The organism is Rhodococcus sp. NPDC055112, assembly GCF_053607505.1.
In genome coordinates, this window is sequence record NZ_JBSGTR010000006.1 from 1 (window position 1) to 113,855 (window position 113,855).

The 113,855-nt window shown below is 68.8% G+C and carries 106 protein-coding genes, 3 tRNA genes and 3 pseudogenes (1 of these 112 running past the window's edge); 50 read left to right on the top strand and 62 right to left on the bottom strand.

The annotated features are described in order from the left end of the window. The 4 genes and pseudogenes from ACWFRB_RS04760 to ACWFRB_RS04775 all read left to right on the top strand — a co-directional run. Nucleotides 1-96, top strand: a pseudogene (locus tag ACWFRB_RS04760) (superoxide dismutase); the annotation flags it as partial. 131 nt (nt 97-227) lie between these two features. Next, a complete protein-coding gene (locus ACWFRB_RS04765) occupies nt 228-1,070 on the top strand; it encodes an SMP-30/gluconolactonase/LRE family protein (protein WP_452639215.1) in 843 nt (280 codons plus the stop codon). Nucleotides 1,071-1,187: 117 nt separating this feature from the next. Continuing rightward, on the top strand, nt 1,188-1,715 hold the full coding sequence (locus ACWFRB_RS04770; protein ID WP_452639216.1) for a peptidase: 528 nt from the start codon (nt 1,188-1,190) through the stop codon (nt 1,713-1,715). Between the two features lie 285 nt (nt 1,716-2,000). Then, complete coding sequence (locus ACWFRB_RS04775; RefSeq protein WP_452639218.1) at nt 2,001-2,717, top strand: TMEM165/GDT1 family protein; 717 nt, start codon at nt 2,001-2,003, stop codon at nt 2,715-2,717. A 66-nt stretch (nt 2,718-2,783) separates the two neighbouring features. Here ACWFRB_RS04775 and ACWFRB_RS04780 read toward each other — a convergent pair whose 3' ends face one another. The 4 genes from ACWFRB_RS04780 to ACWFRB_RS04795 all read right to left on the bottom strand — a co-directional run bounded on the left by ACWFRB_RS04780 (nt 2,784) and on the right by ACWFRB_RS04795 (nt 6,034). Next, on the bottom strand, nt 2,784-3,506 hold the full coding sequence (locus ACWFRB_RS04780) for a hypothetical protein (protein ID WP_452639220.1): 723 nt from the start codon (nt 3,504-3,506) through the stop codon (nt 2,784-2,786). A gap of 161 nt (nt 3,507-3,667) precedes the next feature. Next, nucleotides 3,668-4,363, bottom strand: coding sequence for a hypothetical protein (locus tag ACWFRB_RS04785; RefSeq protein ID WP_452639222.1), 696 nt, complete (start codon nt 4,361-4,363; stop codon nt 3,668-3,670). A 159-nt stretch (nt 4,364-4,522) separates the two neighbouring features. After that, complete coding sequence (locus tag ACWFRB_RS04790) at nt 4,523-5,191, bottom strand: hypothetical protein (RefSeq protein ID WP_452639223.1); 669 nt, start codon at nt 5,189-5,191, stop codon at nt 4,523-4,525. Between the two features lie 192 nt (nt 5,192-5,383). Further along, a complete protein-coding gene (locus ACWFRB_RS04795) occupies nt 5,384-6,034 on the bottom strand; it encodes a hypothetical protein (RefSeq protein WP_452639225.1) in 651 nt (216 codons plus the stop codon). A 236-nt stretch (nt 6,035-6,270) separates the two neighbouring features. Between ACWFRB_RS04795 and ACWFRB_RS04800 the strand changes: the two genes are divergently transcribed. Beyond that, nucleotides 6,271-6,663, top strand: a complete 393-nt coding sequence (locus ACWFRB_RS04800) for a PPOX class F420-dependent oxidoreductase (RefSeq protein ID WP_452639227.1) — start codon at nt 6,271-6,273, stop codon at nt 6,661-6,663. A gap of 58 nt (nt 6,664-6,721) precedes the next feature. Then, nucleotides 6,722-7,069, top strand: coding sequence for a TraR/DksA family transcriptional regulator (locus ACWFRB_RS04805; protein ID WP_452639229.1), 348 nt, complete (start codon nt 6,722-6,724; stop codon nt 7,067-7,069). A gap of 60 nt (nt 7,070-7,129) precedes the next feature. Here the strand turns inward: ACWFRB_RS04805 and ACWFRB_RS04810 are convergent, their stop codons facing one another. The 6 genes from ACWFRB_RS04810 to ACWFRB_RS04835 all read right to left on the bottom strand — a co-directional run bounded on the left by ACWFRB_RS04810 (nt 7,130) and on the right by ACWFRB_RS04835 (nt 11,118). Next, nucleotides 7,130-7,792 (bottom strand): hypothetical protein, encoded by a 663-nt coding sequence (locus ACWFRB_RS04810; RefSeq protein ID WP_452639231.1) that lies wholly within the window; start codon nt 7,790-7,792, stop codon nt 7,130-7,132. 74 nt (nt 7,793-7,866) lie between these two features. Further along, nucleotides 7,867-8,565, bottom strand: a complete 699-nt coding sequence (locus ACWFRB_RS04815; RefSeq protein ID WP_452639233.1) for a hypothetical protein — start codon at nt 8,563-8,565, stop codon at nt 7,867-7,869. A 318-nt stretch (nt 8,566-8,883) separates the two neighbouring features. Further along, nucleotides 8,884-9,060 (bottom strand): hypothetical protein, encoded by a 177-nt coding sequence (locus tag ACWFRB_RS04820; RefSeq protein WP_452639234.1) that lies wholly within the window; start codon nt 9,058-9,060, stop codon nt 8,884-8,886. 244 nt (nt 9,061-9,304) lie between these two features. Next, nucleotides 9,305-9,700, bottom strand: coding sequence for a hypothetical protein (locus ACWFRB_RS04825; protein ID WP_452639235.1), 396 nt, complete (start codon nt 9,698-9,700; stop codon nt 9,305-9,307). A gap of 327 nt (nt 9,701-10,027) precedes the next feature. Next, on the bottom strand, nt 10,028-10,279 hold the full coding sequence (locus ACWFRB_RS04830; protein WP_452639237.1) for a hypothetical protein: 252 nt from the start codon (nt 10,277-10,279) through the stop codon (nt 10,028-10,030). 197 nt (nt 10,280-10,476) lie between these two features. Further along, the gene (locus ACWFRB_RS04835; RefSeq protein WP_452639238.1) at nt 10,477-11,118 is read right to left on the bottom strand and encodes a hypothetical protein; all 642 of its coding nucleotides are present in this window, start codon (nt 11,116-11,118) and stop codon (nt 10,477-10,479) included. Between the two features lie 316 nt (nt 11,119-11,434). Here ACWFRB_RS04835 and ACWFRB_RS04840 point away from each other — a divergent pair, with 316 nt between their 5' ends. Then, complete coding sequence (locus ACWFRB_RS04840; RefSeq protein WP_027502723.1) at nt 11,435-12,202, top strand: SDR family NAD(P)-dependent oxidoreductase; 768 nt, start codon at nt 11,435-11,437, stop codon at nt 12,200-12,202. Nucleotides 12,203-12,758: 556 nt separating this feature from the next. On the opposite strand, the gene ACWFRB_RS04845 is transcribed toward ACWFRB_RS04840, so the two are convergent. Then, nucleotides 12,759-14,294 (bottom strand): TM0106 family RecB-like putative nuclease, encoded by a 1,536-nt coding sequence (locus tag ACWFRB_RS04845; protein WP_452639410.1) that lies wholly within the window; start codon nt 14,292-14,294, stop codon nt 12,759-12,761. Nucleotides 14,295-14,646: 352 nt separating this feature from the next. On the opposite strand from ACWFRB_RS04845, the gene ACWFRB_RS04850 reads away from it, so the two are divergent. The 6 genes from ACWFRB_RS04850 to ACWFRB_RS04875 all read left to right on the top strand — a co-directional run bounded on the left by ACWFRB_RS04850 (nt 14,647) and on the right by ACWFRB_RS04875 (nt 18,424). Beyond that, nucleotides 14,647-15,264, top strand: coding sequence for a DUF6474 family protein (locus ACWFRB_RS04850; protein WP_452639240.1), 618 nt, complete (start codon nt 14,647-14,649; stop codon nt 15,262-15,264). A gap of 24 nt (nt 15,265-15,288) precedes the next feature. Then, nucleotides 15,289-15,822, top strand: a complete 534-nt coding sequence (locus tag ACWFRB_RS04855) for a hypothetical protein (RefSeq protein WP_452639241.1) — start codon at nt 15,289-15,291, stop codon at nt 15,820-15,822. Between the two features lie 49 nt (nt 15,823-15,871). Beyond that, nucleotides 15,872-16,534, top strand: coding sequence for a YcnI family copper-binding membrane protein (locus ACWFRB_RS04860; protein WP_452639242.1), 663 nt, complete (start codon nt 15,872-15,874; stop codon nt 16,532-16,534). Continuing rightward, on the top strand, nt 16,531-17,061 hold the full coding sequence (locus ACWFRB_RS04865; RefSeq protein ID WP_452639244.1) for a copper resistance CopC family protein: 531 nt from the start codon (nt 16,531-16,533) through the stop codon (nt 17,059-17,061). Before ACWFRB_RS04860 ends, ACWFRB_RS04865 begins: the two co-directional genes overlap by 4 nt. A 92-nt stretch (nt 17,062-17,153) precedes the next feature. Beyond that, a complete protein-coding gene (locus tag ACWFRB_RS04870) occupies nt 17,154-18,029 on the top strand; it encodes a CopD family protein (RefSeq protein ID WP_452639411.1) in 876 nt (291 codons plus the stop codon). Between the two features lie 38 nt (nt 18,030-18,067). Beyond that, nucleotides 18,068-18,424, top strand: coding sequence for an MmcQ/YjbR family DNA-binding protein (locus ACWFRB_RS04875; RefSeq protein ID WP_452639246.1), 357 nt, complete (start codon nt 18,068-18,070; stop codon nt 18,422-18,424). Here the strand turns inward: ACWFRB_RS04875 and ACWFRB_RS04880 are convergent. The 4 genes from ACWFRB_RS04880 to ACWFRB_RS04895 all read right to left on the bottom strand — a co-directional run bounded on the left by ACWFRB_RS04880 (nt 18,421) and on the right by ACWFRB_RS04895 (nt 23,159). Beyond that, on the bottom strand, nt 18,421-20,058 hold the full coding sequence (locus ACWFRB_RS04880; protein WP_452639247.1) for a DHA2 family efflux MFS transporter permease subunit: 1,638 nt from the start codon (nt 20,056-20,058) through the stop codon (nt 18,421-18,423). The two genes, ACWFRB_RS04875 and ACWFRB_RS04880, sit on opposite strands and share 4 nt — an antisense overlap. A 156-nt stretch (nt 20,059-20,214) precedes the next feature. Continuing rightward, nucleotides 20,215-20,658 carry an SRPBCC family protein gene (locus ACWFRB_RS04885; RefSeq protein WP_452639248.1) on the bottom strand — a complete coding sequence of 148 codons (444 nt, stop codon included), beginning with the start codon at nt 20,656-20,658 and terminating at the stop codon, nt 20,215-20,217. Nucleotides 20,659-20,662: 4 nt separating this feature from the next. Then, the gene (locus tag ACWFRB_RS04890; protein ID WP_452639249.1) at nt 20,663-22,216 is read right to left on the bottom strand and encodes a succinic semialdehyde dehydrogenase; all 1,554 of its coding nucleotides are present in this window, start codon (nt 22,214-22,216) and stop codon (nt 20,663-20,665) included. Between the two features lie 88 nt (nt 22,217-22,304). Continuing rightward, nucleotides 22,305-23,159 (bottom strand): class I SAM-dependent methyltransferase, encoded by an 855-nt coding sequence (locus tag ACWFRB_RS04895; RefSeq protein ID WP_452639251.1) that lies wholly within the window; start codon nt 23,157-23,159, stop codon nt 22,305-22,307. 47 nt (nt 23,160-23,206) lie between these two features. On the opposite strand from ACWFRB_RS04895, the gene ACWFRB_RS04900 reads away from it, so the two are divergent. The 3 genes from ACWFRB_RS04900 to ACWFRB_RS04910 all read left to right on the top strand — a co-directional run bounded on the left by ACWFRB_RS04900 (nt 23,207) and on the right by ACWFRB_RS04910 (nt 26,902). Continuing rightward, entirely contained in the window at nt 23,207-23,803 is a 597-nt protein-coding gene (locus ACWFRB_RS04900) for a helix-turn-helix domain-containing protein (protein ID WP_452639253.1), read from the top strand. Between the two features lie 69 nt (nt 23,804-23,872). Further along, on the top strand, nt 23,873-25,381 hold the full coding sequence (locus tag ACWFRB_RS04905) for an adenylate/guanylate cyclase domain-containing protein (protein WP_452639255.1): 1,509 nt from the start codon (nt 23,873-23,875) through the stop codon (nt 25,379-25,381). Between the two features lie 18 nt (nt 25,382-25,399). Beyond that, the gene (locus tag ACWFRB_RS04910) at nt 25,400-26,902 is read left to right on the top strand and encodes an adenylate/guanylate cyclase domain-containing protein (RefSeq protein WP_452639256.1); all 1,503 of its coding nucleotides are present in this window, start codon (nt 25,400-25,402) and stop codon (nt 26,900-26,902) included. Between the two features lie 11 nt (nt 26,903-26,913). Here ACWFRB_RS04910 and ACWFRB_RS04915 read toward each other — a convergent pair whose 3' ends face one another. From ACWFRB_RS04915 to ACWFRB_RS04925, 3 genes are read right to left on the bottom strand one after another with little or no spacing between them, the layout of a single operon-like run. Then, nucleotides 26,914-27,195 carry a transposase gene (locus ACWFRB_RS04915; protein WP_452639258.1) on the bottom strand — a complete coding sequence of 94 codons (282 nt, stop codon included), beginning with the start codon at nt 27,193-27,195 and terminating at the stop codon, nt 26,914-26,916. A gap of 6 nt (nt 27,196-27,201) precedes the next feature. Continuing rightward, the gene (locus ACWFRB_RS04920; RefSeq protein WP_452639260.1) at nt 27,202-27,948 is read right to left on the bottom strand and encodes a hypothetical protein; all 747 of its coding nucleotides are present in this window, start codon (nt 27,946-27,948) and stop codon (nt 27,202-27,204) included. A 36-nt stretch (nt 27,949-27,984) separates the two neighbouring features. After that, on the bottom strand, nt 27,985-29,157 hold the full coding sequence (locus ACWFRB_RS04925; RefSeq protein WP_452639261.1) for an insoluble domain protein: 1,173 nt from the start codon (nt 29,155-29,157) through the stop codon (nt 27,985-27,987). Between the two features lie 510 nt (nt 29,158-29,667). On the opposite strand from ACWFRB_RS04925, the gene ACWFRB_RS04930 reads away from it, so the two are divergent. Further along, nucleotides 29,668-30,066 carry a DUF5313 family protein gene (locus tag ACWFRB_RS04930; RefSeq protein WP_452639263.1) on the top strand — a complete coding sequence of 133 codons (399 nt, stop codon included), beginning with the start codon at nt 29,668-29,670 and terminating at the stop codon, nt 30,064-30,066. 35 nt (nt 30,067-30,101) lie between these two features. Continuing rightward, the gene (rraA, locus tag ACWFRB_RS04935) at nt 30,102-30,581 is read left to right on the top strand and encodes a ribonuclease E activity regulator RraA (RefSeq protein ID WP_452639264.1); all 480 of its coding nucleotides are present in this window, start codon (nt 30,102-30,104) and stop codon (nt 30,579-30,581) included. 63 nt (nt 30,582-30,644) lie between these two features. On the opposite strand, the pseudogene ACWFRB_RS04940 reads toward rraA, so the two are convergent. The 3 genes and pseudogenes from ACWFRB_RS04940 to ACWFRB_RS04950 form a co-directional block, all read right to left on the bottom strand. Further along, a pseudogene (locus ACWFRB_RS04940) lies at nt 30,645-31,037 on the bottom strand (L,D-transpeptidase); the annotation flags it as partial. A gap of 290 nt (nt 31,038-31,327) precedes the next feature. Further along, a complete protein-coding gene (locus ACWFRB_RS04945) occupies nt 31,328-32,758 on the bottom strand; it encodes an alkaline phosphatase PhoX (RefSeq protein WP_452639266.1) in 1,431 nt (476 codons plus the stop codon). Between the two features lie 199 nt (nt 32,759-32,957). Beyond that, complete coding sequence (locus tag ACWFRB_RS04950) at nt 32,958-33,548, bottom strand: TetR/AcrR family transcriptional regulator (RefSeq protein ID WP_452639267.1); 591 nt, start codon at nt 33,546-33,548, stop codon at nt 32,958-32,960. 95 nt (nt 33,549-33,643) lie between these two features. Between ACWFRB_RS04950 and ACWFRB_RS04955 the strand changes: the two genes are divergently transcribed. Both ACWFRB_RS04955 and ACWFRB_RS04960 read left to right on the top strand, forming a co-directional pair. Further along, a complete protein-coding gene (locus tag ACWFRB_RS04955; protein ID WP_452639268.1) occupies nt 33,644-34,051 on the top strand; it encodes a VOC family protein in 408 nt (135 codons plus the stop codon). Between the two features lie 244 nt (nt 34,052-34,295). Then, nucleotides 34,296-35,087 carry a 3-oxo-5-alpha-steroid 4-dehydrogenase gene (locus tag ACWFRB_RS04960; protein ID WP_452639269.1) on the top strand — a complete coding sequence of 264 codons (792 nt, stop codon included), beginning with the start codon at nt 34,296-34,298 and terminating at the stop codon, nt 35,085-35,087. Nucleotides 35,088-35,170: 83 nt separating this feature from the next. Here ACWFRB_RS04960 and ACWFRB_RS04965 read toward each other — a convergent pair whose 3' ends face one another. After that, nucleotides 35,171-35,389, bottom strand: a complete 219-nt coding sequence (locus ACWFRB_RS04965) for an RNA-binding S4 domain-containing protein (protein ID WP_452639271.1) — start codon at nt 35,387-35,389, stop codon at nt 35,171-35,173. A gap of 47 nt (nt 35,390-35,436) precedes the next feature. On the opposite strand from ACWFRB_RS04965, the gene lysX reads away from it, so the two are divergent. Genes lysX through ACWFRB_RS04985 form a run of 4 tightly spaced genes read left to right on the top strand, consistent with a single transcriptional unit; the run spans nt 35,437 to nt 40,931 of the window. After that, entirely contained in the window at nt 35,437-38,793 is a 3,357-nt protein-coding gene (lysX, locus tag ACWFRB_RS04970) for a bifunctional lysylphosphatidylglycerol synthetase/lysine--tRNA ligase LysX (protein WP_452639272.1), read from the top strand. Next, nucleotides 38,790-39,497 (top strand): DUF998 domain-containing protein, encoded by a 708-nt coding sequence (locus tag ACWFRB_RS04975; protein WP_452639274.1) that lies wholly within the window; start codon nt 38,790-38,792, stop codon nt 39,495-39,497. The genes lysX and ACWFRB_RS04975 overlap by 4 nt, the downstream gene beginning before the upstream one ends. Next, complete coding sequence (locus ACWFRB_RS04980; protein ID WP_452639276.1) at nt 39,494-40,312, top strand: alpha/beta fold hydrolase; 819 nt, start codon at nt 39,494-39,496, stop codon at nt 40,310-40,312. Before ACWFRB_RS04975 ends, ACWFRB_RS04980 begins: the two co-directional genes overlap by 4 nt. Nucleotides 40,313-40,316: 4 nt before the next feature. Continuing rightward, complete coding sequence (locus ACWFRB_RS04985; RefSeq protein ID WP_452639277.1) at nt 40,317-40,931, top strand: histidine phosphatase family protein; 615 nt, start codon at nt 40,317-40,319, stop codon at nt 40,929-40,931. Nucleotides 40,932-40,953: 22 nt separating this feature from the next. On the opposite strand, the gene ACWFRB_RS04990 is transcribed toward ACWFRB_RS04985, so the two are convergent. Next, a complete protein-coding gene (locus tag ACWFRB_RS04990) occupies nt 40,954-41,250 on the bottom strand; it encodes a putative quinol monooxygenase (protein WP_452639278.1) in 297 nt (98 codons plus the stop codon). Between the two features lie 294 nt (nt 41,251-41,544). On the opposite strand from ACWFRB_RS04990, the gene ACWFRB_RS04995 reads away from it, so the two are divergent. Beyond that, nucleotides 41,545-42,630, top strand: a complete 1,086-nt coding sequence (locus tag ACWFRB_RS04995) for an alpha/beta hydrolase (RefSeq protein WP_452639279.1) — start codon at nt 41,545-41,547, stop codon at nt 42,628-42,630. Here ACWFRB_RS04995 and ACWFRB_RS05000 read toward each other — a convergent pair. Then, a complete protein-coding gene (locus ACWFRB_RS05000; protein ID WP_452639281.1) occupies nt 42,627-43,916 on the bottom strand; it encodes a PucR family transcriptional regulator in 1,290 nt (429 codons plus the stop codon). The two genes, ACWFRB_RS04995 and ACWFRB_RS05000, sit on opposite strands and share 4 nt — an antisense overlap. A gap of 185 nt (nt 43,917-44,101) precedes the next feature. Further along, nucleotides 44,102-45,022, bottom strand: coding sequence for a cutinase family protein (locus ACWFRB_RS05005; RefSeq protein ID WP_452639283.1), 921 nt, complete (start codon nt 45,020-45,022; stop codon nt 44,102-44,104). A 195-nt stretch (nt 45,023-45,217) separates the two neighbouring features. On the opposite strand from ACWFRB_RS05005, the gene ACWFRB_RS05010 reads away from it, so the two are divergent. Continuing rightward, a complete protein-coding gene (locus ACWFRB_RS05010; RefSeq protein WP_097210717.1) occupies nt 45,218-45,400 on the top strand; it encodes a hypothetical protein in 183 nt (60 codons plus the stop codon). A 76-nt stretch (nt 45,401-45,476) separates the two neighbouring features. On the opposite strand, the gene ACWFRB_RS05015 is transcribed toward ACWFRB_RS05010, so the two are convergent. The 5 genes from ACWFRB_RS05015 to ACWFRB_RS05035 form a co-directional block, all read right to left on the bottom strand. Next, nucleotides 45,477-47,189, bottom strand: a complete 1,713-nt coding sequence (locus tag ACWFRB_RS05015; protein WP_452639285.1) for an Ig-like domain-containing protein — start codon at nt 47,187-47,189, stop codon at nt 45,477-45,479. A gap of 88 nt (nt 47,190-47,277) precedes the next feature. After that, nucleotides 47,278-49,062, bottom strand: coding sequence for an Ig-like domain-containing protein (locus tag ACWFRB_RS05020; RefSeq protein WP_452639287.1), 1,785 nt, complete (start codon nt 49,060-49,062; stop codon nt 47,278-47,280). Between the two features lie 223 nt (nt 49,063-49,285). Next, a complete protein-coding gene (locus ACWFRB_RS05025; RefSeq protein WP_452639288.1) occupies nt 49,286-50,737 on the bottom strand; it encodes a glutamate synthase subunit beta in 1,452 nt (483 codons plus the stop codon). Then, on the bottom strand, nt 50,730-55,331 hold the full coding sequence (gltB, locus tag ACWFRB_RS05030) for a glutamate synthase large subunit (protein WP_452639290.1): 4,602 nt from the start codon (nt 55,329-55,331) through the stop codon (nt 50,730-50,732). The genes ACWFRB_RS05025 and gltB overlap by 8 nt, the downstream gene beginning before the upstream one ends. A 286-nt stretch (nt 55,332-55,617) precedes the next feature. Beyond that, on the bottom strand, nt 55,618-56,190 hold the full coding sequence (locus ACWFRB_RS05035) for a TetR/AcrR family transcriptional regulator (RefSeq protein WP_452639291.1): 573 nt from the start codon (nt 56,188-56,190) through the stop codon (nt 55,618-55,620). 54 nt (nt 56,191-56,244) lie between these two features. Between ACWFRB_RS05035 and ACWFRB_RS05040 the strand changes: the two genes are divergently transcribed. Beyond that, a complete protein-coding gene (locus ACWFRB_RS05040; RefSeq protein ID WP_452639292.1) occupies nt 56,245-57,297 on the top strand; it encodes an FAD-dependent monooxygenase in 1,053 nt (350 codons plus the stop codon). A 257-nt stretch (nt 57,298-57,554) separates the two neighbouring features. Then, the gene (locus tag ACWFRB_RS05045; RefSeq protein WP_452639294.1) at nt 57,555-58,541 is read left to right on the top strand and encodes a cytochrome c oxidase assembly protein; all 987 of its coding nucleotides are present in this window, start codon (nt 57,555-57,557) and stop codon (nt 58,539-58,541) included. A gap of 127 nt (nt 58,542-58,668) precedes the next feature. On the opposite strand, the gene ACWFRB_RS05050 is transcribed toward ACWFRB_RS05045, so the two are convergent. Then, nucleotides 58,669-58,754, bottom strand: a tRNA-Leu gene (locus tag ACWFRB_RS05050). A 162-nt stretch (nt 58,755-58,916) separates the two neighbouring features. Between ACWFRB_RS05050 and ACWFRB_RS05055 the strand changes: the two genes are divergently transcribed. The 7 genes from ACWFRB_RS05055 to pknB all read left to right on the top strand — a co-directional run bounded on the left by ACWFRB_RS05055 (nt 58,917) and on the right by pknB (nt 68,525). Beyond that, complete coding sequence (locus tag ACWFRB_RS05055; RefSeq protein WP_452639295.1) at nt 58,917-60,212, top strand: FhaA domain-containing protein; 1,296 nt, start codon at nt 58,917-58,919, stop codon at nt 60,210-60,212. Nucleotides 60,213-60,378: 166 nt separating this feature from the next. Then, nucleotides 60,379-60,843, top strand: a complete 465-nt coding sequence (locus tag ACWFRB_RS05060; RefSeq protein ID WP_452639296.1) for an FHA domain-containing protein FhaB/FipA — start codon at nt 60,379-60,381, stop codon at nt 60,841-60,843. Further along, nucleotides 60,840-62,297 carry a protein phosphatase 2C domain-containing protein gene (locus ACWFRB_RS05065; RefSeq protein ID WP_452639298.1) on the top strand — a complete coding sequence of 486 codons (1,458 nt, stop codon included), beginning with the start codon at nt 60,840-60,842 and terminating at the stop codon, nt 62,295-62,297. Before ACWFRB_RS05060 ends, ACWFRB_RS05065 begins: the two co-directional genes overlap by 4 nt. After that, nucleotides 62,297-63,751, top strand: coding sequence for an FtsW/RodA/SpoVE family cell cycle protein (locus ACWFRB_RS05070; RefSeq protein ID WP_452639300.1), 1,455 nt, complete (start codon nt 62,297-62,299; stop codon nt 63,749-63,751). The genes ACWFRB_RS05065 and ACWFRB_RS05070 overlap by 1 nt, the downstream gene beginning before the upstream one ends. After that, nucleotides 63,748-65,238, top strand: a complete 1,491-nt coding sequence (locus ACWFRB_RS05075) for a peptidoglycan D,D-transpeptidase FtsI family protein (protein WP_452639301.1) — start codon at nt 63,748-63,750, stop codon at nt 65,236-65,238. The genes ACWFRB_RS05070 and ACWFRB_RS05075 overlap by 4 nt, the downstream gene beginning before the upstream one ends. A gap of 3 nt (nt 65,239-65,241) precedes the next feature. Then, nucleotides 65,242-66,603: a serine/threonine-protein kinase gene (locus ACWFRB_RS05080; protein WP_452639303.1), complete on the top strand. Its 1,362-nt coding sequence runs from the start codon at nt 65,242-65,244 to the stop codon at nt 66,601-66,603. Further along, nucleotides 66,600-68,525 (top strand): Stk1 family PASTA domain-containing Ser/Thr kinase, encoded by a 1,926-nt coding sequence (gene pknB / locus ACWFRB_RS05085; RefSeq protein WP_452639305.1) that lies wholly within the window; start codon nt 66,600-66,602, stop codon nt 68,523-68,525. The genes ACWFRB_RS05080 and pknB overlap by 4 nt, the downstream gene beginning before the upstream one ends. Nucleotides 68,526-68,536: 11 nt before the next feature. Here pknB and ACWFRB_RS05090 read toward each other — a convergent pair whose 3' ends face one another. Both ACWFRB_RS05090 and ACWFRB_RS05095 read right to left on the bottom strand, forming a co-directional pair. Further along, nucleotides 68,537-69,430 carry a cupin domain-containing protein gene (locus ACWFRB_RS05090; RefSeq protein WP_452639306.1) on the bottom strand — a complete coding sequence of 298 codons (894 nt, stop codon included), beginning with the start codon at nt 69,428-69,430 and terminating at the stop codon, nt 68,537-68,539. Between the two features lie 112 nt (nt 69,431-69,542). Further along, complete coding sequence (locus tag ACWFRB_RS05095) at nt 69,543-70,100, bottom strand: helix-turn-helix domain-containing protein (protein WP_452639307.1); 558 nt, start codon at nt 70,098-70,100, stop codon at nt 69,543-69,545. 248 nt (nt 70,101-70,348) lie between these two features. Here ACWFRB_RS05095 and ACWFRB_RS05100 point away from each other — a divergent pair, with 248 nt between their 5' ends. Then, nucleotides 70,349-71,563: a cytochrome P450 gene (locus ACWFRB_RS05100; RefSeq protein ID WP_452639309.1), complete on the top strand. Its 1,215-nt coding sequence runs from the start codon at nt 70,349-70,351 to the stop codon at nt 71,561-71,563. A gap of 37 nt (nt 71,564-71,600) precedes the next feature. Continuing rightward, nucleotides 71,601-72,020 (top strand): limonene-1,2-epoxide hydrolase family protein, encoded by a 420-nt coding sequence (locus ACWFRB_RS05105; protein ID WP_452639310.1) that lies wholly within the window; start codon nt 71,601-71,603, stop codon nt 72,018-72,020. 27 nt (nt 72,021-72,047) lie between these two features. Here the strand turns inward: ACWFRB_RS05105 and ACWFRB_RS05110 are convergent. Next, a pseudogene (locus tag ACWFRB_RS05110) lies at nt 72,048-72,134 on the bottom strand (muconolactone Delta-isomerase family protein); the annotation flags it as partial. A gap of 304 nt (nt 72,135-72,438) precedes the next feature. Between ACWFRB_RS05110 and qcrB the strand changes: the two are divergent. Then, the gene (gene qcrB / locus ACWFRB_RS05115) at nt 72,439-74,118 is read left to right on the top strand and encodes a cytochrome bc1 complex cytochrome b subunit (protein WP_452639312.1); all 1,680 of its coding nucleotides are present in this window, start codon (nt 72,439-72,441) and stop codon (nt 74,116-74,118) included. Nucleotides 74,119-74,256: 138 nt separating this feature from the next. On the opposite strand, the gene ACWFRB_RS05120 is transcribed toward qcrB, so the two are convergent. The 3 genes from ACWFRB_RS05120 to ACWFRB_RS05130 form a co-directional block, all read right to left on the bottom strand. Next, the gene (locus ACWFRB_RS05120; protein WP_452639313.1) at nt 74,257-74,949 is read right to left on the bottom strand and encodes an alpha/beta hydrolase; all 693 of its coding nucleotides are present in this window, start codon (nt 74,947-74,949) and stop codon (nt 74,257-74,259) included. A gap of 218 nt (nt 74,950-75,167) precedes the next feature. Then, nucleotides 75,168-75,827, bottom strand: a complete 660-nt coding sequence (locus ACWFRB_RS05125; protein WP_452639314.1) for an aminodeoxychorismate/anthranilate synthase component II — start codon at nt 75,825-75,827, stop codon at nt 75,168-75,170. A gap of 84 nt (nt 75,828-75,911) precedes the next feature. Beyond that, on the bottom strand, nt 75,912-76,658 hold the full coding sequence (locus tag ACWFRB_RS05130) for a DUF881 domain-containing protein (protein ID WP_452639413.1): 747 nt from the start codon (nt 76,656-76,658) through the stop codon (nt 75,912-75,914). 210 nt (nt 76,659-76,868) lie between these two features. On the opposite strand from ACWFRB_RS05130, the gene crgA reads away from it, so the two are divergent. Together crgA and ACWFRB_RS05140 are read left to right on the top strand one after the other, a co-directional pair. Further along, nucleotides 76,869-77,132 (top strand): cell division protein CrgA, encoded by a 264-nt coding sequence (crgA, locus tag ACWFRB_RS05135; protein WP_378502449.1) that lies wholly within the window; start codon nt 76,869-76,871, stop codon nt 77,130-77,132. Between the two features lie 91 nt (nt 77,133-77,223). After that, nucleotides 77,224-77,703, top strand: coding sequence for a PH domain-containing protein (locus ACWFRB_RS05140; RefSeq protein ID WP_452639316.1), 480 nt, complete (start codon nt 77,224-77,226; stop codon nt 77,701-77,703). Nucleotides 77,704-77,715: 12 nt separating this feature from the next. Here the strand turns inward: ACWFRB_RS05140 and ACWFRB_RS05145 are convergent, their stop codons facing one another. Both ACWFRB_RS05145 and ACWFRB_RS05150 read right to left on the bottom strand, forming a co-directional pair. Further along, complete coding sequence (locus ACWFRB_RS05145) at nt 77,716-78,636, bottom strand: rhomboid family intramembrane serine protease (RefSeq protein ID WP_452639317.1); 921 nt, start codon at nt 78,634-78,636, stop codon at nt 77,716-77,718. A 13-nt stretch (nt 78,637-78,649) separates the two neighbouring features. Then, nucleotides 78,650-79,210 (bottom strand): peptidylprolyl isomerase, encoded by a 561-nt coding sequence (locus tag ACWFRB_RS05150; RefSeq protein WP_189636554.1) that lies wholly within the window; start codon nt 79,208-79,210, stop codon nt 78,650-78,652. A 16-nt stretch (nt 79,211-79,226) separates the two neighbouring features. Between ACWFRB_RS05150 and ACWFRB_RS05155 the strand changes: the two genes are divergently transcribed. Continuing rightward, the gene (locus tag ACWFRB_RS05155; protein WP_452639319.1) at nt 79,227-79,715 is read left to right on the top strand and encodes a hypothetical protein; all 489 of its coding nucleotides are present in this window, start codon (nt 79,227-79,229) and stop codon (nt 79,713-79,715) included. Here ACWFRB_RS05155 and ACWFRB_RS05160 read toward each other — a convergent pair. The 21 genes from ACWFRB_RS05160 to dnaA all read right to left on the bottom strand — a co-directional run bounded on the left by ACWFRB_RS05160 (nt 79,642) and on the right by dnaA (nt 103,745). After that, nucleotides 79,642-80,451, bottom strand: a complete 810-nt coding sequence (locus ACWFRB_RS05160; RefSeq protein ID WP_452639321.1) for a CPBP family intramembrane glutamic endopeptidase — start codon at nt 80,449-80,451, stop codon at nt 79,642-79,644. The genes ACWFRB_RS05155 and ACWFRB_RS05160 overlap by 74 nt on opposite strands. Before the next feature lie 81 nt (nt 80,452-80,532). After that, on the bottom strand, nt 80,533-81,834 hold the full coding sequence (locus ACWFRB_RS05165) for a lipase family protein (RefSeq protein WP_452639322.1): 1,302 nt from the start codon (nt 81,832-81,834) through the stop codon (nt 80,533-80,535). Between the two features lie 338 nt (nt 81,835-82,172). Then, nucleotides 82,173-82,829 carry a hypothetical protein gene (locus ACWFRB_RS05170; protein ID WP_452639324.1) on the bottom strand — a complete coding sequence of 219 codons (657 nt, stop codon included), beginning with the start codon at nt 82,827-82,829 and terminating at the stop codon, nt 82,173-82,175. Between the two features lie 192 nt (nt 82,830-83,021). Further along, nucleotides 83,022-83,094, bottom strand: a tRNA-Ala gene (locus ACWFRB_RS05175). A gap of 7 nt (nt 83,095-83,101) precedes the next feature. Then, complete coding sequence (locus ACWFRB_RS05180; protein ID WP_209927981.1) at nt 83,102-83,212, bottom strand: DLW-39 family protein; 111 nt, start codon at nt 83,210-83,212, stop codon at nt 83,102-83,104. 27 nt (nt 83,213-83,239) lie between these two features. After that, nucleotides 83,240-83,313: transfer RNA gene (locus ACWFRB_RS05185), tRNA-Ile, on the bottom strand. 112 nt (nt 83,314-83,425) lie between these two features. Continuing rightward, nucleotides 83,426-84,793: a DUF3566 domain-containing protein gene (locus ACWFRB_RS05190; RefSeq protein WP_452639326.1), complete on the bottom strand. Its 1,368-nt coding sequence runs from the start codon at nt 84,791-84,793 to the stop codon at nt 83,426-83,428. Further along, entirely contained in the window at nt 84,793-87,306 is a 2,514-nt protein-coding gene (gyrA, locus tag ACWFRB_RS05195) for a DNA gyrase subunit A (protein ID WP_452639328.1), read from the bottom strand. The genes ACWFRB_RS05190 and gyrA overlap by 1 nt, the downstream gene beginning before the upstream one ends. A 272-nt stretch (nt 87,307-87,578) precedes the next feature. Continuing rightward, on the bottom strand, nt 87,579-88,130 hold the full coding sequence (locus ACWFRB_RS05200) for a GTP-binding protein (protein ID WP_452639329.1): 552 nt from the start codon (nt 88,128-88,130) through the stop codon (nt 87,579-87,581). A 16-nt stretch (nt 88,131-88,146) separates the two neighbouring features. Further along, entirely contained in the window at nt 88,147-88,521 is a 375-nt protein-coding gene (locus tag ACWFRB_RS05205) for a DUF742 domain-containing protein (protein ID WP_077044017.1), read from the bottom strand. Between the two features lie 13 nt (nt 88,522-88,534). Continuing rightward, nucleotides 88,535-88,945, bottom strand: a complete 411-nt coding sequence (locus ACWFRB_RS05210; protein ID WP_077044018.1) for a roadblock/LC7 domain-containing protein — start codon at nt 88,943-88,945, stop codon at nt 88,535-88,537. 38 nt (nt 88,946-88,983) lie between these two features. Next, complete coding sequence (locus tag ACWFRB_RS05215) at nt 88,984-91,881, bottom strand: ATP-binding protein (protein WP_452639331.1); 2,898 nt, start codon at nt 91,879-91,881, stop codon at nt 88,984-88,986. A gap of 312 nt (nt 91,882-92,193) precedes the next feature. Continuing rightward, the gene (gene gyrB / locus ACWFRB_RS05220; RefSeq protein ID WP_452639333.1) at nt 92,194-94,203 is read right to left on the bottom strand and encodes a DNA topoisomerase (ATP-hydrolyzing) subunit B; all 2,010 of its coding nucleotides are present in this window, start codon (nt 94,201-94,203) and stop codon (nt 92,194-92,196) included. A 174-nt stretch (nt 94,204-94,377) separates the two neighbouring features. Then, nucleotides 94,378-95,331, bottom strand: coding sequence for an alpha/beta fold hydrolase (locus ACWFRB_RS05225; RefSeq protein ID WP_452639334.1), 954 nt, complete (start codon nt 95,329-95,331; stop codon nt 94,378-94,380). Nucleotides 95,332-95,347: 16 nt separating this feature from the next. Beyond that, a complete protein-coding gene (locus tag ACWFRB_RS05230) occupies nt 95,348-96,454 on the bottom strand; it encodes a PDR/VanB family oxidoreductase (protein ID WP_452639336.1) in 1,107 nt (368 codons plus the stop codon). Between the two features lie 7 nt (nt 96,455-96,461). Continuing rightward, nucleotides 96,462-97,370, bottom strand: coding sequence for a metal-dependent hydrolase (locus ACWFRB_RS05235; protein WP_452639338.1), 909 nt, complete (start codon nt 97,368-97,370; stop codon nt 96,462-96,464). A gap of 104 nt (nt 97,371-97,474) precedes the next feature. Next, on the bottom strand, nt 97,475-98,056 hold the full coding sequence (locus ACWFRB_RS05240) for a DUF721 family protein (RefSeq protein ID WP_452639340.1): 582 nt from the start codon (nt 98,054-98,056) through the stop codon (nt 97,475-97,477). A 41-nt stretch (nt 98,057-98,097) separates the two neighbouring features. Next, nucleotides 98,098-99,288: a DNA replication/repair protein RecF gene (gene recF, locus ACWFRB_RS05245; protein WP_452639342.1), complete on the bottom strand. Its 1,191-nt coding sequence runs from the start codon at nt 99,286-99,288 to the stop codon at nt 98,098-98,100. After that, complete coding sequence (gene gnd / locus ACWFRB_RS05250; protein WP_452639343.1) at nt 99,289-100,182, bottom strand: phosphogluconate dehydrogenase (NAD(+)-dependent, decarboxylating); 894 nt, start codon at nt 100,180-100,182, stop codon at nt 99,289-99,291. It lies immediately after the preceding gene. A 53-nt stretch (nt 100,183-100,235) separates the two neighbouring features. Further along, a complete protein-coding gene (gene dnaN / locus ACWFRB_RS05255; protein ID WP_077043344.1) occupies nt 100,236-101,420 on the bottom strand; it encodes a DNA polymerase III subunit beta in 1,185 nt (394 codons plus the stop codon). A 744-nt stretch (nt 101,421-102,164) separates the two neighbouring features. Then, nucleotides 102,165-103,745 (bottom strand): chromosomal replication initiator protein DnaA, encoded by a 1,581-nt coding sequence (gene dnaA / locus ACWFRB_RS05260; protein WP_452639344.1) that lies wholly within the window; start codon nt 103,743-103,745, stop codon nt 102,165-102,167. A gap of 592 nt (nt 103,746-104,337) precedes the next feature. Between dnaA and rpmH the strand changes: the two genes are divergently transcribed. Genes rpmH through ACWFRB_RS05285 form a run of 5 tightly spaced genes read left to right on the top strand, consistent with a single transcriptional unit; the run spans nt 104,338 to nt 106,928 of the window. Then, nucleotides 104,338-104,481, top strand: a complete 144-nt coding sequence (gene rpmH, locus ACWFRB_RS05265; RefSeq protein WP_072754329.1) for a 50S ribosomal protein L34 — start codon at nt 104,338-104,340, stop codon at nt 104,479-104,481. Between the two features lie 21 nt (nt 104,482-104,502). Next, nucleotides 104,503-104,880 (top strand): ribonuclease P protein component, encoded by a 378-nt coding sequence (gene rnpA / locus ACWFRB_RS05270; RefSeq protein ID WP_077039933.1) that lies wholly within the window; start codon nt 104,503-104,505, stop codon nt 104,878-104,880. Beyond that, nucleotides 104,877-105,254, top strand: coding sequence for a membrane protein insertion efficiency factor YidD (gene yidD, locus ACWFRB_RS05275; RefSeq protein ID WP_452639345.1), 378 nt, complete (start codon nt 104,877-104,879; stop codon nt 105,252-105,254). The genes rnpA and yidD overlap by 4 nt, the downstream gene beginning before the upstream one ends. Nucleotides 105,255-105,258: 4 nt before the next feature. Next, the gene (yidC, locus tag ACWFRB_RS05280; RefSeq protein ID WP_452639346.1) at nt 105,259-106,341 is read left to right on the top strand and encodes a membrane protein insertase YidC; all 1,083 of its coding nucleotides are present in this window, start codon (nt 105,259-105,261) and stop codon (nt 106,339-106,341) included. A gap of 20 nt (nt 106,342-106,361) precedes the next feature. After that, nucleotides 106,362-106,928: a Jag family protein gene (locus ACWFRB_RS05285; RefSeq protein WP_452639348.1), complete on the top strand. Its 567-nt coding sequence runs from the start codon at nt 106,362-106,364 to the stop codon at nt 106,926-106,928. Between the two features lie 106 nt (nt 106,929-107,034). Here the strand turns inward: ACWFRB_RS05285 and ACWFRB_RS05290 are convergent, their stop codons facing one another. Continuing rightward, nucleotides 107,035-107,448, bottom strand: a complete 414-nt coding sequence (locus ACWFRB_RS05290) for a hypothetical protein (RefSeq protein WP_452639349.1) — start codon at nt 107,446-107,448, stop codon at nt 107,035-107,037. Between the two features lie 2,348 nt (nt 107,449-109,796). Next, complete coding sequence (locus ACWFRB_RS05295; protein ID WP_452639351.1) at nt 109,797-109,934, bottom strand: hypothetical protein; 138 nt, start codon at nt 109,932-109,934, stop codon at nt 109,797-109,799. A 364-nt stretch (nt 109,935-110,298) separates the two neighbouring features. Between ACWFRB_RS05295 and rsmG the strand changes: the two genes are divergently transcribed. From rsmG to ACWFRB_RS05315, 4 genes are all read left to right on the top strand, one after another. Beyond that, the gene (rsmG, locus tag ACWFRB_RS05300; RefSeq protein ID WP_452639352.1) at nt 110,299-110,970 is read left to right on the top strand and encodes a 16S rRNA (guanine(527)-N(7))-methyltransferase RsmG; all 672 of its coding nucleotides are present in this window, start codon (nt 110,299-110,301) and stop codon (nt 110,968-110,970) included. Between the two features lie 67 nt (nt 110,971-111,037). After that, complete coding sequence (locus ACWFRB_RS05305) at nt 111,038-112,042, top strand: ParA family protein (protein WP_452639354.1); 1,005 nt, start codon at nt 111,038-111,040, stop codon at nt 112,040-112,042. Beyond that, the gene (locus ACWFRB_RS05310; protein ID WP_452639356.1) at nt 112,039-113,169 is read left to right on the top strand and encodes a ParB/RepB/Spo0J family partition protein; all 1,131 of its coding nucleotides are present in this window, start codon (nt 112,039-112,041) and stop codon (nt 113,167-113,169) included. The genes ACWFRB_RS05305 and ACWFRB_RS05310 overlap by 4 nt, the downstream gene beginning before the upstream one ends. Before the next feature lie 234 nt (nt 113,170-113,403). After that, nucleotides 113,404-113,855 carry the 5' portion of a GNAT family N-acetyltransferase gene (locus ACWFRB_RS05315; protein WP_452639357.1) on the top strand. 226 nt of this gene lie beyond the right edge of the window, so the window shows 452 of its 678 coding nt (coding positions 1-452); it begins with the start codon at nt 113,404-113,406; its stop codon lies beyond the right edge, outside the window.

A 113,855-nucleotide genomic window follows, 5' to 3' on the forward strand; every position in this document is an offset into this window, starting at 1 on the left:
GACTACGTCAACGCCTTCTGGAACATCGTCAACTGGAACGACGTCGCAGCCCGCTTCGACCGCGCCCGCACCCAGACCGCAGGCCTCATCGTCTAAGCAGCTCCGCCGCCCGCGCGCGAGTCGTACCCCGACCGGGGTGTGAATCACGCGCAGTTCGACCCACTCCGCCGCGCCCGATCTCCGGGCGCGGCGGAGTCGTTTCCGGCAAACGGTCGTATCGTTGAGGGATGGACACCCTCGTCGAGGGGCTGACCTTTCCCGATGGGGCACGCTGGCACGACCGGCACCTGTGGTTCTCGGACACGCATGCCGGTGAGGTGTTGGCGTACGACCCGCTGACGGGCGCGCTCAACACCGTGGCCGAGGTCCCCGGCCGACCCGCGGGCCTGGGCTTTCTCCCCGACGGCCGACTCCTCATCGCCTCCACCCGCGACCTGCTCGTGCTGCGCCGGGAAGCGGACGGCACCCTGGCCGTGCACGCCGACCTCTCCGGCATCGCCACCTGGTACCTGAACGAGATGTGCGTCGACCGGTTCGGGCGCGCCTACGTCGGCAACGTCGGCGACGGCAGCGATCCCCCGCGGCCGCCTCGGCCCGCCGACCTGGCGATGATCGAACCCGACGGCACCGTCCACGACGTCGCGACCGCGATGGTGCTGGCCGGCGGCATGGTCGTGACCTCCGACGGCAGCACCCTCATCGTCGCAGAGAGCCGATCCACCCCCGGCCGGCTGACCGGCTTCACCATCGAACCCGACGGCGGCCTCGAACAGCGGCGGGTGATCGCCGAGTTCGACACCACGGTGCACCCCGACGGCCTCGCGATCGACGCCGAGGACGGTGTCTGGGTCGCCTCCCCGTTCGGGGACGAGATCTTCCGCGTCGACGCCGACGGCGCCATCACGGACCGCCTGTCCGCGCCTCACCCGTACTCGCTCGCGCTGGGCGGGCCCGACGGTCGCGACCTGTTCGTGTGCACCGCCGAAACGTGGGTTCCGGAGGAAGCGGAACGAGAACGCGCCGGTGCCGTGCGGCGGGTCCGGGTGCGGGTTCCCGCCGCGCAGGAATAGCGCGCTCCGCCGTCCGGCTGGCACTCCATCCCGCTTGTCTGCCAGCCGAGTTCGGCGCATCCTGGAGGTGTCCCGGGGCGCGCTCCCGGGGCGCCGTCGCGCGGAAGGGGGACGGACGTGAACCAGCACGGACATATCGGCGTCTCGCCCTTCCATGCCGCCGGGGCGCTGCGCGGGTTCATCATCTCCGGCCGGTGGCCCGACACCACCAAGGAGTGGGCCCAGCTGCTGGTGTTCGCCGTCCGGGTCGCATGCGTCCCCGGATTACTGCCCACCTCAACGGTTTTCGGCGCCCACGAGGACCTTCCCGAGGACCCGGAACCCGGCACCGTCGGGCTCGTGGTCGCCGAGGGCCCAGTACTCGGCGAATCTGCCGTCACACCAGGATGTTTCGCGGAGCATCAGCCGCCGGCCCTCCTGGTGCTGCACCCGCCGTCGGAGACCATGCCGTCGTTGCCGGAGTGTGTGGGCGCGGCCTCGGGCTGTCTGTTGCTGCCGGGCGTGCCGCACCTCGGGCTGGACCACCGGGCGACCTGGGTGGAGGCGGACGCCGACGGTACCGTCACGTCCCTGGTCAGCCGGATGAGCCTCGATCCCAACACCGACCCCGACACCGCCGTTTTGGCCATGCTGCTGGCCTCCTGACGCAGACCGGAAGAACAAAGTTCGGTCTCCCAAACTTGTTGTGCGCTTTGCGATCTCGTTGGCCTGGGGTAGTCTTACGCCTAGCGAAGGGGAGTAGCCCCCAATCGAGCAGTCGACATACTGGTCAGCATCGCGAAATCCGATGCGCCCGGCTGCCCGAACCGGCGCCGTCGTTTCACACGACAGGCACGGTGGGCGAGACCTTCGGCTGTCGGCGTCCACACGTCGGCGGCCGGAGGAACAGTTCCCAACATCCTCCGAAACCAGATAACGGAGGAGGTTCGCATGCTTGCCGCGCTGCTGCTCAGCTTCGGCGTCATCTTCGTCGCCGAACTCGGCGACAAATCCCAGCTCATGGCGATGACGTTCGCGCTGCGTTACAAGTGGTGGGTCGTGATCGGCGGCATCACCGTCGCCACCACCGTCGTGCACCTGGTCTCCGTCGGTGTCGGCCACTACCTCGGCGTGGCCATCCCCACGAACCTGATCAGCACCCTCGGCGGCATCGCCTTCGTGATCTTCGCCCTGTGGACCCTGCGCGGCGACAGCCTCAGCGACGACGAGCAGAACAAGGCCTCCCGGGTCGGCGCCTCGGCGTTCCTCGCGGTCGCCTCGGCCTTCTTCCTGGCCGAGCTCGGCGACAAGACCATGCTCGCCACCATCACCCTGGCCGCGGACAACGACTGGGTCGGCGTGTGGATCGGTTCGACGGTCGGCATGGTCGCGGCCGACGCCCTCGCGATCGTGGTCGGCGCCGTGCTCGGCAAGCACCTGCCCGAGCGGTTCATCAAGCTCGCCGCCGCGACCCTGTTCTTCGTCTTCGGCGTGATGCTGCTGCTCCAGGGCCTGTTCCCGGGCAGCGCGGCCGGCCCGATCGCCGGCGGCGCGATCCTGGCGGTCGCGATCACCGCGGGTGTCGTGCACTACGCGCGGTCGCGGCGGACCGCCGCCCTACCCGCCGAGGAGACTGACGTAACCCCTCGACAGGTAGGCGCGGACTAGGGCCTGCTAAACCGGCCCCGCTTCTTCCGGCGGTGCGCGATCTGGTTCAGCAACACGCCCTAGCGGTCAGGAACCCGAGCTCCCGATACCACCGCTCACCGGTACGACTCGGGTGTTCCCCGTCGCTACCCAGCCGTTCGACGCCGGAACCCCAGTGCCGGTGAAGGTGAACCCGTTGTCGCCGTCGACATCCTGGTCGGGCGCCTTGTAGTGGAACACGAGACTGACAGCGCCCCCTGCGAACTGCTCACCGTTCCTTCCCGGCTGCAGCGCCCAGCCCCCGGCCGGCGCCGAGACGGTGACATCCCCGGTGACGGGATCCACCACCACGGTCGAGGCCAGGTCCACGCCGGGTCCAGGAAGAATGGGTACCGGTGTATGGCCGGTCACCTTCACCCCGACGAACTCGAACCCTTTCGGAGGATGGTGGGTGACGCTCGCGACGTCAACATTCACCTCCGGTGCCGGAACGTCGAATGCGGCTTCCTGGGCTACGACGACCGCATCGAATGACACGTCGACACCGGGCTCCACCGTCTTCACACCGAAGTACGCGCCCTTGTAGTTGCCGAGCATCCCCGAATCCGAGAAGGTGTTGCGGTAGCAAGGTCCCCGATCGGGAAAGAAGGCGTCGCCGGTCGGGTAGCAGGGACGCACGAGGTTCCGCCAAATCTCGTCCGCAGACCCCGTCTGCCCGACGGCGGTCCCCATCCCCACCACCGCGCCACCCGCGACGACGGTCAGCACCGCAAGCACCGCCCCGCCCTTACGTACCAGATGTCCCACCATTGAACAGTTACCTTTCGGGTTGCATCGACCGACGGGCGTCCTCCATCCACCGCTGTGACGCAGCATCAATGCGGATGGCGAAGAATGACCGCCGGGAAATCTTCGCGGCAACCCTGCTGGGCCACCGGTTCAACGATTGTTCGAAAGCGGAGCGCGTGCGGTCAGCTTCCCGAGCTGCCGAACCCTCCGGCCTGCGGTGCCTCGGCGACCTGGATAGTTCCCTTCGCCACCCAGCCCTCCGACGCCGGGACGCCGGTGCCGGTGAACGTGAGTCCGCTGGCAGCGTCGCGAACCGACTGGGTCGCGGTGTAACGCAGTTTGACCGTCACAATGCCCGACGCGTAATAGGTCTTGTCGGGACCGGACTGGTTCGCGACCACCGGGATGGCCCAACCCCCAGCGGGCGCGGCTACCGTGACATCTCCTGTAGCTGGATCGACGACAACAGCCGAGTCCAGAACCGTGATCGGATACCGGCCAGGAGTCCAGTCGTAGGAGGTGACCTCGGCCCCCGTGAATGTGAAGCCTTCAGGTGCGTGGTGCTTGACGGTGGCGAGGTCCACGTCGGGGAGTCCCTGCCAGCCATCACCCAAGGCCGTGAACTCTGCCTTGAACGTGACCTCCCGCCCCACGACGGCCTCTACCGGACCCTCGTAATACACCCCGATGTCACCACGCGCCTTGTCGTCGTGGAAGGCGTCATCGCACTGGCGGCCGCATGGGGCCGCGGGACCTTCGGGCCCGGCACTACCCGTCGACGCTGCCGCCGCGCCTCCCGCACCGAGCATCGCACCACCCACGACGAGGGTCAGTGCTGCGAGCACCGACCCGCCCTTCTGCACCAGGCGTCGAGCCATTGGACTGTTTCCCTTCGGTTTGCAGAGCCTGACGCCACCGATCAGTCCACCGCTGTGCGCGGTAGAGCTCGAGGCACAAGGGCTCTGAGTCGGAGATGCTTCGCGACGACCCGGTCAGGCCGCCGATCGGATGAACTTTCGGAAGAGGAACGCGCGCAATCAGTTTCCCGAGCTGCCGAACCAACCGATGCCCGGCGTGACTCGGGTGGCCCCCGTCGCCAACCATCCCTCCGACGCCGGGACGTCGGTGCCGGTGAACGTGATCCCGCTGGTGCCGTCGAGATACGACTTGATCACCTTGTAGCGCAGTTCGACGATTACGTACCCGGAGACGGTATCGGTTGCCCTCGTCGGGATGACCCACCCTCCCGCGGGCGCCGTGACCGTCCCATTCCCCGTGGCGGGATCGACGACCACGGTCGAGTCCAGTTCCGTGGTCAAGTCCGGCTCCGTGGGCGGCCACACGCCCTGATGGCGGGAGGACACCTCGGCCCCCACGAATTCGAAACCTCGCGGAGCGTGGTGCGTGACGCTTGTTACGGCCTTGCCGGGCATGGCATCCCGGGCCGTAAAAACCGATTTGAACGTGACCTCGCTGTCCACTTCGGCAGTCGCGGGACCCTTGTAGCCCAGAGAGATGTCGCCGGCAGTCGCGGATTCCGTGAAGAACCCGTCGCAGAGCGCTTCTGTGAGCCCGGCGCACCCTCCAGTGCTTCCGAACCATGCCGCCGCCAGGCTCCCGGAGAACCCTTCATCTGGCGCAGCGCCCCCCGCAACGCCCGCACTCATCGTCGCGCCACTCACGACGACGGCCAGCGCCGCGAGCACCGACCCGCCCCTCTGCACTAGGCGTCGAGCCATTGAACGGTTTCCCTTCGGTTTGCAGAGCCTGACGCCGCCGATCAGTCCACCGCGCTGCGCGGTAGGAGTTCGAGAACAATGCTCTGAGACGGAATTGCTTAGCGGCGACCTGGTCAGGACGCCGGTCGGGGCGAACTTGCGGAAGAGGAACGCGCGCACTCAGTTTCCTGAGCTGCCGAACCCGCCGATACCCGGCGAGACTCGGGTCGCCCCCGTGACCACCCATCCAGCCGACGCCGGGACGTCGGTGCCGGTGAACGTGGCCCCGCTGGCGCCAGCGAGATACGACTCGACCACCTTGTAGCGCAACCCGACGAACAGGGACCCGGTGAGGGAGCCGGCATCGGTTGCCGACGTCGGGATGGCCCAGCCGCCCGCGGGCGCCGTGACCGTCACATCCCCCGTGACCGGATCCACCACCGCGGTCGAGTCCAGCTCCACGTCCGCCGCGAATCGCGGGCGGGAAGTCACCACGGCCCCGACGAACTCAAAGCCTCGCGGAGCATGGTGCGTGACGGTCGTTACCGCCAGGCCGGGTATGCCGTCCCGGGCCGAGAAGCTCGGGTAGTACGTGACCTCACTACCCACTTCGGCCTTGGCTGGGCCCTGATATCCCACCAGGATGTTGCCCCTTGCGCCGTGATCCAAGAATGCCTCGCCGCACAGCTGCTCGTAGAGCCCGGAGCATGAACTTCCGAACCCTCCGCCAGGCGCGCCCGCCGCGGCGCCCGCACCCATCGTCGCCCCACCTACGACAACGGCAAGCGCCGCGAGCACCGACCCACCCCTACGCACCAGCTGTCCAACCATCGAGAATGTCTCCTTCAGTGTTGGGAGAACCGGCCCACCGCCCGCCCTCAAGAACTCGCCAAGAGTAAGGGGCGAAACGGCGCACCGCGGCGGAATCGCACACTCGCTTTTACCCAGGTCAAAGCGTTAAACACTGTCTCGAACGTTCCCGTCGACGCAGCAACGCACCCCGAAGCCGAAAGAAGGAGATTCGACGGATACTGGAAGGGTCTCGCAGGCACCCACAGGAGGGTGACATGACCGAACAGATTCCCCCGAAACCGATCGCGGCCGCCAAGGTGGTGTTGCTGCAGACCCGCAAACGGGACGGCAGCTGGGTCGACACCCCCGTCAACATCGCGATCGACGGGACCCACGCGTATTTCCGAACACCCGGCAGGGCCTCGAAGAACAAGCGGCTGCGGAACTTCCCCGAGGTCCGGATGTGGCCCTGCACCTGGTCGGGCAAGCCGACCGGCGAGGAGGCGGATGCGACCGCGCGACTGCTCACCGGTGCCGATGCCGACGCCGCCGCCCGGGCCATCGACCACCGCTTCCCCATCCTGCAGCGCGTCATGGTGCGGGCCGCACACAAGGTCATGCGCACCCCCACCCTCCACTACGAGCTGACGAGCTTCCACGCGCCATGAGAAAGCCCGGGTCGGCGCCCGACGGAAGCATCGGCTGCGCTGCGGCGTTGTACGGGACATGACCGAGTCCGCTGCCGCCACCGCCCGCGACCGGATCGCGGCGGAGCACGCTGCGACCGTGCATCGGATCGAGTCGCTGACCGCGCGGCTGGCCGACATCCTGGACGGGTCGGAACTCACCACCAACGACGACGAGCACGACCCCGAGGGCTCCACGATCGCGTTCGAACGCGCCCAGGTCGCCTCGCTGCTCGACGACGCTCGGCAGGAACTGGAGGATCTCGACGCCGCCCGGCGCCGGGTCGAGGACGGCAGCTACGGGGTGTGCGTGAAGTGCGGGCGACCGATCGGCGTCGAGCGGCTCGACGTGCTGCCCGCGGTGTTGCGCTGCATCGACTGCTCCTGACCCGGCGAGAAGATCGAGGTCGTGGTCGCGACCGGTCCGGCCACGACCACCACCGGTCGGTCAGGAGCCGGTGCTACCGCTGGCACTGCCGAAGGGGTCTTGAATCGGCGTGACCGTCGTCGTCCCCGTTGCCAGCCAGTCCCGCGTTTCCGGGACGCCTGTTGCCTCGAACGTGATGCCGCTGGTGCCGATGGCGAGAACGCCCTGGACCTCGTAGGTGAGGTTCACATAGAGCTGGTCCGCAACATTCAGCGGCTGCCCGGACGAAGGCTTGAGGGTGACGGCCCCGGTGACCGGATCTACCTCGGAGGTGAACTCCACCGGGACAATTTCATTGCGATTTTCGGCCGGTATTTTCCTGAACGTATTGCCGGTCACGCTCTTCAACACGAAGCCCGCGGGTGGATGATGGACGAACTTCGTCATACCCCGGTTCGGGTCACCCGAGTTCTTGATGGTGGTGAAGAAGCGCGCATCCTCGCCGGTGGCAACCGTCTTCGGGCCACCCTGTGTGACGGTGAAGCCCGCAGTCGTTGCATCCACCCACCAATGAGTGACGTTTAGGCAGCCTGGGTAGGGGTTCGCAATCGACTCGACCCGTGTCAGGGGTGCACTCATCTGGCAGACCGCGCTCGCGGTGCCCGCACTGACCGTGAGCCCGCCGGCGACAACGGCCGCGGCGGCAAGGATCGATGCGCCGCGGCGCATCATGTTGTTGGACAAAGTGTTTCTCCATCTCGATGTGAGTGAGTCGGCGGCTGCCGCCGGACATCCGGCAGCGACCACCGCGAGGTTCATCAGGAGCCGGAACTGCCGAAGCCATCCGTGGGCTGGTTGTAGACCTCGGTCGACGCCCCGTCCATCGGCGACCATCCCTGAGTGCCGGTCAGCCCGGTCGCCTCGAACGTGATGCCGGAGGGAAGGAACTCACCGTCCTTGACGTTCAAGGGAACTCGGTAGAGAACTCTCACCTCGATCTTCGGGTTCGTGGTGCCGTTCATGTGAGGGATCGGCCACCCCTCGCCCGAAGGGGTGATCGTGACGGCGCCGGTGACTGAATCCTGACCAACCTGGCCCACCTCCAACGGTGTCCTCTGGTTCACACGGTCGACCCACTCGTCCAGAACGACTTCCACGCGCGTCATCACGAAACCGGGCGGCGCATGATCGACGACTTTCGTCAGATTCCTGTCCGGATCTCCACTCAGGACAAAGTTGCTGGTATAGGGCACCACCTGTCCCGGCGATACCTCCATTTTGACCACCCGCGTCACGCCAACATTTTCGACGGATCCATGCAGGTAATTGACGGCCCACGAGCAGTACCGGCCAATCGACTCGACACCCAGCGGTTCCGTGATCGACTGGAGTCGCTCCAGGCCTCCGCGTGCGATGCAGGATGCACTCGCGGTGCCCGCACCGATCGTGAGCCCGCCGGCGGCAACGGCCGCGGCGGCAAGGATCGATGCGCTGCGGCGCATCATGTTGTTGGACAAGGTGTTTCTCCATTTCGACATGCGATGACCGGGCGCCACAGCCATCGAACGCCCCCCGACCGCGCCAGCATAGGGCGGATCAGCGGGGCCGGCAGCAGTATTGGACCTCAAGTTTCGTCAGGTGAAAGCGTTAAACGAGTTCTGTCGGATTCGAATCCGCCCGGCGAACCGTCGTCAGTTTGGCCGGGATTTCAGAGGCGGTCATTCACCTCGCCACCGGCGGTAATCGCACAGGTACTGCCACGACCACCACCGGTAGGTCAGGAGCCGGAGCTACCCAACCCGGGAAGTTCCCGGCGCCATCCATCCTTCTCAGTCTCAGCTGAGTGGGCCTCGTAGGTCGCCGCCTGTCACCGTGCCCACAGGAGGCGAAACAACCGGAGTGAAGCCGGGCTCCTCGAGGGTGAAGCTGCTGACGCCGGCGCCCTCTTCCAACCGCGGCGAGTAGGCCGCCAGGTAGGTGAGATCGAACTGGATTCCGTCGCCGACAGACACCCGTTCGAAGTGTGATGACCGGGGCGAGCACCCCACGGAACGCCCCCGACCGAGCCGGACTAGGGCGAATCAACCAGGTCGGTAACCGAATTGAGCCTCGATCTTCGTTCGATCAAAGCGTTGAACACGACCGGGCGACAGCTCACCAACAATGAGGCACACGACTGCGAAGACTCGAACGACCAACACATGACACCGCCCGCCCAGGAACCTGAGCGGGCGGCAGCACGTCGAGTGGTTACGGCTACAGCGTGTGGGGATCGCGACCCTGCAACAGGGCGAGCAAGATCTCGGACGGGGTGGGGAAGTCGCAGTCCGCACCCTGTTTGGGGTTACACCCAAAGGTGAGGTCGCCGATCGAACCACCCGCCTGCCCCACGGCGAGCACTCCCACCGCCGCCCAATCGAGGGGGCCGCCAAACGTCTCAACGGAGCCGCTCGTGCTGCCGGAACCGAACGGGAGTGGGAAGTCGCAGTCCGCACCCTGTTTGGGGTTACACCCAGTCGTTTCAACGGAGCCGTTCATGTTGCCGGAGGCTTCCTCGGCCGATGCAGCGCCCGTGCCGAGGGCCAGACCGCCGCCGAGCAGGGCCGCGACGGCAAGGACGGACGCGGCGCGGCGCGCCAGATTTCGAGACATACAAGATTCCTTCGTTCGAAGTGTGATGACCGGGGCGGCCACACCCAACGGAACGCCCCCCCCCGACCGAGCCAGACTAGGGCGAATCAACCAGGCCGGTAACCCAATTGAGCCTCAACATTCCACAGGTCAAAGCGTTAAACACGACCCGGCGACCACTCGCCGTCCAACACGACGAGCATGACGGCGAAGGCGTGACACTCAGCACCCGACACCGCCCGCCCGGGAACCCTGGGCAGGCGGCTTCGCCGTCGATTGTGTGCTGCTACGGACCCGTGGGGATCTCATGCGGATCGCGTGCTGCAACAAACGCGGGAAGCTCCTCGCCTAAATCGGGCAATCATAGGTATGGGCGGTGCACGTGATCTTCTGGCTGCCGGTGTCTATCAAGCCGTTGTCGATCCAGGCGTCTATTAGATCTACACCGCTGATCAGCCCGGAGCCGGTCGCCGTGTTCAGGTCGCGCAACAGTGGGACATCCTCGGCCGACGCCGTGCCCCCGCCGAGTGCCAGAGCGCCGCCGAGCAGAGCAGCAGCGACAACGACGGACGCGGCGCGGCGCGCCAGATTTCGAGACATGCAGATTCCTTCGTTCGAAGTGTGATGACCGGGCGACCACATCCAACGGAACGCCCCCCGACCGAGCCAGAATAGGGCGAATCGAGAAGGCCGCTAACCGAATTGAGCCTCGCCTTCCACAAGTCAAGGCGTTGAACACGATGGGATCGAAACCGGACCCCGGGTGGCCGGCCGACTGGACTCAGGTGGCGGACCGACTACTGGTTTCCAGTGTATGGCCGGCATATGGCGGGCCCCTCGACGATTTCGAAAGCGGCCCCATCCATCGCCGGCCAGTCCTGTGGTACGAGACCGGCGGCGGTGAAGCCGACGCCGCTTTCCTGGACCGATCCGATCTTTGCCGTCAACGGAACGTCGTACTGGAAGTCGAAATACGTGTTGCCCGGACGAGATGCGTCCCCCCTGACTGCCCAGTTCCCCGTGATCGTCACCGCTCCGGTCTGCTTGTCGATGGACGTCGGGGGCTCGGTCTCCGTCGTGAGTTCATCTGTCTCCAGATCCCGCCACTGGATCCGGATAGACCTGAGCTTGTACGCGGCCGAGGGCGGGTAGTCGGTGAGACGCTGAACATACTTGGTTTCATTGCCCGCGACCTCAAACCAGTCATGGCTCCTGAACCAGGATCCGGGAACTGCCGGGGTGGTTACGGTCCTCCGCGCCGTGACATCCCCCGCCTGCTTCGGCACGGCGTACCTGTTGAATGCGCCCGGACAAACGGGTAGATCAACCGAGCCGGACACGAGCGGCAGGAAATACCCGAGGTCGGCGGACCCGGACGCCGTTGCCGTCCCGACGCCCGCCGTCAGCCCGCCGGCAACAACCGCGATCGCGGCGAGCATTGATGCACCCCGGTGGACAGGACTGTTCGACCGCATCGAGCCTTTTCGCACAGGAGAACTCCATTCGACAAACGATGGGCAGACGTTCGACCGCCCCGACCGAGCCAGACTAGGGCCGCCCGCCCGACGCGGCGGCCAAATCCGAGAATCGGCATCTTCGCAGGTCAACCGTTATACGCAACGACTACCGCCGGCCGGAGCGGCACAGCTGGCACACTGTTCGGTGAACCGTCGTTAACCAGACTCACGACCGGGCGCTATCGTTCAGGTCACTACCGGTCGGCCAACGGTGGCCGCCAGAAAAGAGGATCGAACAGTGGAACTCCAGGGAACCGCGGCACTGGTCACCGGTGCGGCCTCCGGTCTCGGCGCCGCCACCGCCAAGCGCTTCGCCGACGCAGGCGCCACCGTCTTCGGGCTGGATCTGGCCCAGTCCATCGAGCGCGCGGGCGACAGCGTCCCGGCCGGCGTCACCCTCATCCCCACCGACGTCACCAGCGGTGACGAGGTCCAGGCCGCGGTCGACCAGATCGTCGCCTCCGGCGTGCCGCTGCGCACCGTCGTCAACTGCGCGGGCGTCGGCTGGGCCGGTCGCATCCTGTCCAAGAACGGCCCGCACGATCTGGAGCTGTTCCGCACGGTCATCACCGTCAACCTGCTCGGCACGTTCAACGTGATGCGCCTGGCCGCCGACGCGATCGCCAAGACGGACACCGTGGACGAGTCCGGTCAGCGCGGCGTCGTCATCAACACCGCCTCGGTCGCCGCGTTCGAGGGCCAGATCGGCCAGATCGCCTACTCCGCATCCAAGGGTGGCGTGCACGGCATGACCGTGCCTGCCGCTCGTGACCTGGCGCAGTTCGGCATCCGCGTCAACACCATCGCCCCCGGCATCATCGACACCCCGATGCTCGCGGGCGTCACCGACGAGTACCGCAAGGGCCTCGAGGCCGGCGTGCCGTTCCCGTCCCGCCTGGGCAACCCGTCCGAGTACGCGCAGCTCGCGCAGATGATCGTCGAGCACGACTACCTCAACGGCGAGACGATTCGCATGGACGGCGCGCTGCGGATGGCGCCGCGCTAGAAAGGCGCTTCGCGCGGTGGCGCGCTCGCGGAGTTCCCGGACTCCACAAGCGCACCACTGCCGCCTCTTTGGCGGACTGTCTCGGATCGACTAGGAACCGAACAGGGACGACATCCATTCGGTAAACGTCGTTGGACCGTTGCAAACGGGGGGCAACGAAGCCGAACATCCAGTAGTCATGTCAAGCGAGCCAGTCAGTGGCGATGAGCCGATCCCGCCGCCCGGGAGTTCCTCGGCCGACGCTGCGCCCCCGCCAACGGCCAAACCACCGCCGCACAGCGCCGCGGCAATGAGGACGGACGCGCCGCGACGCGCCATGGTTCGAAACATGCAGACTCCCTCGTTCAAGGTGTGATGGCGGGCGCTCACGTTCATCGAGCACCCCAGACCGCGCCAGACTAATTGAAAGCCACCCCCCGTCTGCCGAATCTGAAGTCGATATATCCGCAGGTCAACCGTAATACGCTACCCAAATGTCGACCGGACCGACGAGGTCATGTCCGGGATCCGGCAACAGTCTGATCACCGTCGCGCGTTCGGCGGGAACAGGTCGCGCCTACAGTTCCGAGGCCAGCGGGGTCTCCGCCGCCGCGCGGTCGGTCATCCACTCCCGTAGCACCCGCGTCGCCTGCACGTCGTCCTCGTTGTAGACGAACAACCGCTCCCGCTGGTCGAGATCCGGCTCGTGGTCGTAGCCGACAGCATCCCGGTACCAGCTCATCGACGCCTCGCCGCCTGCGTCCGCGTCCCGCCAGTTGAACCCGGCGACGGGCGCAATCTTCTTGAGCCCCTTGCCGTTCGGGCAGACGAACTGATCGCTCACCGCCTGGTAGACGTCCACCCAGTCCGGGCTGTCGATGAAGGAACGGATCTGCGCGACCGTCGGGATGCCCGGCATCCCGGCGAACCGAGTGGCCGAGTCGAGCAGCCATTTGTCCTCCGCCGCACGGGAATAGCAGTAGGCCGCGAAGGTCTTGCCCGCCGCGACTGTCTCTTCCCTGACCCCCATCAGCCAGCCCCAGAACTCCGCGAAGGACCTGCCCTCGTCCCGGGTCGGCAACGGGTCCCAGGTGACGAACGGCCGGTACGGCTGGGTGACGCCGTCCGCGGTCAGCAGCGTGCCCCACAGGTAGGCGCCGTGCTCCTGGTAGCTCTCCATGTCCACGTCGACCTCGACGTCGGCCCGGCGCACGGTGACCTCGGACTGCCGCCGCACCAGCGGGATCCCGCCCAGCCAGGCCTTCGCGATCACCACCGCATCCTCGAACCCGTTGCCCTGCCACTCCTCCGGCGCCGGTCCGTCCCAGGCCGCCAGGTCGTCGATGGTGTAGACCCCGGCCGCGCGGAGCGCCTCGGCCCGCGAGCCCGTCGCCACCAGGCTGACGTCTCGCGCGGCCGTCAGGTTCTCCTTGCATCGCGACCACCACGGGCAGGACCGGCACTCGCCGATCTGCGACGGGGAGGTGAAGCGCTCGCCGCGCGCGACGGCCAGCCGGTCGGCGAACCGCTCGTCGTACACGTCCATCACCGCGGCGAGGTCGTGCACCAGGAAGCGCTCGCCGCCGTACCCGATGACGCCGCCGAGCATCGACGGGCTCGCCACGCCCTGCGCCTGGAGCATTCGCTGCAGGTGCGCGAGGCGGAGCTGATCGCGGAGCTGGGCGCGCACCTTCCGGTCCGGGTCCACGCTCGGGGCCCAGTCGTCGAGCCCGGAGGTGATCGCGCCGCTGCCCGGGTCGGTGACCTTGTGGTTGACCACGATGGCCGGGATGTATCCCCCGCGGTCGGCGTCCCGGATCAACAGCTCCGCCCGCCCGCGCCTGCCGGTGTCGAACTCGAGCGGCAACACCGCGCCCCAGATCCGGTCCGCGCCCTCGGCGCAGGCCCGCAGGGTCGCCGCCGCCCGCTCTCGCGTCGGGACGGACTGATCGATCAGCACCCAGGTGTGAGCACCGGGCGCCATCAAGCGCCGGAGCATGTCCTCCCGGTGTGCCTGGGCCGATTCCCGGCGCTGCTGGACGCCGATGTCCTCCGGTGCCGAGGCGATCAGCTCGGGATAGGCCGAGTCGAGGTGGACCCGGTGCCGGCACATGGTCAGCGTCCTGGGATCGATGAGCACCGACCGAGTGCCGTTGCGGCCCGGCTCGGCGTCCTGGTGCGGATCCCGGAGGTCCTGCGAAGAGTTCACGATGACGAGATTATGGTCCGTCGCACCGACAACCCGCACCGCGCCTGCCGGGAGCGGAGCCTGCGGAGCGACCAGACCGCGCCTGAGCGGAGCCTGCGGAGCGACCAGACCGCGCCTGAGCGGAGCCTGCGGAGCGACCAGACCGCGCCGGAGCGGGCCCTGCCGGACTCGCCGCCGTCGCCCGGGGCGGTCGCGGATAGGCTGTCGGGGACGAGGTGTGCCGAAGCTCGAGCGCCAAGAATGAGGGGCCTTACGCATGGGTTTGTTCAGGAAACGTAAGACACGCGCGACCCGGCGTGCCGAGGCGAAGGCCCTCAAGCACAAGGCGAAGGTCGAGGCGAAGCTCGGCGCCCGCAACGACCGCAAGAAGATGCGCACCGAGGCCAAGTCCGCGAAGAAGGTCGAGAAGGCTCAGCTCGCGACGCTGAAGGCGCAGGAGAAGGCCGCCACCCGCGGCAAGCTCAGCGTCGGCCAGATCCGTAAGTACCTCGGCATCGCCCGGCTGCTGACGCCGGTGCTCGCCCCCCTCGTCTACCGCGGCGCCACCATGCTGCGCGCACAGCTCGACCAGCAGCGCGCCAACAAGATGGGTATCGCCGCCGAGGAGCTGGGTACCTACACCGGCCACGGCGCTCACCTCAGCGCCCGGATCGCAGGCGCCGAGCGGTCCGCGAACGCCATCGCCGCCCAGTACCCCGACGTCGAGACCGCCCGGTTCACCGGCGCCGTTCTCGGTCGTCTGGCCGAGCTCAGCACGGCCGTCCGGGCCTCCGAGCAGATGCCGGCCGCGCGCCGCAAGGCCGCCCACCACGCGATCTCGGCCGAACTCGACGGCGTCGAGGCCGATCTGCTCGCCCGCCTCGGCGTTCGCTGACCCAGGCGCGACGCTCCGACGAAGATGCCGACCCCCCGCCCCGACCACACCGCCCGCATGCGCGGCGCGGCGGTCGGGGCGCTCACCGCGGCGCTCTCCGTGGCCGGCCACGGGGTCGCGGGCGGCGGCTACCCGGACTCCTCGGCCCTGACGCTGCTGGTGCTGTGCTGCGCCGCCGTCGGCGCGCTCGCCGGCGGCCTGCGCGGCGGCCGCGGCGCGCTGCTCGGGGCGCTGGCCGCCGGGCAGCTCGTCGGACACCTCGCGCTGTCGACCGCCCTCACCGCGCACCAGTTCCACGGCCCTGAGCTCTCCCCCCGCGGGCTGACGATGCTCGCCGCCCACGCCGTCGCGACGGCGCTGTGTGCCGCGCTGATCCTGGCCGCGGAGGCCGTGTACGGCCCGATCACCCGGGTGCTGAGGTCCGTCCTGCGTCGGTGGAATCCGCTGCCGCGCATGGACTTCTCGCTCCACACCGCGTCGACTGACGCGATCGCGAAGGTGACGCTGCTGCACTTCTGCATCTCGAGACGGGGACCGCCCGCGGCGGTGCCCGCATAGCGGACTCGGCGATCCGAGCCCGCCCTCCCCTCTCGAGAGAAAGAACCCCATGACCACCCTCCTTTCCCGCGCCCTCCTCACGGTCGGCGCCACCGGCGGCGTCCTGCTGCTCGGCACCGGCCTTGCCTCCGCTCACGTCTCGGTCAGCGCCCCCGGCGCCGAGCAGGGCGGCTACACCGTCCTGACCTTCAAGGTGCCCACCGAGTCGGAGACCGCGGGCACCACCAAGCTGACGGTGGCACTGCCCAACCTGGCGTCCGCGCGCACCGAGCCGATGCCGGGCTGGACGTCGCAGGTCACCAAGGACGCCGCGTCCGGCGAGGCGACCTCGGTCACCTGGACCGCCGATCCCGGCGTCAGCGTCGGACCCGGCCAGTTCCAGCAGTTCCTGCTGTCCACGGGGCCGCTGCCGGAGCAGGACGAGGTGTCCTTCGCCGCCACGCAGACCTACAGCGACGGCCAGGTCGTGAACTGGGATCAGCAGCCCGGCCCCGACGGCAGCGAGCCCGACAAGCCGGCGCCGGCCCTCTCGCTGGCCCCCGCCTCGGAGTCCGAGGACGGCCACCACGGCGCCTCGACCGCATCGTCCGCGACCACCGACGACGACGGCGTGGACACCACGGCCCGTTGGCTCGGCGGCATCGGCCTGGTGCTCGGCGCACTCGGCGCCGCGCTCGGCGTCGGCGCGACCGTCCGCGGACGGCGCTCATGAGCACCCGGGTCCGCGTCCTGGCCGTGACCATGTTCGCGGCGGTGGCCGCGATGCTCGGCGCGGGCGTCGCCGGGGCCCACGCGGTGGTGACCGCTTCCACCCCCGCCGACGGCTCGTCCGTCGCGGTGGGCCCGGAGCAGGCCGTCGTCACGTTCAACGAACCGATGCAGCCCAGCTTCGCCACCCTCACCGTGGTCGGCCCGGACGGCAACCTGTGGTCGAAGGGCGAGCCCACCGTGCAGGGACCCTCGGTCAGCGTGCCGGTCGGCGAGCTCGGGCCCACCGGGGACTACACGATCGCCTACCGGGTGACCTCCGCCGACGGCCACCCCGTCAGCGGGACCCGCACCTTCACCCTCACCGAGCAGGGCTCGGGCACACCCGGCCCGAAGCCGGGCGGCGACAAGGCCGGCGCCGAGGGCGGCGACTCGGACGGGCTGCCGATGTGGCCGTTCATCGTCGCGGGTGTCCTGGTGTTCGGCGGCGGCCTGGCGTTCGCCCTGCGCCGGCCCAGCGACAAGGGCTGACCTCGGTGGCCTCGGCGGGCGCGCGGCGGCAGTGGCACATCTCGCCACGATGGCTGCTGTTCGCCGCGCCCGCCGGCCTGGCCGGGGTCGGGATGGCCTGGCTGCTGGCCCACCCGGCAGGCCCCGACCCGTCGAGCCTGATCCGGGTGCTCGCCATCCTCCTGGGGTCGACGGTGCTCGGCCTGACGACGCTGGAGTGGCTGCAGCGGTCCGAGCCGCGGCCGGTGATCGCGCGCGGCGCGCTGTGGCGGCCGATCGCGGCGCTGGCCGGGGCCTGGACCCTGGCCGAGGTCGCCCTCGTGGTCGCCGCGGCGGCGGAGACGACCGAGACGGGGGCAGGCGCTCTCTCCTCCAGCACGTTCGGCCGGTTTCTCGGTGACGTCAACGCGGGCCAGATCGGCGGCGCCACCGTGGTCTGCACCGCCGCGATCGCGGTGATCGCGGCGCTGGCATTCCGGCGGGGCGCCGACTGGCCGATCACCTCCGTCGCGGTGCTCGCCGCGGTCGCGCTCACGGCCCGTCCCGTCACGGGGCACATGTCGGCGCAGACCCTCGGTTCGCTGCTGGGTGCCGCGCACGCGCTCGCCGCCGCGCTGTGGCTGGGACCGCTGGTCGCGATGGCGCTGCTGCTGCGGGCCAGGGGCGCGTGGGCCACCCTGCTGCCCAGGTACTCGGAGCTGGCCTGGCGGTGCGTCGCGGCGCTGACGGTGACCGGGTTGATCGACGCGGCGGTCAAGCTCGGCGGCGTCGGCGCGCTGGTCGACACCGGCTACGGGCGGATCGTGCTTGCCAAGTCCGCGGCGCTGCTCGCGCTCGGTGCGCTCGGCTGGTGGTGGCGCCGGACCTGGGTGCCTGCGGCTGGTGCGCACCGGATGCAGGCGGAGGACTCGCTGCGACGCGCGCTGCTGGAGGTGCTGACGATGGCCGTCGCCTTCGGCCTGGCCGCCGCGCTCGCCACCACCGCCTGAACTGTGCGGGTGTCGGCGGGCGAGGTTATAACTGCGTCATGCCCTCCGAGCAGGATGTACGCGCACTGATGCTGGCCCTCCCCGAGGCGGAGGAGATCGTGGTCGACAACTGGGGCAACCAGCCGACGTTCCGGGTGCGCAAGAAGATGTTCACAATGGTCGGATACGGCGCGCCGACCGCGTGCCTCAAGGCCACCCGCGACGATCAGGCCGCGCTGCTCGCGCAGGACCCCGAGACCTTCCTGGTAGCCCCGTTCTTCGGGCGCTGGGGCTGGATCGACGTCGTCCTCGACCGCGTCGATCCGCAGGAGCTGGCCGAGCTCGTCGAGGAGGCGTGGCGGCTGACCGCCCCGAAGCGGGTGGTCGCCGCCTTCGACCGCGACCGGGCGGACTAGGTCTCCTTGCGGGACCGCGCGTTCAGCGCGGTCGCGCTGACCAGGCCGAGCGCCAGGAACCCGGACGCCACGAACAGCGCGGTGCGGGTCGCGTCGCCGAAGCCCTCCGACAGCGCCGTGGTCACCTCGGGTCCGGACGGGCCGAGCTTGCCCTCCTCGCCCTGCTCGCGGATCCCGGAGATGGTGCCGCCCGCGGAGTCCCTGGTCGCGGTGACCAGCTGTTCCTGCACCGGCGGCGGCACCGCCGTGACCGGCTCGAGACTGTCGGAGAGGTTCTGCGCCAACGAGATCGAGAGCACCGCGCCAAGCACCGCGGAGCCGAGCGCGGCGCCGAGCTGGCGCACGGTGCTCTGCGTCGCCGAGCCCTGGCCCGACTTCTCCGCCGGGATGTCGGCGAGCACCGTCCCGGTCAGCTGCGCCGACGCGAGACCCAGGCCTGCGCCGTACACCGCCAGCAGCACGGCGAGCAGCCACGGGGACACCGTGGAGGACAGCGCGAAGGCCACCACCGCCACGCCGACGGCCTCGAGCGCCAGTCCCAGGATCACGGTCTTCGGCGCACCGAACCGGGCGGCGACGTGCCGGGCCGCGGCGCCGGAGGCGAAGGCGCCCAGCGCCATCGCGGCCAGCACCAGGCCCGCGCCCATCGTGGTCAGGCCGAGCGCGTTCACGAGGAACAGCGGCATCACCAGCAGCAGGCCGAACTCGCCGATCGCCACGGTCAGCGCGGTCAGGTTGCCCCAGCTGAACGTCGGGACCGAGAACAGGCTCAGATCGAGGATCGCGGAGCGGTGGCTGCCGCGGGCCCGGTGTCGCTCCCAGACCACGAACAGCACGAGGCTGGCCAGGCCGATCGCGCCGACGACCGGGACCACCGACACCGGCGCGTCCGCGGGCCATTCGAGGCCGAACACGCTGAACGGGGCGATCGGCTTCCACCAGCCGAGGCTCTGCCCCTCGATCAGGGCGAAGATGACGCCGCCGAAACCGATCGCGCTGAGCAGCAACCCGTCCACGTCGAGGCCGGGCTCGGTGATGGTGGCCTTGGTCTCCCGCACCGCGTACAGCGCGCCGATGATCACCGCGATGCCGATCGGGACGTTCACGATGAAGATCCACGGCCAGGTGAAGTAGGTGGTGAGCCAGCCGCCGAGCAGCGGGCCGACCGCCGCCATGCCCGAGATCACCGCTCCCCACACGGCGAACGCGACGATCCTGTCCTTGCCGCGGAAGGTCGCGTTCACGCTCGAGAGGGTCGTCGGGAGCACGAAGGCTCCACCGACGCCCTGGATGACGCGGGCGATGATGAGCGAGGTCGCGCTGGTGGCGAGCGCGGCGAACACGCTGCCCAACAGGAACACCAGCACGCCGAGGATGAACATGCGGCGGCGGCCGAGCCGGTCGCCGAGCCGCCCTGCGGTGAGCAGCAGCGCGGCGAACACCACCGAGTAGACGCTGTTGACCCACTGCGCGTCGGTCAGGTCGAGATCGAGGTCGGTGATGATCACCGGCAGCGCGACGCCGACGATGGTGCCGTCCACCACGATCATGGACAGTCCCGCGGCGAGCACCCCGAGCCCGATCCAGGCGCGCCGGTCGGCTCTCGGCTCCAAGTCGGTCGACTCGGTGGTCATGGGGGTGCCCCTTCCACGTGAAAAGCGGACACCGAACGGCGCCACCACGATTCCATCATCGTCGCCACCCCCCGTCGCCGCGAAATGCCGGGGGCGCGCCGAGTTTCATACTTTCGATGGATTCGCCGCGGCGCCGAGCGGGATCCGGGCACCGCCCTAGACCTCCAGGTGCGCCTTCATCCGCTCCAGCGTGGTCTGCATGCCTGCCCGCATCAACGTGTCCCGGTCCCGACCGAGCACCTTCGAGCGCTGCACGATCCGCACCCACAGCGCGGGCGTCCCGTAGATTTCCCTGGTCTCGGTGAGCCGGGTCCCCGCGCCGGACGGCTCGAGCAGGTAGCTCCAGCGCGCCTTCGGCTCGTCCGCCTCGAACGAGAACCGTTCGCCCGGAACCACATCGACCACCGTGCAGTGCGTGGTCCACCGCACCGGTCCGTGCCGGTTGCTGCCGGTGAAGGTCGCACCTGCGGTCCCCGGCTCGCCGCCGGTCCACCGCCCGCCGGTGTTCTCCGGGCTGAACCGACCCATGCCGGCGATGTCGGTGACCACATCCCACACCGCCGACGGCGCGGCCTCGATCAGGACGCTCGCGTGATCCATCCGGTCAGCGCCCGGGGACGTACTGCAGCATCTTGATGAACGGCGCCAGCACCTTTGCCCACACCTTCGGCGGAAGTCCGCGGGGCCCACCGAGATTCAGCACGCGCGTGGTCGCGATGGTCTGCGACTCGGTGTACTTGAGCAGACCCTCGGGACCGTGCCTGCGGCCGACGCCGGACACACCCATGCCGCCCATCGGAGCCGCGGTGCTGCCCCAGGCCGGTGCGTACCCCTCGTCGACGTTGACGGTGCCCGCACGCACCCGGGCCGCGATGGCCTCACCCTCGGCCTTGCTGCCCGCCCAGACGCTGGCGTTGAGGCCGTACTCGGTGTCATTGGCCAGCCGGACCGCCTCGTTCACGTCGGCGACCGGGTAGATCGACACCAGCGGGCCGAAGGTCTCGTTGCGGGCGCACTCCATCTCGTCGGTGACGCCGGTGAGCACCGTCGGCTCGTAGAACAGCGGGCCGAGGTCGGGGCGCGCCTTGCCGCCCGCGACCACGGTGGCGCCCTTGACCACGGCGTCGTCGACGTGCCCGGAGACGGTCTTGACCTGCGCCTCGGAGACGAGGCTGCCCATCTCGATGCCGAACTCGTAGCCGGGGGCCAGGGTCATGTTCCTGACCCTCTCACCGAAGAGCCTGGTGAACTCGTCGGCGACCGGCTGCTCGACGTAGATCCGCTCGATGGAGATGCACAGCTGACCGGAGTTCGAGTAGCAGGCGCGGACCGCCGCATCGGCGACCTCGCGCAGGTTGGCGCCCTTGGTGACGATCATCGGGTTCTTGCCGCCGAGCTCGGCGGAGAAGCCGATCAGCCGTCGGCCTGCCTGCTCGGCGAGCAGCTGGCCGGTGGCGGTGGAGCCCGTGAACATCAGGTACTCGGTGTTCTCGACGATCGCGGTGCCCACCACGGATCCGGGCCCGGGGACCACCGCGAACACCTCGCGCGGCAGTCCGGCCTGGTACATCAGGTCGACGCAGGCGAGCGCGCAGTACGGGGTCTGGCTGTCCGGCTTGATGACCACCGCGTTGCCCGCCATCAGGGCGGCGATGGCGTCGGACACCGCGAGGGTCATCGGGTAGTTCCACGGCGAGATGACGCCGACGACGCCCTTCGGGTGGTGGTGCACCACGGTCTTGGTGAGGCCCGGCAGCATGCCCTGGACCCGCTTCGGCTTGAGCGCCTTCGGCGCGAGCCGGGCGTAGTACCGGGCGGTCATGGCGATGTCGAGGACCTCTTCCAGGGCGGCGGCCCTGGACTTACCGGTCTCCGCCTGCGCCATGTCCATCAGCGCGTCGCGGTTCTCCAGCACCAGCTCGCGGTAGCGGTGGAAGACGCGGGCGCGGTCGGCGGCGGGACGCTTGGCCCACTCCCGCTGGGCCACCCGGGCGCGCTCGATCGCGGCGACCGCGTCCTCCGCGGTGCCGACCGGGACGGTCGTCAGTTCGCGGCCGGTGAAGGCCTCGACGACGGGGCGGGTCGGGCGGCTCGCCGCGTCCGGGATGGCGATGAGGTCGGCGAGCCGCGCGAAGGTCGCGGCGGACGGAGCAGGCATTTCATACCCCTACTGGTGAGTAGTTCTTGCGGTTACACACAACCTACCTGGTCCGTGGCCGGCGTCACAGAGGAGTGCGCCCCAGCCGTCAGGGGCGACGCGCCGCCCATCCGGTCCGGCTGCCCCGAAGCCTCAGGTCGCTGCGCCGCTGGAGCGAGCCGGGGTGGTCACCCGCCAGGAGCTGGTCCAGTGCGCCGAGGTCGTCGGCGGCCAGACTGTCGCCGAGGGAAGCTCGGACCCGAGTCAGGAACGTGTGCGCGTACCGCGCCATGCTCGCCTGCGCGGGACTGACGTCGAAGGCGAAGGTGCGCTGCTCGACGATGTCGAACCCGGCCGCCTCCAGGTGCGGCCGCCAGTCCGGGTGCGCATTCCAGTTCGCCCGGGCGATGGCCTCGTGGCATCGCGATTCCAGTCCGGGTCGGCCGAAACCCACGTCGTCGGGCAGGAAGCGCGGCAACGCGTCCATCTCGACGACCGCCAGCAGGCCGCCCGGGTTCAGTGCGTCGTGGATGTCGCGGAGCACCCGGTCCGGGTCGGCGACGTGATGCAGCGACAACGCGGCCCAGGCGACGTCGATTGTGCCGACAGCCGGCCACCCTGCGTCGAGATCGGCCTGCACGACACGTAGCCGGTCGACCAGACCGCCCTCGCGTGCCGACGCCAGGAGACGCTCGAGCATCACCTCCGACGCGTCGATCGCGATCACCTCGGCCCCGGGGAACCTGCGGGCGAGCGCCAGGGTGCCGGTGCCCGTCCCGGCACCGACGTCGGCCACCGCACGCGGGGCGTCTGGGGCGAGCCGCCCCACCCAGTCCGTCACCTCGTCCAGGCAAGCGCCGTGCACCTCCGCGTCCAAGTCCAGCATGTCCGCCAGGCCCTCCTCGTCGTGGTGTCCGTGGTGCTGGCCGTGCGCGTGTCCGTGCTGGTGGGAGTGCTGCGTCATGACTCCACCCTAGATGCGTCATGCTCGATAGGCATACCATCTTGCCTATGACGCAAGAAGTCACCATGGACGCCATGATCCGGCAGCGCATCCGCGGCCTCCGGCTGGCCAAGGGCTGGTCGCTGGACGCCCTCGCGGCGCGCTGCTTCCTCAGCCCCTCCACCCTGAGCCGCATCGAGACCGGGCACCGCAGGATCGCCCTCGATCAGCTGGTCCCCATCGCCCGGGCCCTCGGCACCACCCTCGACCAGCTGGTCGAATCGGCCGACGACGAGGACGTGGTGATCCGTCCGCAGCCCGAACACACGCCGGGGGTGACGACTTGGCTCCTCTCCCGCGACCGGGCCCTGCCGGGTGTGACGGTGGCGAAGATGCGCATCACCCCGGAACGCCCGACCACGACCGAGCAGCTGGGGGTGCACCCCGGACGCGACTGGTTCACCGTGCTGTCCGGCACCGCCCGACTACACCTGGGCGAACGGACACTGCTGGTCCAGGCCGGTGAGGCGGCCGAGTTCTCGACCATGGTCCCGCACGCCATCGGGGCACACGAGGGCCCCGTGGAGATCCTCACCATCTTCGACCGCGACGGGGAGCGGGCCCACCTGCACGGCCCGGACGGCGGTCCGCACCCGCACCCGTAACGGACCACACGCCCCGGAACCGTCACGCTGGCCTCCCGAAGGGGCCGGTCCGGCGACTAGCCTGGACTCATGGACCCGCCGGGTACCAGGTACGTCCAGCGTGACGGACACGCGCTGGCATACCAGGTCTTGGGCGACGGCGGCGTCGACGTGCTCCTGTTCCTCGAGATCAGCCTGCACCCCGATCTCATGTGGACCGATCCGCACATCCACTATGTCTTCGAGCGCGCCGCGACCTTCTGTCGGATGGCGTACTTCCAGCGCCGCGGCTTCGGACTGTCCGACCCCGTCGACCGGGTGCCCACCCTCGAACAGCAGGCCGACGACGTGCTCGCGGTGATGGACGAGGTCGGGATGCGCCGCGCCACCTTGGTCGGCAGCGCCAGCATCTGCGCCGCCCTCGCGCTGGTGGCCGCCCGCGCGCCCGAGCGGGTGACCGGCCTGGTGCTGCAACAACCGTTCATCGAGGGCGTGCTCCGCGACGGCCCGGATCTTCCCCACGGCTGGGACCGCTCGTCCCGAGATCGCTTCGTCGAGGGCTGGCGGGCCGTCTACGACAACTGGGGTTCCGGCCAGATCATGTCGATGTGGGACCCCACCGAGGACTCGCCCTTCAATCGCAGGCTGCTGGCACTGCTCGAGCGCTGCTCGGCCACCCCCACCACTGCCCGCGCGCACCTCGAGTGGCTGTTCCGGATCGACTGCACCGACGCGCTCCCGTCCATCCAGTGCGAGACGCGCGTACTCCACTCCGCGCGGAGCCCGGTCCCGTTGGCGGCCTCGCGGCACATCGCCGCGGCGATTCCGCACGGCACGCTGCACGTGCTGCCCCCACTTGCCCCCGGCACCTCGATGGGTGAGGCCTGGATACCGGTCCTCGATCACATCGAGGAGGTCGCGACCGGGCTCCATCGACCGGTCGACGCCGAGCGCTATCTCGCCTCGGTCCTGTTCACCGACATCGCCGGGTCCACCGAGACGCTGGCCCGGATCGGCGACGCCCCCTACCGCGACCTCCGCGCCACCCACGAACGGCAGGTCCGCAACGAGGTCGAAGTGGCGGGCGGCCGGCTGGTCAACGTCGCGGGCGACGGCACCCTCAGCGTGTTCGACGGCCCGGCCGCCGCGGTCCGATGTGCGCGAACCGTGTGCAGGCAGGCCACGGAGCTGGGAATCGGCGTCCGAGCCGGTGTGCACACCGGCGAGGTCGAGGGCATCGGGACCGAGCTGACCGGCATCACCGTGCACATCGGAGCCAGGATCGGAGCCGCGGCCGGGCCGGGCGAGGTGCTGGTCTCGCGTGCGGTGCGGGACCAGATGGTCGGCTCCGGTCTCACCTTCGTCGACCACGGAACACACGAACTCAAGGGCGTCCCCGGCCGATGGCGGCTGTACGCGCTCGCCGCCACCGACACCGCAGCCGAGAGCGACCCCTCGACCACGTCGCGAAAGGCCCTGAGTCTCACCATGCTCGATCGGGCGGTGCTCCGAATGGCCCGCCGCGCCCCGAAAGTCCTGCGGGCCGCGACCGGGATGGCCAACGCACGGCAGCGCCGACTCTCCCGTCGACCCGACTGACGCGACTACCCTGGATTCATGGACCCACCGGGTACCAGGTACGTCGAGCGCGACGGTCACGCGCTGGCCTATCAGGTCGTGGGTGAGCGCGGCGCCGACGTGGTCCTGTTCCTCGAGATCGGCCTGCACCCGGACCTGATGTGGACCGATCCGCACATCCACTACCTCTTCGAGCGGACCGCGACCTTCTCGCGCACCGTCTACTTCCAGCGCAACGGCCTCGGCCTGTCCGACCCGGTCGACCACGTCCCCGCCCTCGAACAGCAGGCCGACGACGTGCTCGCGGTGATGGACGCGGTCGGCATGGAACGCGCCACCATGGTCGGCATCGGCAGCACCTGCGGGCCCCTCGTACTGGTGGCCGCCCGCGCGCCGGAGCGGGTGACCGGCCTGGTGCTGCAGCAACCGTTCATCGAGGGCATGCTCCGCGACGGTCCTGACATCCCACACGGCTGGGACCCCGACACCCTGGCCCGCTACGTGGAGGGCTGGCGGGCCGTCTACGACGACTGGGGCTCCGGACGAATCATGTCGATGTGGGACCCCAGCCAGGACTCGCCGTTCAATCGCAGGCTGCTGGCGCTGCTCGAACGCTGCTCCGCGCCGCCCGCGACCGCCCGCGCGCACCTCGAGTGGCTGCTGCGGATCGACTGCTCCGACGCCCTCCCCTCTGTCCAGTGCACCACGCGGGTGCTCCATCCTGCTGCGAGTTCGATGCCCGAGGCGGTCTCCCGCTACGTCACCGACTCGATCCCCCACGCCACGCTGCACACACTGGCGGCCGCGGCACCCGGTTCGTCACTCGGCGAGGCCTGGATACCGATCATCGACCACATCGAGGAGGTCGCGACCGGGGTCCATCGGCCGGTCGACGCCGACCGCCACCTCGCCTCCGTCCTGTTCACGGACATCGCCGGGTCCACCGAGATGCTGGCCAGGATCGGCGACGGCCCCTACCGCGACCTGCGGGCCACCCACGAGCGGCAGATCCGCAACGAGGTGGAGCTGGCGGGCGGCCGGCTCGTGAACGTCGCGGGCGACGGCACCCTCAGCGTGTTCGACGGCCCGGCGGCGGCGGTCCGATGTGCGCGGATCGTGTGTCGCCAGGCCGAGGCGCTTGGGCTGGCGGTGCGCGCGGGCGTGCACACCGGAGAGGTGGAGGGGATCGGGGCGGAGGTGACCGGGATGACCGTGCACATCGGAGCCCGGATCGGGGCCGCCGCGGGGCCGGGCGAGGTGCTGGTCTCGCGGACCGTCCGGGACCTGGTGGTCGGGTCCGGGCTCTCGTTCGTGGACCGTGGCGAACAGGAGCTCAAGGGTGTCCCCGGCCGATGGCGGCTGTATGCGCTCTCCGCCCGGGACATCGCCACGGACGAAGAACCCTGCCCCGGCACGCGAAAACACCTGGACCTCAACATGATCGATCGAGCGGTGCTGCAGACTGCTCGCCGTGCCCCGCACGTCCTGCGCGCCGCGGTCGGCATGGCCAACGCGCGACAGCGGCGCCGCTCCCGGCAGTGAGCGGACGCGGATCAGATACCGAGCGAGATACGCTCGCTCAGTTCCCGATTCGCCTGCCTGAGCCTGCGGACCTCACTCTCGAGGTCCCGGACCCGCTGCGGGAGGTCCTCCTCCGACACGACCCGCGGGCGACCCAGCTCGTCGTTGACCCAGCGCACCACGGTGTTGGTGTGCGCGCCGACGTCCGCGGCGATGGCGGCGCAGCATTCCAACCGCGACCGGTACTGGTCGCGGGTCTGCTTGTAGGTGTGGATCGCCCAGGTGCGAGTCGAATCCGTGTAGCCGCGGCTCATGCCGGGTCACTTCCCCTCTCGAAGCGTGATGGAGGTGATGGCGACCCCGGTCGGCGACACCGGGTCCGTCGCGGTGGTGAAGGTGTGGCGGTAATGATTCGCGCTGTTGTCGGGACGCCGGTCGAACACGTCGACCGCGTACCGGCCCTCGCCGATCCGCTTCACGAGCAGGCAATGCGTTGTGCCGACAGGGATCTGGGATATTCCCTGCCCGATCTGCTCCGCGGAGGCGACGAGCGCGTTGGGTGCGACGTAGCTGCGGGCCCTGACCCCGTCGCGGGCCACGTAGTAGGCGTCCTCGAACCCGGCGATCGCCACGGCGCCGCGGTCCGACGAGTCGGGCGAGACCACTTCGCCGTCGGCGAATCCGGCACACCACGTCGCCACGTCGGGTTCGTCGGACTCGGCCGCGGCCGGAGAGGTGGCAGGCGAGACCGTGACGTCCGACGACCCCCGGTCGGCCAGCAGCAGTGCGGTCGCCGCACCGCCTGCGACGACCACCGCGACGGCGGCACCGAGCGCCACGTCGACCCGGTGCCGCCGCAGCCACCCCGGCGGGGACTGCGGCGGCACCCATCCGGTGTCGATGACCGGCGGCGCACCGTCCTGCGGTTTGTCGAACCAGGCACCGGGTGCGGCCGGCTCGGATGTGCCCGGGTTCGGGCCTGCAATCGGGACCCACGGGGGCGGGCGACGCTGATCTGACGACGATTCGCCGAATCTGCCGCCTGGCGGCGGTTGTCGTGTGCCCACGATGTCGGACCTCCTGTTGCCGGTGCGGTGGCGACCCTAGACGGCCAGGCCGTCCCGGCCCGCGGCCAACGCCTCGCCGACCATGCCCGCGACAGGACCGAACGCGTGATTCAGCTCCACCGCTGCGGCGTCGAGTCCGGCGATGACCTGCTCGCCACCCGGCTGGGCGAGGGTGGCCTCGCGGGCCGCGACCGCCTGGGCGGTGACCTGGTCCGCGAGCTGCGGGGCCGCAACGACCGCATCGACGACGGCGGTGGCCACGGCGGGCTGCTCCATGGCGAGCCGGGCGTACTCCTCGCCTGCCTGCAGCTTCAGCGCCGCGGCGTCGGGCTCTGTGACGTTCGGCAGGACGAACTCGGTGGGGGTGCCGAGGCTGTCGCCTGCGCCGAACGCAGCACCGGCGAGGCCACCGGCCACGCCACCGGCGACCGCACCCGCCGCTGCCGCGGGGATACCGACGACTGCTGCGCCGATTCCGGCTCCAGCGGCGGTGCCGACGATGCCCGTCGTCACGCCGATGGGGAGGGCGTAGGCCCAGGAGCCCGGAACCACGTTCGCACCGGCGATTCCGCCGATGGTGCCGCCGATCAGGCCGCCCGCGGTCGCCACCGGGACACCCGCGGCGAGGGCACCCGCGACCGCGCCGGAAGCGGCGCCACCGACGGTGGCCGCGGCGATCCGGTCACTGCGCTCGGCGTCCACACCGATCGACTTCCAGAAGGTGTTGACCTGGGCCTCGATCACCGCGGAGGTGTTGTTCGTCCGGTCCAGGTACTCGTCGGAGAGCCAGTTCGGCTGATCGGAGACGAAGTCACCGATCCGCAGTCGCTCCTTCGGCGCCTCGATGGGTGCCACCACCTCGACCGCGACGGGCAGGTGCAGTTCCTGGATCTGAACCGGTGCGACGGGCTCGGAGTACTCGGTGTAGTCGTAGGTGGGCACCGGCCGGGTCGGCACCTCGGCGTACTCGACCGGAGGGGCGATCCAGTAGGTCTTCGGCTCCGATGCGGCGGGTTCGACCTCGGGCGCCTGCGCGGGCTCGGGGGCGAATTCCGCCACCACGCCGGGCTGCTCGGCCTCCGGCACCATCACGCCGGGCTGGGCGAAAGCCGGTCCCGCACAGGTGATCGCGATCGCCAGCGGGATCACACCGACCACCGTCGCGCGCTCGGTGCGCGCGCGATGACGGGCGCCTCTGTGGTGGTTCATGGGTTCTCCTTCGATGTTTCGTGGTGGTGGCACCACCACGTGAGGTCGCGATGGTGCCGACGCGATCCGAGGCCGCCGTGGGCCGCGCGGCGCCGCTGATCGGCTGGGCCGCGGATGGATGACGTGGTTGCTGGGTCAGCGAAGTGGAGAAGAACCGTGTCCGCCGAGAGCACGACGGGTCCGCGCCGCACGGCGCGGGACGCGATGGATGACCTGGTCCGGCGCAAAGCGCGGGACGATTCCCCCGAAATACATATTCCCCCCGGAATACATTGCCTGCCCCGAGTCGGAGCCGGTCTCGCTGCGGTGTTGCCTCCGGGCCGCAACGACAAGGCACCGGAACTCCCGGACGGGAGCAAACCAGAAATTTAGGACACGTACCGGTCGGTCTGCAAATTGGGGTTTCCCGCGGCCTCGCCCCGGGCAGGAGGTTTCGGTGCGGGCGCCGCCGGTCGGTTCGCCACCCGTCGGGGGGTTCGGTCCCGGCCAGGGGTGCCCTACCCTATGACCATGCCCGACCAGCGCAAACCCTCCTTCACGCAGTACCTCGGCTACCTGTTCGGCCGCACCCTGCCCGACTCCATGCAGGAGTGGGTACGCAACGACCTGGTGGGCCCCGGCGCCTCGGTGCGCTATGTGCTGCGGTTCACACTGCCCCTGATCCCGCTGTTCCTGGCGTTCTACCTGCTCATCCCCGGCGAGCGGTGGATCCCGCTGGCGATGATGGCGCTGCTGCTGTTCCCGGTGCTGTACTTCGCGATCGCGCTGATGAACATCTACCGGAGGCATCGACTGCTCGCCCACGGCCTCGACCCGGAACTGCTCAACGAGAAGGCGCAGCGCCGGGCGGACAGCACCCGCGACGACTATGAGCAGCGCCACGGTCGCGGCGGGCCCGCGGCGAACTAGGGTGGATGCGTTCAACAGACGAAGGGAAGAAACAGATGACTGAGCAGGTAGCGACCGCAGATCTGGCCGACGAGATCGGCCCCGACATCCGCAGCTGTGACACTCAGTTCATCCAGTTCGGTAGCCGCGCAGTCTTTTCCGGCCGCATCACCACCATCAAGTGCTTCCAGGACAACCTGCTGGTGAAGCAGACCCTCGGCGAGCCGGGCAACGGTGGCGTGCTCGTCGTCGACGGGGACGCGAGCGTGCACACCGCGCTGGTCGGCGACATCATCGGCGGCAAGGGCGTCGCCAACGGCTGGGCGGGCGTGATCGTCAACGGCGCGGTCCGTGACTCGGCGATCCTGCGCACCCTCGAGATCGGCATCAAGGCCCTCGGCACCAACCCGCGCAAGAGCACCCAGACCGGCTCCGGCGAGAAGAACGTGCCGGTCACCTTCGGTGGCGTCACCTTCAACCCCGGCGAGATGGTCTACAGCGACGACGACGGCGTCGTCGTCCGCGCGGAGGACTGACCACCCCACAGACCCAGCATGTTCGGCCCTGGCGCGACGAAGGTCCGCCGGGGCCGTTCGCGTTCAGCCGACGATGACGACTGTGTCCCCGACCTGCACGTTCTCGTAGAACCACTGCGCGTTCTCGGGGCTGAGGTTGATGCAGCCGTGGCTGACGTTCTCGTAGCCCTGAGAATCGACCGACCAGGGCGCGGAATGCACGAAGATCCCGCCCCAGGTGAGCCGGACCGCGTACTCGGTGTCGATCCGGTATCCCTCCGGGGAATCGACAGGGACCCCGTACGTCGACGAGTCCATCACCAGGTACCGGTCCTTCTCGAGCACGTCGAAGGTGCCCAGCGGGGTCTCGTGCCCCGGCTTGCCCATCGACGCCGGCATCGTTCGCACCACCTGATCCCCGATGCTGACCGTGAACTGGTGGGTGGAGACGTTCGCGACCGCGGACACCGCGCCGCCCTGCGTCCGCACAATCTGGACGGCCGATGCGGTCACTCCGCCGAATCCCATGTGCAGCACCATCATCACGATCGCCGCGACGATGACCCCAACCGGGTATCGGGACCCTTTGCGCTGTGGTGTTGTCCTCATCGCCGCGCCGCCCTTCGAGAAGACGTGACCGACCCATCCAGTGTGGCACTGCGAGACGCCATAGAACAGTGCCCGGCAGCTGACGCCCTCACCGCAGCCGAGTGTGCACCTGACGACGCGACCACCCGCGATATCCGCCGACAGGTGCACACTCGCCGTTACGAGCCGAAGACCGAACCCCCCGCCGCGCGCCGCCACGGCCCGGTGATCGCAAGGACAAGTCCGGGTGTCTGAATGTTCGCGTACAGGGTCTTCCCGTCGGCGCTGAACGCCGGACCGCAGAACTCGCTGTCGTTCAGCTCGTTACGGGCGATCAGGAACGGCTGCCCCTCCTCCGTCACGCCGATCAGGTGACTGATGCCCTCGCCGTCCTCGGCGAGGATCATGCCGCCGTGCGGGGAAACGGTGATGTTGTCGGGTCCGTCGTAGTTGCCGGTGTCGGCGGACGGGTCCGGATTCACGCCGAAAAGGGTCTTGAGCTCGACCGTCTCGGTGGCGGGGTCGTAGAACCAGACCTGGCCATCGTGTTCGGCGACGCTGCCGTCGCTGGTGCGGGCGAAGCTGGCGACGAAGTAGACACCGCCGTCGCCCCACCACTGGCCCTCGAGCTTGCGACTGCGGGTGACCTGGTCGTTCGTGAACTGCTTGCGCACCGAGGTGGATTTCGCGTCCCGGTCGGGGACGTCGACCCACTGCACGCTGTAGCGGACGCCCGGCACGGTGGCCTGCGACAGGTCCGGCACGTGGGCGCCGCCGGACAGGCACTTCATCGCCTGCAGGCTGCCTGCGGTGTCCCCGCCGGGCGACTGGGCGAGGGCGTGGAGCGCTCCAGGGCCGCCGACGAAGCCCCGCGGCGGCGTCCACCGGTAGTACAGGCCGTTGGGGCTGGATGCGTCCTCGGTGAGGTAGATGGCACTCGTCGCCGGGTCGACGGCGACCGCCTCGTGCGCGTACCGGCCGAGGAACTTCAGCGGAATCGGGCTCTTGCCGACGTTCGCGGCCTGGCCGGCCGGGTCGACCTCGAAGACGTAGCCGTGGGCGAGGGTGAAGCCGTTCGATCCGGCGCGGGCCTCGGTTTCCTCGCAGGTGAGCCAGGTGCCCCACGGGGTGATGCCACCCGCACAGTTGTTCACGGTTCCCGCGACGCTGACGTACTGGCCCTGGCGCGCCCCGTTGGGGCCGACCGTGGCGGTGGTGGTGCCGCCGCGTGCACCAGGGTCGTAGGTGAGGCCGGCGACCACCGGGACACCGAAGGGCTCGTTGCTGCCGACCTCGTGATTGGTCACGATGGTGGCACCGTGACCGTTCGCGAACACGCCGTTCGCGTCGGGGTCGCTCGGGACCGGCGAACCGTCGTCGAGCAGGGTCTCACCCGAGCGCGAGACGACCGTGTAGGAGAAGCCCGCGGGCAGCGACAGGATCTTGGCCGGGTCGGGAACGAGCGGACCGTACCCGGGCACCTTCCCCGGCACCGCGGCCGCGACCTGGGGCCGGAACAGGGTGTCGACGCTTCCCGCGAGTGCGACTCCGAGCCCGGTGAGCGCGGTGCGTTCGAGGAACGCCCTGCGGTTGAGTGGTGAGGTGGTCACTTCCCATCCCTTCATCGATGAACAACGATGACCGGACGCTATTCAGCGCACTGACGTACTTCGTGCATGCTTCGTGTCCTCCCCGTGAACCGGGAGGGAATTGCTGACGCCGCGGGTTCACGTCCACGTCACGCGACGCGAAAATCCAAGGATTCGTGGACAATTCGGACACACCTGCGCGGAACCACCGCCCGCGAGTTCAGCCCTGACGCAGGGACGCCAGCAGACGATCGAGCGTCGCCAGCGCCGAGTCCCGATCCCGGCCGGGGGCCTCCGACTGTGCCACCCAGAGCACCGCCTCGTTCATCGCACCGGACAGCAGGTGTGCGGCCGGTTCGGCGAGTCCGGGAGCGATCGTGCCCTCCGCCTGCAACTCGTCGAGCACCTCCTGCAGCAGGCGACCCGAGTTGGCCGCGTCGAGTTCCCGCCAGCGCTGCCATCCGAGCACCGCAGGCGCGTCGATCAACATGATCCGATGGACCCTGCGGTCCGACCCGGCGCGGACGAACTCGTGGCAGCCCTCGACGAGGGCGTCCCACAGATTCCCAGCCCCGGCCGCGGCGTGACTCACCCGCTCGGCGACCTCTTGCTGCACCTGGTCCACGACGGCATCGAACAGCCCGGCCTTGCTGCCGAAGTGGTGGTAGACCGCACCCCGAGTGAGACCGGATTGCCCTGCGACGTCGTCGAGTCCGACCGCGCCGAACCCACGGTCGGCGAACATCTCGACGGCCACCGCGAGCAGGGCTCGCGTTGTCGTCGCGGTCTGTTCCTTCTTCGACGGACTCAAGCCCACCCCTTCGACGACCCATTGATACGTACGCAGTGTATGCGTATGTTCAGACACATACATTGTGTACGTATCTATCTTGAACGGAGAACTTCATGGCAAAGACGAGCTTCTATCCGGTGATCTGCACCGACACCGTCGCCGAGTCGGCGGACTACTTCCGCCACTGGTTCGACTTCGAGACGACATTCGAATCCGATTGGTACGTGAGCCTTCGATGCGAACCCGACCTCGAACTCGCGATCCTGGACCACACCCACGAGACCATCCCCGAGGGGCACCGATCGCGCGCGCAGGGCATCATCCTCAACTTCGAGGTCGACGACGTGGACGCCGAGTACGAGCGCCTCGTGACGGTCGGACGTCATCCGGCGGTGCTCGACATCCGCACGGAGGACTTCGGGCAACGGCACTTCATCATCGCCGGTCCAGGGGGCGTCCTGATCGACGTCATCACCCCGACCCCGGCCACCGCCGAGTTCGAGCAGCAGTACGTCCAATAGGGCCGGCCCGCGTTCAATTCTGTCGATCGACACCGAGCGGGGCGCACGGTCGATTCGTGCGCCCCGCCTCGTCTTTGCGGCCAAACCGCGCCATTGCCAGGGCCTGTCGCCGGCACACCGATCGCACCATAGCGCCGCGGACAGCATCGAGACGTGGTAGAACGTGTTCCAGTTTGAGCGTCGCCGATCCGGCGTCGCCGCCGGAACGTGGCCGAGCAGGCCGCTCGCACGATGAAGGATCTCGATGCACTGGTACACCGGGAACACGGTCTACGACACCGTCCTGACGATCGCCTTCGCCTTCGCGGCGTTCGTCATCATCGGCGGCCTCTTCGCCCAGAGTTCGTACGGCCGATTCAGCTCGACGAACCTCGGGTTCAACCTCAACCCGAAGCTGGGCTGGTGGCTGATGGAGATCCCCGCGACGGTGGTGTTCGCCATCTTCTTCCTGACCGGCCCGAACCGGTTCGAACCCACGTCGCTGGTGCTCGCCGGGATCTGGCTGCTGCACTACGCGAACCGCGGCTGGTTCTTCCCGCTCTCGATCCGGCAGGTCCCGGGCAAGCGCAGCACCTTCAACGTCTCCGTCATCGGCATGGGGATGCTGGTGACCTGCATGCACGGCTACCTCAACGGCGCCTTCTTCAGCCACGACTACCTGAACCAGTACGGAACCGAATGGCTGACCGACCCCCGGTTCCTGTGCGGCGTGGTGATCTACCTGGGCGGGTTCGCCCTGCTGGTGTCGTCCGAGTCGATCGTGCGCAATCTCCGGGACAAGCAGAACCCCGGCGCGACCGAGTACAAGATCCCGTACGGCGGCGGGTTCCGGTTCGTCACCAGCCCGGCCTACCTCGGTGAGCTCATCGCCTGGGCCGGGTTCGCCCTGCTGACCTGGTCGCTGGCAGGCGTCGTCATCTTCCTGATCACCGCGGGCAACCTGATCCCCCGCGCCATCGCGACCCACAAGTGGTACCGCGAGAAGTTCGAGGACTACCCCACCGACCGCAAGGCCCTCGTCCCGCTCGTGGTCTGACCGCCGAGCGTGCAGTTGTCGGGACATCGCCCGAGTGGGATGCCGACAGCTGCACTCTCGGCGCTACGGCGCGGCCGGGAGCGCTAGCGCGAGACCCGCACGCTGATCCCACCGATCTCCACCACGTCGCCCTCGTGCAGCTGGCGGCCGCGGCGGACCTCTTCCTCACCGTTCACACTGACCAGACCGTCGGCGATGACGGCCTTGGCATCGGCGCCCGATTCGATCAGGTTCGCCAGTTTGAGGAACTGTCCGAGGCGGATCGAATCGTCACGGATCGGTACATCTTGGGGCGCAGGCACTCGTTCATCATCCCCCACACGAACGAAGAACCCTTCACACTGGGTAGATGACGCCGACCACCACGACCGAAACGTCGCTCGAGTCCGCTCATCCGACAGCCAAGCGACTGGGCAGACCGACCACGGGGCACCTCAGGCAGGTGCCGCACATCGCCGGCCTGGTGATCGGCGTCTACGCGACCCTGGTCTTCCTGTGGAGCATCTCGCCCGTGCTGCGGTACCTCATCCGGGTGCCGCGCGAGTACGTGAACGACTACTACTTCGACGCACCGGACACCAGCATCGTCTGGGCCCTGGTGCTGGCGCTGCTCGCGGCAGCGCTGGCCAGCCGCAAGCGCATCGCGTGGTGGTTGCTCACCATCTACCTGGTCCTCATCGCCCTCACCAATCTCGGCCAGGCCATCGTCGAGCGGAACGTGAACGCCGCGCTGGCCCTCGTCGTCCATCTCGCGGTGATCGGCGTGCTCATCGCCGCTCGCAAGGAGTTCTACACGCGGGTCAGGCGGGGCGCGGGCTGGAAGGCGCTCGGGGTGCTGCTGGTCGGTCTCGCCATCGGCACCCTGCTCGGCTGGGCGTTGGTGGAGCTGTTCCCGGGCACCCTGCCGTCGGATCAACGGCTGCTCTGGTCGCTCAACCGGGTCTTCGGCGGCGTCGTCTTGGGCAACGAGCAGTTCGACGGGCGCACACACGGTTTCGTCAGCACCCTGCTCGGGCTGCTCGGTGCCCTCGCGCTGCTGGCCGCGGTGGTCACCCTGTTCCGATCGCAGCGATCGGACAACGCGCTGACCGGCGACGACGAGTCGGCGCTGCGCGGACTGCTGGCCCGCTCGGGCGCCGACGATTCGCTCGGCTACTTCGCCACCCGCCGCGACAAGGCCGTGGTCTTCGCGCCAAGCGGCAAGGCGGCGGTCACCTACCGGGTCGAGCTCGGCGTCTGCCTGGCCAGCGGCGACCCGATCGGCGACGAGGAGGCCTGGCCGCACGCGGTGGACGCGTGGCTGGACCTGGCCTCCAATTACGGGTGGACCCCGGCGGTGATGGGAGCCGGCGAGCTCGGCGCCACCGCCTACGCGCGCGCCGGGCTGACCGTCCTCCAGCTCGGCGACGAGGCGATCCTGCACACCCGCGAGTTCAATCTCAACGGACGCGAGATGCGGCAGGTCCGGCAGGCGGTCAATCGGGTTCGCAAGCAGGGTGTCACCGTTCGGATCCGACGCCATCGCGACATCCCGCCCGAGGAGATGGCGCAGGTGATCGCCAGGGCGGATGCCTGGCGCGACACCGAGACCGAGCGCGGCTTCTCGATGGCCCTCGGCAGGCTCGGTGACATCACCGACGGCGACTGCGTGCTGGTCGAGGCAATCGGTGAGACGGACCAGGCCGGGGACGGCTCGGCCGACGGCGAGGTCCTCGGCATGCTCTCGCTGGTGCCGTGGGGTCCGACCGGGGTGTCGCTCGACCTGATGCGCCGGAACCCGAAGGCGCCCAACGGTGTCGTGGAGCTGATGGTGACCGAGCTCGCCACCGGTTCGGACCGGTTCGGCATCAACAAGGTGTCACTGAACTTCGCCGTGTTCCGGTCGGTCTTCGAGGAGGGCGCCCGGATCGGTGCGGGTCCGGTGCTGCGGGTGTGGCGATCGATCCTGGTCTTCTTCTCCAAGTGGTGGCAGCTCGAGGCGCTGTACCGCTCCAACGTGAAGTACCAACCGGATTGGGCCCCGCGCTACCTGTGCTTCTCCGACAGCCGGGTGCTGCCGAAGGTCGGCATGGCGTCCGCGGTGGCGGAGGGTTTCGTCACGCTGCCGCGGTGGCGGCGCCGCGACATCAGCAAGCACACCGGCACCCGCGTCGCGGTGCCGCAGTCCGTGGCGGCGGCGGGGTTGCTGCACTCGGACGGCAGTGCGCCCGACGACGTCGCCGCGCTCGCCACCGAGACCGTCGGCCCCCGTCGCCCGGAACAGGTCCGGGTGCGGATGGACAAGCTCGACCGGATGGCCGCCGATGGCGTCGATCCGTATCCGGTGGCCTACCCGCCGACCCACACCGTCGCCGAGGCAGCCTCGTCACCGGAGGGCACCAGGGTCCGAATCGCCGGGCGGCTCATGCGGATCCGTGCCTACGGCGGCGTCGCGTTCGCCGAGGTTCGCGACTGGTCCGGCGACCTGCAGGTGCTGTTCGACCGCACCACCGTCGGCGACCGGCTCGACGAGTTCACCGCCGATTTCGACCTCGGCGACCTCATCGAGGTGAGCGGCACCATCGGCCGCAGCCGCAAGGGCGAGCTGTCCGTGCTCGCCGCCGAGTGGCGGATGAACGGCAAGTGCCTGCACCCGCTGCCGGACAAGTGGAAGGGTCTGTCCGACCCGGAGACCCGGGTGCGTCAGCGCTACCTGGACCTCGCCATCAATCCCGAGGCCAGGGACCTGCTCACCGCCCGCAGCGCGGTGGTGAAGTCGTTGCGGGACTCGCTCACCTCCCGCGCCTTCATGGAGGTCGAGACCCCGATCCTGCAGCAGGTGCACGGCGGCGCGAACGCGGCACCGTTCATCACCCACATCAACGCCTACAACCTGGACCTGTACCTGCGCATCGCGCCGGAGCTCTACCTCAAGCGGCTGTGCGTGGCAGGCATGGAGCGGGTCTTCGAGATCGGCCGGGTGTTCCGCAACGAGGGGGTGGACTTCAAGCACAACCCCGAGTTCACGATCCTGGAGGCGTACGAGGCGCACAGCGACTACGAGCGGATGATGGTGCTGTGCCGGGAGCTGATCCAGGCGGCGGCCGTGGCCGCACACGGCCGCGAGATCATCCTGCGCCCCGGACCGGACGGCACACCGGTCGAGATCGACATCTCCGGCGACTGGCCGGTCAAGACCATGCACGGCGCGGTCGCCGAGAAGCTCGGCGTCGAGGTGACCCCGGAGACCCCCATCGAGGAACTGCGGCGGCTGTGCGACGAGAACGGGATCCCGCACCAGTCCGACTGGGACGCAGGCGCGGTCGCGCAGGAGATGTACGAACACCTGGTGGAGGACCAGACCGAGTTCCCCACCTTCTACACCAACTTCCCGACCTCGATGTCGCCGCTGACCCGGCCACACCCCACCATCCCCGGAGTCGCGGCGAAGTGGGACCTGGTGGCCTGGGGTGTCGAACTCGGCACCGCCTACAGCGAGCTCACCGATCCGGTCGATCAGCGCAGGCGGCTCACCGAGCAGTCGCTGCTGGCGGCCGGCGGCGACGAGGAGGCGATGGAGCTGGACGAGGACTTCCTGCAGGCCCTCGAGCACGCGATGCCGCCCACCGGCGGGATCGGGATGGGTGTGGACCGGATCGTCATGCTCATCACCGGCGGCAGCATCCGGGAATCACTGGCGTTCCCGCTGGCCAAGCCGCGCCAGTGACCGAACCCGACACCGCGCCCGACACCCAGCGGTGGATCCGCCGGATCCTGATCGGCCTGCTGGTGCTGGGGGCGGTGCTGTACTCGTCCTGGATGCTCGAGTGGGTGCTGCCGACGGGCCTCGACCCGAGCCGGGCCTACGTCAGCGAACTCGCCGCGCTGGATCAGCCGTACGGCTTCCTGTTCCGCACCGGGGACCTGCTCACCGGCATCGTGCTCGCCACAGCCGCGGGGTTCGGCCTGGCGCTGCGCCCGCGCCTGCTGCTGACCACGATCGGCTGGATCGGTCTTGCGGTCTTCGCGGTCAGCACGTTCCTCGACTCCCGGATGCCGCTGGCCTGTTCGGCCCACGGCAGCAGCGAGTGCGCCGGACGCGAGGAGGCCGGCCTGCTGCACGCCGTCCGGTCGTTGCACGCCGTGACCAGCACGGCCGCCGCGACGGCCGCGGCCGTCTCGGTGTTCGCCTTCATCCTCGCCGCATACCGCTACGGATGGCCGCGCCCGCTGCGTTGGTATGGGCTCGGCGTCGTCGCCCTCTATCTGGTCGGCACCGTGTGGACCCTCTTCGCCGTCGACATGGACGGGAGAGGCGACGAGGTCTGGCTCCTCGGCTACGCACAGCGACTGCAGCTGATCTCGGTCACCGCCTGGATCGTGTACGCAGCACTGCTCACCGCGCAGCAAGGCCGACGGGGTTCCACGTGAAACCACCGGGAGCGTTCGTCGAGGTCGGCGGGCGATCCCTGCACGTGATGGTGGAGGGGTCCGGCCCGCCGGTGGTGCTCGTCGGCGGACTCGCGGGCAACTGGTTCGACTGGGACGGGGTCGCAGCCCTGCTCAGCCGGGCCTGCACCGTGGTGCGGTTCGACCGGCCCGGCTTCGGACTCAGTCCCGCCTCCGACGAGCCGCCGACGGTCCGCGGGGAGGCCGACCGGATCGGTGCGGTGCTCGACGCGGTCGGGGTGCGCGGGCCCGTGACGGTGGTCGGTCACTCGATGGGCGGTTGGTACGCCGAGGGATTCGCGCGGACCCACCCCGGGCGGGCCGCGGCCCTGGTGCTGCTCGACACCAGCATCGCCGCGCGCCGCCCCCTCGCGCTCCCCCGCCGATGGCGGCTCGGCGTCTCGACCGGCCTCGCTCGGGGCGCCTCGGCGTGCGGGCTCCAGCGCCTGGCCGGTCCGTGGGTGCGCCTGGCCACCCACGGCGCCCCCGACACGGAAGCGGTCGACTGGATCCGGCAGACCTTCACCGAACCCGACTACCTGCGATCGGCCCTCATCGAGAACGCGGCGTACCCGGACCTGGGCGTCGAGCTCGAGCGGCTCCGCCTGCTCGGCCCCCTGCCCGCGACCCTGGTCGTGGCCGCCGATTCCGGTCGGTCGCGGCACTGGGTCCTGGCGCAGCGGCGGCTCGCCGACCGGCTCGGCGCCGGGTTCGAATCGCTGCGGCCCGCCCGGCACAACATGATGGCGGACCGCCCGGCCTCGGTCGCGGCGCTGATCGCGAGCATGACAGTCTGACCGGGTGCAATTGCTTCTGATCCGTCATGCGCTGCCCGAACGAATCCTCTCGGCCGAGTCCGCCGACGGCGCGGACCCGGGCCTGACCGCGGACGGTCACGCACAGGCCGGGCGGCTGGCAGGCGCCCTGGACCCGTATCCGATCTCCGCGATCGTCAGCAGCCCGCAGAGGCGTGCACTCGAGACGGCGGCACCGGTCGCGGCGGCCCGCGGGCTGACCGTGGCCACCGACGCCGGGCTCGCCGAGTACGACCACCGCCGTGCCCACTACGTGCCCATCCACGAGGCCAAGACGATCGCGCCGGACGCCTATGCCCGCATCCTCGCCGGGCACCTCCCCGACTTCGTCGACGAACGGGAGTTCCGGTCCCGGGTCCACGACGGCCTGGCCCGGGTGGTCGCGGGGGCCGACCACGAAGACACCGTGGCCGTGTTCGCGCACGGCGGCGTCATCAACGTGTACCTGCAGGGCCTGCTCGGCCTCGACCGCCCGCTGACCTTCCCGATCGACTACGCGTCGATCACCCGTGTCCTGGTGTCCCGCAACGGCAATGCCCGGGCGGCCTCGGTGAACGAGACCGGCCATGTCCGGGACCTGCTGATCCGGCACCGCCCGTAACGACCCGGTCCGGATACCGGACTCAGACCTCGATCGGGGTCAGCGGGTGGATCTGCGGCGCACCCGCCAGATGGGCGCCGAACGTGCCCAACGCTGCCTGCAGGTGCGGCGTCGCCATGTGCGCCTGCAATGCCTCCTGGCCGGTCCACACCTCGACCGTGACGAAGGTGCCGGGGGCCGCCGCGGATTCGTACAGCTCGTAGCCGAGGCAGCCGTCCTCACCACGACTCGCGGCTGCGAGGGTGGACAGGCCGTCCCGCACGATCTCCTCCGAACCGGGCTTTGCGGCGATGGTGGCCACCACCTTCAGATCCGACATCGGCTCCCCTTCCCTCAGGCCACCTCGTGCGGCCGTTTCCGGTCACGCTACTTGCCCGCGGACGCCCTCCGCAGGGCTATCCGAACCCCGAACTGGACGCTTGTACGTAAAAACTGGACGCTCAGTACAGAAGCGGCCGGATTTCTCGTGCGGTGCGCCCGGTGGCAGGGCGGACGATCCGCCCTAATGTCCTTGAAATGCCAGTGACCGCCATCACATTTTGACCGCGCAGGCGGCGTCCGCGCCGCGCGCACCGATGACGATCGCGTTCCCTGCGAAGCCCGAGGATGTCTAGTGACCAGCAGTGAAGTTGTGGAGTTTGTCAATGCCGGCGACCGCGAGTTCGGTTCGGTCCAGGCGCTGTTCGTCGACGGCGCCGTCGCGCCGCAGCCGGGCCACCTCCCGACCACGGTTGATCGCCAGGAGATCCACGGCACCAGCGTGCAGTCGCGCATGCTGGCCCACGCGCTGCGCATGACGGTGCGCCCGGTCATCTCGCTGTGGGCGAAGGCATCGTCGCTGCCCTGGCCGTTGAAGTTCCTCGACGACATGGGTGCCATGATGCATCCGCCGATCGAGGGCACCCGCAGCCACACCATCCTGCTCGACAACTGCAGCGCGCAGTGGGTCGAGGCGGATGGTGCCGACGGTGACCAGGTCGTCCTCTACCTGCACGGCGGCGGATTCATGTTCTGCGGGGTCGGCACCCACCAGCGCCTGGTCTCGCGGATCTCCGCCGCCGCACAGGCGCCGGTCCTGATGGTCGACTACCGGATGCTCCCGAAGCACAGCATCGGCGAGGCGGTCGACGACGGGGTCAACGGCTACCGCTGGCTGCTGGCCAAGGGCTACCGGCCCGATCAGATCGTCATCGCAGGCGACTCGGCGGGCGGCTACCTGTCGTTCATGATCCCGCTGGCCCTCCGTGAGCAGGGCCTGCCAGGTCCGGCAGGCATCGTGGCGCTCTCGCCCCTCACCGAGATGGATCCGGCCCGCAAGACCGAGCACCGCAACGCGGGCCGCGACGCCATGCTCCCGAGCCACGCACTCGGCGAGCTCGCCCGGATCTCCGGCCGGGCCAACAGCCGGTCGGGGTCGGCGCGCGACCGTTCGCGGCTGTGCCCGGTCGACAGTGACCTGCGGGGGCTGCCGCCGGTGCTGATCCAGGTCGGGTCGCACGAGCTGCTGCTGCCGGACTCCGAGCTGATGGCCGACCGGCTCGCCGAGGCGGGCGTGTCCTGCGAACTCCAGGTGTGGCGCCGACAGGTGCACGTGTTCCAGGCGGCCGCCGACGTGGTGCCGGAGGCACAGCGCGCGATCGACGAGATCGCCTACTTCGTCAAGACGGCGACACGGGAGCCGCTGAGCCTGGTCCGCTAGCCACCGGTGCTCGAGGCGGCCGAATCCGGTCCCGCCTCGAGCACGGCCGCGCCGAGCCAATGACACAGCGCCAGAGCGATTTCCAGGTCGAGGTGGCCGTCGCGGAGCTTGTGACCGAGCTGATCCTCCGCCTTGCGGAGCCGGTACACCACCGAGTTCTTGTGCATGTTCAGCTTTTCCGCGGTCGCGGTGTAGCTCGCTCCGTTGGCCAGGAACACGCGGATCGTCTCGCGCAGCCGCTCGCTCGCGGCATCGTCCAGGGCCAGCGGGCCGAGGATGTCGCGGACCCACCTCACGGTGGCAGGCATGTCGGCACACATCAGTGCGATCGCGCCGACCTCCGCGCTCGAGACGACGAGCGGGCCGCGACGCGCCGAGTTCGTCGCCACCAGCTGCGCGGACATCGCCTGCTCGTGGGTGCGCCGAAATCCGGCCACCCCTTCCGCAGGCACCCCGACCGCGAGCGTGACGGGGCGCTCCCAGCCGGCCACGATCGGCCCGATCGCCGAGAGATCGACCGACGACCCGACAGGCAACCAGGCCCACGCCTCGTTGTCGGCTCGCGGCACGACCAGCGGCGGCCCTGCGCAGCCGAGTCGTTCCGCGAGGACGCCGACCGATCGCTCGAGGAAACTCTTCTCGTTGTCACGGGATTCGGCCCGCTCGGTCCACAGCACCAGCGCCAGGTGCCGCTGGGAAAGCCGATATCCGAGGGTGAGTTCCGCGGCGGGCAGGTCCGTGGCCCGGCCCGTCAGGAGCGCTCCGATGCAAGCTTCACGGGAGACGCTGCTGCGGCGCAGCCACAGTTCACGCTCGACCTCGTAGGCGGCCGCCAGCTGGTGCGCCACCCGGTCGCCGTAACCGGCGGTGTCGGTCATGATGAGCAGCGCCGCCTGCGCGACCACCGCGGCGTCGTCGCTGAGCAGCTCCATCTGCTCGAGACACCACCGCATCACGGTGTCCGTGGACAGCCGGTTGGCCCGCTCCATCGCGGCCGGCGAGACCCCGCGCTGCGCGAGTTGCCTGGCGTATTCGAGCGCCGTCGCCGGTGCGTCGGTGCGCCCCGCCTCGATCCGGTGCTGCAGGATCTGGCGGATCGATGCCAGCGACTCCACCGTGGTGGCGGCCTGCATGGTGGCGATCAACGGATCCCTGGCCTCCACCATCTCGGAGGTCAGCCGGTCGATCACCCGCGCCGCGAGTTCCTCGCTCTGCATCTCCATCGCCGAGGCGAGCGCGACAACGAGCTCGCGCGCACCCAAGGCCGCTTCACCTGACGATCGCATGCCGCTGCTCCCTCGCGCCCGACGCCGTGGACCGGCTGTCCGCCGGTCGCAGGCATTGTGCCGGACCCTGACCACCTTGACCAGAGAATTCGGTGGGATCCGGCGTTGGGGCTGGTCGATCACGCGATGAAGCGGGTTCATCGCGTGATCGCGCAAGCGGTGAGGGGGGGCAACCGCCCCCGGGATCAGGCGCGGTCGCGCAGCCAGCCCGCCAGCCAGGTGGTCGGGGTGTTCCCGGCGGCGTCGACCGCGTATCCCTGGTAATCCTGGTGCGCGCCCGACCCGTAGAACCGCTCGAGCTGCTTCCGACGACCCTTGTTCGCCTCATCGGTGAGCTGGTTCTGCAGCGTCGGGATGCCACCCGCGCCGAGCAGGTCGTTCCAGATCATCGTCGCCTCGTCGCCGTAGCTCGGGGAATCCGAGGAGCCCGGATCCGAGTTCTGTGCGAGGAAACCGGCCAGCCGGGTGACGAAGTCGGTGCGCTCGGTCGCGCAGTACAGGTCACCTGGCGCGCAGAAGGTCACCGTGCGGTCGCTGAGCCAGCCGAACCCGCCGATTCGCGGGCCGCCCGAGCCGATGCCCGGCACGGCCGGGCCGATCAGCACGTCGCTGTCCGCGCGGCGCGGGTCGGAGAGCAGCCCGACGGCCGCCACCTTCTCGGGGCGGATGGTGCTGGTGCCGGTGCCGATCTCCGCGGCCAGATCGCCCGCCGCGTCCGCGCCCTGGCTGTAGCCGATGATGCCGAAACGCGTGTCGGCGCAGGCCCGCTGCATCGCCTCCAGCATGCCCCGCGCGTTGTCGGTGGCCTGCTTCTTCGATGCCCCGTACACCTCCGCCTCCCACGGGAACGCGGTCGCCGCGTAGGTGACGTAGTCGGACCGGATCTTCGACGCGGGAAGCGCATTGGTCACGGCGGCGAGCATGCCGGGACCGGGACGCTTGTCCGGCTGCGTGGACGTCTCCCAGGTACCCGGGACGGCCACCACGTACATACTCGGGCAATTGCCTCCCGACGGCGCGGCCTGGGCGGCCGTGCCGGAGAGCACCGTCCCCACGGTCGCAGCAGCGAACGCGGACAGCACTGCGATGGACTTCTTCAGGCGCATTGTGCGAGCCCCCTCTTTCCTTCCGATTCCCGGTCCGGCCAGCCCATACTGCCCGCGGGAGGTATCAAAAAGATGCACAGACGATGAACCAGACGCTACCGCAGACCCCGGGGTTTGCGCGCACCGAGATCACCCTCCACGCGATACCCCCGGGGTGCACGCGGGCGCACCCTGGGAGCGGGGCAGAATCGAACCATGGTCGATGCCGCCGTACTCGTGACGATCGCCTCCGTCTGCGTCGGGTTCGTCCTGTTCGTGACGGCGGCCAGCGGCGCCCGTGGCCGCTGGAATCGAGGGCTGGTGATCGCCCTCTTCGCGGCCGCGATCTGCTGCCTGACGGTCGTTCCACTGACCGTCGCGCTCACCGCGGGGGTGTAGCGGGAACTCCCCGCGGAGAGCGGCGGGTGCGCCGCCGGCCGTGAGCCGGCGACGCACCCCGAGCGCTCGGCCTCGATCAGGAGCCGAAGATGCTCTCCAGGCTGCCGAGTCCGCCGCCGTTACCCGGACCGGTGGCACCGGGCACCGTCAGCGTCTGCGGAGCCGCGGCGGAACTGGTGAACCCGGCGTCACCGGTGAACTCCGCCGTGACGTTGTAGGTGCCGGAGTTGTGGAACGTGGTGGGCAGCGTCGCGACACCGTCGACCACGTCGACCGGGCCGCCGATCAGCGCGGTGCCGATCTTGAACTGCACCTTGCCCTTGGCGTTGGCCGGGTCGACCGTCGCCCTCAGCGTCACCGGGACGTTCTTCTCCACGGTGCCGGGTGCCGCGAGCGTGGTGGTGGTCTCCACGTCCGCGGGCGCGGGCGTCGTGACGCTCACCGGGAAGGCGAGCGAGGTCGACGGCGCGAAACCCTGTGCGCCGCTGAACTTCGCGACCACCTTGTGGGTTCCGGTCGTGGTGAAGGTGTACGGGGCAACGGCAATGCCGTCGGTGCCGACCATGCCGGTCACCGGGGCCCCGCCGTCGACGATGAAGTTCACCGTTCCGCCGGTCCCCTCGGGGGTGACCCGCGCCGTGAGATTCACGTCCTGGCCGACCTTGGCGTTGGCCGGGGCCTCGACCGTGGTGGTGGTCGCCGTTTCCGGCGGCGCTTCGGTGGTGACCTTCACGATCTTTGCCGCCGAGGTGGATCCCACGAATCCGGGCGCGCCGGAGTAGACCGCGGTGATCGGGTGGTCGCCGTCGGTGGTGAACGTCGTCGTGAGGGCCGCGTTGCCGCCTGCCAGCCCGATCGGGGCGCCGATCGGGGCGTCACCGTCCTTGAACTGCACGGTGCCGCCGCTCGCCGACGGTGCGACGTTGGCGGTCAGGGTGACCGGGGTGCCGTTCTTGGCAGTGCCAGGGCCGGCGAGGGTGGTGGTGGTGGCCTTGTCCGCCTCGGTGATGCTGGTCGTCGCCAGCGGGCCCGCACCCCCGTTGAGGGGCGCACTCTCACCGTCACGCGGGCTGCACTGGGTCGGGGCCCATGCGGTGATGATCAGCGTCGCCTTCGGCAGGAATGTCAGGAAGTTCTTGTCGTTGGCCCACTTCCCCGCGTCACCCCCGGTGCGCAGCTTGATCTCGACGTTTCCGGAGGCGCCCGCCCGCAACCGAGCCTTGACCTGGGGCAGTTGGAATGTGGTGTTCGCGCCGGACACCGCCTTCGCGACGATGCCACCCTCGGCGTTCTTGCTGGAGTTGGGACCGTTTCCGATGACTGCGTTGTTGCCCGAGAGACGAATGACCGTCCCGTTCGGGTCCACGTTGCCGTTCTCGTTGACCCGCAGCACATTAGGTGCGACACCGCTGAGTCCGGAGCTGGTGCCCGGCACGATGTCCGCGCCGAGGAACTCCGCGTTCTGCGGCACGTCGACGTCGATCTTGATCCGCGAGACGTTCTGCACGCTCGCCCCCGACACCGAGTTGGGGTAGGTGATGGGCGGCGGCGCGATGGTGACCTCGTACTCCTGGCCGGCATCGACCGTCGCGGGGGCATCGATGGTCACCGACGACGGCTGCGCCTGCACGGTCGGCCCGGCGACGGCCGACGGGGTCGCCAGGCAGGCGGCCGTGAAGTTGGTGGTGATCGGGGCGGCCTGGGCAGGCATGCCACCGAACACGGTGATCCCGACGACAGCCGCCGCGGTGATCGGAGTCGCTATCCGCCGAATTCTCTTGTTCTGCATGAATTCTCCTGAGATAGGGAAAGTCTGGATCCCACCCGGGCCCGGGACGTGCACGCGGCACGCCCCGGGCCGGTCGTGGGGTGGTCGGCTAGCTACCGAACAGGCTGGACAGTGATCCCGTGTCGAGGCTGCCGGTGCCACCGGGGGTGCCTGCGGCCGCGACGTTCACCACGGACGGCCCGGACACCGAGTCCTTGAACCCGGCGCCCCCGATGAAGCTGGCGGTGACGCCGAAGGTGCCCTCCTCCGCGAAGGTGTGCGACAGCGTGGCCACGCCGTTGACGACGGCCACCGGGCCACCGATCGGGGTGGTGCCGACCTTGAACTGCACGGTGCCGTTGGCACCCGCGGGCGCGACCGTCGCCTTGAACTGCATGGCCTGTCCGACGGCCGCGTTGCCGGTGACCGCGAGGGCCGTGGTGGTGGCCTCACGGGTGTCCGGCTCGTTCACGGTGACGGTGAAGCCGCTCGAGGTGGATCCGGTGAAGCCGGTGGTCCCCGTGAACTCGGCGACCACGTTGGCGGTGCCGGCGGCGCCGAAGGTGTGCGGCAGGATCGCGACGCCGTCACCGGTGCCCACCGGTGCGGTGCCCACCTCCGTGCCGTTGACCAGGAACTTGACGGTGCCGCCGGTCGGGATCGGGTGCACGGTGGCCGACAGGTTCACCGAGGTACCGACGACCGCGGTGACCGGCTCGAGCACGGTGGTGGTGGTGCCCCAGTCGGCATCCTTGACGACCAGCTCGGCCGGCGGGGACACCGAGTCGGTGTAGCCGGCGGTGCCGGTGAAGACGCCGACGAAGCTGTGGGTGCCCGCCTCGTCGAACTTGCGGGTGATCGAGGCAGTGCCGTTGACCACGGGGACCGGTTCTCCGACGTTGGTCTCACCGTCCTTGAACTGGACGGTGCCTGCTGCGGTCGCGGGGGTGACCGTCGCGGTGACCTGGACGTCGTCGCCGACCAGCGCGGTGGCCTGGACCTGGATCGCGGTCGTGGTGTCGGCGGTGACGTCGACCGTCTTCACCCCGGAGGTCGAGTCGTGGAAGCCGGGACCTGCGGTGAACACGGCGGAGATGTTGTGCGCGCCGACCGCGTCGAAGGTGTGCGACAGGGTCGCGTTGCCGTTGGCCACGCCGACGGGGCCGCCGATGTTCGCGGCACCGTCCTTGAACTGCACGGTGCCGACCGCGTTGGCGGGCCCGACGTTCGCGGTGAGGTCGACCGGGGTGCCGGTCTTGGCGGTGGCGGGGACCTGCAGGTCCGTGGTGGTGTTCACGGCGGGGTCGACGACGCGCACCCACGCGCCTGCGGGGTTGGCGCCCGACTGCGTGCTGAACGCATAGACGTCGAACACGAAGCCCGCGTTGTAGTCGCCGAAGGCCTGGGTCGTGGGGATCTGGTAGGTGACGTCGAAGTTCACGTTGTCCAGGTAGCCCTTGGTGCCCAGGATCGGCACCGAGTTGCAGCCGCCGCCGGTGCACGTCGCCTTGACGCCCGCGGCGCCCTCGTTGGTGACGTTCGACTGCTTGCTGATCGTGTGCGAGAGGTACTGGAAGCCCGCGGGCTGGATCTGCCGGATCGCGGTCATGTACCGGCCGATGCCTGCGGTCTTCCAGATCTTGGCGGTGTAGGTCACGGTGTCGCCCGGGTGGACGACGTTGACACCCGGCGTGGCGGGGTTGACCGCGGTCCCGTTCACGGCGGTCAGGCTGAGGTTCCAGCGCAGGTTGTCGGCCGTCTTATCGCCCGACGACGCGGGCGGCGGGGGTGTCTCCTGCGCGGCGGCGGTGGCCGCACCGCCGAGCATCAGTGTCATCGCGGCGCCGGCCGCTATGAGGGGTGTCGCAAGGCGACGGGTCATGGACAAGAGCACGGTTACCTCCTGAACGGCCCACCCGAGTGGGTTGCAGTGGCGTGACTCACATCACAGAATCGGCCGAAGCCTAACCGTCACCAAACTGATACGTCCTCAATTTCCTGAACATTCGTCCATATGACCGACAGCGCCGGAAACCCCCCTTACGCAGGAAACCCGCCGCCCCGAGTGGTCGGGACGGCGGGTTGCCGTTCGGTTACAGGCCGTTATCGGCCCGTGATCATCGCTGCGGTGCCGCCGTGGGAACGATCGGCGAGGGCAGCGAGGTCTCGCCCTCGAGGAACTTGTCGACGGCGGCCGCGCAGGCGCGACCCTCCGCGATGGCCCACACGATGAGCGACTGGCCGCGGCCCATGTCGCCGGCCACGAACACGCCGTCCACGTTGGTCGCCCACTCGCCGGAACGGGTCACGTTGCCGCGCTCGTTCAGGTCGACGCCCAGGTCGGTCAGCAGGCCCGGCTTCTCCGGTCCGACGAAGCCCATCGCCAGCAGCACCAGGTCGGCCTCGAGCTCGAAGTCGGTGCCCTCCTGCTTCTCGAAGCGACCGCCGACCATCTTGACCTCGTGGGCCTTGAGTCCGGTGACCTTGCCGTCCGCTCCGGAGAACTGCTCGGTGTTCACCGCGAACACCCGCTCGCCGCCCTCCTCGTGTGCCGAGGAGACCCGGTACATGAGCGGGTACGTCGGCCACGGGGTGGAGTCCGCGCGGGCCTCCGGCGGGCGCGGCATGATCTCGAACTGATGCACGAGCTCCGCACCCTGGCGCAGCGAGGTGCCCAGGCAGTCGGCGCCGGTGTCGCCGCCGCCGATGATGACGACCTTCTTGCCCTCGGCGGTGATCGACGGTGCGTCCGCATCGCCGAGCTGCACGCGGTTGGCGATCGGCAGGAACTCCATCGCCTGATGGATGCCGTCCAGCTCGCGGCCGGGGATCGGCAGGTCGCGCGCCTCGGTGGCGCCACCGGCCAGCACGACCGCGTCGAAGTCCGCACGCAGCTGCTCCGCCGAGATGTCCACGCCGACATTGACTCCCGGCCGGAAGATGGTGCCCTCGGACTCCATCTGGACCAGGCGCCGGTCGATGTGGCGCTTCTCCATCTTGAACTCGGGGATGCCGTAGCGGAGCAGGCCACCGATGCGGTCCGCCCGCTCGAACACGGTCACGGTGTGACCGGCCCGCGTGAGCTGCTGCGCGGCGGCCAGGCCGGCAGGCCCGGATCCGACGACCGCGATCTTCTTGCCGGTCAGGCTGGACGGCCGCACCGGCTTGACCCAGCCCTCGTCGAAGGCGCGATCGATGATCTCGACCTCGACCTGCTTGATGGTGACCGGATCCTGGTTGATGCCGAGCACGCAGGACGCCTCACAGGGCGCCGGGCACAACCGACCGGTGAACTCCGGGAAGTTGTTGGTCGCGTGCAGACGGTCGATGCTGTCGCGCCAGCGATCCTTGTGCACCAGGTCGTTCCACTCGGGAATCAGATTCCCGAGCGGGCAACCGTTGTGGCAGAACGGGATACCGCAGTCCATGCATCGGCTGGCCTGGGTGCGGAGGGTCTTCGAATCGAAGTCCTCGTACACCTCCTTCCAGTCCATCAGCCGCAGCGGCACCGGCCGCCGAACCGGCAGTTCGCGCGAGGTGTGCTTGAGGAAGCCGCTTGGATCACCCACGAGCTGCCTCCATGATTGCCTCGTCCACGTCAGTTCCGTTCTTCTTCGCGGTGTCGATCGCCACGAGCACCTTCTTGTAGTCGCGCGGCATCACCTTCACGAAGTGATTCACCTGCTGAGACCAGTCCGAGAGGATGCGCGCGGCAACCTCGGACCCGGTCTCGTCCCTGTGCCGTTCGATGGCACCCTTCAGCCAGCCGAAGTCCTCGTGCTCGAGGTCCTCGAGATCGACCAGTTCGGTGTTGAGGTCCTTCTCGAAGGACTTCTCCGGGTTGTAGACGAACGCGACGCCGCCGGACATGCCAGCACCGAAGTTGCGTCCGGTCGCGCCGAGCACGACCACCCGTCCACCGGTCATGTACTCGCAGCCGTGGTCGCCCACGCCCTCGACCACCGCGGTCGCGCCGGAGTTCCTGACCGCGAAACGCTCACCCGCGATGCCGCGGATCAGGGCCTCGCCGCCGGTGGCACCGAACAGGATCACGTTGCCCGCGATGATGTTCTCCTCGGCGACGAACCCGTCGGCGGCCTGCAGCGGCGGGCGCACCACTATGCGTCCACCCGAGAGTCCCTTGCCGACGAAGTCGTTGGCGTCGCCGTACAGCCGCAGCGTCATGCCCTTCGGGACGAAGGCGCCGAAGCTGTTGCCCGCCGATCCGGTGAAGGTGATGTCGATGGTGTCCTCGGGCAGGCCCGCACCGCCGTACACCTTGGTCACCTCGTGGCCGAGCATGGTGCCGACCGTCCGGTTGACGTTGGTGATCTTCGACTCGAACTTCACCGGCTGAGCGCTGTCGATGGCCGCACGACTCTGTGCGATCAACTGCTGGTCGAGCGCCTTCTCGAGCCCGTGGTCCTGCGAACCGGTGCAGTACAGGTCCTGATCCATGAAGGACGACTCGGTCTTCGCCAGGATCGGCGACAGGTCGAGCTTGGATGCCTTCCAGTGCTCGAGCGCCTCGGTCGTGTCCAGCGCGTCGACCTGACCGACCGCCTCGTTGATGGTGCGGAAGCCGAGCTCGGCTAGGAGCTCACGCACCTCCTCGGCGATGAACATGAAGAAGTTCTCCACGAACTCGGGCTTGCCCGCGAAACGCTTGCGCAGCACCGGGTTCTGGGTCGCGACACCAACGGGGCAGGTGTCGAGGTGGCACACGCGCATCATGATGCAGCCGGAGACCACCAGCGGCGCGGTGGCGAATCCGAACTCCTCGCCGCCGAGCAGCGCGGCGATGATCACGTCGCGGCCCGTCTTGAGCTGGCCGTCGACCTGCACCACGATGCGGTCGCGAAGACCGTTGAGCAGCAGCGTCTGCTGGGTCTCGGCGAGGCCGAGTTCCCACGGCGCGCCCGCGTGCTTGACCGAGGTCAGCGGGGTTGCGCCGGTGCCGCCGTCGTGCCCGGAGATCAGCACCACGTCGGCGTGCGCCTTCGAGACGCCCGCGGCGACGGTGCCGACACCGATCTCGGAGACCAGCTTGACGTGGATGCGAGCCGCGGGATTGGCGTTCTTCAGGTCGTGGATCAGCTGCGCGAGATCCTCGATCGAGTAGATGTCGTGGTGCGGCGGCGGCGAGATGAGGCCGACGCCAGGGGTGGACCCTCGCACCTCGGCGACCCACGGGTACACCTTGTGCGGCGGCAGCTGGCCGCCCTCGCCGGGCTTGGCACCCTGCGCCATCTTGATCTGGATGTCGGTGCAGTTGCTGAGGTAGTGCGCCGTCACGCCGAACCGGCCGGACGCGACCTGCTTGATCGCGGACCGGCGCCAGTCACCGTTGGCCTCCACCTCGAAGCGCGACGGATGCTCTCCGCCCTCACCCGAGTTGGAGCGACCACCGAGACGGTTCATCGCGATCGCCAGCGTCTCGTGCGCCTCGGCGGAGATGGAGCCGTAGCTCATCGCACCGGTCGAGAAGCGCTTGACGATCTCGGAGGCGGGCTCCACCTCGTCGATCGAGATCGGCTGGCGCACACCGCTCTTGAACTTGAACAGGCCACGCAGGGACGCCAGGCGCTCCGACTGGTCGTCGACGAGCTTGGTGTACTCCTTGAAGATCTCGTACTGACCGGTCCTGGTGGCGTGCTGGAGCTTGAACACCGTGTCCGGGTTGAACAGGTGGTACTCGCCCTCACGGCGCCACTGGTACTCGCCGCCCACCTCGAGCTCGCGGTGCGCGCGCTCCTCGGGACGGTTCAGGTACGCGGCCCCGTGCCGGATCGAGATGTCCGCGGCGAGCTCGTCGAGGCCGATACCGCCGAGGCTGGAGTTCAGCCCGGTGAAGTACTCGTCCACCAGCTCCTGCGACAGGCCGATCACCTGGAACAGCTGCGCGCCGGTGTAGGAGGCGAGGGTGGAGATGCCCATCTTGGACATCACCTTCAGCACGCCCTTGCCCGCGGCCTTGATGTAGTTCTTGACCGCGTCCTCGAAGGCGATGCCGGTGAGGTCGCCGCCCTCGATCATGTCCTCGATCGTCTCGAAGGCCATGTACGGGTTGATGGCCGCGGCACCGAAGCCGACGAGCGTGGCCATGTGGTGCACCTCGCGGGCGTCACCGGTCTCGATGACCAGTCCGACCTTGGTGCGCGAGCGCTCCCGGACCAGGTGGTGATGCACGGCCGAGGTCAGCAGCAGCGACGGGATCGGGGCGAACGTCTCGTTCGAGTTCCGGTCGGAGAGCACGATGATCCGGGCCCCGCCGGCGATCGCCTGCGAGACCTGGAAGCGGATGTCGTCGAGCGCCTTGCGCAGGCCCTTGCCGCCGTCGGCGACCCGGTACAGGCCGGGCACGACCACCGAACGCAGGCCGGGGAAGTCACCGTCGTCGTTGACGTGGACCAGCTTGGCGAGGTCGTCGTTGTTCAGGATCGGCTGCGGCAGCGCCAGCAGGCGGCAGGACGCCGGGCCCGGGTGGAGCAGGTCGCCCTCCGGTCCCATGCTGCCGCCGAGGCTGGTGACGACCTCTTCGCGGATCGCGTCCAGCGGCGGGTTGGTCACCTGTGCGAACAGCTGCGAGAAGTAGTCGAACAGCAGTCGCGGACGGGCCGACAGGACCGCGATCGGGGTGTCGGTGCCCATCGAACCGAGCGCCTCACCACCGGTCTTGGCCATCGGCGCGATGAGGACGTTCAGTTCCTCGTTGGTGTACCCGAACATCTGCTGACGGATCAGCACCCGGTCGTGGTTCATGTGCACGTGATCGCGCTCGGGCAGGTCGGCCATGTGCACGAGCCCGGCGTCGAGCCACTCCTGGTAGGGGTGCTCGGCCGCCAGCTCCGACTTGATCTCGTCGTCGCTGATGATCCGGCCCTGCGCGGTGTCGACCAGGAACATCCGGCCGGGCTGCAGGCGGACCTTCCTGATCACCTTGGCGGGATCGATGTCGAGGACGCCGACCTCGGAGGCCATCACGACGAGTCCGTCGTCGGTCACCCAGATGCGGCTCGGGCGCAGACCGTTGCGGTCGAGCACGGCGCCGATGACGGTGCCGTCGGTGAAGCACACCGAGGCGGGTCCGTCCCAGGGCTCCATCAGCGTGGAGTGGTACTCGTAGAACGCCCGGCGGGCCGGGTCCATGCTCTCGTGCCGCTCCCACGCCTCGGGGATCATCATCAGCACGGAGTGCGGGAGGCTGCGGCCACCGAGGTGCAGCATCTCGAGCACCTCGTCGAAGCGCGCGGTGTCGCTGGCACCCGGGGTACAGATCGGGAAGATCTTCTCGAGTGCGCCCGCACCGAACACGTCGGACTGGATGAGCGACTCGCGAGCGCGCATCCAATTCTCGTTGCCGGTGACGGTGTTGATCTCACCGTTGTGCGCGACGCGCCGGAACGGGTGCGCCAGCGGCCACGACGGGAAGGTGTTGGTGGAGAAGCGCGAGTGCACGAGGCCGAGCGCCGACTCCATCCGCTCGTCCTGGAGGTCCAGGTAGAAGCTCTTGAGCTGCGGCGTGGTGAGCATGCCCTTGTAGACGATGGTCTGGCCGGACAGGCTCGGGAAGTACACCGACTCGCGGCCGGGGCCGTCCTCGCCTGCCCCGCCGTCGCCGAGCTCGTGCTCGACCCGCTTGCGGACCACGTAGGCACGACGCTCCAGTGCCATGCCGGTGACCGACACGTCGGCCGCCGCGACGAAGACCTGCCGGAACGTGGGCATCGCGTCGCGCGCCATCGCACCCAGCGAGGAGTCGTCGGTGGGGACCGCACGCCAGCCGAGGACCGTCAGGCCCTCCTCCGCGGCGATCTTCTCGACGCCCGCGGCGGCCTCGTCGGCGGCCGCGGCATCCTGCGGGAGGAACCCGATACCGGTCGCGTAGGCACCCTCGGCGGGCAGGTCGAAGTCGACGACCGCGCGCAGGAACGAGTCCGGGACCTGCAGCATGATGCCCGCGCCGTCGCCGGTGTTCGGCTCGGAACCGGCCGCACCACGGTGTTCGAGGTTCACCAGCGCGGTGATGGCCTTGTCGACGATGTCGCGGCTGCGGCGCCCGTGCATGTCGACGACGAACGCGACACCACAGGCGTCGTGCTCGTTCGCGGGGTCATAGAGGCCCTGGGGTCCGGGAGACCTGTGGCCTGGAAATTGCTTCATACCTAGCCTTCGTGTGCGTCAGATGCACAGACGACCAGCAACGCTGATGGCCATCACGTGGCAAACAAAGCGCCGACGCAACACTGGGCCGGCGCGCCCATTCAGCAGCGGCGACAGACGGTGATCGGGATGTGTCCCCGCCTCCGCCGACGTGGCTGAGTGACTATCTGGACGGTTGTGTGTCCAGCATGTTCCGAACACGATAATTCAGCACCCCCGTGGAGCGCCAACTTAGGTTAGCCTTTTTGGCCGCCTGACCAGTGCATAGGTCGGGAATCCCCGGCCCTCACCCGCGGCCGGAATCCGCCCCGAGCAGTGCACGGGTGACCGCCTCGATCTCGCCCGCGGGATCGAATTGTGCTGCGGGCGTTGATAACTGATGCAGAATCACGCCGTCGAGGTAGTCCGACAGGATTCGGCACCCCCGCTCCGGCTCGGCCACCCCCAGCCCCGCGAGCAGGCCCGTCGCCCAGGTGAGGAGTTCGCCCCTGGCCCTGCCGAGCGGAGTGGCCAGCCCCGGTTCCGACACCGCGGCGACGAACAGCGCGTACCGAGCGGCGGTCCGAACCCGGTCCGATCCCGTCGCCGACCGGACGAACGCGGTCATCCCGGCGACGAACTCGTCCACCGAGGCCGGCTGGGGCACCGCCGCGAGCGCGCGCCAGTCCTCGCGATCCCGCTCGACGAGCCGGAGCATGACCGCCTCCAGCAGCGATTCCCTGGTCCGGAAGTAGTTCGAGGTGGAGCCCTGCGGGATGCAGGCGACCTCGTCCACGGCCCGGTGGGTGAGCGCCCGCAGGCCACGCGTGCCGAGCACCTCGATGGCGGCGTCGAGGACGCGCTCACGCTTACCGGACATGCCGCGACACTACAACAGTAGTATCGGCACTACATCCGTAGTAGCGTGTGAGACATGAGGGGAACAGCAACCGTCGTCGGCGGCGGCATCGGCGGCCTCACCGCCGCGAACTACCTGATCCGGGCCGGATGGGAGGTTCGGGTGCACGAGCGCGCCGACGCGCTTCCCGACACCGGCACCGCCCTCGGCCTGTGGCCGCAGGCGCTCGCCGCCCTCGACGCGATCGGACTCGGCGACCGGGTCCGAGAGCTCAGCGTATCGCAGTCGTCCGGTGCGCTGCTGCGCCCGGACGGCACCGCCATCGCCCGCGTCACGGTGCGGGGCGGGTCCACCAGCCTGCTGTCGCGACCCGCGCTGCTGACCACCCTGGCCGCTCCCCTCGGTCCGGGAGTGCTGCGTTACGACACGACCGGGGACCGGTGCGGCGACGGGGCCGACGTCGTGATCGCCGCGGACGGCATCAACAGCCGGATCCGGGACGCGGTGTTCGGCGAGCGTTACCGCCCCCGCCCGCTCGGCATGACTGCCTGGCGGGGCTGGGTGTCCGGCACCGCCGACAACTCCGCCGAGACCTGGGGCGACGGCGCGCTCTTCGGGATCAGCCCGCGCGACGGTGGCCTGACGAACTTCTTCGCGGCGGTCCGCATGAAACCGGACATCGCGGGAGTGGAGCCTGCGGAACGACCAGACAACTCCGACGGCGGCGCCGCCTTCCTGCGGGATCGGTTCGGCAGCTGGCATGCCGAGGTCCGGGCGGTACTCGATCGGCTCGACCCCGCCGCGCTGCTCCACCACGACCTCTACGAGAGCCCGGCGCTGCCGTCGTACGTACGGGGCAACGTGGCCCTGATCGGCGATGCGGCACACGCGATGGCACCGAACCTGGGCCGCGGAGCGTGCGAGGCGATGATCGACGCGGTGGCCCTCGGCGAGGCGCTGACCGAGAGCGCGGACGTGCCCGAGGCGTTGCGCCGCTACGACCGGCGCCGTCGGCGGCCCACCCGTGCGCTGGTGCGCGCCTCGAGGACCATGGGGAAGGTGGCGACCACGACCCGGCTGACGCCGCTGAGGGATGTCGCGATCGGCCTGGCGACGAAGCTCGGGTGATGGCGAAACTGCCCTGAAATGACTACTGACCGCAGCGAACATGTCAGCTGCGGTCAGTGTTGCGGTAACCATAGCGTGACCGGATCGTGACCCGGTCGCACTGTGGTAGAGGTCACTGGACCAAGTCCCTATCGCTGCGCTCGACACCGCATCACGAGAACCGGCCGGTCACATGGCCCGATAGCGGTCCACCAGACCGGGATTGAGCGAAATGTACTGGTCAAGAACGAGTACTTGCCGGTCAGGCACAATGTGGAATGTCCTTTGTCGAGACCCCACTGACACTTTCGACTGCCCTGTTTTCGTGGCAATGGGATGTCCTGACGCTGACACTCACCGCCGGCCTCGGGTTCGGGTACTGGCGGGCGAACACGATCGCGGAGCGCCGCGGCGGCGGGGTCGGCCGGGTCCGTAGCTCGTACTTCCTGGTGCTGGGGTGCGCAATGTGGGCGTTCGCCGCGACCAGCTTCGTCGGCGTCTACGCCGACACGCTCTTCTGGGTCCGCGCCCTACAGGTCGTGATCCTGCTGTTCGTCGTGCCGTTCGGGTTGGCGCTCGGCAAACCCGTCACTGTGCTGCGCGATGCCGTCGGTTCCGCGGGCCGCAGGCGGGTGGACGCAACGCTGTCCAGCCGCGCCGCCAGGGTCCTCGCTCACCCCGCGACGACTTCGATGGCGATGCTCGCCACGCCATGGCTGTTGTACCTCACCGGCTGGTACCCGGCCGTTCTCGAGCATCAGTGGATCGATCAGCTCACTCGACTCGTGTTGGTGGTGGTCGGATTCGGGTACTTCTACTCGCGTCTGCAGGTCGATCCGGTACCTCGCCGGCACTCCCAACTGGTCTCCCTGACCATCACGATCTTCGAGACCATCGGTGACGGGTTGCTCGGGATCGTGATCTGGCTGGGCCCGGACATCGCCGCCGAGTACTACCAACAATTCGCCCGATCCTGGGGTCCCGACCAGCAAACCGACCAGACCATCGGCGCCGGGATCCTGTGGCTGCTCGGCGACGTCGTCGGAATTCCGTTCCTCTTCGCACTGATGCGGGCCTTCAAACTCGACGATCGCGCCAACACGGCGGCGATCGACGCCGAACTCGACGCCGCCGAACAGCGCCCCAACCCGGCTGAAGCCACAGTCGGTATCGCGGATCCAGCCCCCGTCGCCTCGACTCCCGCGCAGGCATTGTGGTGGGAGCAGGATCCTCAACTCCAGGAGCGCTTCAGCCGCAGCCAGTAGCCGCCGGGCCACGACTTGGCGTGATCACCGACGCATTCCGGGTTCGAGCCACCCACCGAAACGAAAACGAGGCCACGAGCTCTTTCGAGTTCGTGACCTCGTTCTCGGCAGTTCATGGAACTGCTCGTGGTGGGCGAAGGGGGACTTGAACCCCCACGTCCCGAAGGACACTGGCACCTGAAGCCAGCGCGTCTGCCATTCCGCCACTCGCCCGAGCGACGCCGGAAACATTAACACGCGCCGGCCGGGAATGACGATTCGCCCCCCCGACCTGCGAAGGAAGCGATCACCCACACCGGCATCCGGCAAAGGTAGATATCATGCAGGGGCGGCATCGAGGCCGCGACACGCCACCGGGACCGGAGAGGAGCCACGATGGGGATCGTCCAGCGATTCGAGCGCAAGCTGCAGGGCGCCGTCGGGGATGCCTTCGCCCGAGTCTTCGGAGGCGGCGTCATGCCCCAAGAGGTGGAATCCGCGCTCCAGCAGGAGGCCACCGACCGGGTTCAGCACCTCGATGGCGGACACCTGCTCGCCCCCAACATGTACGTGATCACCATCAACGAATCCGATCACGACGAACTGGCGACGGACCGGGACTTGACAGTCAAGGCCTTCGCCCGACACCTTGAGGGCTTCATCCGCGACCAGGGATGGCAGACCTATGGCCCCATCACCGTGCGGTTCGAACCGAGCCCGGCGTTGCACACGGGCCAGTTCCGGACCAGCGGGACGGTGGACCCCGATGCGGGGCGGCCACCGGCTCGTAGCCCCGGCCCGGAAGTGCACGCAGTCCCGCTACCTCGACCCTCCGCTCATCCGAACCCAGGAGCTGGCCCCATGACGCAGAACTCAGGCTACGACGCCAACCGCGAGCCCGCGGACAACGAGGGCCGGCCCGAATACCAGCCGGCCTACGCCTCGAACAGCTACGCCAACGGCAACAGCTACCCCAGCGAGCAGCCGCGCAACAACGGCTACGCGAGCGAGCAGCCACGCAACGGCTACGAGCGCCCCTACGGCGGCGGCTACCAGGATCCGTACGCGCAGGGCGGCAACGACCCGTACGCCCAGCCCGCCAACGATCCCTACGCACAGGGCGCAGCCGATCCCTACGCGCAGCAGGGCGGCAACGACCCGTACGCCCAGCCCGCCAACGATCCCTACGCACCGCAGGGCGGCTACCAGCAGGGCGCGCCGGCCTACCCGCCGCAGGCCCCCGCCTACCCGCCGCAGCAGCAGGGCTCCGGCTACCCGGCGCAGCAGGCCCCTCAGGCCCCGCAGAACTACGACTACCAGCAGGGCTCGTACGGCCAGGACTACCCGGCCTACGACCAGCAGCCGTACGGCGCGGGCGCGTACTCGGGCTTCGATGCCGACCGCACCTTCACGGTCACCCTGCAGCTCGAGGACGGCAGCGGCCGCAACTTCCAGCTCCGCGAGGGCCGCAACGTGATCGGCCGCGGGCAGGAGGCCCAGTTCCGGCTGCCCGACACCGGAGTCTCGCGCCGGCACATCGAGATCCGCTGGGACGGCCAGGTCGCGATGCTCTCGGATCTCGGCTCGACCAACGGCACCACCGTGAACGGCGCCCCGGTTCAGGATTGGCAGCTCGCCGACGGCGATGTCATCCGCGCGGGAAACTCCGAGATCCTGGTCCGTATCCTCTGACCCGCCACGGCGGAAACAACCGAACCAGCGGAAGCCTCTTCGGATTCCGTATGGTGGTTGCGCACCCATATCGCGATCGACACAGGCCGCATCGCCATAGGATGCTGCCTATAAAATGCCGGAGTTCGGGACCACCCGATCGCCACGAATGAGGAGGTGGACCGCCGTGCAGGGACTCATCCTGCAGTTGACCAGGGCGGGCTTCCTGCTGTTGCTGTGGCTGTTCGTCTGGGGCGTGCTCCGGACCCTGCGCAGTGACGTCTACGCCGCCTCGGGTGTGCGTGTGCCGCCCCGGTATTCGCGTAGCTCCTCGGTGCTGCCCTCGTTCGGCAAGCCGAAGGTGGCCAAGTTCCTCATCGTCACGCAGGGCGCGCTGGCTGGCACCCGCATCACGCTCAGCTCGCAGCCCGTCCTGATCGGCCGGGCCGACGATTCCACCCTCGTGCTCACCGACGACTACGCCTCCACCCGGCACGCCCGACTCTCCCAGCGCGGAACCGACTGGTACGTGGAGGATCTCGGATCGACCAACGGCACCTACCTGGACCGGGCGAAGGTGACCACCGCGGTGCGGGTCCCCCTCGGCACCCCGGTTCGCGTGGGCAAGACCGTGATCGAGCTGCGCCCGTGACCCTCGTCCTCCGTTACGCGGCGCGCAGCGACCGTGGCCTGGTGCGCTCGAACAACGAAGATTCCGTGTACGCGGGCGCCCGTCTGCTCGCGCTCGCCGACGGCATGGGCGGCCACGCCGCGGGCGAGGTCGCCTCCCAGCTGATGATCGCGGCCCTCGCGCACCTCGACGACGACGAACCCGGCGAGGACCTGCTGGGCAAGCTCGAGGCCGCCACCCGCGCGGGCAACGCCGCCATCGCCGATCAGGTCGAGGAGGAGCCCGAACTCGACGGCATGGGCACCACCCTGACCGCGATCCTGTTCGCGGGCAGCAAGCTCGGCCTGGTGCACATCGGCGACTCGCGCGCCTACCTGCTGCGCGACGGCGTGCTCACCCAGATCACCCGCGACGACACCTTCGTCCAGTCCCTCGTCGACGAGGGACGGATCACCGCCGAGCAGGCACACACCCACCCGCAGCGTTCCCTGATCATGCGGGCGCTGACCGGCAACGAGATCGAGCCGACGCTCACGGTCAGGGAGGCCCGCGCGGGCGACCGGTACCTGCTGTGCTCCGACGGACTCTCCGATGTCGTCAGCGACGAGACCATCTCGGAGGTGCTCGGTGAGGGGGAGCCCGGCGAGTCCGCCGACCGGCTGATCGAACTGGCGCTGCGCAGCGGCGGACCGGACAACGTCACGGTGGTCGTCGCCGACGTCATCGACCTCGACTACGGCCAGAGCCATCCCATCGTTGCGGGCGCCGCGTCCCACGAGGACGAGGACGACTCCCCGCCGCCGGACACCGCCGCCGGACGGGCCGCCGCCATGCGCCCGCCGCGGGCGACCCCGCGCCGGGTGACCGGCCCTGTCGACACCGACGCCGCCAAGCCGAAGCGACGACTGACCTGGATCCTGTTGGGACTGGGGCTGATCGCCGTCGTGGTCGTGGGACTCGTGGTCGGGCGCAGCCTGATCCGCAGCAACTACTACGTGGGTGCGGACGACAGCCGGGTGACCGTGCTGCGCGGCGTCCCCGGTTCCGTGTTCGGGTACTCGCTGCAGGAGGAAAACCTCGTCGGGTGCATCACCAACAGCGGCTCGCTGAGCCTGGTGACCCCGGACGCCGAACCGACGAACTGCACCCTGCTGATGGTGGACGACCTGCAGCCCTCGGCCCGTGAACAGGTGCGGGCAGGCCTGCCGTCGGGGAGCCTCGACGACGCCAAGCGGCAGATGAGCCGTCTGGCCACCGCCGACCTGCTCCCGGTGTGCCAGACCGTCACCGCCACGCCCCCCGCTCCCCCGGCGACCGGTGCACCCGCCGCGCCCGGCACCCCGGCCACGCCGACCACCCAACCGCCGCCCCCCGCGGCGCCGCCGACGCCAAGCGCCACCGCGACACCGCCGATCAGCCCCTCCGAGTTGGCTCAGGCACAGGTGCCCGGGCAGAACTGCAGGACCGGCCGCTGATGTCTGTCTCCGCGGCACCGTCGGGGCCCTCCTTCCCGAGTCCGGCCGGAGGGTTCGCGCCCGCACCCGTGCAATCGAACCGACGCAACGTCGAACTGCTGCTGATCTGCTGTGCCATCGCGATCACCACCCTGTCGCTCATCCTGGTGGAGGCGAGCCAGGAGCAGAAGATCACCCTCGACCTGGCCAAGTACGCGCTCGCCTACGCCGTCCTGTTCGTCATCGCCCACCTCGCGGTGCGCAGGTTCGCACCGCACGCCGACCCCTTGCTGCTGCCGATCGTCGCGCTGCTCAACGGTCTCGGACTGGTGCTCATCCACCGACTCGACCTCGCCGACGCCGCGACCGCGGCCTCCTTCGGGTGGGAGATCCCCTCCCCCGACGCCAATCAGCAGGTGCTGTGGACCGCGCTCGCGATCGCCGGCTTCATCGCGGTGCTGGTGTTCCTGGAGGACTACCGACTGCTGGCGCGCTACAGCTACACCCTCGGCCTGGCCGGCCTGGTGCTGCTCGCACTCCCCGCTGTGCTGCCCTCGTCGATGTCCGAGGTGAACGGCGCGAAGATCTGGATCAAGCTGCCGTTCTTCAGCATTCAGCCGGGAGAATTCGCCAAGATCCTGCTGATCATCTTCTTCGCCTCCGTCCTGGTATCCAAGCGCGAGCTGTTCACCACGGCGGGTAGGCATTTCTTGGGCATGGACCTGCCGCGCGCCCGTGACCTCGGGCCCATTCTCGTCGCCTGGGTCGTCTCGATCGGCGTCCTGGTGCTCGAGAAGGACCTGGGCACCTCGCTGCTGCTGTTCGGCACCGTGCTGGTGATGCTCTACATCGCCACGGAACGGGTCGGTTGGCTGCTGATCGGCGGTGGGCTGCTCGCGCTCGGGTTCGTGTTCGCCTATCAGCTCTTCGGCCACGTTCGGGTCCGGGTGAACACCTGGCTCGACCCGCTGGGCGACTACAACAACACCGGGTATCAGATCTCGCAGTCGCTGTTCGGGCTCGCAACCGGCGGCCTCGCAGGCACCGGCCTCGGCAGCGGGCGCCCGTCCCAGGTCCCGTTCGCGAAGACCGACTTCATCGTCGCCACGATCGGCGAGGAGCTCGGGCTGATCGGCCTTGCCGCCGTGCTGATGCTGTTCCTGATCTTCGTCATCCGCGGACTGCGGACCGCGCTGGCGGTGCGTGACAGCTTCGGCAAGCTGCTCGCCGCCGGGCTCTCGTTCACCGTGGCGATCCAGGTCTTCGTGGTCGTCGGCGGTGTGACCAAGCTGATCCCGCTGACCGGCCTGACCACCCCGTACATGTCGTACGGCGGCTCCTCCCTGCTGGCGAACTACCTGCTGCTGGCGCTGCTCATCAAGATCTCCGACTCCGCGCGGACCCCGCCGAAGCCCACGAAGAAGGGACCCGCTCCCATCGCGGACGCACCGACCGAAATGCTGAGGCGCCCATGAACACGCCCCTGCGCCGCGTCGCGATGGCGGTCATGGTGATGGTGGTGGCACTCCTGGCCAACGCCACGTACGTGCAGGTCATCAAAGCCGACGACCTGCGCACCGACCCGCGGAACTCCCGGATCCTGCTCGACGAGTACTCGCGTCAGCGCGGACAGATCTCGGCGGGCGGTCAGGTGCTGGCCGCGTCCATCCCCACCGACGACCGGTACAAGTACCTGCGCACGTATCCGCCGAACCCGGCGGCGCCGTCGAGCCCGTTCGCGAACGCGCCGGTCACCGGCTTCTACTCGATGCTCTACGGCAGCACGGGACTCGAGCGCACCGAGGACCAGGTGCTCAACGGCTCCGACAACCGACTGTTCGGGCGCCGGTTCTTCGACCTGGTCTCCGGGCGCGACCCGCGCGGCGGCAACGTGGTCACCACCCTCGACCCGGTCGTCCAGCAGGTGGCGTACGACCAGCTGACCGCGAAGGGCTACACCGGCTCGGTGGTCGCGATCAAGCCCAGCACCGGCGAGGTGCTTGCGATGGTGAGCACACCCAGCTACGACCCGAACCTGCTGGCCAGCCACGACGGCGCCGTCAGCACCCAGGCCTGGGAGGCGCTGAACGAGGACGAGGACAAGCCGCTGCTCAACCGGGCCATCTCGCAGACCTATCCGCCCGGCTCCACGTTCAAGGTGGTGGTCACCGCCGCCGCGCTGAGCAATGGGGCAAACCCGGAGGAGCAGCTGACCGCGGCGCCGAACATCACGCTGCCCGGCACCAACACCACGCTGGAGAACTACAACGGCAGCACCTGCGGCAGCGGTCCGACCGCCTCGCTGCGGGAGGCCTTCGCCAGGTCCTGCAACACGGCGTTCGTCGAGCTCGGCATCCGGACCGGCGCCGACGCCCTCAAGGAGGAGGCCGCCGGGTTCGGCATCCAGCCCGATTCGCCCGGCATCCCGATGCCGGTCGCGGACGGCACCGTCGGGTCGATTCCCGACGACGCCGCGCTCGGGCAGTCCAGCATCGGCCAGCGCGACGTCGCGCTGACGCCGCTGGAGAACGCCGTGATCGCCGCGACCGTCGCGAACGGCGGGGTCCGGATGCAGCCGCACGTGGTGGCCCAGTTGCAGAGTCCCGACCTGTCGAACCTGGCAACGACGCACCCCGAGTCGCTGGGTCAGGCGGTGTCCCCGCAGGTGGCGGCGACGCTCACCGACCTGATGATCGGCTCGGAGAACAACACCGGCGGCGGCAACAAGATCCCCGGCGTCCAGATCGCGTCCAAGACCGGAACCGCCGAGCACGGCAGCGATCCCCGCAACACCCCACCGCACGCCTGGTACATCGGGTTCGCCCCCGCTGCGAACCCGGAGATCGCGATCGCCGTGCTCGTGGAGAACGGCGGCGACCGCGCCCTGGCCGCGACCGGAGGCTCGGTCGCGGCACCGATCGGGCGGGCCGTCATCGAAGCCGGACTGCGGCAGGGGGGCTGAGTGATGAGTCTGAACAACGGCGCGGTGATCGCGAACCGGTACCGGCTGCAGCGGCTGATCGCCACCGGCGGCATGGGCCAGGTCTGGGAGGGCACCGACAACCGCCTGCACCGCCGAGTCGCGGTCAAGGTCCTCAAGTCGGAGTACTCCGCGGACCCCGAGTTCCTGGAGCGCTTCCGCACGGAGGCCCGCACCACCGCCCAGCTCAACCACCCCGGCATCGCGGGGATCTACGACTACGGCGAGACCCTCGACAGCGTCGGCCAGTCCACCGCGTACCTGGTGATGGAGCTGGTCAACGGAGAGCCGCTGAACGCGGTGCTGGGGCGTGTCGGCCGGCTGGCGCTGCCGCACGCGCTCGACATGCTCGAGCAGACCGGCCGCGCCCTGCAGGTGGCGCACGAGGCGGGCGTGGTGCACCGCGACGTCAAGCCCGGCAACATCCTGATCACCCCGGCCGGCCAGGTGAAGATCACCGACTTCGGCATCGCGAAGGCCGTCGAGGCCTCCCCGGTGACCAGGACCGGCATGGTGATGGGCACCGCCCAGTACATCGCGCCCGAACAGGCACTCGGACAGGACGCCTCGCCTGCCAGCGACGTGTACTCGTTGGGCGTGGTCGGCTACGAGGCCCTCGCCGGCCGCCGCCCGTTCATCGGCGACGGCGCGCTGACGGTGGCGATGAAGCACGTTCAGGAGGTGCCGAGCCCGCTGCCTGCGGATCTGCCACCGAACGTGCGCGAGCTGATCGACATCACGATGGCCAAGGACCCGGCCGCGCGGTACGGCAGCGGCGGCGAGTTCGCCGACGCGGTCGCCGTGGTCAGGTCGGGTGCGCGGCCGCCGCTGCCAGGGGCGGGCCTGCCGCCGCGGCCTGGAACGGGGGCGGTGCCGCCCGTCGTCGGGACCCAGATGTTGCCGACGTCCCAGCGCGAATATGCTGGCCCCGATTCCGGGTCGGTGCCGGCGGTGGCGACGGGCATGACCAAGGGACAGAAGATCCTGGCGTGGGGCGGCGGCGGACTGCTGCTCGCGGCCCTGCTGATCTCCATGTGGATCCTCCTGTCCGGCGGTGGCGGAGCGCCGAGTAGTCCGACGCCGCCGCGGGTGACCACGACGCGGCCGGTGGTCACCACCACCACCCGTCCGCCGGTGACAACGACGACGGAAGAGACGACGACCGACACCACGGAACCGACGACCACCACGACGGAACCGACCACGACCACCACCACGACGACGACCACCACGGAGCCGACGACCACCACGACGGAACCGACCACCACGACCACGACCGCGCCCCGCACGACCACCGCCACGACCACGCCGGACGTCCTCGAACCGGCCCCGCAAGGACAGCCATGACCACACCCCGCAAGCTCTCCTCCCGCTACGAGCTGGGCGAGATCCTCGGCTTCGGTGGCATGTCCGAGGTGCACCTCGCACGCGACATGCGCCTGAGCCGGGATGTCGCGATCAAGGTGCTGCGCGCCGACCTCGCCCGCGACCCCACGTTCTACCTCCGGTTCCGCCGCGAGGCGCAGAACGCGGCGGCCCTGAACCATCCGGCCATCGTGGCCGTCTACGACACCGGCGAGGCCGAGACCGACGGCGGTCCGTTGCCGTACATCGTGATGGAGTACGTCGACGGCGACACGCTGCGCGACATCGTCCGCACCGAGGGCCCCATGCAGGCCCGGCGCGCGATGGAGGTCATCGCCGACGTCTGTGCGGCGCTCGATTTCAGCCATCGCAACGGGATCGTGCACCGCGACATCAAGCCGGCGAACATCATGATCAACCGCGCGGGCGCGGTGAAGGTGATGGACTTCGGTATCGCCCGCGCGATCTCCGATGCCTCCAGCCCGATGACGCAGACCTCCGCGGTGATCGGCACGGCGCAGTACCTCTCGCCCGAGCAGGCGCGTGGGGAGCAGGTCGACGCACGCTCGGACGTGTACTCGCTCGGCTGTGTGCTGTTCGAGATCCTCACCGGCGAGCCGCCGTTCAAGGGCGATTCCCCGGTGGCCGTCGCCTACCAGCACGTCCGGGAGGACCCGGCCCTGCCGTCGAGCGTCAACCCGAACGTGCCGCGCGAGCTCGACTCGGTGATCCTCAAGGCAATGAGCAAGAACCCGGCCAACCGGTACCAGAGCGCCGCCGACATGCGCTCCGATCTGGTGCGGGTGCTCGGCGGTCAGCGTCCTGGCGCGCCGATGGTGATGAACGACGAGGACCGCACCACGATTCTCGGCGCGGTGGACGCGCCGAACCGGTACGGCGCACCCCCCGTCTCGCCCCCGCCGGTGGCTCAGGCGGCCGCGCCTGCGCCCGAGGACGGCCAGCCGCGCAGCCGCAAGGCAGTGCGCGCGGTACTGCTGTCGCTGGCGGCGCTGGCGGTGATCGGCATCGTCGGCGCGTTCCTGTGGTCGCTCGGGCCCGGCTCGAAGGCCGAACAGGTCACGGTCCCGAACGTCGCCAACCAGTCCGCGCAGGACGCCCAGAACGCGCTGCAGGATCTCGGTTTCCGGGTGCAGACGCAGCCGAAGCCGAGCGATGCCGTGGCCTCGGGCAGCGTCATCACCAGCATCCCCGTCGCGGGGACCAGGGCCGACGAGGGCACCACGGTGACCCTCGACGTGTCCACCGGTCCGCAGGAGGCTGAGGTCCCGACGCTGACCGGCATGACGCAGGCGCAGGCGGCGCAGGCGCTGAACGCGATCGGCCTGCAGTTGGACCCGACGGTGAGCACCGCCACGTCGACGCAGGACCAGCTGGACAAGGTGGTCGCGCAGAAGCCGGAAGCCGGGTCGAATGTCGCGCTGGACGGCGCCGTGAAGATCACCCTCGGCAGCGGACCGGAACAGATCCGGATCCCGAACGTCGTCGGCCAGACCCTCGACGTCGCACAACCCAACATCGAGGGTGCCGGCTTCAAGGTCCAGGTCGAGAACATCGACTCCGGCCGGCCCAAGGGCGAGGTGGTCTCCACCGACCCGACCGGCGGCACCGCGGCGGCCAAGGGCGCCACCGTCAAGATCCGGGTCTCGAACGGCAACATGGTCACGATGCCCAACCTGAACAACCTGAGCGTGTCGCAGGCGCTGGACTCACTGCGGCGCGCGGGCTGGACCGGATCCTCGAGCCAGCTCGTCCAGCATCCGGAGGCCACCCTGGAGACCGATCAGGTCGGCAAGGTGGTCACCCAGGCGCAGCCGGCGGGCTCGGAGATCTCCAAGACCTCGACCATCTCGGTCGGGATCGGTCAGCTCGGGATTCCCCGGTAGCCGGGACCGCCTCACCGCTCCGGCGTGGACGACTGGGTTCGTCGCCACCGGAGCGGTGAGGTGGCGAAGCGCTTCCGGAAGGCTCGACTGAACGCGGCGTCGGACTCGTAGCCGACCATCGTGGCGATGGTGCCGACCTGCGTGGAACTGTGCCGCAGCAGCTCGGTGGCGCGGTCCAGCCGGCGCTCTGTGACATAGGCGCCCGGTGTCTGCCCGACGAGGCGGGTGAACCGTTCGGCGAAGGCGGAACGGGACAGCGTCGCCAAGTGAGCCAGCGCCTCGACGCTCCAGTCTCGGGCCGGATCTCGGTGGATGGCCTCGAGCGCCCTGCCCACCTGGGGGTCCATCGCCGCGGTCAGCCAGCCGCCCTCGGCGACCCCACTGCCTGCCCAGGCGCGCAAGATCTGGACGAAGAGCAGGTCCAGGATGCGGGAGACCATCACGGCGGATCCGGGCTTCGGGTTCGTGACCTCCTCGCCGAGCAGTCGGCCACTCACCTCCAGCCACTCGAACCGGGTTCCCGGCCCCTGGTGGAGCTCGATCGCGGGCGGTAGGACCGCGAGCAGGCGAGCGGCAGGCACCTCGTCAAGGATGAACGTGCCGCGCAGCCACCGCGCGGCGGGGGCGCGATCCGCCGCGTCCTGGCTGCTCTCCACCGAATGCGCACAGCCGTGCGGAAGCAGGGCCACGTCTCCGGCCCCGAGCATGATCAGCGTCGCGGTGTCGCCGATCCGGATGACGACCTCGCCACGCTCGACCAGGTACAGCGCCCGCAGCCCGCCTGCGGGTGCCACGGCGAACGGCGGAACGGACTCGCAGCGGTCGATCTGGTCGCCGCGCAGCCGGATCGTCTCGAGGACCTCCGACAATGCGTCCGGCCGGGTCCGGACGTCATCGACCGTCATGTGCTCCCTCGTTCCATCTCGGCCGCTCGCGCCGTCCGCTCGCGTCCGTCCAATCTCGGCGCGGCGGACCCCGCCGTCAAGCGGCGTTGCCAACGGCCGCGCCCCTCGGCTGCTAGCGGAACGCCGGCTCCACGAAGCGTTCGACGATCCGGCGCTCCATCGCCGGGTCGCCCGCAGGCACGGTCAGCAGCGAGATGACCACCCGCACAATCCATTGCGCGGCCTCCGGGTCGGGCGCGATGCCCGTCAACGCCGTGGCGACCCTGCCGAGTTCTGGAGACGACGCGAGATAGTCGTCGCCGCGACCGGTCCGTGAATTCGTCAGCCACTGTGACAGCGCGGCGTCCGCGCGCACGGCCGCGACGGAGATCAGGATCGCCTCGACGATCCGGCGGGAACCGCTCAGCGGTTCCACCGCGGCCGCTACCTGCTGGGCCACCGCAGTCGCCGCCGCGGCGACGACTCCGCCGACCAGCGCGGACTTGCCCCCGACGTACCGGTAGAGGGTTGCCCGTGAACACCCGGCCCTTGCCGCGACATCCTCGACGCCGACCCGATCGAGTCCCCGCTCCAGAAACAGCTCTGCCGCCGCGGCGTGAATCCTCGCCACCGCGATCGCTCGCCGGTTGCCGCCGGCCAGCCAATCCGAACCCGCGTCCGATTCATCCACGAAACGCCTCCCGAATGCTGTCTCGACTTTGTCTCAAGGTGAGACAAATCTGTCGATCAGTCTATAACTCGATCCGCAGCTCACCGCGGTGAGCTGCGATAGGGCCGCACCGGATCGACAGCGTGAGATTTCCGGTTCAAGCAGGTCACGCCGCACGATCTCATCTTCTTCCGCACCCTTGACAGGCACTCGGCCCCGGGTGGACGGTGATGCTTCTGAAACAGGTTCTACTACCGGTGGGAGATTCGATGACCGCGTTGCCGCTCGAGGGGATCGACATTTTCGATCCCGCGAATCTCGACGACCCGAACCGGCTGTACCGGGCACTGCGGGAGAACTCGCCCGTCCATCGGGTCCCGGGAACCGACTTCTACCTCGTGTCCACATGGGACCTGGTCACCGAGGCCGCGGCCCGCGTCGACGACTTCTCCTCCAACCTGACCGGGGTCCTGGTCCAACAGCAGGACGGGCCGCCGCTCACCTTCGACATGGATGGGGGCGGGCAGGCGATCCACGTGCTCGCGACCGCCGACGATCCGACCCACGCCCACCACCGAAAGCTGGTGCTGCAGACGCTCGGCAAGAGAATTCGCGCGCTGGGCCCGACCGTCGACCTGCTGGCCGATCGGCTGTGGGACGAGGGCCTGCGGGACGGCCGGATCGACTATGCGGCCGACATGGCGGACAAGCTGCCCCTCGCGCTGATCGCCAACCTCGTCGGCCTCCCCGAGGGCGACGTCCCGCAGCTGTTGACCTGGGCGTACGACAGCACCGAGCTGCTCGGCGGAGTGGTCACCGCAGACCGGCTCGGGCAGCTGGTGACCTCGTCCGTCGAGCTCGCCGGATACCTGCACACCCAGTTCATCCGGGCCAAGAGCGACCCACAGGACGACTACATGGGCGTCCTCGCCCGCGCCTGCGCTTCCGGTGACCTCACCGACGACGTCGCGGTCCTGATGCTCGTGCAGCTGGTCGGTGCGGGCGGTGAGTCCACGGCTGGACTGATCGCCAACTCGGCGCGTCTGCTCACCACCAACCCCGAGATCCAGAGCCGGCTCCGCGACAACCCCGCGCTCATCGATCATTTCCTGGACGAGGCGCTCCGGCTGGAATCCCCTTTCCGGGCGCATCACCGGCACGTCGTCGCCGACACCACGCTGGGCGGGGTCACGCTCCCTGCGGGCAGTCACGCGCTCCTGCTGTGGGGCTCGGCCAACCGCGACCCGGCACGATTCGATCGTCCCGACGAGGTCGTCCTCGACCGCCCGAGCATCCGCTCCCATCTCGCCTTCGGCAAGGGCACCCACTTCTGCGTCGGCTCTGCGCTCGCCCGGATGGAGGCCGTCGCCGCCATCACCCTGCTCATCGAACGCAGTTCCGACATCACCCTCGCCGACGACGCGACCTGGGTTCCGAGCATCTTCGTTCGACGGCACCTCGGTCTGCCGCTCCAGATCAACTGACCGACAAGTCGATCCGACCACAAGGACAGGAACACCGATGACCTCCACCCAGGACGCGACCACCTCGGCACGCACACACACCGACCCGGGCGACCTCGTCACCGCTTTCTGCGCCGAGTGGAAGGCGGGCGACGCGGTGGCGATCGCCGGCTACTTCAGCGAAGACGCTGTGTACCACAACATTCCGATGGAACCACTGGTCGGACGTGCGGCCATCGCGGACTTCCTGAACGGCTTCATCTCGGCGTTCGGCGGAATCGAGTTCACCATCCACCACCAGGCGGTGAACGGGACCGTCGTCCTCAACGAACGCACCGATCGGTTCGATCTCGGCGACAAGCACGTGGAGTTGCCCGTGATGGGTGTCTTCGAGATCGAGTCGGGCGAAATCATCTCGTGGCGAGACTATTTCGACATGGCCCCGATCACGAAGCTCCTGTCCGGGGATGCGGGCTGACCGCCTCGGTGCCAGATCACCCGATGGCGCCCCATACTCGGTCAGCGACATGATCTCTATCGTCATGTAGGGGAACAGCGGCAGGTTCCACAGGATCTCGTGCGGCTCGTCCGCCCGATGTGACTTCGAAGTCGCCGATGTCGCTCTGGACGATCCCGGGTCACAAGGTCGTGGGCATGGGCGGGGCCATGGATATGGAGTCAGCGCAGGCCAAGGACGCGCAGAGGCACCGGAGGCGCGTCATGTTTCCCTTCACCCGGGCCACCGCCAGGACTAAACTGCAAGGGCACTGAGTAGTTGAGAAGCGTGTGCGCTGCGCGCTCGATTTCGACCTTGCGAGGCCGCCGCTGCACCCGCCACCTAGGCCGGACACGGGTTCGCGCTGGACTTGCGTTTCCGGTGGGAGAGGGGCCACGACATGAGTCGTCGCCAGTCCAATGTCTCCGCTCACCCCGCCAAGGCGGCCGAGAGCATGGACTCGCGCTATCACCTCGCCGCGGGCATGCGACGGCAGATCAACAAGGTCTTCCCGACCCATTGGTCCTTTCTGCTCGGCGAGATCGCGCTCTACAGCTTCGTCATCCTGCTGATCTCGGGTGTCTACCTGACGCTGTTCTTCGACCCGTCGATGGCGGAGGTCGTCTACGACGGCGCCTACCAGCCGCTGCGCGGTGTGGAGATGTCCCGGGCGTACGAGACCGCGTTGAACATCTCGTTCGAGGTGCGCGGCGGCCTGTTCGTCCGGCAGATCCACCACTGGGCCGCGCTGATGTTCGCGGCGTCGATCATCGTGCACCTGCTGCGCATCTTCTTCACCGGTGCGTTCCGGCGCCCGCGTGAGGCGAACTGGGTCATGGGCTGCCTGCTGCTGATCCTGGCGATGTTCGAGGGCTTCTTCGGCTACTCGCTCCCCGACGACCTGCTGTCCGGCACCGGCCTCCGCGCCGCGCTGTCCGGCATCACGCTGAGCGTCCCGGTGATCGGTACCTGGATGCAGTGGCTGATCTTCGACGGCGACTTCCCCGGCCAGCTGATCATCCCGCGCCTGTACGTGGCACACGTGCTGCTGGTGCCCGGCATCATCCTGGCGCTGATCGGCGCACACCTGGCGCTGGTCTGGTACCAGAAGCACACCCAGTTCCCCGGCGCAGGTCGCACGGAGCATAACGTCGTCGGCGTCCGCATCCTCCCGGTGTTCGCGGCCAAGTCCGGTGGGTTCTTCTCGGTGACCTTCGGCGTGCTGGCCCTGATGGGCGGCCTGCTGCAGATCAACCCGATCTGGAACCTCGGCCCGTACAACCCGTCTCAGGTGTCCGCGGGCGTCCAGCCCGACATCTACATGATGTGGACCGACGGCATGGCGCGCCTGTGGCCGCCGTGGGAGATCTACCTGTGGGGCACCTACATGGTCCCGGCGGCCTTCGCGACCGCGGTCATCATGGGCCTGGTGTTCACGGTGCTGATCGCCTACCCGTGGATCGAGAAGAAGTTCACCAAGGACGACGCTCACCACAACCTGCTGCAGCGTCCGCGCGATGTTCCTGTGCGCACCTCCATCGGCGCGATGGCCCTGACGTTCTACGCCATCCTGACGATCATGTGCGTCAACGACATCATCGCGTACAAGTTCAACATCTCGCTGAACGCGATGACGTGGATCGGTCGCATCGGCCTGGTCCTGTTGCCGCCGCTCGCCTACTTCGTCACCTACCGGTTCTGCCTCGGCCTCCAGCGGAGCGACCGCCAGATGCTCGAGCACGGCATCGAGACCGGCGTGATCAAGCGCCTGCCGCACGGCGAGTACGTCGAGATCCACCAGCCGCTCGGACCCGTGGACGAACACGGCCACCCGATCCCACTGGAGTACCAGGGCGCGGGCGTCCCGAAGAAGATGAACAAGCTCGGTTTGGCAGGCAAGCCCGGCTCCGGATCCCTGCTCATCGCCGACCCGGCCGACCAGGCCGATGCTCTCGCCGCGGCCGAACACAAGAACGAGCACGACCAGATGGCGATCCTCAAGGACTACCAGGACAAGACACACGGACACGGCGCGTACGCCGACGGGCGCGGACCGTCGGGCGACGGCAGCGAGCGCTGACACGAACGGTCCCGGGTCGGCCCTGCCCAGGCTTCGACCTCGAAACCGTCACGCCGATCCGTCGCCTCGCTCCGCCGGGGTCGGACGCTGGACCGCCTGCACCCCGGCCACCGCATCGGGTGGCCGGGGACTGCGGAGTCAGGCGACGCCTGCGGCCGCCGTCAGGATCAGTTGGGTCACCTCGTGTGGGTGCGAGGCCAGCGATGCGTGACCGGCGTCGAGCTCGACGGTCTCGCGGGCGCCGATGCGCTCGGCCATCCACCGTTCGGTCTCCGGCGGGATCATCCGGTCCTGGCCGGAGACCAGGTACCAGCTCGGCTTCTGCTTCCAGGCCGGCGGGCCCGATGGGTCGGAGAAGCACTGGCCCGAGATCGGCTTCTGCGTCAACGCCATCACCAGTGCCTCGGTGTCGTCGAGGTCCTGGCTGAAGCTCTCCTGGAACTTGTCCGGTGCGATCCACAGGAAGCCCTGCGCATCGGGGGCGATGTTGGCCGCCCCCGCGGGCTGGTCGGTGCGGGCGAAGATGCTGCCCAGACTGTCGCCCTCGTCGGGAGCGAAGGCCGAGATATAGACCAGTCCAACGACATTCGCGGCATGTCCGGCCCCTGTGATGACGGCGCCGCCGTAGGAGTGGCCGACGAGCAGTGTCGGTCCGTCGAGCGATTCGGCCAGCTTTCGCGTGCGGTTCACGTCGTCGGCGAGCGAGGTCAACGGGTTTTGCACCGCGATGACCTTGTGGCCGGCGTTGTGCAGGGTCGGGATGACGTGACGCCAATGCGAGCCGTCCCCCCAAGCTCCGTGCACAAGAACGATGTTCACCTTGTCGGCCATGTTGGCCCACCTCTCGGATCGAGTGTTCGAACGGTGGTCACGGCCCGCCGTTCGATCGGGGGCCGCCGCGCGCAGCTCGAACTTCTCGTCGGCCGCGCAGAATCCACGGTATTGCAGACTCTGGAGCAAAGACCATGATCAGATCGCCATGATTTCGTGCCCAAACGCCGAACACGACCCGCGCCGCCCGGCTGGGCGTGCGCCGACTCGGTGGTGGTTCAGTTGTGGGTGAGTGCCGCTCCGAGCGCCTGTGCGACCTCGGCCTCCAGCGTCGCGATGAGCGCTTCCGGCGGACGCTGCCCGCACACCTCCAGCCAGTTCGCCAGCATCCGGTGCCCGCCCTGGGTGAGCACCGATTCCGGATGGAACTGGACACCGTGGATCGGCAAGTCCCGGTGCCGCATCGCCATCACGATGCCGGTGTCGGTGTGCGCGGTGGCGATCAGCTCGTCCGGCATCGTCTCCGGCAGCACCGTCAGCGAGTGGTAGCGGGTCGCAGTGAACGGGTCGGGCAGACCGGCCAGCACCCCGGTGCCGTCGTGGCTGACCTGGCTGGTCTTGCCGTGCAGCAGTTCCGGTGCCCTGTCGACGGTGGCCCCGAACGCGGCGCCGATGGACTGGTGACCGAGGCACACGCCGAGCAGTGGCGTGCGCGCCGCGGCGCACGCCGCGACCAGGTCCATGCTCGCGCCCGCCCGCTGCGGCGTGCCCGGTCCCGGGCTCAGCAGCACCCCGTCGAACTGCGCCGCGACCGCGTCGCGGTCGGCGAGCTGCGGGTCGTCGTTGCGCCAGACGGTGGCCTTGGTGCCGAGCTGGCCGAGGTACTGCACCAGGTTGAACACGAAGCTGTCGTAGTTGTCGACGACCAGGATGCGCATTACAGCAGGATATGCGGCTTCGCCGCCTGTGCGCGATCTGCACCCCACCTTGGGGTACGGATCACGCACGAGCGGCGCAGGCGTCTAATTCGCGAACTTGGTCCGCAGCTGCCCGGTATAGGCGGGCACGGTGAACGAGTCCGACGCCTCCTGGGTGTACCCGAGCCCGTAGCGGACCGCGTACTGCTTGAAGGTGCGCACGCCGGGCTCGGCGGCGAGCGCGGCCTCGATCCGGGAGGGGTCGCCGATCGCCGTCATCTGATACGGCGGGCTGTAGGTCCGCCCGTGCAGCAGCAGCGTGTTGCCGATACAACGCGGCGCCGAGGTGTTGACGATGCGCTGGTCCTGCATCCCGACCGCAACCGCACCGCCCGCCCATAGCGCGTTCAGCACGCTCTGCACATCCTGCTGGTGCACGACGAGATCATCGGGCGAGGCTCCGGCGGGGAACTTGCCGTCGGAGTCGCGGGGGGCGTCGGTGAGGGTCACCCGCACGCCGGGTCCGGTGACCTCGCTCAGGCCTGCCGCGGCCTCCAGCGCCTTGCTCTGGTCGAGGGCGCCGGCGACATCGGAGTCGGAACCGGCCGCCTCGTTCTGGAGGGCGGCCAGCTGCGCCGCCAACCCGTCGCGCACCCCCGCCGCGTCGTCCGCGTCTGCCTGCGCACTGCGCACGAGGTCGGAGAGCCTCGTGGTGTCTCCGCGCCGCAGCTCGTTGCCCTCCGAGACCGCGCGGGTGGTCGCCAACAACAGTCCGGTCACCACACAGACCACCGGCACACAGATCTTCCAGAAGAGTTGCCTGCGCCGGGGCGCCGCGTGCCGGTGGGACACGGTCTGATCGGGTTCGGTCGGGTCGGGTTCGGCCACAGCCCCCCGCCTCCTCCCCTGTCCGTGCTCTCAGGTCCAGCCAGCAGACCCTGCCCGGGCACGTCTGTGCTCGGCTAGCGTGTACTCACCACCGGTAATCTCGAATCTACCTGGTGGGCGTCGACGCCGACGCCGACGCAATCGCACGATCCACACTGAACCAACGAGGACGTCATGCCCAAGTCGAAGGTCCGCAAGAAGACCGACTACACGATCAATCCCGCGAACCGCACGCCCGTGAAGGTCAAGGTCGGCCCGTCCAGCACGCTCTACGTGTCGGTGATGCTCGGCTTCATGCTGCTCGGGCTCGCGTGGCTGATCGTCTACTACCTGGCCGCGGACCAGATCACCTGGATGAACGACCTGGGGGCCTACAACTTCCTGATCGGCTTCGGTTTCATGGTTGTCGGCCTCGTCATGACGATGAGATGGCGCTGACCTGGGGATATCCCCATTCTGGCCGCGCCAATTACATCGTTGTCATTCATCCCCAATGTGGATAAACCCTGTGGATAGCTGTGGAGAGCCTGTGCACAACCCCGAAAACCCTGTGCACAACCCCGAGCTCGCATGGTCCACACCCACCGGTGCGCTGATCGCCACCGGTGTCGGCGGGGTGGCCATGCTCCTCGCCGCCGCGGCGGTGGCGTCGGATCCGGCGGGACGGGTGCTGATCGGCCTCGGCGCGCTCGGGCTGCTGGCGATCACCGCGCTGGGGCTGCGCCAGCGGCCCCGGCTCGCCGTGCTCGACGGCGCGAGGGGGATCGCCGTGCAGCGACTGACCGGGCGCCGCGAGTACCAGGCGTCGGAGCTGAGCCGGGTCCGGATCGTGCGCTATCCGCGGCTGGGCCGTCGGGTGCCGATGCTGGAGATCGACGTGCGCCCGCCCGGTGTCGACGACGACAAGCTGCTGATCTTCGGTCGCTGGGATCTCGGCACCGATCCCACCGATGTCTTCGACGCGCTCGCCGGCCGCGGGCTGGTGCCGCCGGAGCGGCCGCGCCCGTAGCCGGCGAGGCGACTACATCCCGAGTTCGGACCTCAGCTGCGCCATCCGCAGCGCGATGACGCCGACCGAGACGACGGTGACGGCGGCGAGGCCGCCCCAGCCAAGCGTGCGCGCCTTCTGGCGCTCCGCGGGGGTGCCGAGGCTGCCGGGTGCGAACATCAGTGCCGCGGTGGCCGCGGCGCCAGCGACGAGCCCGCCGAGGTGCCCCCACAGCGAGATCCCGGGGATCGTCACGCTGATGATCACGTTGAGGGCGATGATCGCCAGGACGGGGCCCGGGCTGCGCTTGAGCCGCAGCAGGATCACCGCCTGCGCGCCCATCAGTCCGAAGACCGCACCCGAGGCGCCCGCGGTGACGGCGTTCACCTGGAAGGCCATCACGGCGGCCGAGCCACCGAGGATCGAGACGAGGTACACCGCAACGTAGCGGGAGCGCCCGAGGATGATCTCGGTGTCGCGGCCGATCACCCACAGCGCGAACATGTTGACCAGCAGGTGGACCGCACCGAAGTGCAGGAAGCCGCTGCCGACGACGCGAATCAGGTCGCCGTCGGCGACCGCGGGCGGCCACAGCGCCCAGCTGTTGAACAGCGGCGAGCCGAGGTGGTTGTTCGCCACGTTGCCGGACTGGAGCACCGTGATCGCGTAGATCAGGACGTTGAGCCCGATCAGGACATAGGTGACGATCGGAGTCGGCAGGCCGGTCCGGAGCGGCGCACCGGCGACGGTGCGGGCGGAACGGGTGGTCTTGGCGTCGGCGGCGATGCAGTCGACACAGTGCTGGCCGACGGCGGCCGGTCGCAGGCACTCGACGCACGCGGGACGGCCGCAGCGGGTGCAGGAGAGCGCGGTGGGCCGGTCCGGGTGCCGGACGCACCGCGGTTGGGGCGGCGTGCCGTCACCGGACACGCCACCCCAACCGGGGTTGGTCATCTCGCGGTACCGATCAGGAGATGGTGATGCTGTTGATGACGACCGCCTCCAGCGGGCGGTCCGTGCGGTCAACCGAGGTTCCGGAGATGGCGTCGACGACCTTCTTCGACTCCTCGTCCACGACCTCACCGAAGATGGTGTGCTTGCGGTTGAGGTGCGGGGTCTTGCCGGTGGTGATGAAGAACTGCGAGCCGTTGGTGCCCGGTCCGGCGTTCGCCATGGCCAGCAGGTAGGGCTTGTCGAACTGCAGCTCCGGGTGGAACTCGTCGCCGAACTGGTAGCCCGGGCCGCCACGGCCGGTACCGGTCGGGTCGCCGCCCTGGATCATGAAGCCGTCGATGACGCGGTGGAAGACGGCGCCGTCGTAGAACGGTCCGGTCTTGCCGCCCGAGGCGTTCTCGGTGCTGTAGTCCTGGGTGCCGTCGGCGAGGCCGACGAAGTTCGCGACGGTCTTCGGCGCGTGGTTGCCGAACAGGGCGATCTTGATGTCGCCGCGGTTGGTGTGCAGCGTTGCGGTTGCGGTCTGATTCGGTGAGGTCACTCCACCATGGTGCCATTCCGTCGTACGGAACATGTGCGACAGTGGACAGATGACTCGCGCGACGAAGTCCACCCCGGTTTCTGTCCCCGCCCAGGCCGAGCAGGCGCCGACCCTCGAGGTCGTGCCCCCCGCCCCCGAATCCACCACGCTCAGTAGCGCATTGAGGCTCGCGCAGCTCGCGGCGCTCGGGTTCGCCAGGGGCACGGGAGGTGTCGCGAAGGGCACCGGAGTGGTGGCCAAGGGCACCGGGGCGTTGAGCCTCTACCTCGGCCGTCAGGGTTACACCCTGGCCAGGAAGGCACTGTCGTCGCGGCCCAAGGCCGTCCCCGCCCTCGCGCTGGTGGACGAGCAGGGCGTCGCGGCCGTGGCCGCCGAGCAGGTCAAGGGTCGTGGCCGCGGGCGCGGCAGGCGGGCGCTGCTGGTCATCGGTCTCGGTGCGGCCGTTGCGGCGGGCGCCGTGTACGTCAAGCAGCGTCGGCGGGAAGTGCCGCCGGTCGCGCCCGCGCCGCCGAGCCTGCGGGACGTCGAGAACTCCTGAACGCCGCCGTAGCCGCGGCACAGCCCGCCGCGGCGACGGCCATCGACGACCACAGCAGGGGCTCACGGCCCCCGGCGGCGCCGAACACCAGCAGGCCGAGATTGACGGCCGCGTGGAACACGGTGGCGATCAACAGGCTGCCCTTGCGTCCGTTGTCGAGGAGCACCGCCAGCAGCACGGACATCGCGATCGTCGCCGACAGGAAGGCCATCGCGTACACGGCACCCGCCGTGAACACCTGGACGTGCCACACCCCCCAGACGGTTCCGACGAGCACGCCGGTGACCAGTGCGGAATGCCTCGTGCGCAGGTAGGGCTGCAGGAACCCCCGCCAGCCGAGTTCCTCCCCACACGCCCCGACGCACTGCGCGAGGACCAGCAGGCCAAGCGGCGCCGCGCCCGCGCGGACGGCTGAGAGATCGGGGGCTGCACCGAGGGACACCAGCACCGCCGCGGGCAGCGCCAGAATGATCAGAACCGAGCCGATCGCGGCCGCGAGGGCGCCCAGGTCGGGCCGCCACATGCCCAGTGCCAGCGGCGGACGCCATCTGCCCCGCCAGACCACCAGGACCGCCGCCACCGCGATCGCCGGTGCGAACTGCACCAGTTCGAGCAGGTCGGGATCGGGACCGGTCACCGCCTGGAGCGCCACGAGGACGCCGCCGGCGAGAAACGCCACCAGCACGTACATCGTCATCGGCGCCCACCTGCGGGGCGGGCCTGCATCGGTCGTCATGCCTCGAGCATGGCGGCGCGCCGACGGCAGCACATCACCCCACGGTATCGGTGGCCCCTGCTACCGGAGGGCCAGCCGGCGTCAGGACGAACAGGTGCTCGGTGCCGGTCGATCGTGGAACCGGTCGACCATGTAGGTCAGTGCCTCGGGCAGGCCGAGGACCAGCGGCGCACCGTGGTTGATCACGGAGCCCGGCAGGACGCTCGGGAGCGGGTTCTCGGTGAACTGCACCGTCGCGCCGCGACCGCACCAGGTCCCGGCCAGCTGTGCGGCCTGGCCGAAGGGCACCACGTCGTCGTGGTTGCCGGACTGGATGAGCACCGGCCCCGACGGCGTCCGCGTGCCGATCCGCTGTCGCTCCAACAGTTCCTTCGCCAGCGGCAGCCGGTCGAGCACCACGGAGAGCGATTCGCCGCTGCGGGTGTACTCGCTGGTTTTCTGGAAGGCGAAGCGCGCACCGGTCTCGACGACGCAGTAGTTCCGCGTCTCCGCCAACATCGCCTTGCCCTTCTCGTTGAGCTCCGCCTCGATGAGCGGCCGGGACTCGGGGTAGGCCTGGGCGAGGCCGTTGATCGCGTAGCCGATCGCGCCGGTGAGGAAGGAACCGTCGATCTGCGCCAGGGTCGCGGCCAGGTCCGCGGGCGGCGCCCCGGCGTAGGTGCCCTTCACCTGCAGTTCCGGTGCGTAGTCGGCGGCGAGCTCGGCCGCGGCCGCTGCGGCTCCGCCTCCCTGCGAGTATCCCCAGAATCCGACCGGGCCCGCCGCGGTGATCGAGGTGCCGGGCAGGTTCTTGGCCGCTCGGGCCGCGTCCAGCACCGCGTGCGCCTCGGCCGCGCGGTTGACGTAGGTGTGCATGCCAGGCGTGCCGAGGCCGTCGTAGTCGGTGACGACGACGGCGATGCCCTGCAGCAGCAGAGCGTTGATGCCGAGCACCTCGTACTCGGTCATCAGCCAGATCGGCCCCTCGTAGGTCAGGAGCTGGTTCAGCAGCTTGGAGGGGGCGCACTGGTCGCCCTGGCCGTGGGTGCCGACCGCGAGGCTGACCAGGGGCCGGGGTCCTGGTCCCTCCCACCGCCGCTGCGGGTCGAGGTAGGTGCCGGTGACCGCGTTGGCCGCGCCGTTCGCGTCGGTGCTGCGGTACATGATGCGCCGTCCGTCGGCGGGGAACGCGCCGTCGGTTCCCGGCACCCGGAGCGCGAGTTCGGACGGCTCGCTGCGGATCAGGTCGCCGGGGGCGCTCGCCGTCAGGTCGGCAGGCGGCGTGTAGAAGTCCACGGGTGCCGCCGCCGCGGTGGGCGCCGCGATCGCGGCCACGACCACCGACAGCGCGGCCGCCACGACCGCACCCCGCCACCCGTTTACGCGCACACTCTTGTCCACCATCGACTCCGCCCCGTGTTCGTCGGCCCCGGTCGCGAAGCCGTACGCACGGTAACACATACATTTCGGCAGGTGGACGTGCCGATTCGGGGGCGCTGACGCCCGACCGCACGGTATCGAAACCAATTGCTGCACAGGTTTGTTCACAATTGCACAGGCTCGGCGACGGCCGCCGAGTGTGCAGCTGCCGTCGGCCCATCTCGGCGTTTGCCCCGTCCCCCAAGCACTTCGTGCAGGGAGGTACCCCCAAACTGCACACTCGGCGCTGCACAGCGCACAGCCCGCGACCAGGAGCTGATCGCGGGCTGTGCGTTTGCCGTGTGTTGCTGCGCGGGCGCTGATCAGGGCGCCGCGGGTGCCGGCATCCCCGGCAGGGTCGGGAGCGGCCCGACGAAGTTGAAGAACGCGGATCGCAGCGGTTCGCCACCGACCATGTCCAGCCCGATCACGCCGCCGATGAGCGAGCCGATGATCGATCCGGGGAAGCAGCCGGCGAGCACGCCCACCACGCAGCCGACGAGGAGACCGATGATCCCGCCGACGGTCTGCCCGACGATCCCGCCCATCTGGGCCTTCTGGATCTCCCCCATCAGGCGCTGTTGATCCGCGGGGTTGTCCCAGGCGACCGGTTGAACGGTCGACGGAAGCAGCATCGGCGTCAGTGTCAGGGTCCGGCCGCCGTCACCGATCACGGGCGCGATCGAGTGCGTCTCACCGTTCACCCGATACGCGAGGGGAATCGTGCCGATGGACGACCCGTCGTCCCGGAGCACGCTGACCCCGGCCCCGTCGCCGGCGACCCGGAACACGCCCGCGTCGAGCAATGTGACAACCGAGTTCCCGCCCGGCGTGAGTCCTGTGCTGTAGCCGACGCCCTGGTCCCTGCCTTGCATGTGGGCACCGACCAAAGCGGCTGGGTCGGCGTGCGCGGTGACCGCCCCGGCGCCCATCGCGGCCGTCACGAATAGTGCAGTGGCGACAATCTTCCTGAGTTTCATGTCGACTCCCGGGTTCGGTTGCGATTTCCCCCAGCCGAACAGTAGTCGAGCGCATGTGATCTCGAACACAATTCGATGAACTCGTCCCCGCATGCGATCCGCTTGTGACATTTGCCCGCCGAACAAAAAAACACCCCCCACCGGAGAGTGAGGGGTGTTGATGTGACGCTGTATCCGATTGTGTTCCTGCTGTGGAGCCTAGGAGATTCGAACTCCTGACATCTGCCTTGCAAAGGCAGCGCTCTACCAACTGAGCTAAGGCCCCGTCCGCGCTAGCGGCTGGTGACCTCGTGCCATACATCCTGACTGCGGCGCTGCGACCGCAGCTTCGTCAGCCCGAAGAGAACGGTCACAACGGCTGCCGCGAGAAGCAGTACCTTCATGCTCGAACCCTTCGTCGGCACGGGGAGTGGGCCTAGGAGGACTTGAACCTCCGACCTCTTCCTTATCAGGGAAGCGCTCTAACCGCCTGAGCTATAGGCCCTTAACCTCGGCCCGGGAGACGCATCGAACTTGTCTCCCTGAACCGAGGCATGAGATTACCCCACCGACCGGCCGCGACCAAAACCGGCCCGGTGGGGAACCAAAACCTCAGGTCAGTCGCGGTCGGCGAGGGTCACTTCGACCCCACCGACAAGGTCCGTGCAGAGGTTGTAGATGAACGATCCGATGGTCGCGAGGGCCGTGAAGAGCACCACGTTGATGGCACCGATCAGCGCGGCGTAGCCGAACACCTGCCCCGCGCTGACAAGGCCCTCGTCGCCCGTCTCCGACACGATGTCGGTGAAGGCGTTGTTCAGGCGATCCCAGACACCCATGCCGTCGAGCACGACGTACAGGAATCCGACGGCGAACATCCACACGAAGAACAGCGCCACCGAGATCACCAGGGACACCTTGAGCGTCGACCAGGGGTCGACCTTGCGCACCTGGATGGTCGCGCGCAACGGGTCACCCGCGACCGCGTCGATAGGCACGGCCACCAACGCGGGCTGCGCACCCGTCTTGGGACCCGCACCGGCCGCCGCGGGGGCCTCGCTGGGCAGTGGATGCTTCACCGCGGACAGGTCCGGCAGGTCCTTCGCCAGATCGGAGCGGTCGATGTGCCGGGTCGGGCCGTCGATCACCGCCGTCTTGGCCTTGGCGGCCTCCTTGCGGGCCGCCTTCGCCGGATCATCGCCCGACGGGGCTCCCGCCGCGGGCTTACCGGCCGCGGGAGCACCGGGACGGGTGCCCTGGCCGCTCGACGCCGAGACCGGACGCGTGGCGGGTGCGCCAGGACCATTTGTGGGTGTCGTGGGGCGCGCACCCGGACCGCTCGTGGGCGATGCCGGACGCGTACCCGGCGCACCAGCGGGGGTACCCGGACGCGTTGCGGCACCACCGGAGGGCGACGCCGGACGCGTGCCCGGCGCGCCTGCCGGGGCGCCAGGACGCGTGCCTGCACCGTTGGGCTGGCCGCCGTTCTGCTGGGGACGCTGGCCGGGCGCCTGGCCCGGAGCCTGGGTCGGCCGACCACCCTGAGGTGCGGCCGGGGCGGCGCCGCCCTGCGGCGGACCACCTGCGGGCCGCGATCCCTGCGCGGGCGTTGCCGGTGTCGTGCCGGACGGCGGAGCCTGCGCCGGACGGGACGGTCCGGTCGGCTGCTGCCCCTGCGGCGCCTGGCCCTGCGGCCGCGGCGGAGTCTGGCCGGGGCCCTGCGCGGGCGGGGCCGGACGATCCTGACCGGGAGCCGGGGCCGGGGCCCGCTGCGCGGGGGCGGCCGGCTGTCCCGGTGCCGACGTCGCCGCCGCCGGAGCGTCGGGCTTGGTCGGCGCGGGCGCATCGGGCTTGGCCTGAGCCGGGGTCGACGGCGCCGGGGACGGAGTCCCGGTCGCCCCCTCCGGCTTACCTGCCTGCGGCTGAGCGCCAGGACCGGCAGGTGACCCCTGCCGGTCGCTACTGGGCTGGTTGGGAGTGCTCACTACGACTCCTTCGATCCGTCACTCGCGGCGGTGTCGGACTCATCGGGTTCATCGGCGTTGCGCGCGATCGCGAGCAGGGTGTCACCGTCCCCGAGATTCATCAACCGCACGCCCTTGGTCTGTCGGCCGGCCTTCCGCACCTGCTTGGCCGCGGTGCGGATCACTCCCCCGCCGGAGGTGATGGCGTAGAGCTCGTCGTCGTCGTCGACGATGAGCGCTCCGACCAGGGTGCCACGGCGCTTGTCGTACTGAATCGTCAGCACGCCCTTGCCGCCGCGGCCCTGGACCGGGTAGTCCTCCATCGCGGTGCGCTTCGAGTACCCGCCCGAGGTCGCCACCAGGAGATAGGTGCCGTCACGCACGACGTTCAGCGAGAGCAGTTCGTCGTCGCCGTTGAAGCGCATGCCCTGCACGCCGGAGGTGGCGCGGCCCATCGGCCGCAGCGCCTCATCGGTGGCGGAGAAGCGGATCGACTGTCCCTGCGCCGACACCAGCAGCAGGTCGTCCTCCGAGGAGGCGAGCACGGCACCGACCAGCTCGTCCTCGCCGCGCAGGTTCACCGCGACGATGCCGCCGCTGCGGTTGGAATCGAAGTCGGTCAACTTCGACTTCTTGACCAGGCCGTTGCGGGTGGCGAGCACCAGGTACGGCGCGTCCTCGTAGGTCTTGATCTGGATGATCTGGGCGATCCGCTCGTCCGGCTGGAAGGCGAGGAGGTTCGCGACGTGCTGGCCGCGTGCGGTGCGGCTGGCCTCGGGCAGCTCGTAGGCCTTCGCCCGGTACACCCGGCCCTTCGTGGTGAAGAACAGGATCCAGTCGTGGGTCGAGCTGACGAAGAAGTGCTTGACGATGTCGTCCTGCTTGAGCCCGGCGCCCTGGACGCCCTTGCCGCCGCGCTTCTGCGACCGGTAGAGATCGGTCTTGGTGCGCTTGGCGTACCCGGTCTCGGTGATGGTGACCACCACGTCCTCGCGGGCGATCAGGTCCTCGTCGTTGACGTCGCCGTCGGCCGCGATGATGCGGGTACGCCGGTCGTCGCCGTACTTGTCGACGATCTCCTTGAGCTCGTCGCGCACGATCGCGCGCTGACGCTCGGGCTTGGCCAGGATGTCCTGGTAGTCCGCGATCTCGCGCTCGATCTCGGCGAGTTCGTCGATGATCTTCTGACGCTCGAGGGCCGCGAGGCGGCGCAGCTGCATCGCGAGGATGGCATCGGCCTGGATCTCGTCGACGGTGAGCAGCTCGATCAGTCCGGCCCTGGCGATGTCGACGGTCTGCGACGCCCGGATGAGCGCGATGACCTCGTCGAGCGCGTCGAGCGCCTTGACCAGTCCGCGCAGGATGTGGGCCCGCTCCTCGGCCTTGCGCAGCAGGTACCTGGTGCGCCGGACGATCACTTCGAGCTGGTGCGTGGTGTAGAGACGGATCATCTGATCCAGCCGCAGGGTGCGCGGCACCCCGTCGACGATGGAGAGCATGTTGCAGCCGAAGCTGGTCTGCAGCTGGGTGTGCTTGTAGAGGTTGTTGAGCACGACCTTCGCCACCGCGTCACGCTTGACCGTGACGACGATCCGCATGCCGACGCGGTCCGAGGACTCGTCGTGGATGTCGGAGATGCCTGCGATCTTCGCGTCCCGCACCTGCTCGGCGATCGAGGTGATCAGGTTGTCCGGGTTCACCTGGTAGGGCAGCTCGGTGATCACGATCGTGGTGCGCCCCTTGGCGTCCTCCTCGATCTCCACCACGCCGCGCATCCGGACCGAGCCGCGGCCGGTGTGGTACGCGTCGCTGATGCCCTGGCCGCCGACGATCAGGCCCGAGGTCGGGAAGTCAGGTCCCTTGATCCGCTCCATCACCGCCGCCAGGGTGGCTTCGTCGTCGGCCTCGTAGTTCTCGAGCGCCCAGTAGATGGCGTCCGCGACCTCGCGCAGGTTGTGCGGCGGGATGTTGGTGGCCATACCGACGGCGATACCGCCGGAACCATTGATCAACAGGTTGGGGATACGGCTGGGGAGAACCGTCGGCTCTTGGGTCTTACCGTCGTAGTTCGGCGCGAAATCGACGGTGTCGTGGTCGATTTCGCGGAGCATCTCCATCGCGAGCGGCGTGAGCCTGCACTCGGTGTAACGCATCGCGGCCGCGCCGTCGTTGCCTCGGGAGCCGAAGTTGCCCTGGCCGTCGACGAGCGGGTAACGCAACGACCACGGCTGGGCCATGCGGACCAGGGTGTCGTAGATCGAGGTGTCGCCGTGCGGGTGGTAGTTACCCATCGTCTCGGCGACCGGTCGCGCGGATTTCACGTAGCCGCGGTCCGGGCGGTACCCGTTGTCGTACATCGCATAGAGCACGCGGCGGTGCACGGGCTTGAGGCCGTCGCGCACGTCCGGCAGAGCACGGCCCACGATCACGCTCATCGCGTAGTCGATGTAGCTGCTCTGCATCTCTTGCTGAATGTCGACGGGCTCGATGCGGTCGTGCCCCGTCCCCTCAGGCGGCAACGTGGTGTCGGTCATGAGCTCCTCTTCTACTCGGCTTCGCGTCTCCTCCGGACTGGCCGCCTCGCAGGATGTCGCGCAACCACCCGAGTCTATAGGTGCAGGTCAGCTAGACCCGGCATCACTCGCGGATTGTCGGCAGTTACCACGGCGAACACACCGCGACGGCGCTCGAGTCCGCAGGTCGATCCGTCGATCACCGAGTCACCCGAAGTCGGAACCGGCCCCCCGTCGTGGACGGGAGGCCGGGGTGGTGCCGCGCATCACGGCACCGAAACAGAAGAGGAGTGTTACCCGACCGGCTGACCGAGCCGACGCAGGGCGTACTCGGTGATCGCGACCAATCCGCCCTTGGCCGACTCCCGATCGCGGGCGTCGATGGACATGATCGGCACATCGGGCGACAACGCGAGGGCCTGCCGGATGTCCTCGAGCGGGTACCGCGGTGCGTCGTCGAACTCGTTGATCGCCACCACGAACGGCAACTTACGGGCCTCGAAGAAATCGACGGCGGCGAAGCTCTCGTCGAGCCTGCGGGTGTCGATCAGCACGATCGCGCCGATGGCGCCGCGGATCAGGTCGTCCCACATGAACCAGAACCGGTGCTGCCCCGGCGTCCCGAACAGGTACAGCACGAGGTCGTCGGCCAGGCTGATGCGGCCGAAGTCCATCGCGACGGTCGTGGTGGCCTTCTGCGGGATCCCGGTGAGGTTGTCGACGCCATCGGAGGCGTTCGTCACCAGCGCCTCGGTCCGGAGCGGCACGATTTCGGAGACGGCCCCGACCAGGGTTGTCTTGCCCACGCCGAATCCACCGGCGATCACGATCTTTGTCGAGGTCACCCGATTCTGCTGGGCGCTAGATTTGGCGAAGTCCACCGAGGACCCTTTCAATGAGTTCCCGACGCTCGCTGTCGCTCGCGTCTTCTTGCAGAGTGGCCAGGATTCGCAGGTGGCCGGCCTCGACGAGGTCCGCCACCAGCACGCGCGCGACCCCGATGGGGACGCCGACCCGAGCGGCGATCTCCGCGAGCGAAGGCGATTGCGCGCACAACACCACGATGGTCGCCTCGATGTCGCCCAGCTCCCAGTTCCGGTTCTCCGGATCGGGCAGAACCTGGATCAGCGCCTCCAGCGCGAGCTCCACCGCGGGTTTCGTGCGCCCTGATGTGAGGGAGTACGGCCGGACCAGGCTCGGCCCGGTCCCCGTCTCTGCGTTGTGCTGCTCGTCCATGGCCACCTCGGAATCAGGTCCCGATACCGGCTCGCGGCGTCGCCTGCACGGAGGCGCCGACGCGATCGACCAGGAGTGCCATCTCGTAACCGACCTGGCCGATGTCGCAGCCCGACGAGGTGAGCGTGGCGAGGTGCGAACCATCGCCGACGCTCATCAGCAGCAGGTACCCGTGCTGCATCTCGACGACGGACTGGAGGACGCCGCCGCCCTCGAACAGCCGGGAGACCCCGGCCGACAGGCTCGCCAGCCCCGACGTGACCGCCGCCAGCTGCTCGGCGCGGTCCAGCGGCAGGTGCGCACTTCCAGCCATGAGCAGGCCGTCCGCGGACACGAGCACGGCGTGCGAGACACCCGGCACCTCACGCGCGAAGTTCGAAACCAACCAATCGAGCGAGTAGCCGCCCGCGGATCCCTGATCCATGTTGAGCGCGGATCCCTGATCCATGTTCATCTGTCTCCTTAGATGCTGTTGCGTTCGGCATGGCTGGCGGCACGACCGTCGCGGATGCCCTTCTGGTGGCGGCTGAGCTTCTCGCGGATGGCCTCCGGGTCGCGCAGCTTGGGAGTGATCTTGTCAGCCCCGTCGACTCCACCCGGAACCAACTGGTGTCCCGGCTGCCGCTGCGGAAGTCCGGACTCGGTCCGGGCCTCCACACGGAGGGCGCTCGCGCGCTGCGCGGCGTCCCAGCCATCGTCCGCCGCCGAGGTCCAGTTCTTGCTGCCCTCCCCCGGCGTCGGCGTCGTCAACCAGTCGGAGACGATGCCTGTCGAGACCATGCCGCTGAAGATCGGCGTGGTCTCCTGCGGGTGGAGGATGGGGCGGAGCGGCTCGACGTTCGCACGCGGTTGGAAGAACGACGCGGTCTTCTGCGGGTTCACGCGGTAGCGGTGCTGCGTGGCACCTGCGGCCTCCGCGCTCTCCACCCTCGCCGCCGGTGCCGCCGGTGGCGCCGGTGCTGCTTGTGCCGATTCGAGGGTCGGCGCGGCCGGAGCCGGAGCCGGCACAGGAGCGCTCACCTCGGGATTGGGCTGAGGCAGACCTGTCGTCGCACCCGGGGTGCGCTGCGGCAGACCGCTGGCACCGGGGGTCCGCTGTGGGAGACCGGCAGGCGGCGCCAGCGGACTCGGCTGCGGCGAGGGGCTCGGTGCGGACTGACCGCGCTGAGGCAGGTCCTCCAGCTCGGCAGCGCGCTGCGACAGAACCCCCAGCATCGCCGGGGTGCGCCGCGGCAGACCGTTCGGCTCGGCCGGCGCGCGTTGCGGCAGACCGTTCGGCTCGGCCGGGGTGCGCTGCGGAAGACCGTTCGGCTCGGCAGAAGCGCGTTGCGGCAGACCGTTCGGCTCGGCCGGGGTGCGCTGCGGCAGACCGATCGGACCCGTGGTCAACGGTCCTGGCCCCACGGTGACGGTGACCGGGACGGCAGGTTCCGCGACGACGGCCTGTTCCCCGGTGACCGGGTATCCGTCGGAATCGACCCTGTCCTGCGGGCCCGTCATCCCCATCGTCATCGACGAGACGAGTGCCGTGTGCGGGATGTGCACGCTGACCGTCACACCCTGATTGCGGGCGGTCTCGAAGGTCGGTCGCATCCGCACGGTCAGCCCGTGCTGGTCGGCGAGCCGGCTGGCCACGAACAGACCCATGTGGCGGGCCGTCTCGGGGCTCACCTCGCCACCCGAGGCGAGGCGGTCGTTGATGACCGCCATCTCCGCCGCCGGGATGCCGATTCCGCGGTCCGTGATCTCGAGCAGGAGCCCGCCGTCGACGGCACGCGAGAAGTTGAAGGTCACCTTGCTGTCCGGCGGAGACGCCCGCAGCGAGTTGTCCAGCAGCTCGGCGAGCAGGTGCACGATGTCGGTGGCGACGGCGCCGCTGATGGCACCCTGCGGCGTGGCCTTGACCTCGACCCGCTGGTAGTCCTCGACCTCGGACATCGCGGCACGCACGACGTCACCGACCTGAACCGGCGCGGAATGGCCGCGCCTGGTCCTGGTACCCGACAGGATCAGCAGGTTCTCGCCGTTCCTGCGCATGCGGGCAGCGAGGTGGTCGAGCCGGAACAGGCTCTCCAGCCGCTTGGGGTCCTTCTCCTCGAACTCCAGGTTCTCGATCAGTCCGAGTTGCTGGTCGACCAGCGACTTGCTCCGTCGGGCCAGCGTCTCGAACATGTCGCCGATCCGCAGGCGCAGGTGCGCCTGCTCACCGGCGAGCCGCAGGGCCTGGCCGTGAATATCGTCGACGGCGCGTGCGAGCTGACCGATCTCCTCGGTGGTCTGCACGGGCACGGGGTCGAACTCCATGACCCCGGTGTCTTCGCCGTCCTTGATGCGATCGATCGCGTCGGGTAGGTCGTGGTTGGCCACCTGGAGGGCGCCGCGGCGTAGCCGTCGGATGGGGTTGATCAGCGACCGGGCCACCAGCAGTCCGAGCACCGTTGCCGCGATGAGGGTGCCGAGAACGACGAGCGAGTCGCGGATCGCGGCGCTGGTCGTCTCCTGCTCGCGCTCGGCGACCGCGGACGCGATCGTGTGCGTCGACTCCTGGAGCAGGGTCCCGTAGAGCTTGACGCTCGCGAGCATCGAGGCGCGGAGCTCGAGCAGCGGCAGCGCGCCACCTGCGGCCCCGTCGATGATGGCGAGCCGGGCCTGGTTTCGATCGCGCAGTTCCTGGATCTGCGCGTCGGACTGGGGGTACGACCGAGCGAGGGTGTCGATCATCGCCCGCTCCGCGCCCGCCGCCGCGTACAGGGAGTTCAGCGGGGCGTTCGGGTTCTTGAGCACGTCCAGCGCCGCGGTGACCTGGTCGGCGAGGCGGCGCTGCGACGCCCAGACGCCCACCAGGCGGTCGTGCGCGTTGACGACCTCGGGATCGTCGATGGGCCCGATGACCTCGTCGACGATGTCGGTCATGCCCGCGCGGATCGTCGCGGTCTTGGCGGGGAGTTCAGGATCGGCGACGCCGTTGTTGACGTCATCCCGGATCTTCTCGATCCCGACCAGCGCATTCCGCAACTTCTCCGAGACGGAGTCGGGGAAGGCCGGGTTGAAGGTGGCGGCCTTGGCCGCGACGATCGCCTTCTCCATCGCGACGATGTCCTCGTTGGTGACCGTCTTCGTCGCGTAGCCGGCGGACACCGTGCCGAAGATGGTGCCGAGGTCGACGATCTCGGGAATGTCCGCGACCTGTTTTGCCTGGTTACGGAACTCCAGCGCCTGACTGACCTCGTTCTGCACCCGCAGTCCACCGAGCACGACGGCAACGGTGAGCGGGACCGCGAGCACCGCGGCCACCTTCCACCGCAGGCCCCAGCCCTCGAGGTTCCACAGCCTGTTCGGCGGCGGCGTCTCAGTGTTCATGTTGCAAACTCACTTTCCTCCCAGGTGCGGCACGACGGCCTGCATTCGTGCCGTACGCCCGATCGCGGAAAGGGAGTTCGTCGGGGTACGAGTCGAGACAGACGCCTAGGCGGTACAGAAGTGTAGATGCCCAAGCGTTACACGTCGACATTTGAATGTTCCCAAGAAGTTATCGTTTCGTTATCCAGGTAGTTGAAGTTGAGAAAATAGCGACGTAACCGGCATCACTGGCACCACTGGCACCAGGACGCAATCAGCCGGGCCGGGTAGTGTGACTCACATCACAATACCCGACCCGGCTGATGGGATGAATCAGACGTCCAGGAAACGGACATCCTTCGCATTGCGGGTGATGAAGCTGCGGCGGGCCTCGACGTCCTCGCCCATCAGGACGCTGAACAACTCGTCGGCGGCAGCGGCGTCGTCGAGCGTCACGAGCCGGAGCACCCGGACACTCGGGTCCATCGTGGTCTCCCACAGTTCCTTGGCGTTCATCTCGCCGAGGCCCTTGTAGCGCTGGATGCCGTCGTCCTTGTTGATCTTCTTGCCCGACTGCAGGCCGGCCTCGAGCAGGCCGTCGCGCTCGCGGTCGGAGTACGCGAACTCCGGCTCGGACCGCTGCCACTTCAGCTTGTACAGCGGCGGCTGCGCGAGGTAGACGTGGCCGTGCTCGATGAGCGGCCGCATGAAGCGGAACAGGAGCGTCATCAGCAGCGTCGAGATGTGCTGGCCGTCGACATCGGCGTCGGCCATCAGCACGATCTTGTGGTATCGCAGCTTCGCGATGTCGAACTCGTCGTGGATGCCGGTGCCGAACGCCGTGATGATCGACTGGACCTCGTTGTTCTTGAGGACGCGGTCGATCCTGGCCTTCTCGACGTTGATGATCTTGCCGCGCAGCGGGAGGATCGCCTGGTACATCGAGTCGCGGCCGGACTTCGCCGAGCCACCTGCGGAGTCGCCCTCCACGATGTAGATCTCGGACTTGCTCGGGTCGTTGGACCGGCAGTCGGCCAGCTTGCCCGGCAACCCGCCGAGGTCGGTCGCGCTCTTGCGGCGCACCAGCTCGCGGGCCTTGCGGGCGGCGACGCGGGCCTGCGCCGAGGAGACCGCCTTGTTGACGATCGTCTTGGCGTCGGCCGGGTTGGACTCGAACCAGTGCGAGAGGTGTTCGTTGCAGGCCTTCTGCACGAAGGACTTGACCTCGGTGTTGCCGAGCTTGGTCTTGGTCTGGCCCTCGAACTGGGGCTCGCCGACCTTGACGCTGACGATCGCCGCGAGGCCCTCGCGGATGTCGTCGCCGGTGAGGTTGCCGTCCTTCTCCTTGAGCAGCTTCTTGTCCTTGGCGTACTTGTTCACCACCGTGGTCAGGGCCGCGCGGAAGCCCTCCTCGTGGGTGCCGCCCTCATGGGTGTTGATGGTGTTGGCGAAGGTGTGCACGGACTCCGAGTAGCCGGAGTTCCACTGCATCGCGACCTCGAGCTCGTGCCCGGTGCCCTTCGCGGTGAAGCCGACGACCGAATTGTGGATCGACTGCTTGGTGCGGTTGATGTGCCGCACGTAGTCCTCGAGGCCGCCGGGGTAGTGGTACGTCCGGGTCCGGATGGACTGGACCTCGGGTGCCTTCGCGGCGTCCGCGTCGTACTCGACCTCGGCCGCGACCTCCTCGTCGGTGATCCGCTGGTCGGTGAGGGTGATGGTCAGTCCCTTGTTGAGGAACGCCATCTCCTGCAGCCGGCGCGCGACGGTTTCCGCGCTGTAGGTGGTGGTCTCGAAGATGTCCGGGTCCGCCCAGAACCGAACGGTGGTGCCGGTGCGGTTGGTGGCGTCACCCTGCACCAGCTCACCGGGCTTGGCGTACGTGTACGTCTGGAACCAATGGTGACCGTCGTTGTCGATTTCCAGCTCGACCTTGGTGGACAGCGCGTTGACGACCGAGATGCCGACACCGTGCAGGCCACCCGACACCGCGTACGCGTCGGAGTCGAACTTGCCGCCCGCGTGCAGCTGGGTCATGACGACCTCGACGGTGGGGACACCCGAGGCGTGCATCCCGACCGGGATGCCGCGACCGTCGTCGACGACCTCGACCCCGCCGTCCGCGAGGAGGGTGACGTCCACCCGCGTTGCGTGGCCTGCCATCGCCTCGTCGACCGAGTTGTCGACGACCTCCCAGATCAGGTGGTGCAGGCCCCGCTCACCGGTGGAACCGATGTACATGCCGGGGCGCTTGCGCACCGCCTCGAGCCCCTCGAGAACGGTGATGGAGGAGGCGCCGTAGTCCTTGTTGGGAGTGCTCTTGTCTGATTTCTGGGCAGCCACGGGCGGGTTGCACTCCTTCTCGTCTCCAAGGCGGTCGCGGCCTGTCGAGCGTCAGCCGCGTGGTACCCGGCCATCTTACTGTTACGGGCGTGGTCGGGGCCGCCAATGACACCCCTGACGGCCCCGTGAGCGCATTTTCGACCTCCCCGGTAGGTCGAAAGCTGGGTGGCGCGATCAGGAGTTGGCGGCGGTACCGTCCTCACTGTCCCTGGCGATGACGTCGTCGACGAACTCCCCGGCCAGCCGGGCGACGTCCGGTCCGTGTGAGATCGGGGACCAGTGTCCGGCCGGGATCTCACGGCGCTGCAGGTCGGGCACCCACTGCTCGATGTCCTCGTAGCCGACCGGGCGCACAGCGCGGTCGCGCGTGTTCAGGATCAACTGGACCGGGACCGCGGTGCGCCGCTGGGCCGGGTCGCGCAGCTTCGGCCGGATGTTCGCCCGGTACCGCTTGAGTCCGTTGATCATGTCCGAGCGCAGGGTGGGGGCGGGGTGCACGAGCGCCGGGTCAAGACCATCGAAGAACCGCAGGAAGGTCGGCCAGATCCGCCACATGCCGAGGCGGAACGGCAGCGGTCCCAGCCCCGGCGTCTGGAACAACACGGTGTATGCCGAGGCGACGGCCTGGGTCAGGCGCTTGTAGACCCCTCCAGGGGTGGGGTTGGTGAATCCGGCGCGCAGCCAGGTCCCCAGGTGGTCGAGGTTGGGCCCCGAAACGGAGGTGTACGACGCGATCCGGCGTTCGGCGCCCGGCTCGCACACCGCCTGCCAGCTCTCCACCGATCCCCAGTCATGAGCCAGCAGGTGCACGGGCTGATCGGGGCTGACGGCATCGAGCACCGCGAACAGGTCCTGCGCCAGCAATTCCAGCCGATAGTCCGCGACCGCGGTCGGCACCGTGGACCGGCCCGAGCCGCGGGTGTCGTAGCTGACCACCCGGAACCGGTCCGTCAGGTGCGGCACCACGTGCTCCCAGAGCTGGTGGGTGTCCGGCCAGCCGTGCACCAGCACCAGTGTCGGTCCGGCCGGATTGCCCTGCTCGAACACCGCCAGCTCGACCGAGCCGCTACGGACGGTGCGGGCAACCGACGGCTTAATCGAATGAGAATTGTTGGCACTGTTGGTCATTGAAAATTCCTTACCGTCAAAGGTCGAGGACCAGGGGCTCGGACCCGGTCGATCGGGACACGCAGATCAGCATCGAATCCTCGCGCTCCTCGTCGGTCAGACGGGTCTCGCGATGCTCCGGTTCGCCCGAGATGACCCGGACCTTGCAGGTTCCACAGAATCCCTGCTGGCACGAGTACCCGACACCGGGCAGCCGCTCCTTGATCACCGACAGGGCGGACTCGTCGGCGGGCACGGTGAGCACCTCGCCCGTGCTCGCGAGCTGGACCTCGAACTCGGATCCATCCAAAACCGGTGGCGCACCGAACCTCTCGAAATGCAGCGAGGTCGCGGGGCTGTCCGCGAAGGCCCGGCGCACGGTCTCGAGCATCGGGGTCGGTCCGCAGCAGTAGACGGCCCCGCCCACGGCCGCACGGCCCAGCAGGTCCTCCTCGGTCGGGAGCCCGTACTCGTCATCGGGACGTACGAAAACCCGTGCCGGTTCCCATGATTCGATCTCGTCCAGGAAAGGCATCGACTCCCGGGAACGTCCGGAGTACACGAACTGCCAGTCCATCCCGGTCGCGCGAGCGGCCCGCACCATGGCCAGGATCGGCGTGATCCCGATGCCGCCCGCGATGAACAGCGCCTTTCCCTCACCGACGAACGGGAACCCGTTGCGGGGCCCGCGGACGGTCACCGTGGTCCCCGGCTGCAGGCCGTGCATCTCGATCGAGCCACCGCCGCCGTCCGGGATCGACCGCACCGCGATGCGGTAGTGGGACCGGTCCGCCGGGTCCCCGCACAGCGAGTACTGCCTGCGCCGCCCCGACGGGAGGTGGAAGTCCAGGTGGCAGCCGGGCTGCCATGCCGGCAGCTCGGCGCCGTCCGGTGCGGCAAAGGTCAGCGCCGCGACGTTCTCGTCCTTGGCCACGATCGTCCGGTCGGAGACCACCAGCGTCATCGCGGTGTCCGGGTTGTGGCCGGCGTGCTCCGGCTTGTAGTCGAATCGGGCGACCGCCGCGAGGTAGCGCTCCACGAACGAGCCGAGGACCGACATCACCCGGTCGTTGCGGTCGCGTCCGCGCAGGTCCCGCGGCCTGCCCTCGATGCTGCGTGCCCGTTCCGCGCTCATCGTCGTCATCTCGGCGCTACCGGGCGCCGGCCTGGGCGGCGGGCGAGGAGGCGAGGTAGGCGACGGCCTGCGCGGTGGATCCCTCCTGGGACGGGTGGTACGAGCGGCTGAAGTAGCGGCCCATCCGCACAGCGAGTTCCCTTGGCCCTGGCAGGACACCGCGCCTGCCTGCGGCCAGGTAGTCGGAGAGGTGCGGCTTGCGCCGGTGCGGCGCCCACTGGGCGAGCTCGGGGTCGTTCGCCATCAGGAACCGGGTGCCCCGAACCCAGAGGTACACGATCGCCGGGGTGGCCACGAGCTGGGTGCGGATTCGTCGGGATTCGCGCTTGTCGAAGTAGCGCATCAGGTCGTAGGCGACGCTGCGGTGCTCGACCTCCTCCGACCCGTGCCAGCGCAGCAGGTCGAGCATGGTCGGGTGCGGGTTCGCCCGGTCCAGGCCCTTGGCGTTGAGCACCCAGTCGCCGAGGAATGCGGTGATGTGTTCGATCGCAGCGATCAGGGCGAGGCGCTCGATCAGGTAGTTCTCCTTGCGCCCGGCCGTGAACGGTCGCGGTCCGAGCAACCGGAAGAAGACCCATTCCATCTGGGTGGTGAAGGGGGTCGGATCGAGACCCTGCTTCTTGAGGTGCTCCAGGACGCCCGCATGCGACTGCGAGTGCATGGCCTCCTGGCCGATGAAACCGGCGACGTCGTCCCGCAGCTTCTCGTCCTCGATCAGCGGCAGCGCTTCCTTGAACGTCTCGACGAACCAGTCCTCGCCCGCGGGCAGCAGCAGGTGCAACACGTTGAAGACGTGGGTGGTGAACGGATCCCCGGGGATCCAGTGCATCGGCAGGTCGGACCAGTCGAATTCCACATCACGGGCCTGCAAAAGGATGTGATCCGGCTCGGTGACGGCGGTGACGTGCGCGCTCTCGATGGACATCGGAATCTCCTCCGGCACCCGATCCCGGGATGCCTGTGACACGGGTCATTCACTGTATGGCGAAGTAACCGTAACACGGAGTTATACCTACATCTAGGGGTCGATCAGCCGTAGGTGTCCCGCGGCCCGCGGCCCTTGATGTGCCGTTCCCCCTTGCGCCAGCTCGGAGCGCTCGGCCCGGTGATCCGCAGGCTCGTCACGATCCCGTCGCCGACCGCCGCGGCGATCTTCGCCAGGATCTGGGACTGCAGCATCCGCAGCTGGGTGGCCCAGGCGGTCGACTCGGCGGAGATGCTCAGCACGCCCTCACGCAACGAGACCGGTTCGGCATGCGCCGAGATGTCCTCACCGACGACCTGCGGCCAACGGCCGAGGACCGTGCCCTCGGCCACCCGCGGCGACCAGCCCCGATTCTTCGCGACCAGCCCCGTCAACGCCCCGAACGGCTGCGGATCCCGTCCGTCCGGGCCCGCGCCCGACCAGCCTCGTCGACCGGTGCCAGCACGCAGCCGGGGCTTCGGCGACGACCTGCCCTGTCCGACGGACTTCCCGCTGGCCTTCGCGGCCGCGCGCGCCTCTTCCAGCGCCCGTCGGGCGAGGTCGATTCCGCGCAGCTCGGGCATCGGTTCGGCGCTCGTGGGCTGCGCCGGTTCCGAACCCCCGGCCGGGGTCGACTCGTCTGTCATCCGTGCTCGCCTCCGTTCGTCCGTCGATGATAGGGGGAGACTCACACGAGTCGTGAGATTCTCCCGGCGGCGGTGCTGACCGCCTCGATGCCGAACCGCCGCGCATCGAGTTCCGCGGGCACGTCCTCCGCGACGGCCGCGGTGATGAGCACCTGTTCCGCGTCCGCCGCCACCGCAGCCAGCGCGGTCCGCCGGGTGCGGTCGAGTTCGGCGAAGACGTCGTCGAGCATGAGCACCGGATCGGCGCCGTCGGCGCGCAACAACGTGAACGCCGCGAGCCGCAGCGACAGCGCGAACGACCAGGACTCGCCGTGACTGGCGAAGCCCTTGGCCGGCTGATCACCGAGATGGAGCTCGAGGTCGTCGCGGTGCGGCCCGACCAGACACACCCCGCGATCGATCTCGCGCTGCCTCGACACGGCCAGCTCGTTGAGAAAGCTCGCCTCGAGCAACTCGACGTCGTCCCTGATCCAGTGGTGGCCCGAATCGACGAGCTCGGGCGGCATCGAGTCGCCGAGGCTGCTCCGGTATCGGATCGAGGCCGGACGGGACTCCGGGGCGATGCCGCGATAGGAGCTCGCGACGTGCGGGCCCAACTCGGCGACCAACCGCAACCGGCCGGCCAGCAGTTCCGCCCCGTGCGCAGCGAGGTGCCCGTCCCAAACATCAAGGGTGGCAAGGGCACTCGCGCCGTCGGTCGATCGGGTACCGCGCCGCAGCGCGCCGCCCGCGGTCTTGAGCAGGGCGGATCGCTGTCGCAGCACCTTCTCGTAGTCCGCCTTGACCGCGGCCATCCGCGGCAGCCGGGAGCAGAGCAGTTCGTCGAGATAGCGGCGCCGATCCCCAGGGTCGCCCCGCACCATGGACAGATCCTCGGGAGCGAACAGCACGCTCCGCAGGACGCCGAGGATCTCGCGCGGCCGTCGCACCGGCGACCCGTTCATCCGCGCGCGGTTGGCCCGGCCGTCGTTGATCTCGAGATCGATCGCCAGCTCGCGGCCGTCGTTGACGACCACCGCGCCGATCTGTGCCTGGGTCGCGCCCGCCCGGATGAGCGGAGCATCGGTGGAGACGCGGTGCGAGGACAGCGAGGACAGGTACCCGAGGGCCTCGAGCAGGTTGGTCTTGCCGTGCCCGTTCGGCCCGACGAACAGGGTCACCCCGGGTCCGGGTTCCAGCGCGATGGCGTCCCAGGAACGGAAATCCCGGAGCGTGAACTTACGAACGAACACCTATCCGGATTCCGACACCCGCTGTACCGCGTGACCACCGAACTGGTTGCGCAGCGCCGAGACGGCCTTCATCGCGGGCGAGTCCGACTGCCGCGAGGCGAACCGGGCGAACAGCGCCGCGGAGATCACCGGGGCAGGAACGGCATGGTTGATGGCTTCCTCGACGGTCCAGCGACCTTCGCCGGAATCCTCTGTGTAGCCAGAGATTTCGGCGAAATCGGGGTCTTCATCCAGCGCCTTGACCAGGAGATCGAGCAACCAGGATCGGACGACGGTGCCCTTGGTCCAGGCCCGTAGGACACCGTGCACATCGGTGACCAGGTCCTCGGCCTCGAGAAGTTCGAAGCCCTCGGCATAGGCGTGCATCAGGCCGTACTCGATGCCGTTGTGGATCATCTTCGAGTAGTGCCCGGCGCCGACGGGTCCCGCGTGCACGAATCCATCGGCCCGCTCACCCTCGGGACGGAGGGCATCGAAGATAGGCATCACCCGGGCGACGTCCTCGTCCGAGCCGCCGACCATCAGGCCGTATCCGTTCTCCAGACCCCAAATGCCACCGGACACACCACAATCGAGGTAGCCGATGCCGTGTTCGGCCAGCAAATCGGCATGGATCTTGTCTTCGGTGAAGCGGGAATTGCCGCCGTCGACCACCAGGTCGCCCGCATCGAGGACGGTTGCCAGCGCGGTGATGGTCTCGCGGGTCACCGTGCCGGAGGGAACCATCACCCAGACCACCCTGGGTGCCTGCAGCGCGCCGGCCAATGCGGCCAACGACTCGACGTCGGTCACCTCGGGACGGGGGTCGTAACCGATCACCTCGTGACCGTGCGCGCGCAGTCGATCGCGCATGTTGAAACCCATCTTGCCCAGCCCGACCAGTCCCAGCTGCATTGTTCGGTGTCCCTTCACTCGCGGTCGGTACTGCTACGGCGGCCTTCCCGGGGTCAGCCGGGCAGGCGAACGGGCATCAACAAGTAGGTGTAGTCGGTTTCGGGTGCCGCGAACGTGCCGGATTCACCCGGCACCGGCTCCTCTTCGGGGGCCGGTCGCAGCACGGCGGGCCTGCTGGGGGTGGTGAACCCGAACGAGACCCGCTCGGTGTGCAGCGAACCGAGTCCGTCGATCAGGTATCCGGGGTTGAAGGCGATGGTGAGGGGTTCGCCCAGGAACTGCGCCTCGAGCGCCTCCTCGGCGCGGCCAGCGTCGTCACCACCGGCGGCGAGCAGCAGCCCGTCCGCGGAGAACTGCATCCGGACCTGGGCACCACGCTCGGCGACGAGGGACACACGCTTGATCGCCTCGACCAGCGGTGTCACCTCGACCGTGGCGATGGCGGTGTGTTCCGTCGGCAATAGCTGGCGGAACTTCGGGAACTCGGCGTCGAGTAGGCGGGTGGTGGTGCGCCTGCCCTCACCGACGATGCCGAGCAGACCCTCGGAACCGACCGAGGAACCGACGCCGAATGCCAGCTCAACGGGCGAACTCGACACTCCACCAAGGGTTTTTGCGGACTCGGAGAGGGTTTTCGCCGGGATCAGCACGGCTGCGGACGTATCGGGGTTTGCCGGGGTCCACTCGATCTGCCGGACCGCAAGACGGAACCTGTCGGTCGCCGCGAGCACCACGTTGGTGCCCTCGATCTCGACTCGGATGCCGGTCAGCATGGGCAGGGTGTCGTCTTTGCCCGCGGCGATCGCGACCTGGCTGATGGCCTCGGAGAACACATCGACGGGCAACGATCCGGTCTGCTGTGGGAGTTCTGGCAGCTGGGGGTAGTCCTCGACGGGCATCGTGGGCAGCGAGAACTTGGCGCTGCCACAGGAAATGAGAACTCGGGTGCCGTCAACGGTGACGTCGACCGGCTTCGCGGGCAGCGAGCGGGTGATGTCTGCGAGCAGCTTTCCGGAAACCAGGGATTTTCCTGGAACGGAGACCTCGGCGGAGATCCGTACCTGCGCGGAAACTTCGTAGTCGAATCCGGAGATCGTCAGGCCCTGATCGTCGGCCGCGATCAGGACACCACCGAGAACCGGTACCGGAGGCCTGGACGGAAGGCTGCGCGCCACCCATGCGACGGAATCCGCGAAATCCTCCCGAGCGACACGAAACTTCATACTTCCAAGCTCCATCGCTCGGCTGATCCTCTCCGTAGGCATGGATATCTGCGGATGCCAGCAGTGTGACACGGCAGAAGCACACCGTATGCCCTTCGCGGCGAAGTTGAAAGCCGAAAGCCGCGCCGGAACCGGGCCCGGCCGGCCTGTTCGGTCGGGTGTGAGCAGTCGTGGTCCACAGGACCTGTTTTCAAAGAGCGAATTACAAGTAGAGATCAGCAGTAGTAATAGGCACTGTGGATTCTGTGGACGAAGCGTGTAATCCGCTGGTCCGCCGGTGTGGCGCCGTGGGGATCAGCGCAGGCACGAAACGTGGACAGATCGGGGTCCGCTGTGGATGAGAATTTGTTGTTCACGACTCGGTCCCGCTTCATCCACAGGTTCACGGGGTTGTCCACATGTTTGTCCACAGGTGTGAGTAGTTTTCGTGAAGATCACAAATATCGGCGAGTCGCGGACTCGGCGGGTGCGCGAACGTGGCAACGGGAAGTGTCGATCGCACCGAGTCGGGTGAATTACCGGTTGGGTGGAGGGCTGTCATTCCGGTGACGACACGGAGTTGCCCAGGTGACACGGAGCCGGCGATAAAGGTGTGGGGCGTGCGACCCCCTGCGGCGCACGCCCCACCTATAACGATGGTCGTCATCGTGGGGGCGGGACGCACGCGTAGTGCACTACCTGTTCCGCGGCCGGACTACCTGCTGGTGCCGCGCGGGTAGTCCGGTTCCGCACGTGGCGGGATCGCGTCAGGGATGAGCGTCAGCGCTTGGAACGCTGCTTGACCCGGGCCGTCAGCTCCTGGACCTGGTCGTATACCTTCCGGCGTTCGGTCATCTCCTTGCGGATCTTCTTGTCCGCGTACATCACCGTGGTGTGGTCGCGGCCGAACGTCTGACCGATCTTCGGCAGCGAGAGGTCGGTCAGCTCGCGGCACAGGTACATCGCGATCTGCCGGGCCTGTGCGAGCGGGCGGGCCTTGCCGGGACCGCACAGGTCCTCGATGCTGATGGTGAAGTACTCGGCGGTCACCGCCATGATGGTCGCCGCGTTGATCTCGAGACTCGTCGAATCCGGCATCAGGTCGCGCAGGACCACCTCGGCCAGGGTCAGGTCGAGCGGTTGCCGGTTCAGCGACGCGAACGCGGTGACACGGATGAGCGCGCCCTCGAGTTCGCGGATGTTGCGCTCGATCCGGCTGGCGATCAGCTCGAGGACGTCGTGCGGCACGTCGAGGCGGTCCATCCGGGCCTTCTTGCTGAGGATCGCGATGCGCGTCTCGAGCTCGGGCGGCTGGACATCGGTGATCAGGCCCCACTCGAACCGGGTCCGGAGCCGGTCTTCGAGTGTCGCCAGCTGCTTCGGCGGGCGGTCCGAGGAGACGACGATCTGCTTGTTCGCGTTGTGGAGGGTGTTGAAGGTGTGGAAGAACTCCTCCTGGATACCCTCCTTGCCCTCGATGAACTGGATGTCGTCGACCAGCAGCACGTCGGTCTCGCGGTACCGGCGCTTGAAGGCGACCTTGCGGTCGTCACGGAGGCTGTTGATGAAGTCGTTCGTGAATTCCTCGGTGGAGACGTATTTCACCCGCATCCCGGGGAACAGCCGCTGCGCATAGTGACCGGCGGCGTGCAGCAGGTGGGTCTTGCCCAGACCCGAGGCACCCCAGACGAACAGCGGGTTGTAGGCACGGGCGGGCGCCTCGGCGATGGCGACCGCTGCGGCGTGGGCGAATCGGTTCGACGCGCCGATGACGAAGGTGTCGAAGGTGTACTTCGCGTTGAGGCTGTTGCCGCCGGAGGCGGCTGGGGCGTCGGCGGGCGGCTTGGTGAAGTACGACGGCCACGATTCGTTCACGCTCGCGATCGCCTCGCGGTCCTCGTCGAACTCCTCGTAGTCCAGCGTCTCGGAATCGGACGGCTCGGACTCCGCCGCGCTCAGGCGCCTGCGGCGGAATGTCTGCACGCTGGAGGCGGACGGCTCGCCCGCCACCTCCTCGGCGACCGCGGGCGCGGGGGATGCGGGCGTGGCAGCAGCCGAGTCGACCGGGTCGGCGGACGGGGGCGCGATGCGGACACCGAGTCCCTCGACGCCGGCGGAAATATGCCGGTTGAGCGCCTGCAGGATCGGTTCGCGCAGGTCCCGCTCGATCGCCTCCTGGACGAAGGAAGACGGGACCGACAGCAGAGCGAATCCCTGTGCCAGGGTCAGCGGGCGCACCAATGCCAGCATGGCCTTCTGCGCCTTGGTCAGCTGCGGCCCGCCTTCGGGGGGTTCATCCGACGTCAACTCGGTGAGCACATCCACCCAGACCTGTTCCAGGGTGATTGCTTCCTCGGTCAAGTCGTCCCTCCCCACATCGGTGTGGGAGGGAGTCGCACAGGGCTCACAACGATGTTGGCCGAGCTCTCCCACCCTGGGGATAACTTCCCCGCACAGAGCTACGAATATGCCACCTGATCTGTAATTCCACACAATTATCCACAGATGTGGATAAAGCACAGGGCTGTGAGTAGAGGGCGCCCCCTGCGCGGTTGATCTTGAACTGCACGTACCTCACCTGCGACGATGGCGGCAAGCGGCCGATCCTGTCGTCCGGTCGGGGGTCGGCGTCCGGGTGGATTCACACGATCGCGGGTGTTAGCTGGCTTACATGGCCAGGCCGTGACGGTTGCGAGTCGAGCGGGTGGGTCGGCGGCACACTCGGCGGTCGAACACAAGCATCCTCGGGGGCGTGGCGTGTCCCTGGGCGTCCGGGTTTGACCTTGCGTCCGGCGCTGCGTACCCTCGTACAGTCACCCGAAGTCGAGGTGGCGGTTGCTTGCTGGCCATCTCGGTCTGCTGGGTATCCGCCGGGATTTCGTCGCCGGGGACCACCAATTTTCAGTTACAGATGGCGTCGAACGGCGCCGATTATCTATGAGGAGTGTTCACCGTGGCCAAGGGCAAGCGGACGTTCCAGCCGAACAACCGACGCCGCGCGCGTGTTCACGGCTTCCGTCTCCGTATGCGTACCCGTGCCGGGCGCGCCATCGTTTCTGCGCGTCGCCAAAAGGGCCGCGCTTCCCTCACCGCCTGATCCAGACTTCGGGAGCTCGGGGTGCTACCTGAGCCGCACCGGTTGCGTCGGAAGGCGGACTTCGCGTCCACCGTTCGGCGAGGTCAGCGGGCGGCCCGGCGAGATGTGGTTGTCCACGCTCTCGCCGGGGCGAATGCTGATGCACTGGTGAGTGACCCGGGTCCGCGATTCGGACTGGTGGTAAGCAAGGCTGTCGGGCCGGCGGTGATTCGACATCGAGTCGCACGCCGGCTTCGTCATATCTGTGCGGGCCTCGTGCACGAGATGCCCGAGGGCGTCAACGTGGTGATCCGTGCGCTTCCCGGCGCCGCGACCGCGTCCTCCGCGGACCTGGACCGGCAGCTGAGGTCCGGTCTTCGGAAACTCAATCTTCTTGTCAGCGTGGGTAATTCGGTATGACCGAAGCTTCTGGTGGCCCCCCGTCCTGGTGGACGGCGGCGCGGCGTGCCCCCGCGCGAACACTCATCTTCGTCATCGAGCTCTATCGCAGCTATGTGTCGCCCCTGCGCCTGCCGACCTGCCGGTTCACCCCCACCTGCAGCGAGTACGCCGTCGACGCCCTGCGTGAGCGCGGAGTCGTGATCGGCCTCGGACTGACCACGGTGCGCCTTCTCAAATGCGCGCCCTGGCACCCTGGAGGCTGGGATCCCGTTCCGCCGCGCAGGACCCGTCGTGAGGAAACCCTTGCGACCGTCGGAGCCGCGCGATCCGGTAGAGATACTGGCAAGCAACCCCACTGTCTGATCGAAGTGGACGAACAGAGGAGTACATAGAGCCGTGCTCGACTTCATCTACTATCCGGTGTCCGGGATCCTGTGGGTCTGGCACAAGGTGTTCGGCGCGATCCCGTTCCTGGGGCCGAACAGCGGCATCACGTGGGCGCTGTCCGTCATGTTCCTCGTGTTCACGCTGCGTGCCATCCTGTACAAGCCCTTCGTCAAGCAGGTTCGCACCACCCGCCAGATGCAGGAGCTGCAGCCGCAGATCAAGGCGCTGCAGAAGAAGTACTCCAAGGATCGCCAGCGGATGGCGCTGGAGATGCAGAAGCTGCAGAAGGAACACGGCTTCAACCCGATCATGGGTTGCCTCCCGGTGCTGCTGCAGGCCCCGGTGTTCATCGGTCTGTTCCACGTGCTCCGCTCCTTCAACCGCACCGGCACCGGTTACGGGCAGCTCGGCCTGTCTGTCGAGGACAACGCCAACACCGCGAACTACTTCTTCAGCCCGGCCGACGTCCAGTCGTTCCTCGAGGCACGACTGTTCGGCGCCCCGATCTCGGTGGCGATCACCACTCCCCAGGCCCAGCTCGAGACGTTTGGTCAGTACGGCACCGTCCCGACCGTGCTGAACATCGCGGCCGTCGCGATCCCCCTGATGGTCATCGCGTCCATCGCCACGCACTTCAACTCGCGCGCCTCGGTTGCCCGGCAGAGTGAGGCGGCCGCGGCCAACCCGCAGTCCGCGATCATGAACAAGCTTGCGCTGTGGGTCTTCCCGCTCGGTGTGCTCGTCGGTGGTCCGTTCCTGATGATCGCCATCCTGCTGTACTGGGTGGCCAACAACATCTGGACCTACGCGCAGCAGCACCTCGTCTTCCGTCGCATCGATGCGGAGGAAGAGGAGAAGAAGAAGGCCGCGCTCGAACGTCGCGCCGACAACGCACCGAAGCCCGGCGCACGACCGGACCAGGCGAAGAAGCGTAAGGCCGCGCCCGTGGCCGAGTCCTCCCCCGAAACCGAGCCGGCAGATGAGGCCGATGCGGGTAGCGGTACCGCCGCGGCCCCCGGCCAGGCCCCGAAGCCGGGGGCGCGCCCGCAAGGTAATCGCGGCAAGACCTCCAAGCCCAAGCGCAAGCGCTGATTCAAGGAAAGTAGACGACGATGGCGAATGATCCGGAAATCGGACAGGACGGGGTAGACGAGGTCGTGTCGGATGTGGTGGTCGAGACCGAGACCGAGGTCGTGGAGTCGGAAGCAGTCGATGCCGAGGACGAGCTGATCGAGGAGGGCGAGATCGCGGGCGACTACCTCGAGCAGCTGCTCGATGTCCTCGACTTCGATGGCGACATCGATCTCGACGTCGAGGGTGACCGCGCGATGGTCAGCATCGACGGCGGTGACGACTTGTCGAAGCTGGTGGGGCGCAAGGGCGAGGTCCTCGACGCCCTGCAGGAACTGACCCGCCTGGCCGTGCAGCAGGTGACCGGCGAGCGTAGCCGGCTGATGCTCGACATCGCGGGCTGGCGTGCGGGCCGTCGCACCGAGCTCAGTGAGATCGGCGTTGCGGCGGCGAAGCGGGTGCTGGAGTCGGGCGAGCCGGAGTCGCTGTCGCCGATGACCCCGTTCGAGCGCAAGATCGTGCACGACGCCATCGCCAAGATCGACGGCGTCTCCAGCGAGAGCGAGGGCGCCGAGCCCTCGCGCCGCGTGGTCGTTCTCAAGGATTGATCGGTCCGCATCGATGGATGCGGCCTGAAGATGGTGGGCCCCCGCTTCCGAGCGGGGGCCCACCATCGTTTCCGGCCTCCAGGTGCGGCCTGAGCGCCCGAATCCCCTAGGGTGCCACCGGATCATCATCCGGGACGGCGGGCGGCATACCGGCCCCGTAGGGATCGAGGATCGCGGCGACCTGCCTCCCCCACCGCTCGTGCGCGGACTGGCGCGTCATCCCCGTCGCGCGCCCGATGGTGGCCCACGTCGCCCCGCTGCGCCGCAGGCTCATGACCGTCTCGACCGAATCGATTCCGGCGCCCAGCTGGATGCGGAGGCAGACGAGTTGCCACGCGAGCTGCCGCTCGGTGGGGATGTCGGTCCCCTCCTCCGCCAGCCACTCGTCGGATCCCGGAAGTGGACCGGTCCCCACGATGAGGTCGGCCTGGCGACCGGCCTCCAGGATGCCTGCTGCGACCACCGCCTCGGAGGCGACCCTCACGTCCGCCGTGACCGCCCTGTCGATGAGATCGCTCATTCGTGTTCCGCCTTCCCCAGTAGGTCCGTGTTGTCAGGTGAATCCTGACATCGATGGAAGGAGTCTGTCAAGCTTTACCTGACACCGATGTCGGTCTCGTGCGTGTCCCCTGTCGTCGGCCAACCGGAGGTGGGCGATGGTCGGCATGCACGGTCGAATTTCGGGTTCCCATCCCACGTCTCGGCCACCACGGCCCTTTCGTCACACTGACGAATCTCCTCAACAGTGCCTGCGTCTGTCGCTTCTCCCCGTTGGACATCCCGGACCCGTTCGGTGCTGAACCCGATCCTCGGCGTCGGGTCCTCCCGGTGGTGCGGCGGCGGTGTCGTGCCGTGCGCGCGGGTACATCCTTCGCCCCTCGATGCGGCGGACGGTGGTCTGGTCATTCGGTCTTGCCGACCCCGCATGTTCGAGGTGTCGCAAGTTATCCACACTCGGTGGATCAATCTGTTGGTGGATTGCGTTCCCCGTGGTCCAGGGCGTGCCGCGGATCGGCTGCGCGGCGATGAGATGGCCGGCGCAGGGTCCATTCCGTGCCTCGAGCGCGCCGTGTTCCGTGGCCGGACCGCCGGCCGTTTCACGTGAAACGCGGAGGTGCCCGATCGGGTTTCGGCGCTCACACCGCGCGTCGGTTCTGCTGCGGACCCCTCCCCTCCCCCACCGGGAGGTGGCGCCTGGCCCCCGGTGTCGGGCCCGCCGCCGGGCGGAGCAGTTCTCTCGGTCGGACGCCCGTAGGACCGGGGATCGCCCGGGATGCGTTCCATCGCCCGCCGCGGGAACCACTCCCCTCCCCCGCGATGCGGGACAGCTGTGTCGTTCGCGGTGCCGAACGGGCGCACCCGATCGCAGCCGACCGTGGGCGCAGTGACTCTGGCCTCGTCCGGGACCGGTCGGGATGGGAATCCTCGTCCGCCTCACCCGTCGATGCGGAGCGTGTCCGATCGCAAGGCGAGGATCGCGCGACCGAAGGGGGGGGTTCGAGGGCGGCGGAGCCCCGTCGGTCGCGGACAGAATGCGGGCACCGGGAATCATCCCCAGCAGTTGTCCCCCCGCGGCGCCGTTGCGCCGTGAATGGAACACGACTGCCCGCGATCGTTCCCGACACGGCGCGGAGTCGGTGATCGGGTTCCGGGCGAGATGTCGATTCCGTGGAGACCCGGCTGCGTATGGATCGGATTCACGTGAAACATCGAGGTCGAGCCCGCGAGCCAGTTGGCGCCGGAGGCGGGCGTCGAACGCGGACGCGGCCTGCCGTGGCCCGCCACGCCACGAAGCGAGATGGGCTCCCCACCGCGGCTCTGCACCGTAGATGCCATCGCGCTCGCGGTCGCCTCGGTCGGGAACCCTCCGGACTGCTGTGACACCGGCCGCGGCGGGCGTCGACGCGGAGCGGTCCGCCGCGGGCATCGCCCTCGGTGGAGGGTCGGGTCGAGCGAACTTCGCACGGGCGTCCCGCGCTGGGATGTCGCTGACCCGGTACCCGTCGTGTTGTGGATGTTTCACGTGAATCCCTCCGTCCCGAATCGGATGGGAAACTGGCCGCCAGGGCGGGCAACGACGAGCGATCCGTTCGCACGGTGGCGACTGTCGATTGTCGAGTCGATCCGACCACGAGTGCGCGGAGGTCGTGCGGCGGCACGTGCTCGCCGACAACAGACCTCGGCGACGGCGAGCGGCCATCAACCGCCGATGTGATCGCGGTCGTGCGCGCCCAGGGTGGCGGATCGGGTCGAACGCAGAATCGGGAGCTGCGGGGACGTTCGCGGTGACCCAAAGCAGCGGTGTCCCAGCCCTCGGCCCCGACGCGGTCGATCTGATGTTTCACGTGAATCCCAGCACGGCCGGCGTACCCCTGGTGTTCAGCACCGGGACTGCTCGGTTCTGGACGCACGGATTCGCCCCAGGGAGTCCTCCGGGCCCGGCAGGATAGTCAGACCCCCGGCGGAAAGTGACGGGCGCTGCTGAACACGGGCAGGCGAACAAATGGCTAGGAACCGGCAGCACCGGAGGTCGTGTTTCGCGGGTGCCCGCGTCGAGTGACGTGGCACCCGGGTACTCGGATGTTTCACGTGAATCCGCCGAAGGCAGGAACCTTCCCCGGTGGAGGGGCGAAGGACCGTACTGCTCCACCCGATTCGGGCGGACCCGCAGCACCGGGTTGTTCGCGCAATGCCCGGCGTGTGCCCGGCGGGGGCGATCTCCGGATTCACGTGAAACATTCGAACGGGTCCAGCGGAGTGGAACGGAAGACGCGATACGCCCTCGCTTCCCCAGCCCGCCCGACACCATCGTCGGGATGCGACCCGCGGATCGCATTCGCTGCGTCGAACCGCGAATCGGTTCGACGATCAGGGCGTCCCCGCCTCGGTTCCGTGCTCGACCGCCGGGTATCGCGCGGTCGAGACGCCGTGCCCGTCCGTTACCCGACGCCGGCCACCCGCCGACGCGGAACCCGATTCCGGGTCGGTGTCAGGTTCGTCGGTCATGCGAGGGATCGGGAAGCCTCGTGGCTGCCGTGTCGGCGTCGATCCCGTCGGGGCGAGATGACGGCGGGTGCGTGATCGTCGGCGGGTGGGCCCGGGTGCCCCTCCCCTCCCCCGGTCTCCGGATAGGGGCGATCGTCGTTCGCTTCCCTGCAAGCCCCGCCCGGGGTTGCCGTGCGCCCGTCGGTGGTTCCGGTCCGGGGCGCCCCTGGGCCGCCGCCCGAATCCCCATTCGGCGCACCGCCACGATCCAGGCTGATCCGAATGAGGCACCTTCACTTCCGGCGGCGCGTGAACCGGCCTTCGCGCCCGATGCGGTGCAGAATCACACCGTCAGGGTTTGGGGAATTGCGGGCGTCACGGGAGGATGTTTCACGTGGAACACATCGAGTCCGAGGACCTGCCCGACGCCGCTCGCACGCTCTTCGGAGACCGCCTCGAACTCGCCGAGAAGTATCGTCTTTCGCTCGCGACCGATGGCGTAGAGCGCGGCCTGATCGGACCGCGGGAGGTCCCCCGGCTGTGGGAGCGACACCTGCTCAACTGTGCGGTGATCGGCGAGCTGATCGAGGAGGGTGAGTCGGTGGTGGATGTCGGCAGCGGCGCCGGACTCCCCGGTATCCCCCTCGCTATTGCGCGCCCCGATCTCAAGGTCACCCTCGTCGAGCCGCTCCTGCGACGATCGGTCTATCTTGCCGAGTTCGCCGAATCGGTCGGGCTGGACATCCTCGTCGTGCGCGGACGCGCGGAGCAGCCGGGCGTGATCAAGGAGGTTGGGGGCGCCGATGTCGTCACCTCGCGCGCGGTCGCACCCCTGGAGAAGCTTGCGCGGTGGTCGATTCCGTTGATTCACGAGGGTGGTCGGATGCTCGCCATGAAGGGTTCCAGTGCGGCCGAGGAGATTTCCCGGGATCGCGCTTCCCTAACCCGCATCGGTGCTGGCAAGCTAGAGATCGTCGAGTGCGGTGTCGACCTTCTTCCCACTCCGACCACTGTGGTTCGGGCGGAGCGAGTCTCCCGGCGATCTCATCGCCGATGACAGAGTCACCGTGCGCTCGTGTGCGAATGCGACGATCTAGCAGGCAAGTCCAGTGAAGGAGCAATCTATGTCGGGTGGACCCGAATCAACTGTTTCACGTGAAACAGATCACGACGCCTCGAGTTCCACCACCGACAACACAGAGAACCCGTATTCGGCCCCCGCCGCCGCGTACGCCGGCATCTCCTCGCTGGACACCCCGATCGGTGCCGCAGCGCAACGGGCCAGCCAGGTTCTGCACCCACACACGGTGACCCTCCCCCGGCCGAAGACTCGTCGGATGCTCACCATCGCGAACCAGAAGGGTGGGGTCGGCAAGACCACCTCGGCGGTGAACCTGGCCTCGGCCCTGGCCGTGCAGGGGCTGCGGGTTCTCGTCGTCGACCTCGACCCGCAGGGCAACGCCAGCACCGCGCTGGGCGTACCGCACCACTCGGGCACCCCGTCGAGCTATGAGCTGCTGATCGGTGAGGTCACCGCCGCCGAGGCCATCCAGCAGAGCCCGCACCACGAGGGCCTGTTCTGCATCCCCGCAACGATCGATCTAGCGGGCGCCGAGATCGAACTGGTCTCCATGGTCGCGCGCGAGGGCCGGTTGAAGAATGCGCTCTCTGAGAAGGCGCTCGCAGCCATCGATGCCGACTTCATCCTGATCGACTGCCCGCCCTCGCTCGGGCTGCTGACGGTCAACGCCCTCGTGGCTGCGAACGAGGTCCTGATCCCCATCCAGTGCGAGTACTACGCACTCGAGGGTGTCGGACAGCTGCTCCGCAACATCGAGCTGGTGCAGTCCCATCTGAACCCCGATCTGCACGTGTCGACCGTGCTGCTGACCATGTACGACGGCCGCACCAAGCTGGCGGATCAGGTCGCGGAGGAGGTGCGCAGGCACTTCGGTGACAGGGTCCTGCGCGCCGTCATCCCACGCAGCGTGAAGGTGTCGGAGGCGCCCGGATTCGGGATGACCGTCCTCGACTACGACCCGGGTTCGCGGGGCGCAATGAGCTATCTCGATGCCGGGCGGGAACTCGCAGCCCGGACCGCAACGATCAACTCGCAGGAGCAGCAGTGAGCCAGAGAAGCAAGGGCGGACTCGGGCGGGGCCTCGCCGCGCTGATTCCCACCGGTCCGGAGGCGGGACCGCGCCTCGGAAGCGCCGCCGCCGATGTCATCATCGGCAACGCGACCGCGCCGATCGCGGTGAAGCCGACGCCGGTCGTCGAGGCACCGGAGGCCCCGGAGGCGCCCGAGGTGCCGGTGAAGGAGGAGGCCCCGGCGAAGCAGGAGAAGTCGGAGCCGGCCACCGTGACGGCGCCGGCCACCGATGCGGCGGTCACGCCGCCGGTCGACGGCGCGGAGGTGGCGGACGGACCCGACCTCTCCCCCGTCGGTGCTGTGTACCGCGAGATCGCCGCTGCCCAGATCGAACCGAACCCCCAGCAGCCCCGCCACGTCTTCGACGAGGAAGCCCTCGGCGAACTCGTCCACTCGATCCGCGAGTTCGGCCTGATGCAGCCCATCGTGGTCCGCCGGGTCGCCGCCGACCGCTACCAGCTCGTCATGGGCGAACGCCGGTGGCGGGCCAGCCAGGAGGCCGGGCTCGAGCGGATCCCCGCCATCGTGCGGGAGACGAACGACGGGTCGATGCTCCGCGACGCGCTGCTGGAGAACATCCACCGGGTGCAGCTGAACCCGCTCGAGGAGGCCGCTGCCTATCAGCAGCTCCTCGAGGAGTTCAATGTCACCCACGACGAGCTGGCCACCCGGATCGGTCGCTCTCGCCCCGTGGTGACGAACATGATCCGGCTCCTGAAGCTGCCGATTCCCGTGCAGCGCCGCGTCGCCGCCGGGGTGCTCTCGGCCGGCCACGCCCGGGCGTTGCTGTCGCTCGAGTCGGGTCCGGAGGCGCAGGAACAGCTGGCCGCCCGGATCGTGGCGGAGGGCCTGTCGGTGCGTGCCACCGAGGAGGCCGTCACCCTCGCGAACCGGGAGGGCGAGCCGGTGCCGGCGCCCGCCGCCAAGCGCAAGCCGATTCAGATGCCCGGTCTCCAGGACGTCGCGGAACGGCTCTCCTCCTCTTTCGACACCCGTGTGACGGTGAGCCTGGGCAAGCGGAAGGGCAAGATCGTCGTCGAATTCGGCTCGGTGGAGGACCTCCAGCGGATCGTCGACATGATGGAGTCCCAGACGCCCGGATAGGTCGGATTCTCCGGGTACAGACACCCGCGGTCGATACGTCACTGTGACAGTACGGTCGCCGGGCCGCGGGTGTCTGACTCCGGATCCATCGAAATCCCTTGCATACAAGTAGCTTTCGGATCTGGTTCAGTGAACGGCGCCGGCCGGACGCGGATCGCCTATCCTGGATGTCAGAGAACGTGTCACGCGGGGGCTCACAGCCTCCGCAGTAGGTGTTTTGGAGGCGGAGTCAGGGTGTCGATGCGCATCAGCCCGCTCACCCTCGACGGTTTCGATCAACTCCCCCGTCATTCCCGGCGGTGCGTCTTCTGGGAGATGGACCCGGCCGCCGTTCGCAGCTCCCGCGACTTCTCCGATCCCGAGTTCGAGAAGGAAGCATGGCTGTCGATGGTCATGCTGGAGTGGGGATCCTGCGGTCAGGTCGCCACCCTCGACGGGACCCCCGCCGGCTGCGCGCTCTACTCGCCGCCCGGTGTGGTGCCGCGTGCCAAGCTCTTCCCCACCTCCCCCGTCAGCCCGGACGCGGTCCTGCTGACGACGATGAGGCTCGAACCGGCAGCAGAGCTGGACGGGGTGGGCCCGAGTCTCATCCAGGCCGTGGTGGGCGATCTGGTGCGCCGTGGCGTGCGTGCCCTCGAGGCCTTCGGGATCCGCGATGTGCAGGACGATCCGGTGGCCGGACGGCG

Coding starts and splice junctions, on each gene's coding strand:
- crgA (WP_378502449.1), top strand. CDS start 76,869: ATGCCCAAGTCGAAGGTCCGCAAGAAGACCGACTACACGATCAATCCC.
- ACWFRB_RS04925 (WP_452639261.1), bottom strand. CDS start 29,157: ATGAACCACCACAGAGGCGCCCGTCATCGCGCGCGCACCGAGCGCGCG.
- ACWFRB_RS05230 (WP_452639336.1), bottom strand. CDS start 96,454: ATGACGACGATGAGCGCGGAACGGGCACGCAGCATCGAGGGCAGGCCG.
- ACWFRB_RS05165 (WP_452639322.1), bottom strand. CDS start 81,834: ATGGTGGACAAGAGTGTGCGCGTAAACGGGTGGCGGGGTGCGGTCGTG.
- ACWFRB_RS05170 (WP_452639324.1), bottom strand. CDS start 82,829: ATGAAACTCAGGAAGATTGTCGCCACTGCACTATTCGTGACGGCCGCG.
- ACWFRB_RS05285 (WP_452639348.1), top strand. CDS start 106,362: ATGGCGAATGATCCGGAAATCGGACAGGACGGGGTAGACGAGGTCGTG.
- ACWFRB_RS04885 (WP_452639248.1), bottom strand. CDS start 20,658: ATGGATCACGCGAGCGTCCTGATCGAGGCCGCGCCGTCGGCGGTGTGG.
- ACWFRB_RS04775 (WP_452639218.1), top strand. CDS start 2,001: ATGCTTGCCGCGCTGCTGCTCAGCTTCGGCGTCATCTTCGTCGCCGAA.
- ACWFRB_RS04960 (WP_452639269.1), top strand. CDS start 34,296: ATGCACTGGTACACCGGGAACACGGTCTACGACACCGTCCTGACGATC.
- ACWFRB_RS05005 (WP_452639283.1), bottom strand. CDS start 45,022: ATGCGCCTGAAGAAGTCCATCGCAGTGCTGTCCGCGTTCGCTGCTGCG.
- yidD (WP_452639345.1), top strand. CDS start 104,877: ATGACCGAAGCTTCTGGTGGCCCCCCGTCCTGGTGGACGGCGGCGCGG.
- ACWFRB_RS04875 (WP_452639246.1), top strand. CDS start 18,068: ATGCCCTCCGAGCAGGATGTACGCGCACTGATGCTGGCCCTCCCCGAG.
- ACWFRB_RS04805 (WP_452639229.1), top strand. CDS start 6,722: ATGACCGAGTCCGCTGCCGCCACCGCCCGCGACCGGATCGCGGCGGAG.
- ACWFRB_RS05305 (WP_452639354.1), top strand. CDS start 111,038: ATGTCGGGTGGACCCGAATCAACTGTTTCACGTGAAACAGATCACGAC.
- ACWFRB_RS04765 (WP_452639215.1), top strand. CDS start 228: ATGGACACCCTCGTCGAGGGGCTGACCTTTCCCGATGGGGCACGCTGG.
- ACWFRB_RS04915 (WP_452639258.1), bottom strand. CDS start 27,195: ATGAGCCGCGGCTACACGGATTCGACTCGCACCTGGGCGATCCACACC.
- gnd (WP_452639343.1), bottom strand. CDS start 100,182: ATGCAGCTGGGACTGGTCGGGCTGGGCAAGATGGGTTTCAACATGCGC.
- ACWFRB_RS05290 (WP_452639349.1), bottom strand. CDS start 107,448: ATGAGCGATCTCATCGACAGGGCGGTCACGGCGGACGTGAGGGTCGCC.
- ACWFRB_RS05155 (WP_452639319.1), top strand. CDS start 79,227: ATGACTCGCGCGACGAAGTCCACCCCGGTTTCTGTCCCCGCCCAGGCC.
- ACWFRB_RS05205 (WP_077044017.1), bottom strand. CDS start 88,521: ATGGACGAGCAGCACAACGCAGAGACGGGGACCGGGCCGAGCCTGGTC.
- ACWFRB_RS04780 (WP_452639220.1), bottom strand. CDS start 3,506: ATGGTGGGACATCTGGTACGTAAGGGCGGGGCGGTGCTTGCGGTGCTG.
- ACWFRB_RS05145 (WP_452639317.1), bottom strand. CDS start 78,636: ATGACCAACCCCGGTTGGGGTGGCGTGTCCGGTGACGGCACGCCGCCC.
- rraA (WP_452639264.1), top strand. CDS start 30,102: ATGACTGAGCAGGTAGCGACCGCAGATCTGGCCGACGAGATCGGCCCC.
- ACWFRB_RS05235 (WP_452639338.1), bottom strand. CDS start 97,370: ATGTCCATCGAGAGCGCGCACGTCACCGCCGTCACCGAGCCGGATCAC.
- ACWFRB_RS05075 (WP_452639301.1), top strand. CDS start 63,748: ATGAACACGCCCCTGCGCCGCGTCGCGATGGCGGTCATGGTGATGGTG.
- ACWFRB_RS05180 (WP_209927981.1), bottom strand. CDS start 83,212: ATGAAGGTACTGCTTCTCGCGGCAGCCGTTGTGACCGTTCTCTTCGGG.
- ACWFRB_RS05150 (WP_189636554.1), bottom strand. CDS start 79,210: ATGTTCCGTACGACGGAATGGCACCATGGTGGAGTGACCTCACCGAAT.
- ACWFRB_RS05015 (WP_452639285.1), bottom strand. CDS start 47,189: ATGCAGAACAAGAGAATTCGGCGGATAGCGACTCCGATCACCGCGGCG.
- ACWFRB_RS04930 (WP_452639263.1), top strand. CDS start 29,668: ATGCCCGACCAGCGCAAACCCTCCTTCACGCAGTACCTCGGCTACCTG.
- ACWFRB_RS04850 (WP_452639240.1), top strand. CDS start 14,647: ATGGGTTTGTTCAGGAAACGTAAGACACGCGCGACCCGGCGTGCCGAG.
- dnaN (WP_077043344.1), bottom strand. CDS start 101,420: ATGGAGCTTGGAAGTATGAAGTTTCGTGTCGCTCGGGAGGATTTCGCG.
- ACWFRB_RS04800 (WP_452639227.1), top strand. CDS start 6,271: ATGACCGAACAGATTCCCCCGAAACCGATCGCGGCCGCCAAGGTGGTG.
- ACWFRB_RS04825 (WP_452639235.1), bottom strand. CDS start 9,700: ATGTCTCGAAATCTGGCGCGCCGCGCCGCGTCCGTCCTTGCCGTCGCG.
- ACWFRB_RS05035 (WP_452639291.1), bottom strand. CDS start 56,190: ATGTCCGGTAAGCGTGAGCGCGTCCTCGACGCCGCCATCGAGGTGCTC.
- ACWFRB_RS04900 (WP_452639253.1), top strand. CDS start 23,207: ATGACGCAAGAAGTCACCATGGACGCCATGATCCGGCAGCGCATCCGC.
- ACWFRB_RS04880 (WP_452639247.1), bottom strand. CDS start 20,058: ATGACCACCGAGTCGACCGACTTGGAGCCGAGAGCCGACCGGCGCGCC.
- ACWFRB_RS05295 (WP_452639351.1), bottom strand. CDS start 109,934: ATGACCGACGAACCTGACACCGACCCGGAATCGGGTTCCGCGTCGGCG.
- ACWFRB_RS04990 (WP_452639278.1), bottom strand. CDS start 41,250: ATGTCGGATCTGAAGGTGGTGGCCACCATCGCCGCAAAGCCCGGTTCG.
- ACWFRB_RS05000 (WP_452639281.1), bottom strand. CDS start 43,916: ATGCGATCGTCAGGTGAAGCGGCCTTGGGTGCGCGCGAGCTCGTTGTC.
- ACWFRB_RS05010 (WP_097210717.1), top strand. CDS start 45,218: ATGGTCGATGCCGCCGTACTCGTGACGATCGCCTCCGTCTGCGTCGGG.
- ACWFRB_RS04785 (WP_452639222.1), bottom strand. CDS start 4,363: ATGGCTCGACGCCTGGTGCAGAAGGGCGGGTCGGTGCTCGCAGCACTG.
- ACWFRB_RS05160 (WP_452639321.1), bottom strand. CDS start 80,451: ATGACGACCGATGCAGGCCCGCCCCGCAGGTGGGCGCCGATGACGATG.
- ACWFRB_RS05210 (WP_077044018.1), bottom strand. CDS start 88,945: ATGGATCAGGGATCCGCGGGCGGCTACTCGCTCGATTGGTTGGTTTCG.
- pknB (WP_452639305.1), top strand. CDS start 66,600: ATGACCACACCCCGCAAGCTCTCCTCCCGCTACGAGCTGGGCGAGATC.
- ACWFRB_RS04895 (WP_452639251.1), bottom strand. CDS start 23,159: ATGACGCAGCACTCCCACCAGCACGGACACGCGCACGGCCAGCACCAC.
- ACWFRB_RS05045 (WP_452639294.1), top strand. CDS start 57,555: ATGTCCTTTGTCGAGACCCCACTGACACTTTCGACTGCCCTGTTTTCG.
- ACWFRB_RS04955 (WP_452639268.1), top strand. CDS start 33,644: ATGGCAAAGACGAGCTTCTATCCGGTGATCTGCACCGACACCGTCGCC.
- ACWFRB_RS04905 (WP_452639255.1), top strand. CDS start 23,873: ATGGACCCGCCGGGTACCAGGTACGTCCAGCGTGACGGACACGCGCTG.
- ACWFRB_RS04910 (WP_452639256.1), top strand. CDS start 25,400: ATGGACCCACCGGGTACCAGGTACGTCGAGCGCGACGGTCACGCGCTG.
- ACWFRB_RS04845 (WP_452639410.1), bottom strand. CDS start 14,294: ATGTGCCGGCACCGGGTCCACCTCGACTCGGCCTATCCCGAGCTGATC.
- ACWFRB_RS05105 (WP_452639310.1), top strand. CDS start 71,601: ATGACCTCCACCCAGGACGCGACCACCTCGGCACGCACACACACCGAC.
- ACWFRB_RS05070 (WP_452639300.1), top strand. CDS start 62,297: ATGTCTGTCTCCGCGGCACCGTCGGGGCCCTCCTTCCCGAGTCCGGCC.
- ACWFRB_RS04830 (WP_452639237.1), bottom strand. CDS start 10,279: ATGTCTCGAAATCTGGCGCGCCGCGCCGCGTCCGTCGTTGTCGCTGCT.
- qcrB (WP_452639312.1), top strand. CDS start 72,439: ATGAGTCGTCGCCAGTCCAATGTCTCCGCTCACCCCGCCAAGGCGGCC.
- ACWFRB_RS04870 (WP_452639411.1), top strand. CDS start 17,154: ATGGCCTGGCTGCTGGCCCACCCGGCAGGCCCCGACCCGTCGAGCCTG.
- ACWFRB_RS05125 (WP_452639314.1), bottom strand. CDS start 75,827: ATGCGCATCCTGGTCGTCGACAACTACGACAGCTTCGTGTTCAACCTG.
- ACWFRB_RS04865 (WP_452639244.1), top strand. CDS start 16,531: ATGAGCACCCGGGTCCGCGTCCTGGCCGTGACCATGTTCGCGGCGGTG.
- ACWFRB_RS04855 (WP_452639241.1), top strand. CDS start 15,289: ATGCCGACCCCCCGCCCCGACCACACCGCCCGCATGCGCGGCGCGGCG.
- ACWFRB_RS05120 (WP_452639313.1), bottom strand. CDS start 74,949: ATGGCCGACAAGGTGAACATCGTTCTTGTGCACGGAGCTTGGGGGGAC.
- gltB (WP_452639290.1), bottom strand. CDS start 55,331: ATGAAGCAATTTCCAGGCCACAGGTCTCCCGGACCCCAGGGCCTCTAT.
- ACWFRB_RS05225 (WP_452639334.1), bottom strand. CDS start 95,331: ATGACCAACAGTGCCAACAATTCTCATTCGATTAAGCCGTCGGTTGCC.
- ACWFRB_RS05215 (WP_452639331.1), bottom strand. CDS start 91,881: ATGAACACTGAGACGCCGCCGCCGAACAGGCTGTGGAACCTCGAGGGC.
- ACWFRB_RS05055 (WP_452639295.1), top strand. CDS start 58,917: ATGGGGATCGTCCAGCGATTCGAGCGCAAGCTGCAGGGCGCCGTCGGG.
- lysX (WP_452639272.1), top strand. CDS start 35,437: ATGACGCCGACCACCACGACCGAAACGTCGCTCGAGTCCGCTCATCCG.
- ACWFRB_RS04795 (WP_452639225.1), bottom strand. CDS start 6,034: ATGGTTGGACAGCTGGTGCGTAGGGGTGGGTCGGTGCTCGCGGCGCTT.
- ACWFRB_RS05090 (WP_452639306.1), bottom strand. CDS start 69,430: ATGACGGTCGATGACGTCCGGACCCGGCCGGACGCATTGTCGGAGGTC.
- ACWFRB_RS04860 (WP_452639242.1), top strand. CDS start 15,872: ATGACCACCCTCCTTTCCCGCGCCCTCCTCACGGTCGGCGCCACCGGC.
- gyrA (WP_452639328.1), bottom strand. CDS start 87,306: ATGACCGACACCACGTTGCCGCCTGAGGGGACGGGGCACGACCGCATC.
- ACWFRB_RS05240 (WP_452639340.1), bottom strand. CDS start 98,056: ATGACAGACGAGTCGACCCCGGCCGGGGGTTCGGAACCGGCGCAGCCC.
- ACWFRB_RS05100 (WP_452639309.1), top strand. CDS start 70,349: ATGACCGCGTTGCCGCTCGAGGGGATCGACATTTTCGATCCCGCGAAT.
- rsmG (WP_452639352.1), top strand. CDS start 110,299: ATGTTTCACGTGGAACACATCGAGTCCGAGGACCTGCCCGACGCCGCT.
- ACWFRB_RS05080 (WP_452639303.1), top strand. CDS start 65,242: ATGAGTCTGAACAACGGCGCGGTGATCGCGAACCGGTACCGGCTGCAG.
- ACWFRB_RS05040 (WP_452639292.1), top strand. CDS start 56,245: ATGAGGGGAACAGCAACCGTCGTCGGCGGCGGCATCGGCGGCCTCACC.
- ACWFRB_RS04835 (WP_452639238.1), bottom strand. CDS start 11,118: ATGCTCGCCGCGATCGCGGTTGTTGCCGGCGGGCTGACGGCGGGCGTC.
- ACWFRB_RS04890 (WP_452639249.1), bottom strand. CDS start 22,216: ATGCCTGCTCCGTCCGCCGCGACCTTCGCGCGGCTCGCCGACCTCATC.